At 37.2% G+C, this 97,862-nt stretch carries 79 protein-coding genes, 1 tRNA gene, 1 pseudogene and 2 riboswitches; of the genes and pseudogenes, 20 read left to right on the forward strand and 61 right to left on the reverse strand.

The window, feature by feature from the left end:
• Positions 1-529: 529 nt before the first annotated feature.
• The 7 genes from ptsG to BKO01S_RS17585 all read right to left on the reverse strand — a co-directional run bounded on the left by ptsG (position 530) and on the right by BKO01S_RS17585 (position 11,519).
• Positions 530-2,557 carry a glucose-specific PTS transporter subunit IIBC gene (gene ptsG, locus BKO01S_RS17555; protein WP_066057138.1) on the reverse strand — a complete coding sequence of 676 codons (2,028 nt, stop codon included), beginning with the start codon at positions 2,555-2,557 and terminating at the stop codon, positions 530-532.
• A 193-nt stretch (positions 2,558-2,750) separates the two neighbouring features.
• The gene (glcT, locus tag BKO01S_RS17560; RefSeq protein WP_066057141.1) at positions 2,751-3,593 is read right to left on the reverse strand and encodes a glucose PTS transporter transcription antiterminator GlcT; all 843 of its coding nucleotides are present in this window, start codon (positions 3,591-3,593) and stop codon (positions 2,751-2,753) included.
• Between the two features lie 154 nt (positions 3,594-3,747).
• The gene (locus BKO01S_RS17565; RefSeq protein WP_066057144.1) at positions 3,748-5,079 is read right to left on the reverse strand and encodes an NCS2 family permease; all 1,332 of its coding nucleotides are present in this window, start codon (positions 5,077-5,079) and stop codon (positions 3,748-3,750) included.
• A gap of 97 nt (positions 5,080-5,176) precedes the next feature.
• Positions 5,177-5,278, reverse strand: a riboswitch (purine riboswitch).
• A gap of 96 nt (positions 5,279-5,374) precedes the next feature.
• A complete protein-coding gene (gene guaA / locus BKO01S_RS17570; protein WP_066057337.1) occupies positions 5,375-6,928 on the reverse strand; it encodes a glutamine-hydrolyzing GMP synthase in 1,554 nt (517 codons plus the stop codon).
• A 100-nt stretch (positions 6,929-7,028) separates the two neighbouring features.
• Positions 7,029-7,130, reverse strand: a riboswitch (purine riboswitch).
• Between the two features lie 35 nt (positions 7,131-7,165).
• Entirely contained in the window at positions 7,166-9,370 is a 2,205-nt protein-coding gene (locus BKO01S_RS17575) for a transglutaminase TgpA family protein (RefSeq protein ID WP_066057147.1), read from the reverse strand.
• Positions 9,370-10,578: a DUF58 domain-containing protein gene (locus BKO01S_RS17580; RefSeq protein ID WP_066057150.1), complete on the reverse strand. Its 1,209-nt coding sequence runs from the start codon at positions 10,576-10,578 to the stop codon at positions 9,370-9,372. The genes BKO01S_RS17575 and BKO01S_RS17580 overlap by 1 nt, the downstream gene beginning before the upstream one ends.
• Positions 10,578-11,519 (reverse strand): AAA family ATPase, encoded by a 942-nt coding sequence (locus BKO01S_RS17585; protein WP_066057340.1) that lies wholly within the window; start codon positions 11,517-11,519, stop codon positions 10,578-10,580. The genes BKO01S_RS17580 and BKO01S_RS17585 overlap by 1 nt, the downstream gene beginning before the upstream one ends.
• A 342-nt stretch (positions 11,520-11,861) precedes the next feature.
• Here BKO01S_RS17585 and BKO01S_RS17590 point away from each other — a divergent pair, with 342 nt between their 5' ends.
• Both BKO01S_RS17590 and pgmB read left to right on the forward strand, forming a co-directional pair.
• Entirely contained in the window at positions 11,862-14,156 is a 2,295-nt protein-coding gene (locus BKO01S_RS17590; RefSeq protein WP_066057153.1) for a glycoside hydrolase family 65 protein, read from the forward strand.
• Positions 14,157-14,207: 51 nt separating this feature from the next.
• Positions 14,208-14,882: a beta-phosphoglucomutase gene (pgmB, locus tag BKO01S_RS17595; protein ID WP_066057157.1), complete on the forward strand. Its 675-nt coding sequence runs from the start codon at positions 14,208-14,210 to the stop codon at positions 14,880-14,882.
• Between the two features lie 238 nt (positions 14,883-15,120).
• Here pgmB and BKO01S_RS17600 read toward each other — a convergent pair whose 3' ends face one another.
• Together BKO01S_RS17600 and BKO01S_RS17605 are read right to left on the reverse strand one after the other, a co-directional pair.
• Complete coding sequence (locus tag BKO01S_RS17600; protein WP_232311271.1) at positions 15,121-19,299, reverse strand: 5'-nucleotidase C-terminal domain-containing protein; 4,179 nt, start codon at positions 19,297-19,299, stop codon at positions 15,121-15,123.
• Positions 19,300-19,933: 634 nt separating this feature from the next.
• Positions 19,934-21,241 (reverse strand): VWA domain-containing protein, encoded by a 1,308-nt coding sequence (locus tag BKO01S_RS17605; RefSeq protein ID WP_232311274.1) that lies wholly within the window; start codon positions 21,239-21,241, stop codon positions 19,934-19,936.
• Positions 21,242-21,664: 423 nt separating this feature from the next.
• On the opposite strand from BKO01S_RS17605, the gene BKO01S_RS17610 reads away from it, so the two are divergent.
• Complete coding sequence (locus tag BKO01S_RS17610) at positions 21,665-22,846, forward strand: MFS transporter (RefSeq protein ID WP_084362134.1); 1,182 nt, start codon at positions 21,665-21,667, stop codon at positions 22,844-22,846.
• 121 nt (positions 22,847-22,967) lie between these two features.
• Entirely contained in the window at positions 22,968-24,665 is a 1,698-nt protein-coding gene (locus BKO01S_RS17615; RefSeq protein ID WP_066057167.1) for a methyl-accepting chemotaxis protein, read from the forward strand.
• Between the two features lie 42 nt (positions 24,666-24,707).
• Here the strand turns inward: BKO01S_RS17615 and BKO01S_RS17620 are convergent, their stop codons facing one another.
• The 20 genes and pseudogenes from BKO01S_RS17620 to BKO01S_RS17710 form a co-directional block, all read right to left on the reverse strand.
• Positions 24,708-27,056, reverse strand: coding sequence for an ABC transporter permease (locus BKO01S_RS17620; protein ID WP_066057170.1), 2,349 nt, complete (start codon positions 27,054-27,056; stop codon positions 24,708-24,710).
• On the reverse strand, positions 27,053-27,754 hold the full coding sequence (locus BKO01S_RS17625; protein ID WP_066057173.1) for an ABC transporter ATP-binding protein: 702 nt from the start codon (positions 27,752-27,754) through the stop codon (positions 27,053-27,055). The genes BKO01S_RS17620 and BKO01S_RS17625 overlap by 4 nt, the downstream gene beginning before the upstream one ends.
• 687 nt (positions 27,755-28,441) lie before the next feature.
• Complete coding sequence (locus tag BKO01S_RS17630) at positions 28,442-28,834, reverse strand: UCP033725 family protein (protein ID WP_066057176.1); 393 nt, start codon at positions 28,832-28,834, stop codon at positions 28,442-28,444.
• A gap of 18 nt (positions 28,835-28,852) precedes the next feature.
• A complete protein-coding gene (locus BKO01S_RS17635; protein ID WP_066057179.1) occupies positions 28,853-30,922 on the reverse strand; it encodes a hypothetical protein in 2,070 nt (689 codons plus the stop codon).
• A gap of 520 nt (positions 30,923-31,442) precedes the next feature.
• Positions 31,443-31,685 carry a hypothetical protein gene (locus tag BKO01S_RS17640; protein WP_439951054.1) on the reverse strand — a complete coding sequence of 81 codons (243 nt, stop codon included), beginning with the start codon at positions 31,683-31,685 and terminating at the stop codon, positions 31,443-31,445.
• A 293-nt stretch (positions 31,686-31,978) separates the two neighbouring features.
• On the reverse strand, positions 31,979-32,404 hold the full coding sequence (locus tag BKO01S_RS17645) for a hypothetical protein (RefSeq protein WP_066057344.1): 426 nt from the start codon (positions 32,402-32,404) through the stop codon (positions 31,979-31,981).
• Between the two features lie 56 nt (positions 32,405-32,460).
• A pseudogene (locus BKO01S_RS25285) lies at positions 32,461-32,586 on the reverse strand (DNA/RNA non-specific endonuclease); the annotation flags it as partial.
• A 328-nt stretch (positions 32,587-32,914) separates the two neighbouring features.
• Positions 32,915-33,403, reverse strand: coding sequence for an immunity protein YezG family protein (locus BKO01S_RS17650; protein WP_066057349.1), 489 nt, complete (start codon positions 33,401-33,403; stop codon positions 32,915-32,917).
• A gap of 11 nt (positions 33,404-33,414) precedes the next feature.
• A complete protein-coding gene (locus BKO01S_RS24895) occupies positions 33,415-35,208 on the reverse strand; it encodes a DNA/RNA non-specific endonuclease (RefSeq protein WP_066057182.1) in 1,794 nt (597 codons plus the stop codon).
• A gap of 3 nt (positions 35,209-35,211) precedes the next feature.
• Positions 35,212-35,547, reverse strand: coding sequence for a hypothetical protein (locus BKO01S_RS17660; RefSeq protein ID WP_066057185.1), 336 nt, complete (start codon positions 35,545-35,547; stop codon positions 35,212-35,214).
• A complete protein-coding gene (locus BKO01S_RS17665) occupies positions 35,540-36,247 on the reverse strand; it encodes a DUF5081 family protein (protein ID WP_066057354.1) in 708 nt (235 codons plus the stop codon). Before BKO01S_RS17665 ends, BKO01S_RS17660 begins: the two co-directional genes overlap by 8 nt.
• Entirely contained in the window at positions 36,247-36,546 is a 300-nt protein-coding gene (locus tag BKO01S_RS17670) for a WXG100 family type VII secretion target (RefSeq protein WP_066057188.1), read from the reverse strand. Before BKO01S_RS17670 ends, BKO01S_RS17665 begins: the two co-directional genes overlap by 1 nt.
• Before the next feature lie 6 nt (positions 36,547-36,552).
• Positions 36,553-36,951: an EsxC family T7SS substrate gene (locus BKO01S_RS17675; protein WP_066057191.1), complete on the reverse strand. Its 399-nt coding sequence runs from the start codon at positions 36,949-36,951 to the stop codon at positions 36,553-36,555.
• Positions 36,929-41,476, reverse strand: coding sequence for a type VII secretion protein EssC (essC, locus tag BKO01S_RS17680; RefSeq protein ID WP_066057194.1), 4,548 nt, complete (start codon positions 41,474-41,476; stop codon positions 36,929-36,931). Before essC ends, BKO01S_RS17675 begins: the two co-directional genes overlap by 23 nt.
• Before the next feature lie 39 nt (positions 41,477-41,515).
• Positions 41,516-42,832, reverse strand: a complete 1,317-nt coding sequence (gene essB / locus BKO01S_RS17685; protein ID WP_084362135.1) for a type VII secretion protein EssB — start codon at positions 42,830-42,832, stop codon at positions 41,516-41,518.
• A 21-nt stretch (positions 42,833-42,853) separates the two neighbouring features.
• Positions 42,854-43,105 carry an EsaB/YukD family protein gene (locus BKO01S_RS17690; protein ID WP_066057197.1) on the reverse strand — a complete coding sequence of 84 codons (252 nt, stop codon included), beginning with the start codon at positions 43,103-43,105 and terminating at the stop codon, positions 42,854-42,856.
• A gap of 10 nt (positions 43,106-43,115) precedes the next feature.
• A complete protein-coding gene (essA, locus tag BKO01S_RS17695) occupies positions 43,116-43,616 on the reverse strand; it encodes a type VII secretion protein EssA (RefSeq protein ID WP_066057200.1) in 501 nt (166 codons plus the stop codon).
• Positions 43,591-47,046, reverse strand: coding sequence for a type VII secretion protein EsaA (gene esaA / locus BKO01S_RS17700; protein ID WP_066057204.1), 3,456 nt, complete (start codon positions 47,044-47,046; stop codon positions 43,591-43,593). Before esaA ends, essA begins: the two co-directional genes overlap by 26 nt.
• 169 nt (positions 47,047-47,215) lie before the next feature.
• The gene (locus tag BKO01S_RS17705; RefSeq protein ID WP_066057207.1) at positions 47,216-47,512 is read right to left on the reverse strand and encodes a WXG100 family type VII secretion target; all 297 of its coding nucleotides are present in this window, start codon (positions 47,510-47,512) and stop codon (positions 47,216-47,218) included.
• Between the two features lie 565 nt (positions 47,513-48,077).
• A complete protein-coding gene (locus tag BKO01S_RS17710; protein ID WP_066057211.1) occupies positions 48,078-49,820 on the reverse strand; it encodes a methyl-accepting chemotaxis protein in 1,743 nt (580 codons plus the stop codon).
• 199 nt (positions 49,821-50,019) lie between these two features.
• Between BKO01S_RS17710 and BKO01S_RS17715 the strand changes: the two genes are divergently transcribed.
• The 4 genes from BKO01S_RS17715 to BKO01S_RS17730 all read left to right on the forward strand — a co-directional run bounded on the left by BKO01S_RS17715 (position 50,020) and on the right by BKO01S_RS17730 (position 53,282).
• Positions 50,020-50,247 (forward strand): DUF1858 domain-containing protein, encoded by a 228-nt coding sequence (locus tag BKO01S_RS17715; RefSeq protein WP_066057215.1) that lies wholly within the window; start codon positions 50,020-50,022, stop codon positions 50,245-50,247.
• A gap of 14 nt (positions 50,248-50,261) precedes the next feature.
• The gene (locus BKO01S_RS17720) at positions 50,262-51,494 is read left to right on the forward strand and encodes a DUF438 domain-containing protein (RefSeq protein ID WP_066057219.1); all 1,233 of its coding nucleotides are present in this window, start codon (positions 50,262-50,264) and stop codon (positions 51,492-51,494) included.
• Positions 51,495-51,568: 74 nt separating this feature from the next.
• Positions 51,569-51,967 (forward strand): YbaN family protein, encoded by a 399-nt coding sequence (locus tag BKO01S_RS17725; protein ID WP_269748553.1) that lies wholly within the window; start codon positions 51,569-51,571, stop codon positions 51,965-51,967.
• 133 nt (positions 51,968-52,100) lie between these two features.
• The gene (locus tag BKO01S_RS17730) at positions 52,101-53,282 is read left to right on the forward strand and encodes a DUF4317 domain-containing protein (RefSeq protein ID WP_066057223.1); all 1,182 of its coding nucleotides are present in this window, start codon (positions 52,101-52,103) and stop codon (positions 53,280-53,282) included.
• A gap of 79 nt (positions 53,283-53,361) precedes the next feature.
• Here the strand turns inward: BKO01S_RS17730 and nikE are convergent, their stop codons facing one another.
• The 6 genes from nikE to BKO01S_RS17760 all read right to left on the reverse strand — a co-directional run bounded on the left by nikE (position 53,362) and on the right by BKO01S_RS17760 (position 59,264).
• On the reverse strand, positions 53,362-54,183 hold the full coding sequence (gene nikE / locus BKO01S_RS17735) for a nickel import ATP-binding protein NikE (protein ID WP_066057225.1): 822 nt from the start codon (positions 54,181-54,183) through the stop codon (positions 53,362-53,364).
• Positions 54,184-54,214: 31 nt separating this feature from the next.
• Positions 54,215-55,045: an ABC transporter ATP-binding protein gene (locus tag BKO01S_RS17740; protein ID WP_066057228.1), complete on the reverse strand. Its 831-nt coding sequence runs from the start codon at positions 55,043-55,045 to the stop codon at positions 54,215-54,217.
• Positions 55,046-55,063: 18 nt separating this feature from the next.
• Positions 55,064-55,894, reverse strand: coding sequence for a nickel ABC transporter permease subunit NikC (nikC, locus tag BKO01S_RS17745; RefSeq protein ID WP_066057232.1), 831 nt, complete (start codon positions 55,892-55,894; stop codon positions 55,064-55,066).
• Entirely contained in the window at positions 55,891-56,835 is a 945-nt protein-coding gene (gene nikB, locus BKO01S_RS17750; RefSeq protein WP_066057237.1) for a nickel ABC transporter permease subunit NikB, read from the reverse strand. Before nikB ends, nikC begins: the two co-directional genes overlap by 4 nt.
• A 19-nt stretch (positions 56,836-56,854) precedes the next feature.
• Positions 56,855-58,483 carry a nickel ABC transporter substrate-binding protein gene (gene nikA, locus BKO01S_RS17755; RefSeq protein WP_066057239.1) on the reverse strand — a complete coding sequence of 543 codons (1,629 nt, stop codon included), beginning with the start codon at positions 58,481-58,483 and terminating at the stop codon, positions 56,855-56,857.
• Between the two features lie 208 nt (positions 58,484-58,691).
• Positions 58,692-59,264 carry an XRE family transcriptional regulator gene (locus BKO01S_RS17760; protein ID WP_066057242.1) on the reverse strand — a complete coding sequence of 191 codons (573 nt, stop codon included), beginning with the start codon at positions 59,262-59,264 and terminating at the stop codon, positions 58,692-58,694.
• Positions 59,265-59,512: 248 nt separating this feature from the next.
• On the opposite strand from BKO01S_RS17760, the gene BKO01S_RS17765 reads away from it, so the two are divergent.
• Positions 59,513-60,703 carry an aminotransferase-like domain-containing protein gene (locus BKO01S_RS17765; protein ID WP_066057245.1) on the forward strand — a complete coding sequence of 397 codons (1,191 nt, stop codon included), beginning with the start codon at positions 59,513-59,515 and terminating at the stop codon, positions 60,701-60,703.
• Positions 60,704-61,088: 385 nt separating this feature from the next.
• Here BKO01S_RS17765 and BKO01S_RS17770 read toward each other — a convergent pair whose 3' ends face one another.
• The 5 genes from BKO01S_RS17770 to BKO01S_RS17785 form a co-directional block, all read right to left on the reverse strand.
• Positions 61,089-62,399, reverse strand: coding sequence for a sensor histidine kinase (locus BKO01S_RS17770; RefSeq protein ID WP_066057248.1), 1,311 nt, complete (start codon positions 62,397-62,399; stop codon positions 61,089-61,091).
• A gap of 518 nt (positions 62,400-62,917) precedes the next feature.
• Complete coding sequence (locus BKO01S_RS24690; RefSeq protein ID WP_198158838.1) at positions 62,918-63,169, reverse strand: hypothetical protein; 252 nt, start codon at positions 63,167-63,169, stop codon at positions 62,918-62,920.
• Between the two features lie 344 nt (positions 63,170-63,513).
• Positions 63,514-64,446 (reverse strand): tyrosine-type recombinase/integrase, encoded by a 933-nt coding sequence (locus BKO01S_RS17775; protein WP_066057251.1) that lies wholly within the window; start codon positions 64,444-64,446, stop codon positions 63,514-63,516.
• Positions 64,447-64,494: 48 nt separating this feature from the next.
• Entirely contained in the window at positions 64,495-65,676 is a 1,182-nt protein-coding gene (locus tag BKO01S_RS17780; protein ID WP_232311272.1) for a glycoside hydrolase family 88 protein, read from the reverse strand.
• Between the two features lie 65 nt (positions 65,677-65,741).
• Entirely contained in the window at positions 65,742-66,887 is a 1,146-nt protein-coding gene (locus BKO01S_RS17785) for a DUF2264 domain-containing protein (protein ID WP_157077415.1), read from the reverse strand.
• Between the two features lie 359 nt (positions 66,888-67,246).
• Between BKO01S_RS17785 and BKO01S_RS17790 the strand changes: the two genes are divergently transcribed.
• The gene (locus BKO01S_RS17790; RefSeq protein ID WP_066057253.1) at positions 67,247-68,119 is read left to right on the forward strand and encodes an AraC family transcriptional regulator; all 873 of its coding nucleotides are present in this window, start codon (positions 67,247-67,249) and stop codon (positions 68,117-68,119) included.
• 153 nt (positions 68,120-68,272) lie between these two features.
• On the opposite strand, the gene BKO01S_RS17795 is transcribed toward BKO01S_RS17790, so the two are convergent.
• The 5 genes from BKO01S_RS17795 to BKO01S_RS17815 form a co-directional block, all read right to left on the reverse strand.
• A complete protein-coding gene (locus tag BKO01S_RS17795; protein ID WP_066057255.1) occupies positions 68,273-69,229 on the reverse strand; it encodes a UCP032817 domain-containing protein in 957 nt (318 codons plus the stop codon).
• Between the two features lie 567 nt (positions 69,230-69,796).
• Positions 69,797-69,976, reverse strand: a complete 180-nt coding sequence (locus BKO01S_RS17800; protein ID WP_066057257.1) for a hypothetical protein — start codon at positions 69,974-69,976, stop codon at positions 69,797-69,799.
• Between the two features lie 101 nt (positions 69,977-70,077).
• Positions 70,078-70,509, reverse strand: a complete 432-nt coding sequence (locus tag BKO01S_RS17805) for a hypothetical protein (protein ID WP_066057258.1) — start codon at positions 70,507-70,509, stop codon at positions 70,078-70,080.
• Between the two features lie 58 nt (positions 70,510-70,567).
• Complete coding sequence (locus BKO01S_RS17810) at positions 70,568-70,948, reverse strand: hypothetical protein (protein ID WP_066057264.1); 381 nt, start codon at positions 70,946-70,948, stop codon at positions 70,568-70,570.
• A 151-nt stretch (positions 70,949-71,099) separates the two neighbouring features.
• Positions 71,100-71,621 (reverse strand): hypothetical protein, encoded by a 522-nt coding sequence (locus BKO01S_RS17815; protein ID WP_066057266.1) that lies wholly within the window; start codon positions 71,619-71,621, stop codon positions 71,100-71,102.
• A gap of 460 nt (positions 71,622-72,081) precedes the next feature.
• Between BKO01S_RS17815 and BKO01S_RS17820 the strand changes: the two genes are divergently transcribed.
• Complete coding sequence (locus BKO01S_RS17820) at positions 72,082-73,056, forward strand: hypothetical protein (RefSeq protein ID WP_066057268.1); 975 nt, start codon at positions 72,082-72,084, stop codon at positions 73,054-73,056.
• 131 nt (positions 73,057-73,187) lie between these two features.
• Positions 73,188-73,847: a GIY-YIG nuclease family protein gene (locus BKO01S_RS17825; protein ID WP_066057270.1), complete on the forward strand. Its 660-nt coding sequence runs from the start codon at positions 73,188-73,190 to the stop codon at positions 73,845-73,847.
• Between the two features lie 80 nt (positions 73,848-73,927).
• Here the strand turns inward: BKO01S_RS17825 and BKO01S_RS17830 are convergent, their stop codons facing one another.
• Together BKO01S_RS17830 and BKO01S_RS17835 are read right to left on the reverse strand one after the other, a co-directional pair.
• Positions 73,928-74,548, reverse strand: coding sequence for a DUF8453 domain-containing protein (locus tag BKO01S_RS17830; RefSeq protein ID WP_066057272.1), 621 nt, complete (start codon positions 74,546-74,548; stop codon positions 73,928-73,930).
• A gap of 155 nt (positions 74,549-74,703) precedes the next feature.
• Positions 74,704-76,617: a DUF262 domain-containing protein gene (locus BKO01S_RS17835; RefSeq protein WP_066057275.1), complete on the reverse strand. Its 1,914-nt coding sequence runs from the start codon at positions 76,615-76,617 to the stop codon at positions 74,704-74,706.
• A 174-nt stretch (positions 76,618-76,791) separates the two neighbouring features.
• On the opposite strand from BKO01S_RS17835, the gene BKO01S_RS17840 reads away from it, so the two are divergent.
• From BKO01S_RS17840 to BKO01S_RS17850, 3 genes are all read left to right on the forward strand, one after another.
• Positions 76,792-77,736 carry a hypothetical protein gene (locus BKO01S_RS17840; RefSeq protein WP_066057278.1) on the forward strand — a complete coding sequence of 315 codons (945 nt, stop codon included), beginning with the start codon at positions 76,792-76,794 and terminating at the stop codon, positions 77,734-77,736.
• Between the two features lie 20 nt (positions 77,737-77,756).
• Complete coding sequence (locus BKO01S_RS17845) at positions 77,757-80,549, forward strand: N-6 DNA methylase (protein WP_066057281.1); 2,793 nt, start codon at positions 77,757-77,759, stop codon at positions 80,547-80,549.
• A 174-nt stretch (positions 80,550-80,723) separates the two neighbouring features.
• Entirely contained in the window at positions 80,724-80,939 is a 216-nt protein-coding gene (locus BKO01S_RS17850) for a hypothetical protein (protein ID WP_066057284.1), read from the forward strand.
• Positions 80,940-81,269: 330 nt separating this feature from the next.
• Here the strand turns inward: BKO01S_RS17850 and BKO01S_RS17855 are convergent, their stop codons facing one another.
• The 5 genes from BKO01S_RS17855 to BKO01S_RS17875 form a co-directional block, all read right to left on the reverse strand.
• Complete coding sequence (locus BKO01S_RS17855) at positions 81,270-82,190, reverse strand: DNA-methyltransferase (RefSeq protein ID WP_066057287.1); 921 nt, start codon at positions 82,188-82,190, stop codon at positions 81,270-81,272.
• 246 nt (positions 82,191-82,436) lie between these two features.
• On the reverse strand, positions 82,437-82,859 hold the full coding sequence (locus BKO01S_RS17860; RefSeq protein ID WP_066057290.1) for a hypothetical protein: 423 nt from the start codon (positions 82,857-82,859) through the stop codon (positions 82,437-82,439).
• A 296-nt stretch (positions 82,860-83,155) separates the two neighbouring features.
• A complete protein-coding gene (locus BKO01S_RS17865) occupies positions 83,156-84,709 on the reverse strand; it encodes a YfjI family protein (RefSeq protein ID WP_157077411.1) in 1,554 nt (517 codons plus the stop codon).
• Positions 84,710-84,740: 31 nt separating this feature from the next.
• Positions 84,741-85,043 (reverse strand): helix-turn-helix domain-containing protein, encoded by a 303-nt coding sequence (locus tag BKO01S_RS17870; protein ID WP_232311273.1) that lies wholly within the window; start codon positions 85,041-85,043, stop codon positions 84,741-84,743.
• A gap of 8 nt (positions 85,044-85,051) precedes the next feature.
• Entirely contained in the window at positions 85,052-85,243 is a 192-nt protein-coding gene (locus tag BKO01S_RS17875; RefSeq protein ID WP_066057294.1) for a hypothetical protein, read from the reverse strand.
• Positions 85,244-85,486: 243 nt separating this feature from the next.
• Between BKO01S_RS17875 and BKO01S_RS17880 the strand changes: the two genes are divergently transcribed.
• Positions 85,487-86,587 (forward strand): hypothetical protein, encoded by a 1,101-nt coding sequence (locus tag BKO01S_RS17880; protein WP_066057296.1) that lies wholly within the window; start codon positions 85,487-85,489, stop codon positions 86,585-86,587.
• Position 86,588: 1 nt separating this feature from the next.
• A complete protein-coding gene (locus BKO01S_RS17885) occupies positions 86,589-87,749 on the forward strand; it encodes a site-specific integrase (protein ID WP_066057299.1) in 1,161 nt (386 codons plus the stop codon).
• A gap of 114 nt (positions 87,750-87,863) precedes the next feature.
• Here the strand turns inward: BKO01S_RS17885 and groL are convergent, their stop codons facing one another.
• Both groL and groES read right to left on the reverse strand, forming a co-directional pair.
• Positions 87,864-89,489, reverse strand: coding sequence for a chaperonin GroEL (gene groL / locus BKO01S_RS17890; protein ID WP_066057302.1), 1,626 nt, complete (start codon positions 89,487-89,489; stop codon positions 87,864-87,866).
• A 79-nt stretch (positions 89,490-89,568) separates the two neighbouring features.
• The gene (gene groES / locus BKO01S_RS17895; protein ID WP_066057304.1) at positions 89,569-89,853 is read right to left on the reverse strand and encodes a co-chaperone GroES; all 285 of its coding nucleotides are present in this window, start codon (positions 89,851-89,853) and stop codon (positions 89,569-89,571) included.
• Positions 89,854-90,155: 302 nt separating this feature from the next.
• On the opposite strand from groES, the gene BKO01S_RS17900 reads away from it, so the two are divergent.
• Positions 90,156-90,893 (forward strand): CPBP family intramembrane glutamic endopeptidase, encoded by a 738-nt coding sequence (locus tag BKO01S_RS17900; RefSeq protein WP_066057307.1) that lies wholly within the window; start codon positions 90,156-90,158, stop codon positions 90,891-90,893.
• Positions 90,890-91,102 (forward strand): YdiK family protein, encoded by a 213-nt coding sequence (locus BKO01S_RS17905; protein ID WP_066057311.1) that lies wholly within the window; start codon positions 90,890-90,892, stop codon positions 91,100-91,102. Before BKO01S_RS17900 ends, BKO01S_RS17905 begins: the two co-directional genes overlap by 4 nt.
• Before the next feature lie 78 nt (positions 91,103-91,180).
• Here BKO01S_RS17905 and BKO01S_RS17910 read toward each other — a convergent pair whose 3' ends face one another.
• Positions 91,181-91,846: a redox-sensing transcriptional repressor Rex gene (locus BKO01S_RS17910; protein ID WP_066057314.1), complete on the reverse strand. Its 666-nt coding sequence runs from the start codon at positions 91,844-91,846 to the stop codon at positions 91,181-91,183.
• A 27-nt stretch (positions 91,847-91,873) separates the two neighbouring features.
• Entirely contained in the window at positions 91,874-92,368 is a 495-nt protein-coding gene (moaC, locus tag BKO01S_RS17915; RefSeq protein WP_066057317.1) for a cyclic pyranopterin monophosphate synthase MoaC, read from the reverse strand.
• Positions 92,369-92,506: 138 nt separating this feature from the next.
• On the opposite strand from moaC, the gene abc-f reads away from it, so the two are divergent.
• Positions 92,507-94,429, forward strand: a complete 1,923-nt coding sequence (gene abc-f / locus BKO01S_RS17920; RefSeq protein ID WP_066057321.1) for a ribosomal protection-like ABC-F family protein — start codon at positions 92,507-92,509, stop codon at positions 94,427-94,429.
• A 215-nt stretch (positions 94,430-94,644) separates the two neighbouring features.
• Here abc-f and tsaD read toward each other — a convergent pair whose 3' ends face one another.
• The 5 genes from tsaD to BKO01S_RS17945 all read right to left on the reverse strand — a co-directional run bounded on the left by tsaD (position 94,645) and on the right by BKO01S_RS17945 (position 97,759).
• Positions 94,645-95,673, reverse strand: coding sequence for a tRNA (adenosine(37)-N6)-threonylcarbamoyltransferase complex transferase subunit TsaD (tsaD, locus tag BKO01S_RS17925; protein WP_066057323.1), 1,029 nt, complete (start codon positions 95,671-95,673; stop codon positions 94,645-94,647).
• A complete protein-coding gene (gene rimI / locus BKO01S_RS17930) occupies positions 95,670-96,146 on the reverse strand; it encodes a ribosomal protein S18-alanine N-acetyltransferase (protein ID WP_066057326.1) in 477 nt (158 codons plus the stop codon). Before rimI ends, tsaD begins: the two co-directional genes overlap by 4 nt.
• Positions 96,133-96,840, reverse strand: a complete 708-nt coding sequence (tsaB, locus tag BKO01S_RS17935; protein WP_066057331.1) for a tRNA (adenosine(37)-N6)-threonylcarbamoyltransferase complex dimerization subunit type 1 TsaB — start codon at positions 96,838-96,840, stop codon at positions 96,133-96,135. The genes rimI and tsaB overlap by 14 nt, the downstream gene beginning before the upstream one ends.
• The gene (gene tsaE / locus BKO01S_RS17940) at positions 96,840-97,295 is read right to left on the reverse strand and encodes a tRNA (adenosine(37)-N6)-threonylcarbamoyltransferase complex ATPase subunit type 1 TsaE (RefSeq protein ID WP_066057334.1); all 456 of its coding nucleotides are present in this window, start codon (positions 97,293-97,295) and stop codon (positions 96,840-96,842) included. Before tsaE ends, tsaB begins: the two co-directional genes overlap by 1 nt.
• A gap of 388 nt (positions 97,296-97,683) precedes the next feature.
• A tRNA-Asp gene (locus BKO01S_RS17945) sits at positions 97,684-97,759 on the reverse strand.
• Between the last annotated feature and the right edge of the window lie 103 nt (positions 97,760-97,862).

Consider the following 97,862-nt stretch of genomic DNA (forward strand, 5'->3'; position numbering starts at 1 on the left):
CAACTTTTGCTCCCTCAGAAGCAACTATATTAGAATAACATCTCAACCACCTAAAGTCAACAACTTTCTTAAAAAATTTTAAGTTGTTATCTCGTCATCAGCGACTGTTTTTATATAATACCATCGTGAGCCTAGAGAGTCAACAAGGTATCCGTGGTAATAATATCCAAAATAACTCTTTCAATAGATACCTAAAAGGAGCTTAAAGGAGGAGATTTTTGGTTAAAAAAGGTTCTAACTTGGTTGAGGAACGCTCTAGAGCTACCAAAAGTGCTGGTTCGAGTGTAATTTTGCCATAGAACGAAGAGAAAGCAACGAGTACTTTCACGTAGTATCCTGAATATTTACTTACGATTACTAAAGTTTTTTTTCGATTCTTCTATGTTACTTGCTATCACTACAATTTAATTATGATTTTCAACTAATCTACCTACCTTAATACGAATCGGACAGTCTCCACGGATCGAGAATAACCAAAAAACCAGCCTTCCCTAGGAAAGACTGGTCGAGTTTCTTCTATAATAATTACTTAGTTAATTGAAATGATGTTTTGATCCTTAATTGTTACAGCACCCTGCTTGTTGATGGTAACTTTCTCACCTTCAGCAAGGTTTGTAAATACTACAGGAGTGATGGTTGATGTTGCATTATTCTTAATATACTCAAGATCTACCTTAAGTAATGGTTGACCTGCAACAACCGTATCATTTTCACCAACTAACGCTTCAAAACCTTCTCCTTTTAGGTTTACTGTATCAATACCAAAATGGATTAGGATTTCGCGTCCACTATCAGACACAATTCCGATTGCGTGTTTTGTTGGGAATAGGTTAACGATTTTACCGTTCACAGGTGATACAACTGTACCTTCTGTTGGCTCAATCGCAAATCCATCACCCATCATTTTACCAGAGAATACAGCATCAGGAACTTCAGTGATTGGCTTAAGGTTACCTGTTAATGGTGAAACGAAAGTATCTTCACATGAAGCCGTCGTGCTTACTGCTGCATTTGTTGCTTCTGGTGCTTTTGCTGGTGTTGGTCTTTTTCCAGACATGATGTCCTTCATTTGACCTTTGATTGTTTCAGAACGAGGACCAAAGATTGCTTGAATGTTGTTACCAACTTCAAGTACACCTGCAGCTCCTAGTTTTTTCAATCTATCTTTATCAACAGATCCGATATCATTTACAGATACACGCAGACGAGTGATACAAGCGTCTAAGTGAGAAATGTTTTCTTTTCCACCCATTGCTTCTAAGATATCGTATGGAAGGTCACTAGTTTGCCCAGCAGCTCCTTCTGTTGTTTCCTCTTCTACTTCACGACCAGGAGTCTTAAGGTTAAACTTGCGGATCGCAAAACGGAAACCGAAGTAGTAAACAAGCGCAAATACAAGACCTACAGGAATTACTAACCAAGCATTTGTTTGTGGGTTGATTAGACCAAATAGGATATAGTCAATTAATCCACCAGAGAACGTCATACCGATTTTTACATCTAATAAATGCATAGTCATGAATGAAAGACCAGCAAATACTGCGTGAATACCGAAAAGAACCGGTGCAACGAATAAGAATGAGAATTCAATTGGCTCTGTAATACCTGTTAAGAAAGCTGTTAAACCAGCAGAAGCCATAAGTCCACCAACAACAACTTTTCTTTCAGGACGAGCTTCATGATAAATCGCTAATGCTGCTGCAGGTAAACCGAACATCATGAACGGGAACTTACCAGTCATGAACGTACCAGCAGTTAAGTTTTGTACATTATCTTTAATTTCTGCCATGAAGATACGTTGGTCACCACGAACCACGTCTCCAGCTTTTGTTACATACTCACCAAACTCATACCAGAATGGAGAATAGAAGATATGGTGTAAACCAAATGGAATTAATGCACGTTCAATAACACCAAAGATAAACGCTGATAGTGTCAAGTTTGCATGAACCATGTTTTGCGAGAATGCATTTAGACCATTTTGAATTGGTGGCCAAACAATTAACATAACAAGACCTAAGATAACTGCTGTTGCAGCTGTAACGATTGGAACGAAACGCTTCCCAGCAAAGAATCCTAAGTAAGAAGGTAATTCAATTTCATAGTACTTGTTGTAAAGTCCCGCTGCGATAATACCGACGATAATACCACCGAATACCCCAGTTTGTAGTGTCGGAACTCCAAGAATACTTGAGTAATTTAATCCGTTTACATCTTCAGCCGTTAAGCCTAAAGCTGTACCCATTGTTACATTCATAATTAAGTATCCGATGATGGCAGCTAAACCAGCTACTCCATCTCCACCTGCTAAACCAACAGCAACCCCAACCGCAAAGAGTACAGGAAGGTTTCCGAATACGATATCCCCCGCACTTTGCATAATTGAAGCAACCATTGCTACTCCACCATTATCTAGAAATGGAGCTAACTCCAACAACGCAGGATTTTTAAGCGCTGCCCCTAATGCAAGTAAAATCCCTGCCGCAGGAAGCAAAGCAACTGGTAACATCAATGCTTTACCAACTTTTTGTAAAACACCAAACACCTTTTTAAACATGGTATAACCTCCTAAAAATTTTGTTTCGCTCATTGTTGTTCCCCAATTTGCAAAAAGAAAACAAAAAAGACATGAGAGAAAAAGGAATCAAAATAGAGCTTACAAGGTTATAATACCCGTAAATCTCAATTTCAATTATCTTCTTCACTCATGCCTGATCGAATCAGTAACACGTATAAAAGATAAGTTCGATTTATTTAACTTTTTTTTGAAGCCTTTGCAAATGCATGGTTAAGTACACTGCTTCTGCATCAAATACTGTCTTCTTTAAAGCTTGTTGCATCACTTTAATGAGCTTCCATGAGAGATTGTAACACACCGGATACTCCTCTTTCAAGAGGTTTGCGATTTTTTCTGGTTCTTCTACTTTTTCTCCGTTATGAACACGCTCAATGGTGAACCGAATATGTCGAACAAGCCTCATATAATCAATACTTTCCTTGTCAATTACTATCTCGAGTTGCTCTTCAATCATATCAATTAAACGAGTGACCAGTTGCGAGTGCTGATTTACTTCCGATAAATTCCGATTCATCACCGCACTATGAATATGCAGAGAAATAAAACCTACTTCCCCTTCAGGAAGCTCCAGTCCTGTACTCTCTTTAATCATAGTCACTACATCTTTTGCGATTTCATACTCAAATGGATATAGTGCTTTCGTTTCTATCAAGAAAGGATTTCTCATTTCCAGTCCATTTGAAAGTCTACTGACTGCAAACATTAAATGATCCGTTAACGCCACATGAATATGCTCATTTAACTCTGCATTCGTTCTTTTCTTTATTAACTCAATCGCAGAAATGAACACTTCATGTAGATTACTCTCGACAAAAGGAAGGAGTTTAATATAATTCTCTTGTTCCTTTTCATTTTTTAACACAAATAGTTTTTCTGCTGACGCCTCGTCGATGACATCTCCCGTTTTACGGTTAAACCCGATGCCCTTACCGATCACAACAACCTCTCCATAATCCGAGTGGTCAGCTATCACAACATTATTATTTAAATTTTTGCTAATGATAAGTCCAGACATCTTAATTCCCCGCTTTATTTGAGAGCTTCGACATAACAAGGTTAATGTTATATAACGTACAAATGCTTGTCAATTAGAATACGCAAACGCATTCATATTTCTGTAAAAACCGTCATAAAAAAGAGGGTTGACTACAAGTAGCCAACCCTTTTTTCTATTCTGTTAAGAACATGAAGTATAACAAGAAGATGACAAAGAATACATACATGACTGGGTGTATTTCTTTTGTACGTCCTTTTACCATCATCGTAATTGGGTAGAAAATGAACCCAGCTGCAATACCTGTTGCAATACTATACGTTAGCGGCATTGCAATGATTGTTAAGAAAGATGGTACAGCAATCTCAAAACGATTCCATTCAATTTTCCCTAAAGAAGATACCATCAGAACCCCAACGATAATTAATGCTGGAGCTGTTACAGGCGATGTAACAACTGATAAAACTGGGAAGAAAAATAATGATAGTAAGAAAAATCCTGCTGTCACTAAAGCTGCAAAACCTGATCTTGCTCCTGAAGCGACACCTGCAGATGATTCAATATAAGAAGTGGTTGTTGATGTTCCAAAGATAGAACCTACTAATGATGCAATAGAATCCGCAAATAATGCTCTTCCTGCATTAGGAAGCTTATCTTCTTTCATTAATCCCGCTTGATTCGCAACTGCTACAAGCGTTCCTGCGTTATCAAAGAAGTCAACGAATAAGAAAGTTAAAACGATCCCAAGCATAGTAGCCGTGTAGAAAGATGGATCACCAAATGCTGAGAATAGCGAACCAAATGTTGGCTCAAGACTAGGTACTGCACCAACAACCTTTTCAGGTGCATCAATTAAATTAAAGATCATACCCACGATAACCATAATAATCATTCCGAAGAATACAGCCCCGTTAATCCCTCTTGTCATCATGATCACTGTAATAAGAAGACCAAAAATGGCAAGTAGAGTATTACCCGCTGTTAAATCTCCAAGTCCAACCAATGTTGCATCATTATTTACGATAATGCCTGCATTTTTCAATCCAATAAAAGTGATAAAAAGCCCGATACCTGCACCGACGGCATGCTTTAATTCTACAGGTATAGCGTTAATAATTTTTTCACGTAAACCAGAAATGGTTAATAATAAGAAGAAAACACTTGAGATAAAAACAGCAGCTAACGCATGTTGCCATGGTGCTCCATGAGTTAATACTACTGAGTAAGCAAAGAATGCATTCAGACCCATACCAGGTGCTAAAGCAATCGGGAACTTACCTATGAGTCCCATAATAATTGACCCAACCGCTGCTGCAAGTGCGGTAGCTACAAAGACTGCTCCGTAATCCATACGCATTGCATCAGGAAGATCTGGTACATCCGCTAGTGTCAACGTAAGTGGGTTGACTACTAATATATATGCCATTGCTAGGAAGGTAGTTAATCCTCCCATAAACTCGCGACGATAATTCGTTCCAAGCTCTTCAAATTGAAAGTACTTTTTCATCTCTTTCTTTCCTCCATTTTTAGAAAAATAAAAAACGCCCCAACAAAACAAGGAGCGCCTGACAACAAAGATTCGCGAAATAGAGGTCAAAGAAAGGACCTATTATCACTCACCTCGTAGTCAAGCTATTTACGGTAGCTCGGTAGAAACTTCTGGGCCATATCCCCAAGATTATACGACGAAAAACGACATTTATTAGTACTTTCTCATCATACCAAGCACTTGGATTTTCGTCAATATAAAAAAACGAACATTTTTTCAAATGTCCGTTTTATTGTTCGTATTTTGTTAGAATTTATTCCCATTCAATGGTTGCAGGTGGCTTACTAGTAATATCATATACTACTCGGTTGACGTGACTCACTTCGTTCACAATACGAGTAGAAATGACTTCTAATACTTCCCATGGAATTCTTGCCCAATCAGACGTCATTCCATCAATAGATGTTACCGCACGAATCCCAATTGTATAATCGTACGTACGAGCATCTCCCATTACACCAACAGAACGGATATCTGGTAGCACAGTAAAGTATTGCCAAATATCACGATCAAGTCCTGCTTTCTTAATTTCTGCACGTAAAATCGCATCTGATTCACGAACGATTTCTAGCTTATCCTCAGAAATTGCACCTAGCACTCGAATTCCAAGTCCCGGGCCTGGGAAAGGTTGACGCCAAACGATTTCATCAGGAATTCCAAGTTCCGTACCAAGAGCACGTACTTCATCCTTGAATAATGTGTTAAGCGGCTCAATTAATGTGAATTGCATATCTTCAGGAAGACCACCAACATTGTGATGCGATTTAATTGTTTGAGCAGTAGCCGTACCACTTTCAATAATATCTGTATATAGAGTTCCCTGAGCTAAGAAATCAATCCCCTCAAGTTTTGTTGCTTCATCATCAAACACATAAATGAACTCATTACCGATGATTTTACGCTTTTGTTCCGGGTCACTTACTCCAGCTAATTTATTTAAGAAACGATCCTTTGCATCTACTTTAATAACATTCATATTAAAGCCGTCAGCAAAAGTCTTCATAACGCTGTCAGCTTCCCCTTTACGAAGTAAGCCGTGGTCAACGAAAATACATGTTAATTGATCACCAATCGCTTTATGAATAAGTACAGCGACTACTGATGAATCAACACCACCACTTAGTGCGCAAAGAACCTTTTTGTCACCCACTTGCTGGCGGATTTTTTCCATTTCAACCTCAATAAAGTTTTCCATCGACCAGTTACCAGTACATTCACAAACACCGAATACAAAATTCTTTAATAGCTCATTCCCATAAACAGAATGACGAACCTCTGGATGGAATTGTACCCCGTACATCTTACGATCCGCATCACTCATAGAAGAAATCGGACAAGAAGGACTAACTGCATCAACAGTAAAGCCTTGAGGTGCTTCTACTACTAAATCTCCATGGCTCATCCAAACAATTTGCTCCTCAGGAAGGTCAGCAAATAACTTGGATTTGTTTTCAATTTGAATAGCTGCTTTTCCATACTCACGGTGCGTAGCAGGTTCAACTTTCCCATTAAAATGAGTAGTCATCAGCTGCATTCCGTAACAAATCCCTAGTACAGGAAGTCCAAGCTCAAAAATTTCTTCGTCACAACGGAAAGATCCTTCGTCATATACACTGTTTGGTCCACCAGATAAAATAATTCCCTTTGGATTCATTTGACGGATCTCTTCAGCAGTAATGGTATGAGGGTGCAATTCACTATACACACCAAATTCACGAATCCTTCTAGTAATCAACTGATTATACTGACTTCCAAAGTCCAATACAACGACCATTTCCTGACCTGATAAACCTACCTTTTCAGACATCCCATTCACCTCATCGTTATTTTTACCAAATAAAAAAGCTAGAATTCCACTCCAAAAAAAATTTTTTGAAGGCAGAATTCTAGCTGATATCTCTAACAACCATAGAAAGCTCCGCCTTCATAGTCAAATCATTTACGGCGATTTGGTAGAGACTCTCGAACCATATTTTCGAGGATATATGAAGAGATACATTTTTATAATATTAGAGATTATTGTAACAACATGTCGTTTTATCGGTCAAGCGATTGTCTTTTTAATTAAATTTTCCCACAATTCACGCGAACGGTCCCAACAACCTTCTTCCAGCTTTCCTTTGTACACATATCTCTCGTATTGAGAGGTAAGTGTGCCCATATCCTTCGAGGAAAAGAAGAAATCGACATAATCAGCATAGTCTCTGAGTGTTTGATGGTCCTTTCTCTTTATCCCATATCGATCAAGTTGCTTTAATAGTGCCAAGTAGGCTCTGGAGAAATCATCATCCTTTTTCCTAAATCTAAAAACTAGCACCAGTACATACGGAAGCCATTTTAACCGTAGCTTATAAGCAATAAATGCAAGGACTACCATAATACCTAGAAGAAGTAGCCCCTTCTTCCAGTGCTCAACCATGCCCGCCACGATGTTGTCCCATAATCCCTTCCAGGAAAAAGAGCTTTCAGAGGAAACGGTTTCTTCAGGAGTTTCGGGTTTTTTCACATCTGGCTGTTCCTCAGTTTCAGGTGTCTCTACATCCGTAGAACTTTGTGAGGTTTCATCAAAGTTAAATTGCACGTTACTTGAAAAACCTTGCGTCGGCTCAAAAGGAACCCAACCTACTTCAGGAAAGTACACCTCCACCCATGAATGTGCATTGTTATTCGTAATCGTATAGCCTCGTTTTCCTGACTCCGTTGGTCCCTGGTACTCCCCTTCTGTATAGCCCTTTACCCAGCGAGAGGGAATACCCACTGAGCGTAACAAGACAACCATCGAGGTGGAATAATTATCACAATACCCTTTTAGTGATTCAAACAAAAACTGGTCTACGTAGTCATCCTCCGCACCGGGTATAGCCACGTCCATTTGATCATACGTAAATCCGTTCATCCCAAAATATTTTTCTACTGCTCTCGCTTTGTCAAACCACGTCTTTTGTTCACCCGTAATTTCAAGTGCCAAGTCCTTCACTCGTTGTGGCAACGTTTCTGGGAGCTGTGTATATCGATAGAGAAACTCTTGACTTAACCCGGATGCCTCTAAGCTTTCGGTTGCCTTCATGGCAGTTACACTGTATCTCGGAATGTCGTACGATACTGTGTATTCCTCTAACGACGCTGTTCGACCACCCTCTAATGTATATACCTTTTCGAGCCCTTCATTGACACGGAAGGAGTTGCTTATATTCTCGGTACTGACGGATTTTAGCCCTAACGGATAAATAATATGCGGATAGTTTCGAACAGAGGATACATTTGCCGTTAGCTCCTTTACCTCTAACCCTTCTTGGTTAAAGGAACTAATTGGAAACACCTCATTTTGAGTAAATGGAATAGGATCATCTGAGCTTGATACCTCCCAGCCCTTTCCCGTATAGATATCCTTTGTTTCGACTCGCCAATAATGCCTTTGGTCCACTTCCGTCTCGTACACAACGGTATCGTCTCCAATGAACGGACCTCCTAGACTCGTATCATCCGTTCCGTAACCTACCCTCTGTCCACCCGCACCTGCTCCACTATCTTCTGAGTAGGAAGTCAGGTACGGAACAGGATCGGGCCAAATCGGTGCCGCTTTTGGTCCGCCAAACCCTAAAGCGACACTCGCCCCAATCATTATAAACAAAGGTAGGCCCCACTTCCGTATGGAAGCCAATCCCTTACCAATTGCTTCTCTCTCTACTAGACGCTGGAAGGTTAGCATTCCCATCACGCCAAAACCAACAACTACCGTTCGAACAATGGCTCCGTCTGCTTCATAGGGAGTAAACGTATCTAGAACAGTAATATATACAAGAGTCATAAAAAAGAAGATAAAAATTTGTCTACGAATAATCAGCCAATAGTTGATTAAATAGGCCATGAGCCAAAGAAGAATGAAAAATAAAAGACTTCGAAAAACAAAGGTTAACGCAGTCCATTCCATCTGAAACGAATAACTTATGTTTAGAATAAAGTCGTCCAGAAACTGTGAAAACCATGAGAATTGAAAAAACGACCCTTCAAAATAATAGTAGTGAATAAAATAAAGGATATAGACAGTCTTCAACAACGCCCCTAGTAAAAACCGGATCTTTGAAAAAGATATGGCCAGACATAGGAAAAGAAAACCTAGAAATATATAAATGTTTCCGGTATTGGTCAATTCATCAACTGGCCTGAGCCACTCCCATAACAACAAAAACCCAAGCAAGTAAAGAAAAAGTGTAACCATCGTTTCATGCTTCTTTTTCACTTCTGTCATTACCTGCTCACCTCCGAAAATACATCAGAAAAATGTCCTTCATGAACAAGAACAACACGAACTCCTCTTGCATTCGCTGAACCTTTCAATGATATATCTAACTGATTCAAGGACTCACCTTGATTCTTCACCAAGTAAATAGTCACTGCCCCTTTTTTCCCAGAGAAAAAGCTCGCCTTCTCTATTAGAGGCTTCGTTAATTTCGAGGTCACAAGTATAAAAGAGGCATTTTGATTTCCAAGAAAGCTCTCTCCTCCTAGCACTCGGTCAAGGGATACTTGACAATCCGCTTTAATTTTAGCCAGATGATAAAAAAGACTTTGCTGGTGATCTTCCCCACTGCGAACAGGGAAGAAATGCCGATCCTTACTTAACGTCAATAGACCCACTTGCGCCCCTTTACGAAGGATCCCCTTAACTAAGGATGCAGTAAAGGAAACAATGGTTTCAAACTCTTCAGTCTTTGTACAATCCATAATAAGACAAATATCATGTGATTGGCGCTGTTCAAATTCCTTCGTCATCAGATCATTCCGCTTCGCACTAGCCTTCCAGTTAATCCATGAGAACTTATCTCCCGGCTGATATTCCCTAAGCCCAATCGCCATCGTTGTATCTCGTTGAACTCTTTCTTTCGATGCGGTCATTCCTTGGTCAAACTGATTGGAATGCGGACGATAAATAAGTTCCTCCATTTGAGGATAAACAATGAACCGATCGGTTGTATCAAATTCTACTTGTCTCTCTATTAAACCTAAAGGATCTCCAAGCTTTAGACGAACACACTCAAAAACATGTTCCCCTCGGGGTACCTGCTGGACCTCGTATTCAAACGTAAGCTGTTTTTTAAATCCCGGAAATAAAAGCACTTTTGCTTTTTGATTACTCCCACGAAGCTGTTCACTTAATCGATCCTCTGCAATAAGATAAAACAGCGGAAAGGAATTGGTTCTAGTCAAATGAATTTTGACCTTTAAGGTTTCACCTGCACTGTATTCCAACCTTGATAACTCTCTACTAATATTGAATGTTCGAGTCGAATATAAAGACAAGAAAAGACCGTACAAAGCAAAAGGAACAAAGCTATAAAATAAAAACCAACTAACAAACCCACCTTGGAACATCGCATATGAAAAGGTTACTGCGATTAGAAATAGAAGAATGATGAGTTTCCAAATATGTTGTATTGATAGAAAAACCTGTCTCATTACTTCACAAGCCTTTTGACAGGAACTGGTACTCTTTCCACCACTCGAGCCATAACATCCTCTGCTGTGATCCCCTCGAATTTCGCTTCTGACTTTAAAATAATCCGATGCGCGAGTACATATGGGGCAAGATACTGAACATCATCAGGCAACACGTAATCACGGTTATGCATATATGCATAAGCCTGCGCTGCTTTCATAAGACCGATCGACCCACGCGGACTTGCTCCTAGATACACACTACTATGAGTTCTTGTACGATGAGAAATATCCACGATATAGCGCTTAATTGTATCATCCACTATTACATTTTGGATTTCTTCCTGTAGCTCCCTTAGCTCCTCTAGGTCAATCACAGGCTGTAGTTCGGCTATCGGGGATCTCTTTTCCGCCCGAGAAAGGACTTCCATTTCCTCATCTAGATCTGGGTATCCCATTCTCATTTTTAAAAGAAATCGGTCAAGCTGAGCTTCAGGCAGTGGATACGTACCCTCGTACTCAATTGGATTTTGCGTGGCCATAACAAAAAATGGACGATCAAGCTTATGTGTAACTCCATCAATGGTTACACTGCTTTCTTCCATCCCCTCCAACAGGGCTGATTGTGTCTTTGGACTCGTTCGGTTAATCTCATCAGCGAGTATAATATTCCCCATAATGGGACCTGGTCGAAATTGAAATTCCAATTCTTTCGGATTATATATTGATACACCTGTAACATCGGATGGAAGAAGATCTGGAGTAAACTGAATCCGACGAAACTCTGCACTTACAGACCTTGCCAACGCACGGACCATCATCGTTTTTCCTACACCTGGCACATCCTCTAGTAACACATGCCCTTCAGCTAATAGTGCCACTAAGCTTAGCTCCGCAACATTTCTTTTCCCAATCATTACTTTTTCTATATTTTGAAGAATTCGGTTAATCAACGGATTCATCTGACTCACTACTAACAACCTCCTGAATAGTTACCTAAAAAATTTCATACCTTTTACACATATTCGCTATCTATTTGTCAATTTCCTGTAAAAAACAAATATTATTGATAGATTTACCCCTTTTTAAGTAGACGTTTCTACTTTGACAGAAGTTTCGACTACAAAACAATTGGAAAACATTGATAAACTTCTAGAAAAAAAGTTTGTCAAAAAAATATAACAATTTGTTAAAGCATTTTTCTATGAAATCCTTTACAATATAGATGTGTAAATCTTTTGCTTATTTTTTTACTGTTTTTGTGCAATCGTTTGCGCAATTAAAATATTTTTTGAGGTGATTACATGAAAAGATTATTTAGCATCGATCCATGGAAAATCGTTGAAACAAATGTAAACAAGGAAGATTTTCGTCTAGCCGAAAGCATGATGAGCCTTGGTAACGGTCATATGGGAATGCGTGGAAATTTTGAAGAAACGTATACAGGAGACTTCCACCGCGGTTCCTACATTGCTGGAGTTTGGTTTCCAGATAAAACGAGAGTTGGTTGGTGGAAAAACGGGTACCCCCATTACTTTGGGAAGGTGATTAACTCCATCAACTATATCGGTATCCGAGTACTAATCGATGGTGAAGAAATGGATTGTTATCAAAACCAAGTAACGTGCTTTTATCGAGAGCTAGACATGCAACATGGTGTGTTAACTCGTCGCTTTACAGTAACGCAGAGTGGCAAAGAAACAGATGTGGAGGTTGTTCGTTTTCTATCAATTAGGAATCCTGAGCTTGCTGTCATTAAGTACCAGGTTACCCCGAAAAACTATTCAGGTACTGTGACTTTCATCCCCTACTTAGATGGAGATGTGAGAAATGAAGACTCCAACTATGAGGAAGATTTTTGGTTAGAGGTCAAGAGAGGAGTTACTAACAGCAATGGTCATTTAGTAATGAAAACGAAGGATAATCCTTTTGGTACTCCTACCTTCCAAGTAGCTGCTAGCATGCGTCTTGAGGTAGATGGAGAAGTTTTGGCTCATTCTACAGATGAGCGTGAAGAATACGTTGAAAATACGATTGCGGTTCAAGCAAGTGAGAATACACCTGTTTCATTGATTAAGTATGTCGCTGTTACAACAGATAGAGATTATGAGGCTGCAGAATTAGTAACGAAGGCGGATGAAGTACTTACACACTCTGTTGAAAAGGGCTATGATTCCCTTCTTCAGGAGCATAAGAAAGCGTGGCTTAAGCGCTGGAGCATTGCTGATATCGAAATCAACGGAGATGACGAAGCTCAGCAAGGGATCCGATTCAATTTGTTCCAATTGTTCAGTACCTACTATGGTGAAGATGCACGTTTGAATATCGGACCAAAAGGATTTACTGGTGAAAAATATGGTGGTGCTACGTATTGGGATACAGAAGCATATGCTTTACCACTCTATTTATCTACAGCCAACCCAGAGGTAGCTCGCAATCTACTAGTTTATCGTCATAATCAGCTTGATGGTGCTTATCATAACGCGCAGCAGCAAGGCCTAAAGGGCGCCCTCTACCCAATGGTTACCTTTAACGGCATTGAGAGCCATAACGAGTGGGAAATTACGTTTGAGGAGATCCACCGAAACGGAGCGATTGCCTACGCCATCTATAACTATGTCAATTACACGGGTGATAAATCCTATTGGAACGAGTATGGAATTGACGTACTTACAGGGATTTCAAGATTTTGGGCAGACCGTGTTCATTTTCATAAAAAGAAAAATGTCTACATGATGCATGGCGTAACCGGTCCAAATGAGTATGAAAATAATGTAAATAATAACTGGTACACCAATACAATCGCTCGTTGGACCCTTCGATATACATTAGAAGTAATTACGGAGCTTAATGCAAGCGGGCATGAAAAGCGTATATCCGACCTTCAAATTACTGATGAAGAAATCTCAAAATGGCAGGAGATCATTGACAAAATGTACCTTCCATACGATGAGGAGCTTGACGTCTTTGTTCAGCACGACACGTTCCTTGATAAAGACTTGAAAACTGTTAACGAGTTAGCACCAGAGGATCGTCCGTTAAATCAAAAATGGTCATGGGATAAAATCTTAAGAAGCTGCTTTATCAAACAAGCAGACGTTCTTCAAGGCTTATACTTTTTAAATCACGAGTATTCATATGAAGAAAAAGAAAGAAACTTTAATTTCTATGAGCCAATGACAGTTCATGAATCCTCTCTTTCCCCGTCCATCCATGCGATCCTAGGAGCAGAGCTTGGAAAAGAGGAAAAGGCTTACGAGATGTACCATCGTACGGCTCGTCTGGATTTAGATAACTACAATAACGACACAGAAGACGGTCTTCATATTACCAGTATGACAGGCGCTTGGCTTGCCATCGTTCAAGGTTTTGCAGGCATGAGAACCGCCCATGAAACTCTTTCGTTTGCACCATTTGTTCCAAAATCATGGAATTCGTATTCCTTTAAAATCGTCTATCGTGACCATCTGTTAAATATCCATGTTTCAAAAGATGGTGTGACGATTTCTCAAGAAGGACCAGAATTGTCAATTAAGCTATATGCCGAGGAACTTGTGTTACCAGAAAACGGAACGAAGACCGTTGCTCTTAAAAAATAAAGAAGGAAGGGGCTTGGTTACCTTGCCCCCTTTTCTGTAGGGAGAGATTTTATGAAATTAGAAGCATTTATTTTTGACCTTGACGGTGTAATCACCGACACCGCTGAGTATCATTTTTTAGCATGGCAGGCACTTGCCAATGATATGGGAATCACCTTTACCCGTGAAGATAACGAACTGTTAAAAGGTATATCACGGATGGAATCACTGGAGAAAATCCTTGAAATCGGCGAACGTTCAAGTGATTTTTCAGAGGCTGAAAAAGAAGCACTTGCTTCAAAGAAAAATGATCATTATTTAACGCTTATTACGAAAATTAGCCCGTCTGACATCCTACCTGGGATCAAGGAATTACTGACTGCGATTAAGGCAAACGGACTAAAGCTAGGGCTAGCTTCAGCGAGTAAAAATGCCTTTACCGTGATGGATTCACTTGAACTAAAAGATGACTTTGATGTTATCGTCGATGCCAAAACGATTACAAACGGAAAACCAGATCCTGAAGTGTTTTTAACAGCAGCCAAGCTACTCGGAGTTAGCCCTGCAAACTGCATTGGCGTCGAGGATGCTGTTGCAGGTGTGGAAGCGATTAAGTCTGCGGGCATGTATGCTGTAGCTATTGGGGCTGGTGAATCCTTTCCTTTAGCGGATGTGGTCTATAGTGAGACAGGGGAGCTTTCTTTTGCAAAGATTAAGGGGCTTTTTGAAAAAGAAAAGGGCATTTAAGCTCTTTTGAGAAGGGAATGCACCTACATTCGGAGTGTTTGCTCTACTAATTTCTGATATACTTGCGATTTTTTAGAGTTATTTGCTATTTTTAAAATTTATTTGCGATTCTAAAAATATATTTGCGATTCGCTAAACTTACTTGCGATTAATAAAACTTATTTGCGATTCGCCAGACTTACTTGCGATTCCACATCAAAAGGCAGGTTGCCCAACAGCAACCTGCCTTCTTTATTAATTACTTCTCGCTTTTCTTTAATACATCTACAGTAGTTACTTTGCTAACATTTCCAGCGGCATCGGTTGCTGTTACGGTTAAAACGTTCTTATGCTTTTGCTTTGGAACGTTCACTGAGAACACTCCGTTACTGTCAGCGACAACCGTACCCAGTTCATCGCCACCCATCATCACTTTAACCGTTGCTCCTGTTTCCGTTGTTCCAGTAACTACGGTGTCATTGTGAATGACTGGATTTACGTTTGGCGCGTCAGGCGCAGTCACATCAATAACAGTCACTACCGTAGCTTCACTTACATTACCAGCCGCATCGGTTGCCGTTACTGAGACCTCTGTACCAGCTGTTAGCTTCGATATTTCTACGCTAAAGCTTCCATTTTCTGATGCCATTGCTGTACCAATCACTGTTCCATCAACAGACACGTTAACAATCGCACCAGCTTCTGTTGTTCCAGTGATTTCTGTTGATTGGTCAGTAATCTCGTTCACAGCAGGCGCTTCTGGTGCCACTTGATCTGACACTTCTTGAATGATTCTACCTTCAACTACCGGTGAAACAGGATTGTGTTTTTCTAAATAAGATGTAAATACCTCAAAATCAACAAAGTACAGCTCTGTAATACGACCTTGGTCCTTTGCCGTTTTAAACATGGTGTATCCATCCCCACCATCAGCAGTGAAGGCATTTGTCGCTACGCGGTACGTTTTATCCACCTGCAGCTCTTCATATCCATTAGCCGTCATCGCTTCCACATACCATACTCGCTCACCCACTGGCTTAGCAGCGTCATACTTGAATTTCAGACCGGCTACTTGCATGAAAGCCCCTTGCCCAACATTACTCACGCTGTGCTCTAACGCACCAAGAATTTCTGCTCCCGTTAAATCAAGTGTGACTAGGTTGTTTCCAAACGGTAATACCGTTAATACTTCACCAAGAGTGATATCCCCTGTATCAATAGAGGCACGGATTCCTCCACCATTTTGCATCGCAATATACGTTGGAATGAATTCATTCGCTTTTGCTACCATTCCATCTGTAATTAAGTTTCCTAGATTTGTTTCCTTGCTACGTACATCATCACGTACACCATTTAACACAACAGATGTGCTACCTACTACTTGCTTTTGAAGCTCTGTTAAAGGTACTTTATACTCCTCTACCTTCGCCTTTGCAGCAGCATTCTCTGCATACTTACTTAAATCCTTCAATTCACCAGCGTAATCTGCGATGACACCATTTTCATCAAAAGTTACGTCCAGTACACCTAGGTATTTCAAATATTCATTGGCTTGAACAATTAACGTTGGCTCTTCTTTTTCAATAACAACTGGCTCTGTTAGGGTGGTATGAGAATGCCCACCAACGATGACATCAATTCCATCCACTTGACCAGCTAGCTCAACGTCTGGCTGATAGCCTAAATGTGAGAGTCCAATAATCTTATCTACACCTTGCGCTTCAAGCATTCCTACGGTTTCATTTGCTTTTTTAACAGCATCTTCAAAAACAACATGGTCACCAGGATTCGCTAGGAATGCGGTATCCTCCGTTGTTAATCCAAAAATACCTACCTCTTCCCCATCTACTTGTTTAATAATCGCTGGGAAAATCTCACCTTTCTCATTTGTTCCACCGATTGAATTATTGAACAAAGGTCCTAGATCAGGATCATTTGCCATGTTCACGTTGGTAGAAACGATTGGGAACTCCGCTTGTTTGATAAAGTTTGCTAGAGTAGCAGAATCCTTATCAAACTCATGATTCCCTAGAGTCATGGCATCAAAACCTAACTGATTCATAAAATACAAGTCGGCTAGACCTAGATATTGTCTAAAATACAAAGTTCCTGAGAACACATCCCCTGCATTCAGCAATAAACTATTTTCCTTCTGAGCACGCAGCTCATTCACTGCCGTAATAAGTCGAGGGAACTGCTCCACATACGCATGTGTATCGTTTGTATGAAGAAGTGACAGAGTGAATGGTCCTTCTTCCACTGCTAAATCTAACTGAGCCACTAATGCATCATGGTCACTAGCACGTCCATGGTCTTCCATATAAGGAGAGTTAAAGTTCACGATGTCTAGCTCAGCTGCTTCAGCTAAATTATTTGTTACTAAAATATGATCGAGGACTTGTGCATTTCCTTGGTAGTTATACGTGTATCTCTCTGATACAGGTAATGTTTCTACTAAGTTTGTTAAATCATCACCTTTTAAAGCAGCAAGTGGTGCTGAGAATTCAAAATCGTTTAAGTCTCCTAATACAACTACATTAGCATCCTTGTTCTTTTCTTTGATATCAGAGACAAAATTATTTACGATAGTTGCGATTTCTACACGTTGGGCTTCACTCTCAAGGTATGGTGGTTGATTTTTCCCGAATAGTGGTTGGTCTCCACCTTTTGAATTGAAGTGATTGTTGATCACAATAACCTCTTCGCCTTGGAACGTAAACTCCGCAGCTAGTGGCTTACGGCTACTATTGAAGGCCGAGTTTGTTGGGTCAACACGGCCCGGGTTTAATGTAAGTGAACCATTTTCATACCCAACCGCTGTTGTCGCATCTCCTTTTGGTGCCTCATTAAGTTGAACACGGTCAGGATTGTAAAGATAGCCTACGCGAATGTTTCCACCAGGAACTCCACCATCCTTACCGTTTTCAGGAGCGATTTCTGTCCATGCATAAGTTGGTCCACCAAAGCTGGCAATCGCATCACTTAATGCTTTGTAGTTCGCGTCTCCTTTGACCACACCGTTGTTGGTTTCTCCACTTTCATCAAGTACTTCCACGAGACCAATGATATCTGGAGATCCTAAATTCTCAACCATAGATTTTGCTAGCTTATCGCGTTTTGCTGTATCTGATGCTACAAAGTTTTCGATGTTGTAGCTAGCAACTGTTAGCTTGTCTTCCGCTTGTTCGATTGTCGTTACTTCACTAGTTACCGGGCTTTCCACAAGCTCAGGAAGCTCAGCTTCATTTACTAAAATTTTAAAATTACTAAAACTGTAACTCATCACACCAGTAACCGTACCGTTGAAAGAGTCACCCGTTTTTGTTACAAAATCTCGGTTATTATTGCTTAGTAGAAGGAACATTCTCTCAGGATTTTGTGTTTCTGCCGTAAGAAGCGGTGAACCCTTCTCCGTATAAGCTTTTCCATCCACCTTTCCAGCAATAACAGGAATTTCCGCGTACTTTTGCGGGCCTGTTACCTGTGGACTTTCAAGTGCCACACGCATTCCTTCCAGGCTTTCATAAAAATCAATTCCGTCCTCTGAAGGATCAAATTCACTGAATTCATCATTATCTATAACAGAAGTTGGAGGAATCACATCCTTTCCAATCACGATTGGAGCAGGAAGTTCGTTTCCACTCGAAACCTTTGTAATTTTTCCTGATTGGGCGTTAATTTCGGTCATAGCTAAATCGGTTTGTAGTTTTTCAGAGTACCCATCAAGTACCCATTCTTTAACAAGTCCTGATACTGTGATACTGTCTCCCACAGAAACACCGTGAGTTGGTTTATACACAAGGATACCCTCTGAAGTTTTAGGATTGTCATCTGAGCTGGAATCCTGCATGTAGAAGTTGCTTCCATCCACTACCTGAGTAACAATACCAGGTACGTCTACAACATTTTTATCTTTGTAAGGTGAAGTATGTGATTGCCCTTGAATGTCGCGAATCTTTAAGCCTGTTTCGCCTGTTACAGGGTCTTCTTCATCTGGAGGTGGCGTTGTGCCGTCAAATGACATGGCAGTTGGAGATTTTAATCCTGGAACGGTGAAATAAGCTTCGAGTGTACCAGTAACATATACCTTTTTCCCGATAATCTCAGGATTCGTTGCTAGTCCAAACTCCGAACGAAAACTTGAAGGGAGCTGAACGGGTAATAATTTTGTGGGGTCGTTCTCGGTAGGAGAATCTGCTATCGCTAGATTAAAATCATTTCCAAATGGAGCTTCAAAGTCATAACTAGCTTTTCCTCCGCTACCACCTGATGTATGCGCTACTATGTAACCCATTACAGTCGCTGTCCCCGTATTATTCGCAATCGCCTCTGCAACCGAAATTGTCTCAGCTGCTTGTGCACGATAAGGGAGAATCATACTAATTAACATGACAACCATTGTTGTTACCGCAAAAAGCTGTTTTCTAAGCCTCTTCAAGTGTGTTCCTCCTCTAAATCTCATTTATAGTTGACCTCAATATGTACTTCCAACTAATTTGTCCTCCAAATCAGCAGTTTTATATTTCCTCCTTTCTCTTGGAAGGAAGTACTTGAGGCATTACTATCAACATACCATTTCCCTTTGTTCTTTCGTTCTTTTTAACGAAATTTTAACTCTATATATACAAGGGACTAATAATATTTACAAAGAAAAGATTAGGTTTTAATTTTTACACTACTATTATACTATTAATCATTCGTTCAATAACGAGAACGAATACCTATGCCCAATCTCCTGTCATGTAAGATATTTACTAATAAAGTGACCTTTGACTTATATCTTTTTTCACACAGAAAAATGCGACGCTTTAACACGTCGCATTAACATTCCTTCTCATTGATAGCTAGATCATTATCTAACACTCATTAATAAGCGAAAAATAATAAATACCGCAGCAATCGATATTCCACCATAAATCGAGCGTTTTGATACGTACTATTGGGTGACCCATAAAGGATATTATCTATAAAACAATATCTAATCCTACCACCAGTCTCCATGTGAAGAAATATTAAAAGAAGTTAATAGATAATCACCATAGTATAAAGGGACCCTTTATTGGGAAACTAAATCACTTTAGACCTGAAATCACTTCCTGATGCTTGGTGTTATTCTTTTCTCTCGCTTCATCTTCTAGCTGGTTAATGTACTCTCTTATAGCTATATGTCTATCATCTATGATTGTTCGGAGTTCTTCTCCCATTTCTGGAGTAATTTCCTTTTGATCCTCTAGTCTAGTCACAGCCTCAAATAAGACATCTTTTTCTGCATCTGTAACGTCCATAAAGCTAGAGCCAAGATCTTCTATCCCTTGACCAATTTCTACTTTTTTCATATTTATCTTGTAGCCAATCTTTGCAATTTCAAAATTCCTTTCATAGGTGGTCCTTGCTTCTTGAAGCAACTCTTGAATCGTATCGTTCAATTCCACATTCGAGTTAACTGTATAGTACGTTCCTTTTCCAGCTAATGCCGTTTCTTTTAATTGCTTCTGCCCTGCATCATCCACATCAAAGCCGATAATATTCACCTTTACCTTTAAATCCGAGTTTGCTAGCTTTCTAGCCTCTTCGACTGGATTTCCATTACACGTCTCTATCCCGTCACTCACAACAAATAGGATGTTTTCAGACTTATCATCGGCTGATTTCTTTAAATCTTCATAGGCATTTGCAATGGATGCTGCCAGAGGTGTCCAACCACTTGGCTTAAATTTTGTTAATGCCTGTTCAAAGCTAGCCTGCTCATATGTATGGGTATTGTACATGATTTCTGTGCTTGAGCATGATTTTGCCTTGTCATTGTCACTCCCTGTACCCCGGTGTCCGTATACTCTTAGAGAAACTTTACTTGTGGCAGGTAGGCCTGATGCATATGTAGCAATAGCTCGCTTGGCTAAGTCCATCTTCACTCCGCCCGAAACTTGAGCATTCATACTACCACTTGAGTCTAGATGGATGGCTACGTTTTTTAAGGATGGTTGTTCCTTTGATAAATCATATGCCCCGTAGTCAGGAATAAAATTTTTCAAGGAATCAAAAACTAGTGAATAATCTGCTCCTAAATAATGAATCAATCCATTATATATTTCTTCTGCCTTCAAATCCTGCACCACTAAATCCTCTATTGCAGAACCCATTGGAAGTTCAGAATCAACGTTAGAACCCTCTAGCGATGCATATAGATCCTCCGAGTGGATACCAGCCGGTTGTTGAACCATTTCTTCAGCTAGGGTAGGCTGTTCAGGATATGTCACTAACTTAACGACTTCCTTTTCTTCTTCCTTATTAGACTTTTCTTTCTGCATTGTTTGTTCCTTATTTGAGCAAGCAACAGCAAAACTTATAATGACTAGTATTAGGAAGAATCGCTTAAACACGTTCAAAAATATACCGCCCCTTTATATTTTCCTTTTTTTAGAATTATTTTTTCTATATTATTTAGTATCATTTAGTGAAACCTCCGTCAATGAACCCATGGCAGTTTGTCGATTTTTGTCTGGTACTATGAAACTAACAGAATCTCCATTTCATGACTTTTTAACAAATACAAAGAACTAGTATCTTCATGATCCGGATGAGATTTTTATCCTTTATTTAAAATAAAAAACTGCTCATTAGGTAAAAATCTTTATTTTATAAAAAAGATAATAATTTCTTATGTAAGGGTCGGAGAAATTTGTCGAATGAAATCACACTTAGTATAAAACCCCTAAAGTAAGTTTAAGACTTTTATCACCTGCAATCTTAGAGTTATAATAAAGAGAAGAGATACAAATGAAACCTACTGGAGTGTATTGATTTTGGAAGTTAAAAAAGCGTTGCCTATTTTATTTGCAGTTATGTTTTTAGTTATGGTGGGGTTTGGGATTATCATCCCTGTTATGCCGTTTTACGCCGAAGAATTAGGGGCTTCTCCTACTCAGCTAGGCTTATTAATGGCCGTATACTCCCTGATGCAGCTGTTCTTTGCACCTTTTTGGGGCAGAATTTCTGATAAAATCGGGCGAAAGCCAGTCATAATGATTGGGATCTTTGGACTTGCGCTCTCCTTCTTTTTAATGGGGATGTCATCCTCTCTATGGATACTGTTTGTAGCGAGAATTATTGGGGGAGTTTTATCTGCGGCCAATATGCCGACAGTTATGGCCTATGTGGCAGATATCACTTCACATGAGAATCGCAGTAAAGGCATGGGAATCATCGGAGCTTCGGTGGGACTAGGCTTTATTTTTGGCCCAGCGATCGGTGGGATTTTCTCAAAAGAAAGCTTACACACTCCTTTCTTTATTGCCGGTGCATCATCTGTACTAACCTTCTTACTTGTCTTGTTTGTATTAAAAGAATCACTAACTACTGAACAGCGTAAAGAAAACCAACATAAGAAAAAAGCTTCCATATTCTCAGCCTTCAAAGGGCCTGCATCTGTTTTGTATATCCTACAATGGTTTGTCACCTTATCCTTAGCAGGCTTGGAAGCAACATTTGCATACTTTGCTTCTGAAAAAGCTGGGCTTGAGCCAGCTCAGCTCGGATACGTATTTATGATTATGGGACTAGCTGGTGCCATCGTTCAGGGCGGACTTGTAGGAAGACTGACAAAAAAGTGGGGAGAAGGATCTGTTATTCAACTCGGAATTGTGATCTCTGCCATCGGATTTTCTTTAATTTTACTCATTGATAACTTTGTAACCGCAGCAATTTATTTAACCGTTTTTGGTATTGGGAATGGATTTATCAGACCAAGCGTCTCCTCCCTACTAACGAAAACTTCTAGCGCTGGGCATGGGAGTACTACCGGACTACTCTCATCTTTTGATTCCCTAGGTCGTATCATTGGTCCACCACTCGGAGGATGGCTATTCTCCATTTCTCTTCCGCTTCCTTATGTTTCTGGGGCCGTTCTTTCACTTTTTGCCCTCATTCTATACCAGGTGTATAAACGAAAAGCACCGCAATCAGAATTAAGAGTTCCCCTTTCATAAAAGGGGAGCTTTTTTGTATGACTTCACTTTTTTAAAAGCGTTTTCACGAAAACACTTCATATCAGTCGAAATTTGTCGATACAAGTAAAAAGTGTAAAAATTATATGAATGGGGTATTTCTATGAGAAACTTATTTAAGTTTAAGAGCATTAAAACGAAATTAATGTCTGTCTTTTTACTAATTACCATTCTTGTATTTGGGTTTGGGTTTTATTTAATCAACTCAATAAGCAAAATGGAGGACCATACAAGAGAGCTTTCTGTAGAAGATATTCCGTTAATGGCTTCTGATTTTAGTTTGCTAGGAATTTTAACACAACAACAAAGTGAGCTTCGAGGATACTTATTATCTGGAGAAGAGAAATATAAACAGATCTACTTTGGGTTAAAAGAACCTAGCTTAGCCATCCAGAAAGATTTATTGGAAAAATCCGAAGACCCAGTTATTAAAGAAGTATCTGAACAAACGGCAACCATCTACAAAATAGTGGAGGAAGAATACTTTCCAGCCTATGAGCAAGGAAATGTTGAGGAAGCAAAGCTCATACTTTCGAGTGAAATAGAGCCAAAACTAATAAAAGTTGTTGAGCAAATGACGACTCTAGCTTTAGCAAAAGGAGAAGAAAGTAAAGAGGATGGGATAAATGCATTAAAGCAAGCGGAAACCACCTCTTTTATTTCGATGATGTTTGGACTTTTATTATTAATAATCATTGTTATTTTATCAGTTGTCATTCCTAGAAATATTGCTAAACCTATCAATATATTAAAAGAACGTATGGATTTAATGGCAAATGGCGATTTGAGTAATGAGCCACTAGAAATAAAATCAGAGGATGAGATTGGAATGTTGTTACAGTCATCCAATCAAGTGAGCGAAAATCTGAAAGAAATGCTAACAAGTATCAGCTCTGTATCGGAAGCTCTATCCAACCAGAGTAGTAACCTAACCCAGACATCTTTTGAAGTAAAGGAAGGCAGTAGTCAAATTGCGGTTACCATGCAGGCACTTTCATCGGGTTCAGAGACACAAGTCAACATCACGAGTGAGCTTTCCAGTTCAATGGGTGCATTTACAACTGAAGTGAAAAACGCCAATCAAAGTGGTGAAATCGTCTATGATTCTTCACAGAAAGTGCTTGGTTTAACGAAAGATGGTAGTAAATTAATGACTTCATCTATTAACCAAATGAGCATCATTGACCAAATCGTAAAAGAAGCTGTAGAAAAGGTTAAGGGACTCGATGACCAATCACAGGAAATTTCAAAATTAGTAGGCGTCATTAAAGCCATTGCTGAGCAGACCAACCTATTAGCCTTAAACGCAGCGATTGAAGCCGCTCGTGCTGGTGAACATGGCAAAGGTTTTGCAGTTGTAGCTGATGAAGTAAGAAAGTTAGCAGAACAAGTTTCATTGTCCGTAACTGACATTACACAAATCGTAAATAATATCCAAAACGAAACAAAATTAGTAACTTCCTCTCTGCAGGGCGGATACAAAGAAGTGGAAAGTGGTAAAAATCAAATTGTAACTACCGGTCATACGTTTGAGGAAATCGAACGTTCTCTTTCAGAAATGGCGAATGGAGTTCAGTTCATTTCACGTACTCTTGGTACAATTGCTACTAACAGTGATGGTATAAACAATTCCATTTCTGAAATTGCCTCCGTCTCAGAAGAAGCTGCTGCAGGTATTGAAGAAACAGCTGCTTCTGTTGAACAATCAAGTGGTTCTATGGAGGAAATTGCAATCAGCGCCACTCGCTTAAACGATCTAGCGAATGACTTAAAGCAACTAATCAATAAATTTGTATTATAGATTCGAAAGAAATCCTCACTTCGATAGGAAGTGAGGATTTTTCTATTCATATGCTAAAGCCTTGCTAATAGATATTTTTGTCGCCTTGTATGCGGGAATAAAGCTTGCTACCAACGATAAAACAATCACAATTATGAACCATATGAGAATCCCGAGCATAGAAAATGAAAAATCTAAATCAGATAGAAATAAAGAGTGCCCTACCTTATTACAAAGTAGTTTACTAAATGGATAGGCGAGAATAATGCTTATAAAGAAGCAGATCCACCCAATCAATAAACTCTCCACCATAATCATTCTCCAAAGAGTCACATCTCCTCCGCCTATTAGCTTCATAATGGCAATAGATTTGCTTCGCTCTGAAACATTAAGGCTGAGTGTTCCGATCAGCCCTAACATGGCTACTATAACAAGGATGATGGCCATTCCTATGAGAAAAACGGTGACAATATTTACTCGTGCCTCTTGCATTTCTTTTATTTCAGTAAACGTATGAGATGTGATGATAGGTATCTGATTATCGCTATAGATGCGCTTCATATTCTCCTTTAAACGGATCTGTTCAGCAACACTATGTTCTTGAGCCTTTATGTTCACCATAAAGGAAGACGTCACAGGTGTGAATTCAGGACCCAAGTTATTAACATACTGAACTACGGCACCTGAAACTTTCCTGAATTTCCCGACTACTTTATACTGCACATGTTCCCCATTCACTTCAATGGTTACATAATCCCCCACTCTTATGGATGGATAACTTTTTAAAAAATAGGAATCTAAGACCATTTCATTGCTTTGATCATCTTTCAACCATCTTCCTTCAATGATTTTCGGCTCCATAAAGGAGGAAGAAATCGGAGGTTGCACAATCGATAAATATCCGCTTGTTATATCACCGTTAACAAAGGATCCACTTGTAAGATTCCATATCTCAACATCTTGAACATGATCCGTAAATGATAAATCCTCCAGCTGTTTTTGGCCACTAGCCCCACTAACAATCAACTGTAAATCATATTTCTCATATTTTAATGATTCTTCCACGGTATGAAGTAAGGACTGATAAACGGTTAGTACAGATATTACGGTTGCCCCACCAATACTTAATGTCACAACCGTTAAGAAGAAGCGGAATTTTCTTTGTAGGGTATCTCTTATAATGAATAGAAAAGGGCGCGATACCCACGGGATAATTAACAGCCAAGAAGGGAAACCTTTGGTACTTTGCTTGCTACCTTTTGTAAGAGCATCATAGATACTAATTCTTACACCATTTATAACTGGTATTAGGCCTGATATAATCGGTAAACCCAGTCCAATACCGATTTGAATAAGCAAAGTATTCATGGAATACGTGACTTCTTTTGTAGTAAAACTCAATAAAACGTACGAGTAGGAACTTAATACTTTGGCGAGATACAAACTAACGGGGACTCCTACTAAAAGCGCGATCAAACTATAAACAATGATATAACACAAATACAACCACTGAAGCTGAGATCCGCTTGCTCCAATGACCTTCATAATCCCAATTTGAGGAATTTGGCTTTTAATAATGGATAGTATGGTATTAATTATTAAACAAGTACTTAATAGGATAGTCAGAAGTCCTAAGGATATTAAAATATTCTCCATAGAATTAACGATGTCATATCCCCAATGTTTATTATTATGGATGGTTGAGGATAGATAGGTGTAGCCTTCTGCATGGGCTAAATCTCTAATCTTACTTTCAATCTTTTCGACGGTTTCTTTTTCTTTCGTTTCTGTCTTATATAGCAAAAGATTCTTCTCTGTACTCATCCCTAAATCAGCAGCTGTTTCTTTAGAGACATAACCATACACGACACTAGAAATCGGTGTTGCCTCTAAGCCGCCTTGATGTACGCTTCCTGTGATCTTTACTTTCGTTTCGACCTCTTGATTTGATTTAAGTAACACCTGATCTTTCAGTTTCACTTCTAGAAATGGAAAGGATAGGCGTTCTAATAGAATTTCACCTTCTTTGGGAGCTTCGCTTTCCTTATAGAGCATCACATCGAGTGTATTGGGATCATCTTTATCAATAACAAATAACTTGATCCTTTTCCATTCCTTCTCTTGAGCCATATATACTTCTGAATCAAAGGTGGTCCTTGCTTCCGCTGTTTGAACACCATTTATCTCTTTTACTTTATCGACAAAACTTTCATCAAACTGTTGAAAGGCAATCGTTCCACTCGCCGGCTGGAAGGTTTCCAGACTATCTCTCATTCCTTTTTCTAATATGTATCCGGTATGGCCGATCACCCCTGTTCCAACAATGCCGGTAAGAACAGAAAGAATGACAATGAAACTCTTGCCCTTGCTTGAAAGGAGGTCTCTCAGTATTTTTTTAAATTGGATACTCATGTTAAGCCGCTCCGAGAATCTGGAACTTGGATATTTACAATTTCTCCGTCTTTAATATGAACCACCCGATCGGCTTGATACGCTAATTCTTCATCATGAGTCACCATAATAACCGTCTTGCCATCAGCAACTAGCTTTCTAAAAAGAGAAAAAATCGTGTTTGCTGTTTGGCTATCAAGACTTCCTGTCGGTTCATCTGCCACAATTAAAGCGGGATCATTTGCTAATGCTCGTGCAATCGCCACTCTTTGCTGCTGACCTCCACTTAATTGGGATGGTAGCTTGGTTTCACAATCAGATAATTCAACCACTTTTAATAATTCTCTAGCAACAGGTTTTCTCTCACGCTTCTCATACTTATTACAAAAATCCATTGGGAGGAGAATATTTTCTAGTACCGTCAAGGAAGGAATTAGTTGAAAAAACTGAAATACAACTCCAATATGTAACCCTCTCCATCTGGATATCTTTCCACGATTCATTTTATGTAGTCCTACTTCATTAATCCAGATCTCTCCAGAGCTCGGTTCATCTATACCAGTTATTATATTAATAAGGGAGCTCTTGCCACTCCCGGACTTTCCTACAATTGAGATAAACTCTCCTTTTTCAATGTGTAAGGTGATTCCTTTTAATACTTCAATTGTATTGCTATCATTTTTGTAGCTTTTTCTAACATCCTTCAAATCAATCTTCACTTATTTTTCCTCTTTTCCTTTGTGGAGCTACTACGTAAATTCACAAGCCACTTAAACTATCATTAGTAAAAAATGTTGAAGTTCGATGAGAGTACTGAGAAGACGTTAATCACATTAACAATATTAATATTTTGGTTATACCATATATTAGATAGAAATAAATACACATTTTTTCCTGCAACTAAAAAAATCACAGGTTAACAAACACTGTGATTTTTTCATATACGTGCAATTTAAAAAAATAAAATCAACTTTTGCTATTGATAATATCTTTTGAAGAGCGGTTCACTCCAAAGATGTCCCCATTATAAACTGCAAAACTATAAATCCGAGACTGATGAATCATTCGATTACTCTCAAAATTAAATTTTTCGAAAACAAGTAAATTTAAATGAACTTGAAGAAATATTCAATGTTGGTTACAATCTCATATGTTCCGTCAGTTTTATGAGCACATCGAAACTCTTTACCTTTATATATACAGTAAATATCTTCCTTAGCATTGCTCTCCTCCAAATTAAAGTAATAACAAAGTTTCGTCCAGCCAGTACTCTATTCATTTCTAAGTATGTAGAATAAGAAAGTCACAGAAATTACTACTTTAACTTTGTTTATATTTAATAATTGGAGATACATATTTTACAACTTATCTTTGTAATGATAGCTAGATTTAATGTTAAGACTATTTTATAAAAATTGGGGATCAATCAATTCTTTCTCCTCTATAAGCTTAACTTTTCTTTTTGGAACCCATCCGAGCCAAGTTTCACGATCTATTCTGGGCAAATTCAAATTATCTCCCACTATCATTGAGCCAGTAGATATCTGAAATTCGCCCTCTTTTTCTTGTAGTATTTGAACCCTTTCTCCATCCACCATTCCAAAGTAAGTTATATTAACGCATTCTGTTAATTCACTCCGGTTAACTATCTTTGAATAGACTCCACTGTTATATGAATCAACAAAAGTATGGTCAATATTATTTATTTCATCAGTCATAATTTTTACATTATTATCCATATCAATAGTGATTTCATATAAAACTCCATTGTATTTTCCATATAAACCTAATTTCAACATGTTAATCACCTCATAAATCTATTTCACTGGTACAAATATTTTTCCATTAAAAACAGCTATAACTAGATCTTCTCCATTTATTACTTTGTGTAGTGTTGAACCCTCTCTCAAATCAATAAACCTATTAAATGTCCACTCAGGAACCACCTCAGTATTTCGTGAAGACGTGAAACCATTCCCTGTCCATGGCCATTCATTATATTCCCACCCACTGTACGGTTTATCCATACTGTGTCCATATGGTATCTCTAAATGATCAGATAATACCATTTCTGGATTTTTAGCCTTAAATTCAATATAACCATAACTACTTCCAGCTTCAGGATACGGTACAACCACCTTATCTGAATAGCTATCATAATAGGAATAATCTAGTCTCAATGACTCACGGACATGAGAATATTCATGTATATGCGAACTATCTTGTGCAATTGCAACAAATCCCTTAATAGCATTGTATTCTCCATTTAGATATTTTTGAATATCACTTTCCGGAAGATTTTTTATAAAAGTCGTATTCTTATCTGGACGTGGTACAGAGTCTCTAATATCCTGCATTAGGATTCTCTCGCTATCCGTTAGCAAATAATCAGGTTTTAACTTTAATTCTGTAAATTGAGCAAAACTTAAGTTATGCTCTTTTAGTTTAATTGGTAGAGTATGGTTTACAAAACTATTTTGTCTCATTTGACTAGTTGCAACTCTAGCCTCTGTGTCCATACCAATTTCAACTTTCTTCCAAAATTGGTTATACCTTATTACCTCATCTATACTCATTAATTCTCTAAAGCTAATTTGTTTAACTTGTTCAACCGAACTATTAATATTGCCCAACCTAGGACCGTCGTTAACAAGATTCACCCCATCAATCCTACTAACCAAATCTCTCAGTTTATTCTCCACCATATGAGCATTTTCTACAGGAATTCTACCAATATCTCCAACTTGCTCCATAGCCAAGCCGACTCTTCGAGGTGGTGTTAAATTATTCGCCATTGTAATAGCATTATCAACTATCTTACCTGCTTCAATTGTACCTCTAGCGAGTTTATTTTTCACGACATTTGAGGCATCTCTTGCAGCTTGTGTGGCACTTTTTAGACGGGTTACGGTTTGCTGTCCAGCTGTCTTCAGCATGTTATCAATATGTGTAACCCCTTGCTGGAATCCGGACCGAACTCCAACTCTCATTCCTAGCTGTCCGATATTATCACTAACATTAGCAAGGAGAACAGCGCTACTGAATTTCGTTAAACCACTCACACCTGGAATGACGTCCAACGGTGCTAACAATCCTCGAAACCAGCGTTCCCCTGTTCCGAGTTCTCGACCGGAAATCCAATCCTTCCCGGAAACAGCGGAACTTAGCTCCATTGCTCCATAGGCTGCTCCTAATGCCATTCCCGCTGGGGGGCAGATAAAGGCTACCCCAACAATGACCACTAAAGCACCGATTTGCACCCAAAATTCCTTGTTTTCTTGCTGATTAAGAATGGATTCATATTCGAAGGCTCGTGTGTTAACCGCTGCCTGCTGGTATTCCTTTTGTGAAAAGTCCTGGTCAGGATTCAGTTCCTTCCATGCCTCGTACTCAAGCTTCATCTGGTCTGCATAAAAGTTATCTCCACTGAATATATCGTCCATGCTAATTTCCGTCTTAGGAACTTCAAAGGCTTGTGCAGGACCGTAGCCTCCATAAACATACTGTGTTTCAGTCGCTCCAATTCGATTTTTCGTCGTATAGTTAGAGATGGTTGCCCCCTGCATTGAAGCTACAAACGCATCCATATCCTCATAAAATGGCTGATCAATGGTCCGATCGACAATATCGCCTACCTTGCCACTAAACCTATGTAATACTTGGAAGTCCTGGTACAATCCTTGATATTTGCTTTTTAGACTGGTATGGCCAAACGCAATCACACCATCACTATCATACTTTGCAATATCAGACTCCGCATCCTCTAGGTTGTCACTTAAGTCTTTAAGGGTATCAATCATCCCTTTCCCCCAACGCCCTAAACCTATTAAATCTCCTATACCATCCTTCATTTTCTCCCAGTCTGAAGGGATATATTTTACATCCATGTAATAACTCCTTCTATTGTTATATCAGTTACACTTGTTATAAACGTAACTATAGTGTATTTACTTAACACTAAAACACATAAGTTAAGTGTTAAACCTCAACACACCTCTCTAACAATACCGTACCATAACTAATAAAGTACAAATAAGGTAAAAATTTACTATTTTGTAGATTTTCTACACTAGCATACTGATAAAGGGACTTCCTGTTTCTCTCAAGGTGAGCCGTACTGCTGAACTTTTCTATAGCACTCACACCTGGAATGATATCTAGCTGTTGTAACAGTCCAAGAATCCTAGCTCTCGACCGGATACCCACTCCCTACCTGAATCGACAGAGCTTAATTTCAATGCCCTCGTAGGAGTGAATTTCAGTAACATCCTACAATGTCGTCCAAAGTAATTTCTAAAAAAAACAAAAACACCTGTTGCCTAATAAGACAAACAAGTGCTTATAGTTAATTCTAAAACATAATCCTGAATACTACTGAACTCTTATATTAATTTAGACATTTCTACTTCAGTAATTTCCGTTTTTTACCTCTTCAAACCAAAAATCAAAAATATCATCTGGTAAAAGCTCTTCGTCATTTGAATAAACTAAATCATATCTATAGTTTCCTTTTAAACTATTCTGCTTCACATTATAATGTAACTTTATCTCTGTAGGCATTTCTTTTTCATATTCTTTACATTTTCCATGAATTTTTTCTAAATTTTCAATTCCAATATCTAAAACAGCTTCTTGCCGTAGCATTTGCATCCGGTTTACTGTTTCCGACTGGCGGTTTCGAACGAGGCTGTTGACCTACGCTATACTTTTCTTTAACCCTTTCGGTTTGTTGAACTTAATTACCACGACAGGGTCTCTGAGAAGCGAAACTAGATTGATATGGACAGAAAAAAAGGTGAGCCAACATCACTTAAAGCCCACCATAGGTAAGATAATCTATTTTTCATGCGGAGAAACTGCCTTTTGTAAGATGAAACCCTTGACCGAGTAACCAACACTCAATCAAGGGTTTTTAGAAATTAATATGTTATTTTATCATTAAATTAAATATTTTCCCTCTTAACTTGTTCAAACCATAACCTAGCAATAGAACTTGCAGTTTCATTAGAATCATTTGTATGTACAAGCTCATATTTATAAACTGCCGTTAATTTATTTGCTTTAACATCATAAACCATCTTAATTTCTGTTGGCATTTCACGATTATATTCTTTACATAATTTAATCATTTCTTTAATATCTTCATTAATTACTTTAACAACTGCTTTTTGACGGACTACAGAAATATCATAAGAAAAATCGTCTTCATTCTCTAAATTGACCAATGCATCATTAAGTTTATGTCTCTCTACAATCTTACCATTGATATTATAAAAAAAATCATTTGAAACAAAACCTTCTTCATAAGAACAATATATATATATTTTATTTGCTCTATCGAAAACATACTCTAAACATATCGAAACCATATCTGCCTGCAATTCACTAAAGTAATCCTCAAATACTTTCCCCAATACATTCACCCCTAGTTTAATATATTTATTTCCTCATATCTTCCGTCTATCTCATATTCAACAATAAATTCTGATGGTCTTTTACTACTTCCATCGTATTTGATTTCAACATTAATCTTTACTTCTTTAGGTGAGGTTTCTTGTAAAGCTGCAGACTAGTTTATCTTTTAATTTTTAAAAAACACCTGTTGCTCAAAAGGAAATCAGGTGCTATCTTATCCATTATTAATATCGAATTTAATTTCATATGTTTTAACTTGTACTCTTTATGTTTCTACTCAAGTATCTTTTTTTCCACACACTCACGGCATGTTTCGCGGCTGACATATATTTTAGATTATTTAAGTTTACCAAACCCATAATAGCTATAAAAAAACACCTGAAGTCTAAAAGACAATCAAGTGCTTTATAGTTATCTTAATATTTCATTTATAGACTTTCCTTTATCTATTCTAATCTATTTTATTAAATTGGATTATCTGGATATTCATTAAAATATCTTTCAATCAGCTCTTTGCTCTCAACATCATCTGGTTCATTCCCTAGATATTTATACTCCCAAATAACCAACTGATCATCAAAGCTATAATTTGTATCAAACCAGTTAGTATAATCATAGTGAATTTTAAATTTCCCATTATCCTCTAGAGATATTGTAAACGAATACCATAGCTCTTGCTGATAGTCAGTGAAAACTTTTCTTAGCTTGTCACTCAGCTCAAACAGATTTCTCTCCTTTTGCTTATACTCCTCTTTATTAATATTAAATTCAAAAGGAATTTCTAAACTATATTTATAGTTAAACTCTTCTTCTGGAGTATTATAAAAGAAGTAAGTACCTCCACCTGTTTCTGACACTTGAGCATACATAAAAAATTTAACCCATTTTTCTGGAATCATTGCATTAACCGTTTCAGCAATTTTTCTATATATTTGGTTCATCTCTTGTTCCATAGTCAAAAATATCATCCTCCAGATTGATTTTTAATAATTTTCCTAACTGCCCTTTTTCCTTCAACTTTATAATAAATCTCAAAACTGCTTGGTCTTAGAGAATCTCCATTATAAACAGGTTCAATCCTTACAGATACTTTCTTCGGTGGGACTTCTTTTAAAGCATTTGCCCAAACCGTCTCCATCTTATACCATTCTCCACCAGAACGGTTAATTTGGCTATTCTGAGCAACAAGATTATCAATATCTCCCGAACCATGAAATTGACTCCCAATTAGATGTCCGCCGTCATCATCAGGTAATCTGTCTTCTCTACCAGCGGCTCTTTGCATTCCTAAATTTCTATCCGCTTCCTGTAATATCAGATTATCAGCTTCCACATCAACTATTCTTCCTAAGTCATCCGTTGTATATTTATATGCATCTTGAGTCACATAGAGAACATTAGGTGCAAGTTCTTTTCTTCCTCTTTTCCCTTTAGTAAAGTGGTCACCATAGTTTACTTCATTTATTTCTTTCGTGTTATTTACTTTATTTGAAGCATTACCCGTACCCTGAGCAGCACTCTCCAAATTAATCCCATCAATCCGACTAAGTACATCCCTCATCTTATTCCCAACAGTATGAGAATTCTCTATGGGCTCACGCACTCTTCCTATATCACCTATATTGTCCATGACTAGATGTGTTTGTGGGAGTTGGAAGGTATTTCTTGCCTTAGTTATGCCCGAATCTATTAAATCTCCTACCTCTATTATATCCCTAACAACCTTATTTTTCACCACATTCGCGGCATCTTTCACGGCGGCATTGGCACTTTTCAGACGAGCCATCGTTTCTCGGCTAGCGGCCTGAACCAGGTTGTCGACCTGTGCCACTCCTTGCTTAACCCCTGCACGAACACTGGTTGATAATTGCCCGACCTTGTCTCCCACTTTGAGCAGACGAGCCGTGCTGCCAAACTTCGCTACAGCCCCTACACCCGGTATGATATCAAGCGGAGCTAATAGTCCACGGAACCAACGCTCCCCTGTTCCTAGCTCACGACCAGAAACCCAATCCTTTCCTGAAACAGCTGAGCTCAATTCCATGGCTCCATATGCGACCCCTAATGCGATTCCTGCAGGAGGGCATATGAGGGTGGCGCCGACTATAACGACCAATGCTCCAAGTTGTACCCAGAATTCCTTACTTTCCTGTTGGCTTCGAATCGATTCATACTCAAAGGCATGCGTATTGACTGCTGCCAGTTGATATTCCTTTTGTGTAAAGTCCTGGTCGGGGTTCAGTTTCTTCCAAGCTTCGTATTCCAGTTGCATTTGCTTTCCATAGAAAGTATCACCGCTGAATATGTCATCCAGACTTACTTCCGTCTTTGGAACGGTTAAAGCCTGCGCCGGACCATAGCCACCGTACACGTATTGTGTTTCGGTGGCTCCGATTCGGTTCTTGGTGGTATAGTTCGAGATGGAGGCTTCCTGCATGGCGGCCACAAATGCATCCATATCTTCGTAGAAGGGTTGATCAATGGTTCGATCGACGATGTCTCCTACCTTCCCACTGAAGCGATGCAATACCTGGAAGTCTTCATACAGTGCTTGGTACTTCCCCTTCAGACTGGTATGTCGAAAGGAGATCGCTCCGTCACTGTCATATTTGGCGATATCGGAGTCGGCGTCCTCTAAGTTATCACTCAAGTCTTTGAGCTCATCAATCATTCCTTTGCCCCAGCGACCTAATCCTATTAAATCTCCGATTCCGTCCTTCATTCTTTGCCAATCAGACGGAATGTATTTTACATCCATGTATTAGACCCCCAGTTTAGCAATGATCTGTTCTGCAATGGCTGCATCTGCCTCCATCATGGTATTAAGAATATCAACGACTAATGTAGAAGCACGGGTGTAGTTATCGTAGAGATCCATGACCTTTTGGTTTGCTTCGGCATAGACCTCCATCGTTTTCTTCGCTTTTCCTTCTGTGTAATAATTGAGATTTCCTAGCTTTTCAATATTTGGTGCTGCATTGGATTCTAACTCCTTTAAAATCCCATCCAGATATTTGAAAATAGTCGTCATTTCATCTGGATTGATATTTATTAATTTGCTAGAGCCTCCACCGCCACCAGCTATTGCCTTATGCATACGACTTCTCCTCCTTGTAAGGGAAATCCATTTCATCAAATAGGACCTTTAAGAACCAATACTGACTTGCGTGGTAATAGGCTTTCTTCACCGTATCAACCATGATTAGTTTTTCATCTTTTGTAAACACAAGCCATTGTTGGTAGTAACGAGCATTAAACCGTTCTCTTGGCTCTTCATTTATATGAAAGATTTCGAGGTTCATAAACATCTGTTCTGGCTCGTAACTTTCCGCCTCTCTTCTTTCCTGATGGGATAATTCAACCTTTAAGAATGTCTTTTCATCTTCATGTGGTTCTCTAGAAACCACTGGGAAGCTTTCCCTTAATACACGTAAGGCTGTCATCTTTGATAGAATCCGTAATTGATAGTGTTCTGGTTCTTCCATTTCCACCAACAAGATGACCTCATCGCTTTCCTTCTCACGAAAAGCAAACATAAGATTATTGATTCGAACATACTTCGCACTTTGATGGTAGTACTCAATCGCTTGAATAATAATCGCACCGGTCTGAGTGATTTTTCCATCCGTGGAGAGGATTTCTTTCTCTATTAAACGTTCATGTGCTTCTCTAAAAATGTCCTCCCCCTGAAACTGATATCTTTCCTTTTCTGGTAATCCAAAGAGGACATTTCCACCAAATGCAGCCGCTAAAAGATATAGCTCTGGAGCTGTGAATACGTCTTTTGAACCTCTCATCATAAGTTCCTCACTTCTTTTACAGAACCATCCTGTTCAAAATCATTGTAATACCCATTTAAATTGTTTAGAGCCTTTGTCTGTTTCGCGACCGCCGATTTCATGTCATGATGATATTGCTGAATAATCTCCATATAACTTAAGAAGGAATCTCTGGCTTTTCCGCTCCAAGAAGCAGATTGAACATAGGAGATGAGCTGTTCACATTGGTCGTATGTTTTATCGATCGATCTCTCCAAAGCCCTCGCCGCCACCTTTGCTTCATTTACCTTATCTCCATAAATTTTCACGCTTCCCATCATGCATCACCCCTTCGCTTTATTTCTTTCTCTTTCTCTTTCACGTTCTTCACGTTCTCTTCGTGCCTTTTCTTCTGCTTCACGAATGGCTAAATTTTTGTAATGAATATAGCGCTCATATGCCTTGTTTTTGGCAGAAACGAGCGAGCTCCGTTTGTCTTTATCCTGTTGAAAATAATCTAGTAATTCGCTATTTAATTTTTCTCTACTTACTTCAAAGTCATTGGAAGGAATCTTTGTATTTGATAGGTTTGGAACCGTACCTACATAAGAACTGTGTGCCGAGCTCGCCTCTGAAACCTTACGATCATGCTCCGATATTGCATCTCCTAGCTTCTGATACAATTTATGATAATCGTCTCTTTTTTTCTCCGTAGCTGTTCTACCCCAGAATAACACCAACATTCACATCCTCTCTTTTTTCATAAAGTGCCGCTATTTTAATCTTTTCCGCTTTTCCATGCTTAATATAGTACGCCTCATATGGAAGAAGACTTGGTTCTTTATAAGGTCGATTCAGAACCTCTAGAATGTTTTGCTCCGTAATTCTACCAATTAAGACACCTGTCTTCTGTTTCTTAATGGCTGATGAAATATCATCGTACTGTCTCTCAATCGTCCCATGGACCGCACCGGTGACAAAATAAATACCTACTCTTGCACCCGTTTCAATTAATTTCGTCATAGTAGATTGAGCAGAGAACGACAGCGAATCTATTAAGAATGAAGCATCTGTTAGTAAAATGACCATTGGTCTAATTTCTTTTAAGAAATCCCTTACCGTTGTTCTGCCGTCAGTTGCTAACTGAACCTGTCGGAAGGCATCTTCCCTTGCTTCAAATAACTGTTGGATTCTTCCTGTAAAATCGTCCATCTCCACCGATGTTCCTGCATAGAGATTGACATGATCCTTAAAGACTCTAAATCTAGAAGAAGCATTGTCCATTAAGCCCACATCAATATGTTCATTCATAGAGATACTCGATACAAGCATTAAGAAAGTTTGCTCGACAGAATCGAGTCGGTCACTCAGGATCAAGGTATGTTGATCTTCAATCACACTAAGCTGAACGGGTTCCACGTTTTCAAAATCAACAGCAAACGGGATTTCCCCTTCCTGGAGCATTGATTTTGCCTCTGCTCTAGCCATAAATTCGGTAAAATGAACGGTCTCTGGAACCATTGGGATCGGTAGAGGACAGCTCCCCTTCCACTCATTTCGCATGTCTTGACCAAGCTCCCGAATGTTTTGAATAATAGTGAGTGTTTCCTCTCCTTTAACAGGTAAGGCAGTTTGGAACATGGTTGGCTGTTCCAGTTTAATTAGACCCCGCCCAGGAATTTCCTCAATCGTTAAGTCTGTTCTTCCAACAATATTTCTTGGTTCTGAAGGATCAATCATAAATAAAGAGATTTGATGTTTAATATTGGATAGAAGGGCAGCCCTCATGGCACTTTGTCTTCCTGCACTAATGACTAGATGTATCCCTACACTAACTCCCTCTCGAGCAATTTGTGCAACTAGTTTTTCAAATTCATCACGATACACAGCATCCGTAATGGAGTCAAAGGTATCAATAATTAATAGAATTGCAGGAACTTCCCTTCCACTTGCTTGCTCATACATCTGGATGGTTGCCACACCATATTTACTTAACTTTTGCTTTCGTTCCTTCAGCTCATTTTGTAAGCGTCGTAGTAGTTTTCCTATTTTTATTTCCTCATCGACCATAATCGCATCTGCCACGTGAGGCATTTCCCTCAGTGGAAGCAAACCGTTCGTACCAAAATCAATTAGGTACATATGAACTCTCTCTGGACTATGATTTCTTCCAATATCCAAAGCTACACTTTGTAGGAAAGTCGATTTTCCGTAACCAGGACTAGAGAACACAGCCATATGCCCATCCTTTGTCAAATCCAATGTTAATGGCTTTTGAAGCTGCATTTCTGGAATATCTAAAAACCCAACCGTGACTTCAATTGGTTTTTTCTCTGCGTACCATGCTGTCTTATAGTCCACATCAACCAGTTCTGGCAGGTAAATTCGTTCCTCTAATGGCGGTAACCATGGTCTAGGAAGCTCTTCAATTTGATTTTTCACTGAATAGGATTGGATATAATCTACTACCGCATCCAACTCGGTTGGATATTTCGTGATTTCTTTTCTATTAGAAAGGCCACTTAGGTCTTGTGAGATAATTTCATATTGTCCTAGATCATTGATTGCATATACAGTCGTATCCATTAGGTCTTGCTCATCTTTATCTGGAATATAGTCTGCTCCGCTCCAGGCACTTTGGAAAAGCTCATAAATTTCATTGTTTCCGACCTGTAAGTAAGCTCGGCCCGGCAGAGTAATTTCCGCTGCATCCGGTGTTTTTAAGATTTCCGTTGAATCACTTGCATTTTGTACCTTTAGGGCGAGCTTGAACTTTGAGTTGGACCAAATTTGATCATCTACTACACCACTCGGCTTTTGTGTAGCTAAAATCAAGTGAATTCCTAAAGAACGACCAATACGTGCGGTTGAAACAAGCTCCTTCATAAATTCAGGCTGCTCTGCTTTCAACTCAGCAAATTCATCTGATATTAAGAACAAATGAGGCATGGGTTCTTTTACCTCACCTAATTTATAAAGCTTTTGATACTGATTGATATGGTTCACATCATATTCAGCAAACAAACGCTGACGCTTTTGCAGCTCTGCTTTAATGGAAGCCAGTGCACGCATCGATTGAGCACCGTCTAAGTTAGTAATCGTTCCTAGTAAGTGAGGTAGATCCTTAAATAAATTGGCCATCCCTCCACCTTTGTAGTCAATTAATAGAAATGCTACTTCATGAGGGTGAAAGTTAACCGCAAGCGAAATGATATAGGATTGGATAATCTCCGACTTACCCGAACCGGTTGTACCTGCAACAAGACCGTGTGGACCATGTGCTTTTTCATGAAGATTCAGGTAGACAATGTCTTCTTTTCCACGCAGTCCTAACGGAACCGCAAGACTCTTATAGGTTTCATTCTTTGCCCATCGCTCCTGTATCGCAAGCTCCTGCACCTTTTCTACTCCATACATCTCAAGGAAGGTGACACTTTCAGGAATGGAGTTCCGCAAGTTTTGAAGATGATTTAGAGGCGCTAAGGCTCGAGAAACATCTTCCTTGTTAAACCCTTCCGTAAAGTGATCCGGTCTAAACGTTCGATTAACCAACTCTCCTTCCTCAAGAAGGATATTTCCGTTAGCTGCATCCCGAATATCAATAACTGTCTTCACATGCTCCGGTAAGGACTGCATAACATCCTGTACAAAGACTAGCGAAACGCCTAGTTCACTAGGATCTTCATTAAAGTACTCCATCACCGAGTGATCTAAGATCATCTTTTCATCCGTAATTAAGACAACCATATGCGGAGTGAAATACAGCTTCTCATTTTTATTCGATTTTTCATCGGTTGCCTGTCTTCGCTCCTTCAAGATCTGATACAGTGAGTTCAGCACCTGATCTCTTGAGCGTTCGTGATAAACAAAGCCACGAACATTAATATCACGTAAGCTCGCATGTGGCAGCCAGCGCATCCAATCCCACTTGCTCTTCTCCTCTTCTGGAAAAATGGTAACAAACTGAATATCGTGATAGCTCTGAAACAAGGCAGTCTGCATAACCAACAATTGCAACTGTTCCAACACAAGGTGTCTTTGCCCAATATAACCAACAGGCCCCTTCATTAAGGAAGTAATGACAGGAACATCATCTAACGTCAGATATTTGGATCTTAGTTGCTTTGCTTCATCAACCAACTGGTCTTTCTCTAAAGTAAATTCTTCCACACTGAACTCGATATCAAAACTAGAATCCATTCTTCCTAACCCGACACGGTAGGTAAGAAAATCATGGTGAAACATCGTTTTCTCATAAATACGTGAATCCACTTTTTTTGCCATCTTCCGAATTTCTTCTACGTTCGGAAAATGGTAATGCAATGCGTGCCTTTGTTCCTCGCTTGCTTTATATAGCTCGTGCGATTTTTCTTTTAAATATTGCTTGTAGCTACTCTCTCTCTCCTTTAGATCCAGTCGGTACTGCTTGGCACTTTTTACATAAGAGGTAATAGAAAAGATAACCGTCGTAACCGTCATCGCTAGCATGGCAATAATATAAAACCCACTTGGGCTAAAAATAGACACGGCCACCATAGCCCCAATCATGACAAGCGGAGGCACAATAATTCGGGCTAGCTGTTCACTTGGTTTTGCCGGCTTATTAGAGGGCTTTGCAATCCTTCTTTTATCCTCTGGCTCTCGGTAAATAATCCGTGGAGACCGATGGAAGTCCGGGTAATCATGATCAAATCTTTGACTCGCCCCAAACACTTCGACTAATTTTGTATCTACGATTGCTTTTCTCCCAAGAATACGAAGATCATCTATTCCTACTTTCACTGTTATCCCTTCAAAGAACAGCTCATCACCTGGCTCTAATAACACTTCACCTTTTACCAGAATGAAATTTTGATAAACTTCTCCTTGATACACTTCTAAACGAAAAAACTCTCCAAGCTGTTCTCGAATAAACGCCAAGGAAACCTCGTGATTCACTAGAGTTACATCATCGTACTCGTTCGATCCAATAGTGATACTACGACACTCGGTTGTATCGTATAGTTGCCACTCTTGCTGCTCTATCAGATAGATCGTTACTTTTTCGTCTTTCAGATTTATTTCTAGGCTTTCATGAACTGATAACAGCTGTTCACTAATTCTGCACTCCTGACCATCCCATTGGATTTCAAACGGAGTAGACAAGTCTCTAAATGTAATGGTTTTCGACCATTCCTTTCCAACGGTAATGATCTTTGGTTCATTTATGTTTAAATGGCATTTATGCATTACATTTTTATAGCTTAGCAGCAATAATCTCTGTGCCATCTTTCTCTCCCTCTCTACACACAAGTAAACGGTCGTCTCTTATTGCTCTGATGTATTTTCTGTATCACTAGCTTCAGGATTTACGGTTTCTCCTTCAGTAACAGAAGGTTCGTTTACTTGTTCTGGCTTACTCACTTGTTCGCTAGCTGACTCATCCTCTATGGTTTCAGACTCCGATGAATCTTCCTCCACCAATGAATCCATTTCGTATTTTTCTGCATAAGTTTCATATTGATCTTGATATTGTTGAACTTTCTTTTCCCTTTCAGTTCCACTTAAATCAGGGTCATTTTTTACTTGTTCTATTTGCTTAATAAGTCCATACATAATTAGCTGCGGATCATCAATATACTTCGCTAAATCAACCGTTCGACTGAATTCGCCTCGCCCATTATAAATCCAATATAGAAGGTAATTCGGATCACTTTTTATACTTACATTGTTAAGAATTGTCTCTTTTTGCTTATCCGATAATCTCTCAGATTTGATATAAGAATATGCAAGAACATACTTACTCGAATCTGGTAAATCCTCTGGCTCTAGCTCCTCTAGCTGATCAATCACATTGTTATAATCCAACGCTAAAAAGCTTCGATTCGCTTCCAACAGGTGATTTTGAAAAGGTACTTTCACTAATCCTACATACGCTAACGGAATAGCCAATATAACGGAGAGTGCCAACATTGAAAACGTTAATCGTTTATAAAGCCTGAATCGCTTTTTTGATACGACTTGCATGTTCTTCTCTGTGGCCTTTTTTTCCTCCATGTATTTCCCGTTTAAAAATTGAATGAGTGAATCGCTATTTTCACACTCAATAACCTGACGTTCGAACTCTGTATCCTTCGCCTGCGGAAGAGAACCAGCCATAAGCTCGTCATAGGAATATTTTTTTGAAAATAAGGCGATGGTCAGGCACTTGTACTGAATTGTGAAGCTCTTTTCATCAAGATGATAAGGGGGGACTAAATCCCGGATTCCACGATAGATAAGGGCTGGGATCAGATTATCGTCGACGATTAGATTATCCGGATGAAGGAAGAAAGTCATTCTTGTGGTTAAACAATGTTTGAAGCGAGCTAAGTTACACAGCAGGCGTAACTTGTCTTTTCGATCCAGCTTAAGAATATCGTCCCAAGTCTTCGCTTTAGGATCAACGATATAGGAAAAGCAAAACAAATCGTCTTCTTCCTCAACAACTGCAGGGACACATAAGCCTGAGTCACTATTAATCAAAGACATTTGACGAATATCTTTTACACGTGTTTGTGATTTAGGTAGTTTTAATTGCCATTGATCTTTATCAATGGAGAATTGAAAGGTTAGTGACTCCATTTGGATCGTTTTTTCTTTCATGATTTCCGACTCCTTTTACGCTTATAAAACGACTAAAATATCGCCATTTGTCACTGGATGGTCAACGAGGCGATCATCATCTGCCAATATCAGCTCTTTATCGGCAATTTTAACTGCAAATAGAGCTTCTTTTTCTAAAGCAAGATGTAATGTTTCATCTAAATTAGCTAGCAATTGCTTAATGGGCTGGTGCAAAGGGATTCGCAAGTCATAAGTCCCTTTGCCCCATTTATCAAAATCTACTGTTATATTTACATGCGTTTCTTTTGACATGGTATCCCTTCTATTCAAGTAATTTTCTCATCATAAAATAAACCCCTCCACAGCAGGCGACAACAAATCCAACAAGAGCTGTGGCAATCTTGGAGCTTGAACCGTCCTTGCCGGTTTGGTTAATAGAACTAGGACTTTGAACCTTATAGTCACTTGAAAAAAGTGTGTTCTTTGACACCTCTAACGTTGAACTAGAAGCTTCTGGTTGAACAAACAAGCTCTCCTCCATACTTTTTAATGTACTGTCCAGTTCTATTTTCTTATTCTGAATAGCAGCACGAGTTTGTTCTCTGAACAAACCCGGTACCTGCTTTTCTAATTCCGTTTCCTTTTGGGACTCTATATCTTGTTTTTCTCTTTCTGCTGTGTCCTCACCAATCCGATCTGTTTTGAGGCGCATCTCTCCACTATGATCTAGGTTCCCCTCCGCATAAGAGGAGGGTGAACCTATAGCAAATATCCCAACCGTACAGAAAACAAACATACTACATACTTTCCGTAATCCCTTCATTACTTACCTCCTCGTTTTTTGAAAAACGATGGACTACAAACAACTGACTAACCAAAGCAATCATCATAATTGCTAGTAACGAGAAGACAATTGCCTGAGTATTTGCAGCATTGTTTCCAAACTCCATCAATAACTTCTCTACATATTGAAGTGGTGAAAATTCCTTTAGCTTAGCTGCTGAGGAAGACTTGTCGAAATGAAGTCCGATCGCTTCTGTTAAGAATAAGTACAAGCTTAAAAGAACAAGTAGGATAAACATACCTCCCATTTTTAACTGGCGAAGTAAATACGTTGCAACCAAAAGCATCGTCATCATAATTAGGGTAATGACTCCCACCCATGACAGAAGTCTTTCCTCGTTCATTTGTAATAGATAGCTTGAAAGTAACCCTATTACGAGCCCTTCCACTACACCGATACTTGTCGTTAAGATGGTGATTGGAGTATTTAATCCCACCAAGGTCTTCTCTTCAGAGAATGAATCGTCAGCGAGTCTTTTTCTTTCACTATTGGAAATAACATACGCTGTAAATAAAGCAACGATGAAACAAAGCAAAACGATGAAATATGGAGTAAATGAGTCTCCTTCCATAATGACACCAGCATTTTTCGTTTCTACCGGATTCGATAGGAAGCTTAGTAGATTTTCATTTGGTCGATCTCCGATACGGCTATTGGCTAGTACTCCTGCAAAGTTCTTGGCAAAGTCCTGGTCTTCCGCTAGTTTATTCGTTAAATTATTCGAAAGTTCTCCTGCCTGCTTTACAAGAGTGGTTCCACTTGCCTGTATGTCCTTTGCCTGGTTATCAATCGCATCAAATGTATCATATACATGGTCAGCTGAAGTTAGGTTGCTTTTCGATTGATCTGCAAGGGATTGGCTAGATGCTAGTAACGAGCTAAAATTACTATCTAATGCCAGAACAGCCTTTTGCTCGTCGTCCCCATTACCTAATATTTTGGCTTGTTCCTCCTGAAGCTTCGTGCTTACTTCACGCCATTTTGCTAGGTCTGCTAGCGTTTTTGTAAGGTTCGTATTTTGTACTTCCGCTTGAGCCATGGTCTTCTGAATCAATTCAGTTAAGAGCTTGGAATTATCATTGGCAGTATAAACGAGTTCCAAATATGCCTCTATCTTCGCTTTCAATTCTTCCGTTTCCGCACGGAATTCTTCCGTTGTTTGAGCTGCAACAAAATTGGCTAATATATCTACAATGTCCTGCTTATTAAATAGATAGTATAGGGAATCCTCCGTGGCTAAATCTTTTAAACTAACATGATTCAGCTCTTCCGCAAATTCAGAACGGCTAAACTGATCCAATTCAACCCCAAGGTATACGTCATATAGGGCTAATAGCTTTTGGTAATCCTTCACAGTGTCACTTGCTGCATTAATTAATGAACTAGTAGAATCGTTAACTAAAGGTGATAACAACTGGTGAGAAATTAGATTGTTAACGATTTTAAGCTTTTCAACGATGGTGATGGGAGTAGCTTCCGGATCATCAACTGGCTCTTTCTCCTCCGTTGGGTCTCCCCCTTCAATTGGCTCTTCGGTCGTATTCTCCTCAGCTCCTTCTGTAGGCTGAGTATCATCCTGTTCTTCAGTAATCAGGCTTTCTGCTACAACTGTTGCTCCCGCTGTAGCTGTCTCCACTACAGGAAGTTCAGTCTTTCCTTCATTAATCGGTTCTTCAGGCTCAGCTGGTTCCTCCGGTGAAGTGGATCCTTCCTCCGGGGTTTCTGGTGAGGCAGGTTCCTCCTCTGGGATTTCAGGCACATCTGGAGTATCTACATCGGTCACGTCTTTTTGGTCTAATCTCCAGCTCCATTTAACTGGTTCATAAACATTAATATTGTTAGTCGTCTCTAACATTTTCACCTTTACCTTTACACCAAAATTCCCTTCCGATGTTTGGGGTAAGTTGACCTTATTATTTTCAACGAATGACCTTGTATAATCCATCTCTTCACTGTTGGGAAGAGTTAATAATAATTGAGTAACAACAAATCCCTCTGGAATTTTGATTGAAAATTCCTGACCACTTTTCTTTTTATTCTCTGGTATGATGACAGAATCAGCTAACGTTACACCGTCCGTTATTAAGCTGTTTCTAATTTGACTTATTGTGCTCAATAGAGGAAGACTATCTCCTCCTCTGCTTGGTACATAGTTAAATTCCTGACTGTATTTATTAGATAAGGCCATTACGTTTCTTAGCTGGGTAATCGTTTCTTCTCGCATGGCTATCCCATTTAAATCGCTTGGATTTAAAGAAGGTAACCGGTCAATTTGCTTTTGTATAGAACGACGAGCCTTTTCATCTGGCCCAACAAAAAAGTTATTTAAATATACACTTTGCTCTTCACCAGAGGAATGTCTTATTTCCTTTTTTAACTTCTCACTAATTGAACTCTGCATATCCGAAGCTAGTTGGTCCGCTAAATCTGTATCTGTATTTTCTACTTGTTCCTTCGTTTTACTTAAAAACAGTTGGAGTGCAGATGCTTCAGTCATAATATTTGCTGGTTGATTTTCTTTTAATTGAAACTGTTTATTAATCTCATTGTTTGCAGCGATTAAATAATCTAACTGTGCAAGTAGATCCTTGTTCTTCATTTGGCTACTAAAATCACTCAATTGTACGGAAAAATTATTTGATACAAGAGCATTCGTAGCTTTCATTTTGTTATAGTCTGAAATGGTAGATTGATATTCTTTTCCTGTTTGTACACCAAGTCCCAGATTGTTCTCAAAATCCTTTAAAATGTCTTGAAATCCTTTAAAGCTTTCCCTCGAAACATTTGTATTTGATTGGACTGCCCCAAACTGTGATGTGTAACCTTCTAACGGTCCATGAATCGCATTATTATATACAGACGTATATAATTGTTCTTTTTTAATGATAGTTGAGATATTATCCTGTGCCTCATGTAGATTTCCAATGACACTAGCAAAGTAAACATCAATAATACGGCGGTTAAAGTCCCCTATAATTGCGCTAGCTGTTTTTTCTGCTTTGGCTTTAAAATTACTGTTATCAGACGCATTAATTTTATAATTTAGTACAACTTGTTCTGGTGACTGTGAATCAATGGATAATGCCTTCTGTGTAAAATCATTTGGTATCACAATCATCATGTTATAAGAGTTGCGCTCTAAGCCACTTTCCGCAACCCCACGACTTACCACATACCAATTGTGTTCTTCATCTTTTTCTATACTTTTAATGAACTCTTTACCGAACTCATACTTTTGCCCATTAAAATCAGCACCCTGGTCCTCGTTAACCAGCGCAACTGTCATTTTTTGATTATCCTCACTAGTATTGCTTTTTGTTGCTGAATTTAAGGCAACATAAGAGCCACCTGAGGATAGGACAAGCACAAGTACTAAAAATAGTAATATGCTACGCTCAACCTTTTTCATCCCATCATCCCCTGCTTCATTCGCTAATATGTAAAAAATTATGTATGAATTCAATTACGTTTCATGTGAAAGCAATCAAAGTGTAAAAGCCACACAACACATGTCGCGTGGCCTTAGACTGATTACTCATAGTGCCGAATGATTTGTCTTAGTCTACTAAGTTAATAGATTAGTTTAGACCAAAGTTCTGAGATAATTGCTCATCATGTTGTGCCACAGCATCAGCCGTTTTGTTCAATTGAGTATTGATTTCTTGCATTAATTGAGCAAAGTTTTGTACTTTAGGGCTTAATTGATTAAACTGATCATCAAATCTTTGGAATGCTTTACCTTCCCATTCGCCACGAAGTTCGTTTTGTAGGTTTGTAAGCTCTCTTAAAATCTGTTCGATCTGTTGTGCACTACGGCCATAGCGAGTTGCCTTTGATTTAAGCTCTTCAGGGCTCATACGGATTTGTCCAGCCATTGTTCTCCATCTCCTCAATGTAAATTTCGCCTATAAATAGGCAATTATTTATCATAAATATAATGATAAAACTAACTAATAATGCTTTACTTACTTCGTTACTCATACATACCTTATGTATCTTGTTATCTTATAAACTTTCTTTGGAAGTAATTCCCTTATACTTATATAACACAGCTCCTACTAATCAATCAATTTGCCCATAAATCGGCACCGAAATCCATCTAGTACTTTTTTCCATATACCTTTTGAAACTAGGATTTTTTTGCATAATCAAGTTACAAATCACAACTTTTTTACCACACCTATAGTGTTAATTACTTTAGAAACAAATTGAAAAAACAGGAAAAACTAGGTATTTATAACTGTTTTTAACTATTATTGTAAAAATACACAACTTAATTACACTACGACAGAAATATTTCTTATTTTATTTATTTCTAGGGTACTTTTTACTCACACAGACAAACCAAATCCTAACCATTTCAACGGATCATAAACCCTCTGCAAACAAAAAAAGCCTTAACCCATTTGAGTTAAGACTTTCTAATTCTAAAAAATGTTCTTATATTTTAAACCGCTCACTTTCCTCTTTAAGCTCTACAGAAGCGGAGTTAAGTTCCCTAACCCATTGATTCATCTCTTCCGTCGACCCAGTCATCTGTTGAGAGGATGCCGATACTTCTTCAATACCAGCTGCATTTTCTTCTGCAATGGCGGCAATTTCCTCAATCGACTTATTCATACTGTCCTGTTTCGTAACAACCAAATTCAGTTGCTGACTTAAGTCGATAATTTTCTTGTTCATTCCTTCAATAAGCTGTGAAATCTCTTTAAATGTAAGACCCGTATCTTTTACATTCTCTTGGCCAGCCGTTACCACTTGTATTCCTTCCTCAAGGGTATCCACTACTTTCCTAGAGTTATTGTCTACTTTTCCTACAATCTCTTGAATTTCGTCCACTGACTTTGATACTTCCTCCGCTAGCTTTCTGACTTCTGAAGCGACAACGGCAAACCCTTTTCCTTGCTCCCCAGCTCTTGCTGCTTCAATCGCTGCGTTTAGAGCTAGTAGATTGGTTTGGTCAGCGATCGAACGAATCAGTGTCACTAACGAGGATACTTGTCTCGTTTGTTCTGCCAGGTCCTTTACTTCCGTTACGGAACGAGTAACCACCATATGGATATCATTCATTCCAGTAACAGACTGCTGCATTAATTGGTAACCGGACTCTGTATGTTGAGTCACTTCCTCATTTAATCGAGATAGTTCTTTTCCTTTTGAATCTGCCTCTTCAATTAATCCTGAAAATTGCCTCATATTCTCTGCAAGTTCTGTAGATAAAGTTGCTTGGGTCTCTGCTCCCGTTGCCATTTCCTCCATCGTTAAGGCAATTTGGCTAGAACCTTCTAGTAATTCAGTAGAAGCAACGTTTAACTCTTCGCTTTTCTTATTGATGGTCAGTGAGGTTCCTTGCATGTCTTGAGCCATCTTCTCCAGAATCTTACTCATTTCTGTCATTGATTGATGTAATCTACTAATTTCATCCTTTGATTTAAAAGTAAGCGTATTTAGCGTTTCTTTAGCAAGATTAAGATTCCCTTGCGCAATATCTTTGGATACAGCTGTAAGAATGGATAAAGGACGAAGCTTTTTTCCCAAATAGAAATAAACCACTCCTAGAATGCTCAGTAGGATCACAAGAGATACCCCTAGTTGAATAGGAATAGACTCTTTAATTACCGAATCAGTAATGGCATGAACTTGGGTAGCTTCCATATCAACACCCACTATCCCTAGAACCTCCCCCTCCTTATTTTTGATAGGAGCAAAAGCAGACATATATTCCCCAAACTCAGGGTCTTTTACTATATCTGTGCTACTAACACCACCGGCCACAACCTCTTTTACATCATCATATTTCGTTGCTGTTGTTGGTTCACCAATTGGAACGGCTTCACCCTTTGGTAAACCATCAATCATAATTTTTAGAGACTGATCTTCTTCTACTTCCAAGGTGTAAACGTACATGGCCCCCATCTTTACTCTGTAATCATTGAGCTCTTCTTGAAGATTACGATACGTTTCATTTTCTACTGGGTCTGCTAGAAAATTTGCATAATCATCCGCGTCAATTGCCTTCGCTACCCTTTCAGCATGGATAATCCCATTCGTTTTGAGGGTTTTATCAATGGACTGCTGAGAACTAAAGTAAATCATGGCAGCGTTTATAATAAAAATGCCTATGATCATAGTAAAAAGCATGAACATAAATGTATTTTTTAGAGACTTGTCCTTCCTCTTCATAAAAATCCCCCTAATAAAGTCCTAGTAATATATTCATTATATCGTAATTTAATTGAAAAAATAGAGAGTTAACCAACATATACATAGTGCTATTTACTCATTAATGAGAAACATTTTCATTTGTGATGCACATCACATTGGTTTCAAGACAGATATGATACATTAACCACATAAAGCACTAAGTTATGGGGTGATGGAAATGTCAAAGACCATTAATTTAAATCAATCCCTTTATGAAATATGTACTCAATTTCCAGAAGTGATATCAATCATGGAGAGTCTAGGTTTTGAAAACATCTCAAAACCCACCATGCTTCAAACCGTTGGCCGTGTAATGACGATACCTAAAGGCTGCCGAGTGAAAGATATTCCATTAGAAACTGTCATCCATACATTTGAAAATCATGAGTTTGAATTAATCAAGTAACGGAGGGGTTACCAATGAGTGAGATCATAAATAATCGTGAACAAGTACAGTTAAATAAAACAGAACGCCAAGAAATTTTAAAAGCAATCATAAAAGATTTGCACATGGGACGAAGTGTGGAGGAAGTTAGGGATGAATTCGAAAAAGCGGTAGGTACCATCTCCATCGAAGAAATCTCCCAGCTTGAACAGGCTCTTATGGAAGAAGAGGGCATACCAGTCGAAGAAGTTCAACGCCTATGTTCTGTTCATACGGCGATTTTTAAAGGGTCCATTGAAGAAATCCATCGCAGCCAAAAACCAGAAGATCAGCCTGGACACCCCGTTCATACATTTAAGCTAGAAAATAAAGAAATTGATATGCTTGTGAACTTCAAAATCCAATTACACTTTGACCGTTTTAAAGCAGAGGATAGCAGTGATAACGTGTTTAAATTAATGGAGGACTTAAATCTGTTACTCGATATCGATAAACACTATAGTCGTAAGGAGAATTTGTTATTTCCTTTCTTAGAGAAATACGGAATTTTCGGTCCTACAAAAGTGATGTGGGGCGTGGATGACGGAATTCGAGAAGCGATAAAAACAGCGAAACAGGTCTTATCAAACTATTCTAATCATGATCATCAATCAGCTGTTAATTCCCTTGAATTCGTTATCCGTGAAGTATCTGAGATGATATTTAAAGAAGAGAATATATTATTCCCAATGGCACTTCAGCATTTAACAGAGGATGAATGGATTAAGATTGCTCATGAGAGTGATGAAATAGGCTATTGTTTAACAAGTCCCGCTGTCGAGTGGAAACCGGAAAGAAAAGCACTTGCTAGCACAGCCATGTCAGAAGGCTTCATCCGTATGGAAACAGGCTTTTTATCTATTGAGCAACTAGAACTTATGTTAAACCACTTACCTGTTGATATCACCTTTATCGACCAGGACGATGTGGTAAGATACTTCTCCCACGGGAAAGAACGTATATTCATAAGAACAAAAGCGGTCATCGGCAGAACCGTTCAAAATTGTCATCCTCCGAAAAGCGTTCATATGGTTGAAGAAATTTTACAGGACTTTAAATCCGGGAAAAAGGATAGCGAAGACTTCTGGATTAAATTCAAGGATAAATACGTTTATATCCGTTACTTTGCAGTAAGAGATGAGAAGGGAACTTATATGGGGACTCTTGAATTCACCCAAAATATTGCCCCTATTAAAGAAATCGATGGGGAGAAACGGATATTAGGCTGATAAAAGGAGATAGAGCTATGGAGATATGCATATATTTATGGTATAGCTATTAGTATATCTTCTATTAAAGTCAGGTGATTAGCATCAAAAATATAAAAAGCATTCTCTTTTTCCTTCTTGGAATGATTTCCTTGGGTATTGGGATATCAGGAATCATTCTCCCTGTTCTGCCAGGCCTTCCATTTCTCTTATTTGCCTCTTATTGCTTTGCTAAAAGCTCTAAAAGGATAGAAAACTGGTTTAAGAATACAGCACTTTATGAAAAATATGTGGTACGGTTCCTACAAAAGAAAGGACTCACACGTAAAGAGAAAATTCGAATCAACTTGATTGCCGATTCCTTCATTTTATTTTCAGTACTTTATGTGGACCTCCTTTTCGTACAAATCATATTAATAGGAACAGCCCTCTACAAGCATTACTATTTTATTAAGAAAATCAAAACGATCGACAACCATGAAACCACTTCCTAGGAAGTGGTTTTTCTATGATATAACTGGCCTTCCACATCACAATTTATGTTAAAATAAGTGAATGTCCAAAAGAGGAAGATACTTATATATCACGTTGAAATGCAATTAGCGTAGCTTAGGAGTGGAATAAGTAATGAACAAAAAAGACGTAGCAAACATACGAAAACAGTTCAAAATAAATAATGATTTACTCAAAATCAGCGATATTTTCAATGTCTATATTATGAAGGATTCAAGTGATATCTATCATCACCAAAGCCAACCCTTTGCCATGCTTGACCAGGATCAACAAGAATTATTTATGGGTAATTTTAAAAAGCTGCTTGCTGGTCAAATGGATGAGAAGCTTTTCGAACTAAGATTTCAACGCAATGCTGAAAATAGCAGTCAACTCATTTTACATCAAGGGTTGCTAAGCAGTGATGTGGAAGACTGGAAAGAGCAAATGCTTAAAATGGTAGGCAAAATGCTCTTGAACAGACAATACGAAATGGATATCGTCGTTACATTTATTCGTGCAGAATATTTAAAGCCGACCAAACGTCGGAATGACGAGGCCGAGGAAAGCGAACGGGATAGGGTTTACTCTCACCCTTTTATTTTATGTAGTATCAACAATACACAAGAGCCAAAGAAAGAGCTGCTTTTTGACTATGTGGAGAGAGAGTTCAAATATCACTTTGTGGTTGATCCGATCATTAACCTCAATACTCCTATTGCTGGCTTTCTATTCCCTGCCTTCACCGATAACTCAGCCGATGTGAACCATATTCTTTATTCGGCAGGAAAGGTTCATGAGCCTGACTATTCATTCATTGAGGACGTACTAAATGGCGAAGAAATCATGACCGCACAAGACGATAAAATCGTTTTTGAAGAAATCATTAAAGATGTTACAGGAGATCAATTAAATACCTCTACTCTCGCTAATGTATATGAAGAAATTAATCGCATGATCGTCGAAAACGAAGAGGAAGAACAACCTAAATTAGATACAAAAGACGTAGAACGCGTGTTAACGATGAGCGGCATTGAAGACGTAAGCACGGAAAAGGTAGAAGCAGCGTTCCAAAAAATCATAGATGATGATAAATACGAGATAAAAGCAAGTAACATCTTGCCGAAGTTTAGTTCAAAGTCCATTAAAATCAGCACGAAAATAGCCAATATTTCCATCAGCCCACAAGATTTAAGATACGTCAAACAAGTTCATCTGGCCGGCAAACGGTATCTCATGATTGAAGTGGAAGAAGATACGGTGATTGAAGGATTTACGATGATTCCAGAAGCTTTTGGTGGGAGTCAGGAGGAATAATAATATAAAAAAGAAGCTTCCAATAAGTAAATTGAACTTATGGAAAGCTTCTTTTTATTTATAAGGTACTCTAGTCGCTTCATGTCACCCTATTCTCCAAAGTCCTAATCGTACGAAAGCGCGGATGTTCAGAAAGGACAGACTCTCTTAATCGTTTGACTACAGGGTGTTTAGAGGAAAAGAATTCATCATTTGAGTCGTAAAGCTCAATCAATTCTCCTCTTTCAAGAACGCCAATTTGATCCGAAATGGAAAAAGCCGCTTTAATATCATGTGTGATAAAAAGATAAGATAAACCGTAGTCATCCTTTAATTCGCTTAATAATTGTAAAATCAAGCTTTGTGTCACCATGTCTAAACTACTTACTGATTCATCAAGAACAATTAATCTCGGTTTCAGAGCTATGGCTCTAGCAATATTAATTCGTTGCAATTGTCCACCACTAAATTGATGAGGGTATTTTTTTAAATCCGATTCATGTAAGCCCACACGTTCTAGTAGCTCAATCACCCTTCTTCTCTGTTCTTTTACCGTCAGTTTCTCATAGTTCTTTAAAGGCTCACTTATAATTGATTCAGCTGTCATTCGAGGATTAACCGATGAATAGGAATCCTGAAATACCACTTGGAGATCACGACGGATCTTTTGTCGTGTAAGCTTATCCGCTTTGTAAATATCATGTCCTTGAAACAAAACCTGACCTTGCTGTGGACGTTGAATTCCAAGAATGACTTTCCCAAGAGTACTCTTACCGGCTCCGCTTGTACCAATTAAGCCCAAACAGGTTCCTTCTTGGATATCAAAGGAAATATCCTTAAGAACTTTTGTTTGATCCTTGCCATTAAAAAGCTTCTTCGACTGAAAGCTTAAGTTTACTTGCTTTACCTGTAATAAGCTCAATGGTGTCCCCCCTCGGAAAATATAATCATCTTTACAGCATATAGGTATAAGGTTGTTTCTCAGAATATAAGGTTGGCCTTGTCCTTAATAGCTTCTTCGTGTATTCATGTTGTGGATGATCAAATACTTCTAGTACATTTGCGGATTCTACTATTTTCCCATGTTGCATCACGATCACATGGTCCGCCATTTCCGAAATGACTCCAAGATCATGAGAGATGAGTAAGATGGATGTTCCATATTCCGAGCGAATTTTATCTAGTAGACGAAGAACTAGCACCTGGCTGTGAAGATCCAGTGCAGTTGTTGGCTCATCTGCAATAATAACCGACGGCTGTAAGCATGCAGCCATGGCAATCATTACTCTTTGAAGCATACCTCCACTTAATTGAAACGGATAGTATTTTAATAATTTATCTGGCTCCGGTAAATTTACACTTTCCATTACATCCATCGCAAGCTCCCTTGCTTGCTTCTTATTCAACGATGTATGGGAGCGAATCGTTTCTAGAAACTGTTGACCAATCGTAAAAACGGGTGTAAAAGCATTCATCGGATTTTGCATGATAAACGCGATATCTTTCCCTCTAATTTTCCTCATGTCCCTGTTACTTAAGCCATTTAATTCCCTGCCGTTTAGGGTAATGCTTCCTATAATATCTACATTTTTTCTATCGTGTAGCTGCAAGATAGACATACTCGTAACCGTTTTCCCACTACCGCTTTCCCCAACAAGGCCAAGGATTTCACCTTTTCTTAATCCAAAATTAATATCTTGAACAAGTGTGGTAGAACCTTCCTTTGTTCTTACATCCACTTGTAAATTTCGCACATTTAAAATGTTTCGATCGTTTGTATCCATTTCAACAGTCCTTTTTTATTAGCGACGTTTCACTCCGAAACGTTCTGATAGTGATTCACCTAATAAGTTGAAGGTAACAACGACTAGCATAATCATTAAACCTGGGTATATCATCAGAGCTGGATTGGTTCTGATATACGACTTCCCTTCATGGATCATCGCTCCCCACTCTGGGGTAGGAGGTTGAACACCTAACCCTAAAAACGACATCGATGATAAATTCATGATCGCCCACCCCATTTCTAAGGTTCCCATTACTGCTAATGAGGGGATCACATTGGGAATAATATGATTTTTCATAATGGTCCATGTGGAAGAACCACTGATTCTAGCTGCCGTAATATAGTTCTGCTCTTTCAAGCTTAAAACCATTCCACGAATAACCCTTGCGTAATAAACCCATTGTACGAGAATTAGTCCTAAAACGACTTGTTTTAGACCCGCTCCCCAAATGCCTACAAAACCAATAACAAACAAAAGACTTGGTATCGCCATTAGGCCATCACCTAGTCTCATTAACAATTGATCCACCCAGCCACCTTTATATCCAGCAATGATCCCAATAATAAGACCGATGCTTAAAGCCGAAATAAAAATAAGCATAGCATATCCGAGAGATATACGGGCGCCATACAGGATACGTGACAACGTACATCGGCCTAAATGGTCGGTTCCTAATGGATATTCCAATGAAGGTTTCTGTAGCTTATCAGCTAAATTAACAGCGATCGGGTCATTAGGCGCAAGCCAAGGGGCAAAAATAGTGATAACAAACAACACACACAGTATAAACGAACAAAATACAATTACTTTACGACTTTTCAATTGTTTATAAAACTTTGCAATCATTGAAATTGCCTTCCTTTTCTAGAGATACGTGGGTCAATAAACATTTGGATAAGGTCGACAATCAAGTTGCTAATAAGGAATAATCCCGCTGCTAATAGTACATAGGCTTGAATGACAGGAACATCACGGTTGAAAATGGCTTCAAGAAAATAACGTCCAAATCCTGGCCATGAAAAGACCGCCTCCACGATGATCGCTCCAGTCAATAAATTCCCTAAGTTCATTCCAAGTCCCGTAATCATCGGAGAAATCGCAATCCTTAATACATGCTTGCCCATGATGGCCATCTCATGAATCCCTCTCGTCCTTGCAAAAAGAACATAAGACTCTTGTAAATTCTCTAAGATGCTAGCACGTAACAGGCGAGTATATAGAGCGATTAAAGGGAATGCCAAAGTGAGGGAAGGAAGAATTAAATGCTTCCACGTTCCCGTACCTTCTACGGGGAAAAGGTCCAATTTTACAGAAAAGAAAAAAATAAATAAATATCCAAGCCAAAAAGATGGAATGGATGCTCCAATAAAAGAGAGGAATCGACTAAAATGGTCCATTCCACTGTTCTTCTTTATACCAGCTAAAAACCCTATCGGCACACTTACGAATATAGCTATCAACAAACTACCTATTGTTAGTTGAATGGTTGCTGGGATTCGCGCGGAAATCTCTTCCCATACAGGTTTATTCGTAACATAAGATATGCCAAAATCAAATTGGCATATCTTAATAAGGGTATTCACATATTGAATTAGAAGAGGTTGATCTAAGCCGAACTCATGTCTTTTTTGTTCCAGCGCCTCATCCGTTGCTTGGATATGTGCTGCAGCAAAGTAGGCCTCTGCAGGATCCACCGGTGACAGGTTTATCATCCCAAACGTTATTAGTGTGGCTATTAGAAAGATGGGAACGATGGTGATGATTCGTTTAAAGACATAAGTAGCCATAACTACCTCCTCCTGATGCTTACTCTTTTACGCTAATTCCTGTAAATGGATGTTCATCTCGGTTACCAGGAAATGTAAAGTTAGAAATATCCTTTTTATAAATTGCTATTTTCTTGATATACGAAATAGGGAGTATTGCACCCTGCTCTTGTAATGATCCTAAGATTTCTGAATATAGTTGTTGACGCTCAGCTTCATCTGTTGTTTGCGTAACTTTAGCGATTTGGCTAAGGATTTCTTCTTTGTTAGAATAAGCTGAAATGGCTTCATTAAATCCAAAACCTTCTGTAGCAACTATGTTTACAAAAGTATGTGGGTCATATGGAGCACCATAGTTACTGAAGAAGTTCATATCGAACTCATTCGCTTTGAATCTCTCAACTTGAGTCGTAAGCTCCACACCTACAATATTTAATTTAACACCTAATCCTGCCCACTCTGATTGTAATGTTTCAGCCATTGTCTTTTGGATAGATTCAGCTGAGTTATACATTAACTCTACTTCTAGTGGTTTTCCATCTTTTTCACGAACACTTTTACCTTCTGGCAGCTTCCAGCCAGCTTCATCTAATAGTTGCTTCGCTTTTTCTACATTATATTTTACTGTATTTACATCAATATCTGAAGTATAAGGGAAGTTTGTTGGTAAGATATAGTCAGCCTTCTCTTCCAATCCAGATGTAACTCCCTCAACCATTGCTGCTTTATCAAATCCATAATGTAATGCTTGACGAACACGTTCATCGGATAGTTGTTCTTTCGTTGTATTTAAAACAAGCTGTCTAGTAGCAACTGGTTCTGAAATACTAGTCCCGTAAGACCCTGTTGATTTTAATTGATTAAACGAATCTATACTAATAACACCCTCACCATAAACAAGGTCTAATTCACCTTTTTCGAAAGCAAGTACACGAGTTTCGGCATCAGGAATGATTTTAACCGTAATCTTCTCTACGCTTGGGAGTTCTCCCCAATACGCTTCGTTACGTGTGAAGACAGCGTACTCGTCTACTTTATAATCATCAAGTACCCATGGACCTGTCCCAACTGGCTTTTCTACCCCTTTGGACGTGTCCCCATCTTGAGGGAAACCAGCTTCTCCAAGGAATCGAACAGGACGTACAACAGCTAACTCCTGGATCGTAGGATAATAGGGTTCAGTTAACGTTAATTTAAACGTATTCTCATCGATTACCTCTGTTTGAGCTATCTTTGAAATAAATCCTAACCAACTATGAAAATCTACATTTTTAAGTATAGCATCAAAGTTCTTTTTCACAATCTCTGCATTAAAACTAGTACCATCAGAAAACTTTACATTTTGGCGTAAATGGAATAAATATTCCTTCCCATCCGGAGAAATCTCCCAAGACTCTGCTAAATGTGGTTTTAGCTCTCCTCCATCACCGTAGCTCACTAAAGGTTCATATACCATTGACTGAGAAAATAATTGAGACGGATTGTACACATGTGGATTCAATTCACCGATATCTCTAGGCCATGCAAAAGTAAGCGCATTTTCACTCTTACTTGTAGTTTCCTCTTTATTTTCTACTGATTCATTTGAACAACCGATTAAAGCTATTGATAAAATAAGAATAATCACAGATATAAGTAAAACTGGTTTTTTCATTATTTGATTAGACATTATAATTGCTCCTCCTATGCTGATAATGATAACTATTATCAATAGTAGAGTCGAAGCATCTAATTGTCAATACAATTTCCAATTGTCACAAAGTATTCACTATATATATGTTTGTTGTGTTTTTTATACCTAACTATAATAAAAGGGGCTTCCCAACTAAGAGAGCCCCATAAAATCACTATAATTAACATTTGGTGTGCGTAAGGATCTAAAGTTCAACTTGAGTACGAGAGTAGTATATGGCCATATTTATTTCACATGCTGTTTTTGTCGTATTTTCATAGACTTGACAATTATCCGTTGTAAAGGAGACTGAATCTCCATTATTAATCGTAAATGATTCTTCCTCACCAATTTTTACAGTAAGTCTTCCGGAATAGACAGTGATAGACTTCACTGTTCCAGATCCACTTCGTTCAGAAAAATGCATACATCCAGGTAACAAACGAATTCGATAGATTTCAACAGGAATACCAGGGGATGAAAAGGTGTTGTAGACTTCAAATAAGTTATCATCATCTGTAAAAAAGGGTTGTTCCTCTACTTTTTTGATTTTGACCGAGGGATTGGTCGTTATGAAAGAAGCAAACGGAATCTGAAGTCCTGCTGCTATTTTCCAAAGAGTAGAAACGGTAGGGTTAGAGGTGCCACGCTCAATTTGTCCGATCATTGGTTTGCTAACACCTGTTAAATCAGCCAAATCTTCTAATGTTAAATTCCGCTGCTGTCGGAAATAACGTAACTGTTCGCCGATTTGGACAGATAAAGAGTTTTTATCCATATTTAATTTTACCCTTTCTGTATGCAATATTACACATCATGTTATTATAATATATTTATCATAAGTCAGAAAATTGTCAATACACCGACTATTGGTTAAATAATTTATTTAATTTTTCAAAATATTTTCAAAAAACCATTGCACAACCCGGATGTTATATTGTACTATTTAAAACAATATATCATATACCAATTTACATTAACGTTTGATTAACTAAAATAGACCATTAATAGAAGGAAGCGACCACCATGGATTATACATTTGCACCTCAAACCAAAAACTATGCATCCTCTGCAGTAAGAGACATTCTTAAGGTTACACAACAAGGACATGTAATCTCTTTTGCTGGTGGATTACCAGCCGAAGATATCTTTCCTCTTGAACAAGTTAAAATTGCCTACGATAAAGTTTTTGCTTCAGGAAATTCGTCTTTGCAATATGGTTTAACAGAAGGGTTTATCCCGCTTAGAGAGGCCATTAAAGCAAAGATGGAGGATAGAGGAATCACATCTACTATTGATAACATCCTTGTAACAACAGGATCCCAGCAAGCCATTGACTTGTTTTCACGGATTATGCTAACGCCTGGAGATGTTATCCTTACAGAGGATCCCACCTACTTAGCAGCTTTGCAGGTGTTTCGATCTTACGGCGCAAATGTCATCTCCGTAGACAGTGATGAACATGGAATGTTACCTGAAGACTTAAAAGAGAAGTTGGAAACATGGAGTCCCAAATTTGTTTATGTCATTCCTACCTTTGCTAATCCAGATGGGAAGGTCTGGAGCAATGATAGACGACAAAAGCTTTTAAGTCTTTGCCAAGAATATAATGTCCTAGTTTTAGAGGACGATCCATATGGGGATATACAGTTTCATCCTGAGGAACAATATTGCCCAGTAGCCTCTTTTGACTACGAACATAGACATGTTATCTATACAAGTACATTTTCAAAGTCCGTTGTTCCTGCACTAAGAACAGGCTGGGTAACCGGACCATCGGAAGTCATCAATATGATGGTACAAGCGAAGCAGATGAATGATTTACATTCCAGTTCGATAGACCAACAGGCTCTTTATTATCTACTACGCGATTTTAACCTTGCATCCCATATCGATTTAATTAGAAGTGTCTACTATGAACGGATGACCATCATGAGAGATTATTTAAATAAATTAGGTCCTGATTTATTCAAATGGAAGGAACCAAAAGGCGGAATGTTTATCTGGGTGGAAGGCAATAAAGATCTAAACACAACCGCTCTATTAAACCAAGCAGTTGAAAAAGGGGTTGCCTTTGTTCCAGGAGCTCCATTCTACGTGAATGCACCAAAGAACAACACCTTCAGACTTAACTTTAGCCATTCAACTCCTGAGACCATTGAACTCGGTATGGACCGACTATTAAGTGTTTTACTACAGCCTGAGGCAGTAAGATAATTCATCACAAAATAACCACTCCCTAACTCTGAACTGCACCCCTTAAAGTAGATGTTGAAAAACCCCTTTCAGGGCAACACTTACTTTTAGGGGTGATTTTTTATGTCAATTAAAGGACAACAGTACCAAAACTACTCATCCGACTTAAAAATTGAAGCGTCCAAATGAAGCAGCATTTATTGATAAGAGAGGGCGTCGCGAAGAATATTAAATAAAGCCAAGCCGATTTTAGGGAAAGATACTGATTATATAATTGAACTTTTTTCTCAGGATGAAGTGGCATGGGCAAAGCTTTTGTAAAGACTATAGTTCCTGTATGAATACACTACCTGTTTCCTAAACTCCATAGGGAACAGGTAGTGTATTTTTATACGGTTTTATTACCCTATTTAATTGGAATTTCCACACGAGCAATTGTCTGATTTTCATTAGAATTAATTGATATGTTCCCACCATACCTACTTACTACTTCTTTAACGATAAATAGACCTTGTCCCCTAATTTTCCCCTGCTGTCCTTTCTTAGTGGAGAAACCTCTTATATATATCTGTTCTTTGTCCATTTCATTAATTGTAGGTCCTGTATTTGTAATTTCGAATATGTAGGTATCTGAAATCACTTTACAAACTATTTTTATTTTTCGTTCTTGTTCAGGAAGTTCTATTGTCGCTTCTATGGCATTGTCAATTAAATTGGATAATATTTTAATTAATTCTGTTGTCTTTATTTTGTTAAATGAATCATGAAAAACATCAAAATGTACATCAATGTTATGATTTTGAGCCGAGAGCTTTTTCGTTTGCAAAAGCACTGATAACCCAGGATTACTTACTCCTAATGTAATCGATTTAATCAAGTGTACTTCATTAGAGAGATTGGTTAGATATTCGAGCGCTTTACCATGATGTCCGAGTTTTAGCAGGCCGTGTAGTACCTGAATGTGATTTAAAAAATCATGCCGTAAAGATTGAACAGAGGATATTAATGACTGAAGTTCTAACTGATAGGTATCTTCAGTATCCCCTACTTCTTTTTTTAACTCTCGTGTATACCAATTTTGGATTATTAGAAAAGAGACAAGCATGAGAATAACAAATAAACCGTTAAAAACAAGACTTAAAATACTGCTTTTTAATGCCTTTCCACTAATATGATTAATAACATCTGCACTTATGTCGATTGCAAGGTAGCCAATAATTCCACTCAACGGATCCTCAATCGGTACGCCAACTGTTAAATAATCTCCATATATAGGATCCGTTATTATGTCAGTTGAAAATATCATACCCCTGTATGCCATCCCTACCTGTTCTTCTGGAACTGTACAGATTCCTCCGATAGGAAATTCCTCTTTTATCTCTTCCGGCAATGCAGCAATCATGACCTTAGATACTTTAGAATTATCGACAGCAAGTGTATACACATGTAATGCACCACTTTTTTCCCTAGCATCTTCTAAATAACGTTTAATGACTGAATACTCCTTATTTTTCTTAGGATTTTCAAGAAACAGCTTATAAGTCTCTACATCTATTGATGCAGCTATTGATTTGGCAACTTCAATATTCTGATTAGCAATGGCGTTTTCCGTTGTTTTTATAATGCGATAATAAGAAACAAGTATATTAACCATTATAAAAATTACTAATAATAGAATAGATACAACAAAAATGGACTTCAACCTCTTATTTTTCATAAAACATCCTCTTAGCACATTTTCTTTATGCGTTTAGAAATTATGTAAACTGCATGATCTTATAGTTTTTTCCTTCAGGTATTTCTACAATATTGCAACTTGTGGGTAAAAGAACAACACCCTCTCTTAGGTTGATCTTAGAGAGGATGTTTGTTCTGTCTCGTATAAGAAAAATTATAGACGATGGACCATGGGTACGGTCCTCTTCCCTTTATAATATTCCCTTTAGCTTTTCCTCTTACCCTTAAGGTAGTTTTGCCAAATTAATTAAATACTAGGAATATCGTACCACGAAAAATATCGTTTTTATATAATTTCTCATTTAATTCAATAATTCAGTTATGTATACCTTTTCTATATAAACTCTTAATTTTTTAAAACAGTTATTGCCGTTGGTGTCCACCACTCATAATTGCGTTAGTCCCTACCATAAGAATTTAGAAAATAAACGTATTATTTTTCTATTTATTTAAGCATAAAAAAAGAAACCGAATCGGTTTCTTTTTTCTTTTTATTAATTAACTACTGCAGCCGCCTCCACAACTGGAGCAGCTAGAACCTCCTGAATCTCCACCGCCACTTGAATCACTACTACAAGCAAAACCAGAACAAGAAGATCCTCCACCGTAAATAGCTCCCTTTTGGTATTCTTCAGGAACGACTTCACTCATATGCTCATGAAATTGATCTTCATCGTAGATTGAATAATAGACAGCTGCCCCCGCTGCTAAGGAATACAAGTATGTTACTTGTTGATGTATGTGGATCAAACTTCTTTGAGCCGGTGTTTTGCAGCTCGGCCTCATGAATCTCATTTTTCATTTTACGAATTAAATATCTTTTCACTTCCAACCAATCTTCATTTCTTCTAAAATATTTTGATAGTAGCTCATCTTCAGGTAATAGGCGAAAATCATCTAAAATTTCACGCTTAATGGGGTTCTGTAAAAAGCTCCCCCAGATCGCTCTACTGTTCGTGGTTACTTCAAATAAACTAATATAGACCCAATCAAAAATGTCTCGCTTTTAGGCATAGTTTAGAAATTATCCTTTTAATCATCTATTGTTGGAAATGTAAATATATGTCGAAACAATAATAAATGCTATCTAAAATTTATATGTCTAATGAATTTAATGGATTGTATTTGTCATTTTGTTCCCTTAGTTCATTCCCCCACATTGCTACATACTTCATGGTTACAGCAATGTTCTGGTGTCTCATCAACTTCTGAATCGCAAACGCACTCATTCCTGACATTGCTAGTCGATGGCAAAATGTATGACGGAAAGTGTGAGCGAAAACTCGAATATCCTTAAAATTCATTTTTCCTCCTAAGTACTTAAAGACAAGCATAGTTGCATTTTCAGTCATTTGATTGTTATCACGTTTAACAAATACATAATCACTTATAATACCCCAATACTGTTTACAGAAAGAGTGATAGCCTGCCAGTTCTTTTACCAACTTATCCGTAATAGGAATTGTTTCTTTCCTCCTGCTCTTTCCAAAAACAGAGATTGTCTTATTAATGAAATCCACGTCAGACCATTGAAGATTGATAATCTCCCCCCGTCTTATACCAGTACCTAGAATCGTTACAATAATCATGTAATCCCTGTAAGCTACATAACTTTTCTCTCTCCTTTTGATACGTCTGTAAAAGTTCAGCATTTGTTTAATTTGTTCATCGCTGAAAACCTCAATCTTTACATCTTCTTTTTGTTTTTTAACTTTCTTGGCAGGGTTAGTTTTAATCACTTCACATTCAACCAAGTAATTCAAGAATGCTCTTATCCTCAACAGCTTGGTATTGATTGTACTAGCCTTATCTCCTTTTTCTTGGCAATTTAATAGGTACTGTCGAACATGACTGTAGGTAACTTCTTCAGCATTTACTACTTGGTTCTCAATACAGTAATCCACGAATTTACCAAGTAACATTTCGTAATTCTTGATATTTGTTTTAGTTGTGTTCCTGAATCGTCTGTCGTCCAAAAAGTCTTGATACGCAAATTTTAATAACACAAAATAACCACTCCCTATCATTTATAGGAAGTGGTTATTGTTTTGTTATATGTTTTTTAATTAGCTATCTTACCAGTACATTTTCCAGCTCATTACTGTACGGATTAAAGCTTCAAAATAGTAATAATCTCCCCAAATACAGCACTCGTCTACACCATTATCTCCTGGCTTAGAGTAGACAGCATGTAACAATATACCATTGGAATGAACATTTTTAGTAGTATAGTTTTCAGCCAGTGATTTAATCATTTTGATTGCAGCATTTTCATAAAGTTCTCGATATTCATTTGAAACAGGCAAGTGCTTGCTTAATTCTAGTAAACCACAAGCTATGATGGCAGCTGCTGAGCTGTCGCGTTCTTCATTTCCTTCTGTAAAATCTAGGTCCCAATAACAGATATCATCTTCTTCAGGAAGACGATTTAAGAAATAGTGTGCTAGTCTTTCAGAAATATCAAGGAATTTTCTATCGCCGGTATGTACATAACTTAGGACAAAACCGTATACACCCCATGCCTGGCCACGAGCCCAGCAAGATTGGTCCGTGTAGCCTTGCGCAGTCTTTCCATATAATGGTTTACCCGTCTCCGTATCCATATAATAGGTATGGTACGTTGACGAATCCTCTCTGACAATATATTTAGCAGCTTGTTCCGCATGGTTTACGGCAATATCATAATACTTTCTATCACCTGTTTCTTTTGAAGCAAAATACAATAACGGCAGATTCATGTTGCAATCAATAATCATTCTTCCGCGCTGTTCTGGATCCGATAAATCCCCCCATGCTTGCAGAATTTTTGCCTCTTTATGATAACGAGTGATTAACTTATCTGCTGCTTTAATGGCCGTTTCTTTTGCCGTTTCATCACCCAACACCTCGTATCCCGCTACACAGGATAATGAGTATAAAAATCCAATATCATGAGTTTCTAACTGAATATTCTCTTTTAACCTGTTTTTAAAGCTTTCAAGCTGTACTTTAATAACATCAAGATATTTTTCTTCACCTGTATATTCGTATGCCAAATAAAGCATCCCTATCCAAAAGCTAGCAGTCCAATCCGTATTTCCCTCTGGAATGTACATTAAATCTTTCGATGCAGCCGGCGGTACTTTTTCTTTAAAAACTTCTAAGTTTTCATCGATTTTCTTCAGTACAAACTGAATTTCGATATCAAGCCAGTTTTTATCTACATGTGTTTTGACTTTAAATTTATCTTGTTTGATTCCTTCTTTAATCGTTTTCAATTCTCTTTCCCCTTTCAAATCATGATTTATACGACCTACTCAATCGATAGACCTTTGATATGGCCCTATAAGCATTGGTCAATTGGAAAGTCTTTCCCTGACCATGCTCTCTTTGATGTCCACTCCCCCGCTGGATTACTCCAAAAAGGATCTGACTCCACCAATCCTAATGGAAGGAAAACTGCCGCACACAAATAGACACTGCCTGTAGAGATATATCCTTCACCAATCTCCGGTTGATGACCACAAAAACCTATGGTAAGCCAACCTGAATCGGTAAATGTACCTGGGGCTTCAAGCGTCCGTTTGATCACTTCAGTTAGAGCACTTCTAACTTGTTCAGGAGATAGGTCATTCGGTAAATCTTTACGTAGTGCATGGTGTGCTAATGTTTGAAAAACACCAAACCGGTAAGCAATAGATCTTCCTACTGGCGGAAAGGTTCCTTCTGGTGAAATTAATCGTTCTTGAATCACCGCATACCTTTTCGATCTTTCTATCATTGTTTCTTTTCTATCTAACCAATCCCTGTACTCTTCCCCAACCGTTTCTAATACATCTACAAGCATGGGATGGATGACAAAGCTATTATAATAATCATAATGAAACTCAGGACCATCACTGTAGATTCCATCTCCTAAATACCATTGATCAAATTGTTTAATGGCAAAGTCAATTCGCATCGGATCCCAGTCTTTTTCCCCTACTTTGTATAAAAATGCCTCAATAATTGCTGAAAACAATAACCAGTTAGAAAAGAATGGCTTTCTTGTTCGTGTAGCTTTCATGGCAAGAATTACATTGTTTTTCACCCTAGCATTGAGTTTCTCCCATAGTTCATTTGGAGCTCTAAGAAAAGCATGAGCAAGGAAAGCGGTATCAACGATTGGCTGATAATCATTAGAAAAGTTCATATAGTCGGGGGAATCAGGGTCTGTGCCTGAATCAATGGCCACCCGTGTTAGCTCACAATATTGTATACGCAGTCTTTCTTCTTCACTATTTTCACTTTTCTTTTCAAGCCAAGGAGCCATACCTACCAGCAAACGAGACAACGCTTCTAGATGGGAGAATTGCTCGCGATTGGTACCTTCCTTCATCTCTACAGGCATCTCTCTATTTAATGTTCTCTCCTTTAAATGCAGGAGAACGGGGCTTGCCATTTTCAGCATAGAATGAAGCCAATATTCTCGGTCATTATTGTTTACCACGGTCACATTTTCACCCTCTTACTTTCAATTCACTTTGTTACTAAATTATAACTTGGGTATCTTCCTAAAAGTTGTTGTAAAATAACCAAAAATATCGTTCTATTGTTCTCTAGTCTCCAGGCGTAAATCGTTAACAGGCTCATCTAGGACTACTCGGAGAATCTCTAGTAAGCTCGTATATCTGAAGATTTGGTATACTATAGAATAGGTCATACACTTTTCCATATAGATTAAGTGTCAGTGGTGATTCCAAGCTTAGGTTTCGGTTAGCTACGTTTGGATCAAAAAGACTATTTAACTAATTATTTCAAAAGCCTGGGATGATTTTAACAATAGGGAATATAAACGGAGGGGCGATAATGGATAATCTATTTGAACAGATTGATTTAAAGCCGTTTCATTGGGTTTACCGTAAGGTTTCTGAGGAGAATTTCCAAGGTTTTTATCATTGGCATCAAGGTTGTGAATTATTATTTGTCTATCAGGGAGAAGGTCGTGTAATTGTAAATCAGCAGTCTTACGAGATTAAGAAAGGTATGCTGTTCTTTTTTCAACCCTTTCAATTGCATAAGGTCCATGTAGAAGTATCCCCCCAAAGTCCTTATGAACGGAGTATCCTTCACTTTGACCCAATTACTCTTGGGGAGAAAAGTTTACACTCATTCCCTGGCCTTAGTGCCTTATTAAAAAAATTACAAAATGGAGTCAATGAACCTCAAGCATTTGACTTAGAAAATATGTATGATTATTTGTACGAGGTATGTAATAGATTCAATAAATCGATACAAACAAGCAGCTGGGAAGAAGATAGCCAGCTCTTTCTTATGCAATTGCTCTCTTGTATCCGTTCAAACATTCATGATGTTGACATGGACCAATCCTCTACTAATAAATTCCGTTCACTATACTATTCAGAAAGGATTATGCATTGGATAGAAGAACATTATGCGGAGCCCTTTGACTTGGGGCTACTATCTGAAGAACTTCATTTATCAAAATCATATATCTCAAGAGTGTTCAAGCGGGAAACAGGGAGTAGCTTAACAGAATACCTTACTATTCGAAGAATCAAGCAAGCTAGTCAACTACTAGAAAGGTCACAAACACCTATAGAATTAATTGCTGAAAGCGTAGGCTTCGAAAGTGTATCCTATTTTATACAATTATTTAAAAGGATGGTAGGGACCACTCCACTTCAATATAGGCTCTCCCATCAGAGGGTTCTTACATAGAAACTTCTTTTCAGGATCATTGCTGAAGGCTTGACATGGAGCCTTTTCATGTTAAGCCAGGGGCCTTTTACAGTGAAAGGAATAGTTTTTTTATTCGCATTGCTCCATAAAAAAAGAAACCAAATTGGTTTCTAATCTTTATATAATTATTAATTAACTACTGCAGCCTCCACCACAACTCGAGCAACTGGAACCTCCTGAATCTCCACCGCCACCTGAATCATTTGAATCACTGCTACAAGCAAAACCAGAACAAGAAGATCCTCCACCGTAAATAGTACCCTTTTGGTATTCTTCCGGAACGACTTCACTCATCTGCTCATGAAATTGATCTTCCTCGTAGATGGAATAATAGACAGCTGCCCCAGCTGCTAAGAAATACAAATGTGCGTTACTTGTTGATGCATGTGGATCAAAATTCTTTGAGCCTGTGTTTTGCATCTCGGCCTCATGAATCTCATTTTTCATTTTACGAATTAAATATCTTTTCACTTCCAGCCAATCTTCATTTTTTCTAAAATACTTTGATAGTAGCTCATCTTCAGATAATAGGCGGAAATCATCTAAGATTTCTCGCTTAATGGGGTTCTGTAAAAAGCGCCCCCAGATGGCTCTACTGTTCGTGGTTACGTCAAATAAACTTATATAGACCCAATCAAAAAAAGCTCGTTCTCCTGGAATCGGTGTGCTATCCAAATTAGGAGTGTGATGCAGTGTATCATTGTAAAAGTGCTTTGAAAACTTCTCGTAGTCTCTTGTGAACATAAGCATCTCATGCCAAATCTCATCTACATGATGGCTAAACATCGGAACAGTTTTCAATAAACTATTCATCAAGAAATACCGCTTTAGTTCAAACATCCCCCAGTCAAACTCATGTTCCTTCCATTTCGGATGATTCTGTAAGACCCGGTTTTTCACATTGTCTGTATAAAAATTGGGCAAGGATTGATCGAGCTTTGCCACAATCGGAAGTCCCTCTTCTACCTCTACACCTAATTGTTCTGGGATTGGGTCATTCCTTAATGATTTCTTCTTCCCGCTTGAAAACAACGTACTTCCTAGCAGAATAAAAAGACCGATTATAATAAAACCAATAAAAAATTCCATCGCCCTCTCCCCTTTCAAAACCATGTTTCGCTCTTTATTACCTTATATACGAGTTAATCGCAAGTAGGTTTCATTAAATTTTTGGAGGAACAAATTGTAAAAAACAAAAAAGGAAGCTTCTCATAAGTAGTTTAGTTAACTTATGAGAAACTTCCTCTATTTTTTAAAAAATCCAATTCATCAAGGGATTGATGGCGTTATTACATCATGCCGCCCATTCATCATGATATATAATATAAATAAATAATTTAACTAAATTCAATGATTTCATAGCATTAACATCTTTTGTTTTAAATAATCTAAAACATATTTGAAAAATCCTATGAGCAAAATTATGAGCATTAATTTAGCTGCTAGTCAGTGTAGACATGCAGCTAAATACTTTTACTTTATTGGTTATATAATCAATTTATTAAAAGGATGATACAGGATATATTACAGTAGGCAAGTACTTGATTTTTATATTAATTTAATAAAAAAATTTTATGCCTCATAAAAACAACACCTTAACTTACAATACTCCCATGATTCCCCTCTAATATCTCTAATGTGTTTTTCCAGAACAGTTTAATCAGTTGATGTAATTTTCTCATAACGTTTTGTTTTCTTACCTTTATCAATAGCACGAGTTAAAGTATGACAACCCACACGATGTAACTTATTATATTGTTTATATTTTTTATTTAAAGGTCCCCCATAATGATTAAAAACATAACCATCTGGATTATCTTCATACCAGGGCTTCATAACTGTCTTCTTCATCGTTAAAGATAAATATTTCTTTCGAAGGGATCATCTTCATTTAATTATCTCCTATTCTGATTATTTTATATGCAGTAATTATATACTTAAATCCATTTTTTTAGCTTTTCTTTTAATATACGAACATCATTATCTTTGTTTCTAATAATTTTCTTTTTTGAATCAAAGTGGAAGTCCCTATAAGAAATCTCCAATAGGTTTATCCCTTGTTTTGGCAGTATCTCTCTTCTTCTTTGATCATAGATTTTTCTTTGTGCCCCCCGATCAACACCACTAATTGTTAAGGTATCTGGTTTATCAAAGAATGGAACCTTTTCATCGTGTTGTTTTTCCTTATATTCTATTACTAATTTCAACTCTTTATAGTAAACATCAACTGGTAACGGAACTGATCTATTATTTTTCCCTTTATCTCCTCTTAAAAAATCGAGCCTATACTGCCTATAGCCCTTCTGATTCAAGATTTCATCACACAAGTCTATTACGTATCCTTCATCGTTATTAACCCGCTTTTTCAACTTTTTTCATTCCCTCCTTGAATTCCTATTTTAATCACGCTAGTGTTTATCAATCCATTCAACCTAATTTCATCTTAAGCTTCTCAAAGACACTTTTTTCTAATTGCCAATATGTCTCTTGATAAGGGCTAAAATCTTTTATTTCATTTAATATTTCATCCTTACGAATATAAAAATTGGAACTACTATATTCAACACGAATAGCATAACGGTGCTTTTTATTTCGTAAATCTATAAACCAATTTGGATCAACCACTTCATATGTACCTAATATCTTTTTGTACCCACAAAAGTATAAAAGCATCTCTGTCCCTTCTTCAAAGTAATATTTATTTTTAAAATCCTCTGGAAAATGTATAATCTCTTTCCAATCATCCCATTTATAACACCAATCTTCATATACAATTTTTATTCCAACCCTTGCTTTTTCATAATTCATATAATCATCCCCACAATTTGCTTTTATCAGTAAAAAATATGCTATGAACGATAACCACATGCTTTAATAAAAAACTCTAACCTTAAGGTCAGAGTACTATAATATATTTTAACTATGTTCTTTCGTTTCCAGGCTAAATCCAATGACTATACTAAAATTCTATTTCCCTAATAAACCGTTCAAGCCATCTCCTAGCTTCCCCTCCCTTTCTTGGTAAAGGGTGAAAATATTGGTATGGCTCATCACCTTGGAGCCCTTTTATATGTATAGGTAACTTTTGAATTGCATTATTAGCCATTTCTTCAAGTTTAGGGTTAACACCCCAAGCCACTACAATAGGCTTACTTTCTTGATGTTGCAACCACACAGTACGTTCAGTGTCCCTATAATCAGAAAACAAACTCAAATAAGGAACTTGGAGACGTTGATGGTCCTCAATCAAGTCTCCACTAATAGTGTTTCTAATATCTGACAAATTAATAATTCGAACATATGACCAAGCGTAATGATTCATCAACCTCATGATTTGATACTGTGTTCTATCAGGTTTTGCATTTGTTAATGGAGTGTTTCTTATCTGGTCTGAAATCGTTAAGCTTTCCGAGGAATACAATGGACCATCAATACTCCCACCAATTTCTTCGAGGGAAACAGAATCCCCCGGATTTAACATGGTTACATAAGCATCTGGATAATAATCATTAATGTTAATACTATTCCTAAAGATCTCGAGCGTACTTCGACAAGGAATTATATTTCCATTTACATCTAAACGGTAAAATCGTCCTTTTGTAAGGAATTGCCGCCTTAATTGCCTAGAAGGGGTAAATATAACTATCACTCCCTATAAGTTAGTGTCATTTTTGGAGGTACAAATGAAGTTTAATATAATAGTAACTTTTACATACATATAATATGGAGTAATTCTTGAGTTTATGTTGTTATATTAGGTAAACAAATAGATTGATAGTAATTGTTTTATTATATAGCTTTAGCTAAGGTCCGAAGAAAACCTAAGGCTATTTTTCATATTCTGCATTCTACATCTAGAAATTTTTGTAAAATATATTGATGCTTTTATTTCTCTATAGGATAATTGTATGATATTAAAATTCCTGGAGGGAGTAGTTTTTATGATTAGTGTGAGCAAACCAATTTCTTGTAAATGTAGCTATAGGCTTCAACAAGCACCCGTGCATCCTACAACCACCGATGCAGAAGAATGGTTCCAAAAAGAATATTTACCAGAAGGATATTATGGTTTGAATTTCGATTTCTTTGTTGATTGGACAAAGGATGAGCTCTCTAAAGAAATCTGGATTAAGAGAACTGTTAATAAAGACCAAACTACTACATGGCCTACAGATGATACTAAAATCCTACAAGATGCTTTAGATAATTGCGAAGGACGTGAATATTTATCAAATTTAGGTTCATTTGCATCTGCAAGGGGCTTAATTTTGAAATATCAAATATTTAAAGATTCACCAAACTGGAGCAAATATCCTTCCAATATTTTAACTTCGGTTATTAATGAAAACGGAGAAGTTACTGGTGTTACAAAAAACTCAATAAGTGATATTAAGAATGATATAGTACGTCTTTCTGGCAAAAAAATGTATGTAAGAAAAGGGCTAAGATACGGTACTACATCCTTAGAATGTCATTTGGCAAATGATAAAACTGGTGCTGCATGGCCAGGAGATGTCGATATATTAATATTTAATGAACAAAATGTTCCTATCGCAATAGTTGAACTAAAGAAAAATACTCAAGATCCTAGTAAGGATTGGCACAGGCCAATAATAAATGAGGAACTATCTAATTATTACAGTAAATCTGATAAAGCAGAAGATAACAGTAAATATAATCGTATTGCTATTCTACGAGATTATTTAAAGGAAAATCTACCAATTATTGTTGTATACTATCCTTCATGGGAAACAGATAATAAGGATGAGAATATAATTAAACTGGAATCAATCATTGGTGAAGTAAAGGAACTCGAATCTGGTGAAAGTATCACTATGGAGGTACCATATAACGCTAATGATAAAAAGAAGGTTGTAAAAGAAGTATTAAAAATGGCTGGAGAGACTGTAGAATAAAATATCATTAATTTTAAAGAAAACAAGCCTGTTAGTTAAAATAAACTAATGGCTTTTTTTAAATACATAAATGAAAAACGAGTACGCAAAGAATACATTAATTCCAAAAAGATATATTGGAGAGAAAAAATATGAATGAAATAGAGACTAATTTAGTTATTAATGAGTCTGATAGCTTTAAGGATGTATTATATAAAATTAACCATACATTTGGTGAAAAAATACAGAATTTAAACTTTGGAATGGAAAAGCTCTTGAAAAACGGAATTTATATTGTTAAGGAAAACAATACGATTATTTATATTGGAAAAGCAACTTCAAGAACCTTTTTGGAAAGACTAGCGGGTCATTTTGATGTTAGGGAAGCTGGTGGTTTTAATAACGTTATAAAAAAAATCTCTAAAGACCTTGGGTACAAGGAATATTCAGCAGATGGTCTCCTTGAAGCTTGGAAAAAGGCCAATCAATTTAATATTATCTTTTTAGAATTTAATCAAACATCATCAATGATTCCTATGTGGGAAAAAAGGTTGATAGAACATTTTTTACCCTTATACAACAATATATGGGCATTGAGTGAATATGGACTACAACAAGGACAGATAGTTTTAGTAACTGGTTTAAGTAAAAGCAAAAGTAGAAAGGTTAAAGTTACAAAAGCATCATTTAAAAGAGATCATGTAAAAGGGCATTTAATTAATGAAAAAAGTGGTTCTCTACAAAAAACAGAAGTCAATTTTCATATGAATCAAATAATTAAAATAATTGAAGAGCCTACTAGACATTTTTAGTAGGTCTTCATTTCTACTAATGTTTTCTTTGCTGCTGTTACTTCTAACCTCTGTGAAGCTCTACGCTTTTTTCTTTCTCTTTATCTCTTAGTTATATATTTGTCTTTAAGATTCTCATTAATAGATTTTAGTGTTTTACTGATTTGTATTATTTCGTAATCTCTTTTTAAAGATTCTTCATTATATGTTAATGTTGGTAAGTACTTTTCTAGGTTTAGAATTACTTTATTTTTGAATGTTTTTCCGTCTATATCTTCATAGTAAACGTAGCCAGAAAAATTTCTCAATTTTTGCTTAGAATCTTCCCCGCCACTTATAGTATAGGGATAAACTATTGACCCTTTTCCTTCTAATACTACATCTCTAATTAGTTCAGGTATGCTTTCACCTTTTAATGATGCACATTCTTCATTAAGTTCAAGCCCTTTAATGATAGCAATATTATTGCCAAGATTCTTAAATTCAAGTTGAAAATGACCATACCTGCTTTGATTCGTTTTCATGATTATATAGGGTCTGTCTTGTTCATATTGTTTTTTTGAGGTTTGAGCACTGGCATACATCCCGACAAATGAACCAAATAGACCAATACCCGAGACAATTAGTGCAATATCTCGTTTTTGGATTCCAAAGTATATAACTACACAACCTGATATTAATATCAAAAAGCTAATAATAAAAAGGGACCTAATTGAAAACAACGTAAATGTCCTCCTACTTTACATTATTTAAAGATATAAATACTTCTACTGTTAATCTACCTTTAGACTAATCCTACTATAGATCTTTTTAAAAAAATCAAATATGAAAGAAGGATCACATGGCCAAAACATAGATTGGAATTAATAATGAACAATTACATTACATCGGCATTTTCTTCAATTTCCAGGAAGCTAAGAAATAATAGCTCTTCTAGGTTGTCATCGCTAATATTAAGATTCCATCGTTCATTTAGGAACTTCAACATTTTAAGACCTCTATCTTTAATTTCATATGGAGTCCAATTGTCATATTGATTTACTGAAATCTCAGAATAAGAACCATTAAAATATCCTTTTTGTCCATTAGGTTGTACCTTTTTATCTTTAAAGCAACTATTTTTTAATGAAGAGTTTTTACTCCTAGAAAGAGCTAAAAGATTACCAATGGAGTTTCTCAAATATTTTTGTTCGTAACTATCAAATTTTTCAAAATCCTTTGTCCAGCAGTCCTTTGAAGCTTGATGAGGTAAAATATGTTCAATTGTATCAGCCGTTTTCTCGAAATATGACCATGAAAGTTTCGGAGAACCCTTACCTGCCTCTCCCTGTAACTTCAGCTCATACTCGTAAAGAAAATACTTTAAGGCTGACCATCCATAGTATCCATTTCCCTCAAATTTAAATTTTTCCTCAATATGTTTTTTAAATGCCGGAATATCAATATACCATGTTATCCATTGTTCTATCTCTGCGATAACATCATTAATATTGTTTTTGCCGTAGTATAGCTTTAATGCCTCTTTGTAAAAATGACTATCACCAGTGTTCGATTTACGTTGAGATATTCTAAACACTACAAATATATATCTCTCCATTGATTTTAAGAGTTTAGTTACTAACTGGTCATCATCACATTTAAGCAATGCAGCCATTGCTAGGGGTGCAAATGCTCCAAACCTAAGCCGATTTAATTTTCTTAACCAAAACGTGTGGGTGCTATTTTCTTCAGATAAAGCATCAGGATTATACAAATAGAACCACTTCTTTATACTATTTTGTAAACTAGTTACGTAATTTTGAATATCTTTTCCTGATAATTTATTATCTAGTATTTGTTTTGCAATAAAATGTTCATTAAGAAGAAAATCTGCATAAGCATTTGCCTTATCCCTGGTATAACCAAAATACATTATCCAATGATTTTTCAAGAAAGTATCATCATCTAGTGGTTTCTGTTTATTTTTCCCTAAATACTCATAAATTGTCTTCCAACATTCATTAATATTGTTTCTTAGATTTGCTGAACCCTCTAAGTCTTCATCCGTTGTTAAAATAGTTGTGAGATAAATTAGCCTATTTTTCAATAGTTCTAGAGTCGATAATTTTTTTCCACGATTATTCATAGTTTCAAATGCGATGAACACATCAACCTGATCTTCTATCTCAAAAATATTAAATTTCAATTGTAGAGTTACTTTTTTAAATATTTCTGAAATTTCCTCAATGGTTAAGCTTTTAAGCTTCTTGGAGAAGAATTCTTTTGCTTCATGAAGATTTTTAGTATAGAGTGTTTCGATACTTTGATTTGAATTCGACTCTTCATTAAAGATCTGAGTCTTTAAGTATTCATAGCTTGGATTGTCCTTTTCATAGCCAAATAGAAAAGCCTTTAATACTCCTCCTGGCGTGTAATGACATATGTATTTTTTTCTTATTTCTTGCTTATCGTAGTGATTAATAGTTTGGTCATCAGGTAATTGCTCTAAGATAGCTTGAATAAGAATCATAATAGTAGTTAACCTCTGTTGTCCATCAACTACATAATAAGCTTTATGTCCTCTTTCTATAATCCAAGATTCTTCTTCCCACCTAGTAAGTCTTTCCTCATTAACAGGTTCTAAAGTTATTACACCAGTATAGTGCGGTCGATTAGACCTGAGGTTATTTAGATCCTCCCAGAAGTCAACTAATTGTCCCTTCTCCCATGCATAGCCCCTCTGATAATCCGGTATTCTAAATAACCTATTTTCAAATATGTCATTAATAGATTTCAAATTATTTTGGACCACATAATTTCCCCCTTTTGCAACCATTATTATTAATGTAATGTAAGCTCATTACGTTTTACCTATATTTTACCATTAATATATAATTAAAAGTTTGATATTTTACAATCTTAAGTTGAACATATTATATATCTGTAGGATAATAATCCCAAATAAGTAATTGTTGGGGTGATATATTTGTTCAAAAAGCCTGTGTGGGCAAAATGCGATGATAGAAATGATTTGCCAAATAATCATGAGTATTCAGGTACGCCAGATGACTGGTTTAGTGATACAATTCTACCAGGAAATTATACAGGGGTCTCTTTTGACTTTTTTGTTAACTGGAAGAATTATAGCTTATCAGACGAAATCTGGATAAAAACAATAGTTGATGATAAAAACAAATATTGGCCTCATACTAACAAGTCATCATTAGAGCACGATTTATATAAGTGTGAAAGTAAGCAATACGTTGAAAGATTAGGTAGTTTTGCAAAACTCTGTAACTTAAATTTAAAATATCAATTATTTAAGGAATCAAAAGATTGGGGAAATAGCCCTCAACCGATTGTTACAGCAGCAATTAATAGTGATGGAAAAATCGCAAGCACTAACCAGAAATCTCTAAGAGATATAAAGCAAGATATTCAGCGACTTTCTGGTGGTATAGTTAACGTTGGAGAGAAGGGGCTTACATATAGTCCAACTACTTTGGAATGTTACTTAAGTAGAGGATCAGGAGCAGCATGGCCGGGTGATGTTGACTTAATTATATTAGATAAGAATTTAATACCGCTTGCTATTTTAGAATATAAAAAAAATACAAAAGCACCAACTTATAAGAATCATGTTCCTATTTCACAAGAAACACTTTCAAGATATTATCCGAAACCTGACAAAAGAAAATATGATCGTCTAGCTATTCTTAGAGACTTCCTTAAAGCTCATTTTAAAAAGGAAATTCCTATATTTAATATATATTTTCCAACTTGGAAAGGCTCAACCTATATGAAAATTGAACATATTATCGGGAAGGTGGGACATTTACAGGCAAATCCAGAAAATGTAACACTTCGACCTTTACCTAAAGATAAAAGAGAAATGCTAAGGATTACAATGTCAGTACTTACAATGATATAAAATATTAGGAGGTAAAAACAGTGAGTATTACTAACTACAACGAAAGAAGTTGGGCTATTGATGTTATTTCTGAAATAAACATTTGGGCAACAAATAGGAATGTCACCATTAAACGTGGAGGAGGAGAAAACACGCTATCCACGGGTAGAACAAATTTATTTCCTGATGTATTAATTTTTGGTGACAATCATTCATCATTAATCTTACAAGGATGGGAACTAAAATTACCTGACACTCCAATTGATGATACAGAATTAATAAATAATGCTCGGATTAAAGCTGATGCACTAGGTACAAATAGTTTTTTATTGTGGAATGTTACTACTGCAGTATTATATGTAATCGATGAAAATGGTAATAACCAGATTCTACATACTTGGAATGATTTAAATCATATTACTAGAAGAAATCAGGTTTTTCAATCTAGAGATGAATGGAAAGCACAACTACATAGAATGCTAGATGATATTAATTTTTATTTAAATGAAGGTTCCATTAAAAGTACTACTTTAATTGAAGCCTTAACAGGAAACGGTATTTCTACTGTTACTCTCGATAATGCAGAAGTAGTCGCAGATAATATGAGACAAGTCGCTAGAACAAACACTGAATTTAGGGACCAAGTTACATTATGGTGGAGGGGGAATCGACAGGAATACCTAGATTATAGAGAACCATGGATTCCTTTAGCAAAGATTGCACTAATAACATGGGCAAATAAATTAATATTTGCTCATATATTAAAACAGTTCCGTCATGAAGCTACAGAAATTAATAACATAAGTGGAGACAATTTTACTATTCATGATGCGACAGAAATTATAACTAGTATTTCTAGATCGTGTGATTTTTGGAACATCTTTCAACCTCAACTGGGAGAAGCATTCATTGATAATAACACTTGGGGAAGAATAGTTCAGTTTAATGAATTCTTAACTGACTTACGCCTAGAAGAAGTTAGTACAACATTGATTCAAGACCTACTTCAAAATACTGTATACCGTACTCAAAGAAAAGTTAGTGGACAATTCCATACACCAAAAGAATTAGCTGCTCTATTAACTGCTTTAACTATAAGAGATACCACTGCAAATGTAATTGACCCATGTTGTGGTACTGGAACAATAAGTAAGTCCGCCTATAATTTAAAGGTTAACTCTGGACTCACCCAAAGACAGGCTATTTCAACGACTTGGGCTAGCGATAAATTTTCATTTCCTATACAAATGGCTACATTAGCAATGACAACACCAGAAAATACAGGAGAGATACTAAGGATTTTTAAAGAGGATGCAATAAATTTAGTGTCTGGATATCAAGTAAACCTCTTTAGTCCTAATGATGGAAGTCCAGTTGTAGAAACTCTACCAGTAATGGATTCAATAGTTTCTAATCTTCCGTTCGTCCAACAAGAGGATTTAAAGGTACTAAATCCTACTATCATTAATGATATTAATAATCTTATATCTCAAATAGCTCAAGAACCGTTAGAGCTTGATGGAAAGAGTGACCTTTATGCATACCTACCGTTTTCTCTATGGGGGTTACTAAATGAAAATGGAAGAATAGGATTAATAATTTCAAATTCTTGGTTATCAACTAAATGGGGTATTAAGTTCCGAACAATACTTAATAGGTTCTTCAATATAGAATGTGTAGTTACTTCAGGAAATGGACGTTGGTTTGATAATGCTGAAGTGGTTACAAACATATTAGTGTTAAAGAAACGATCTCTAGAAGAAGTTCAACAGAATACACAGAATGAAAATGAAACCACCTCTTTTGTTGTATTACAAAATAATATTGAAGAAACAACTACTACTGACAGTAACATTGATTACAATAAGATTAATGAATTAACTGCATTGATTCGTGGAAACATTCAGGAACCTTCAGATTTCTTATTAACTCAATATACTCCTCCTGAGATAGAAGGAATATCTAATTTAGGGCTAGGGTTAAATGCACTATTCACAGATTGTAAGTGGTTAATTTCAATAGGTGAAAAGTTAGTTTCGGCAAGTGACTTCTTTGATATCAAGCGTGGTGAAAGACGTGGATGGGACAGACTATTTTATCCTGAAGCGGGACACGGCATTGAGGAAAAATTTATTGAACCAGTTCTATTAAATTCAAGACAGATAACAGGACTTACCGCAGTTGCAACTGATGAAGCTTTCTGTTGTAGCGATTCATTAGAAACACTCCAAGAAAATAACGATTTAAGGGCATATAATTGGATTATGCGTTTTGCTAATCAAGTAAATGGAAAAGGAGAGCCTTTACCTCAAGTTCTGAGTCGACCAAATATAGAGTGGTATACTATGAGTCCATCTACCCTGGCAGATATGGTAATTAGTATGAATCCATATCATAGATTATTTGTTGCAAAGTTAGAGCAACGCTCCTTTGTGAATCAAAGACTCATACGATTTACTAAAAAGAGAAGTACCATTAATGTTGATTTATGTCATGCACTTCTCAATAGTGTGATTGGATTGTTTTATATTGAAGCCATTGGTTTTGGACGTGGACTTGGTGCCTTAGACCTTAGTGCAACAAATATAAAAAACAGTTTATTTATGCTTAATCCAGCCTTAATAAATGAAGAGCAAACTAGAAATATATTAACAAAGTTTAACATATTAAAACAAAGAGATGTATTACCTATTGCACAGGAGTTAGAGCAACAAGATCGTAACGAATTTGATGATGCAGTACTAGAGGCTTTTGGTATTAGTGAGTATAAAGAACAAATTAAGCAATCGTTAATCCAGCTTTATAATATTAGATTATCTGCAAGACGAGAATAATAATAAAGGGAAAACATAGTTAAACGGAAATATTGTGCAAACAGAAAAAGGAATGCTTGGGATAATGTTGATGATGAAATGTTATTTGTAGGCGAAGACACTTATTTACAACTTACAGACCTAACGAATTCTTAACACTTTATGAAAGACATTTAGAATGGGAGGAATTTATTAATGTTAGGAAATGATAAAAGACCTAAAAAAGGAATACATGGGGCAATTGATAATTTACAAAATAAGATTGATAAGAAGTTGACAGAGCGTGGTCGACCACCAGAGAAAAGAAAAAACTTAGCTCAAAGTGTGATGAAAGATTTAACAAAACCGGTTACTAAACCAATCAAGATCGTTTACTGGTATGCTAAAGCAATAAACAAGTTCTTAAAATGAGGAAATGTTTTATGAAAAGGCGTATATTCGAATTTATATATTATAGTTTAGATAAGGTATGAGGTAAAAACATTTTCGGTCAATGGTGTTACCTTTATAAACATGGTTATAGACAGCTGCCTTAATGCACACTACGAATAAAATGTTCATTAACAAATAGGTTGGAAAATAAATAATCAAAAAAAAGCAGAAGGATGTTAAATCCTCTGCTTTTTCTATTGTTAATTTAATGTTGAAGGCACTGCCAATTAGTATGTTATTTATGGTGCGATTTGATGTTTTGTACCTATAAACCGTACCCGATAAACATAGTGTCTCCCTTTTTTGTTTCTATAATTGCATGCTCATTTGTGGGTCCAACGAATCTTCTTCTTTGGAAACTTCGACATCTTCTATAAACTGATTTATCAAGTTTACATTATGCACTTTTGACTTTTTAATTTCGTCTAGCTTGTCCCAAGCTTCTCTTAATCTATTTTTCGAGATCTCAATATAATCAATGTTTGCCTTTTTAAATAGTTCAACATCTTCGTTTTTTTCAATACCAATAAAGTTACGACCTTCCATAAGTGCAGCCACAAGAAATGACCCGCTACCTGAAGTGTTGTCCAATACAATTGCACCTTCGTTAGTATATGTTCTAATGAGATACCTTCCTAGCTCAATAGGTTTTTGAGTAGGGTGGACAACTTCACCTTCTGATTCTGCAGTTTTAACATATATAATATCTGTAGGGTATCTATCTCCATCGCTTTTAACAAGAACAGGAGAGAAATCACCGTAACTTCCAGTTAACTGATTTTTTCGTACTCCTTTGTTGTAAGATTCCCCTTTACCCATTTGAGGATTATATACAGGTTGTTTTTTATAGAAAACACAAATATCCTCATGTTTTCTTAATGGCTGCTTCTTTGCATTAAGGAAATTCGTTGCCTTCGACTTTTCCCATACCCATTTATATTTATAGTACTTCGTTTGACTTATGATGAGTTGAGCCGTAAAAACCCCACTTGAAGTTAATACGATTGCTCCATTATCTTTTATAATTCTATTATACTGTTCCCATAATTCATCTAGAGGAATAACTGAATCCCATTTATTTTGTGTTGTTCCATAAGGCAAATCACATAGGATCATATCAATTGATTTGTTTGGAATTTCCCTCATTTTTTCTATACTATCTGCTTCGTAAACATCATTGACCATATCAATAACAGAGTTACGTTTTTCATTTACCTCTAACTTTTGCATAAGCAAAACTCCCTATTACTTCTGATTTAACTATATTATCGAGCTATCTATACCTAGCTTAATGAATAACCTATTAAAAGAATTTACCTATAATTTTATCATAGAATATACCGATATGTTTATGGATTATATTTACTTTTTAAAGAAGCTTATAAACACACAGCTAAATATACTAGACCAGAAAAGGTAAAAAAACAGTAAACCTTTGGTAAACTTTTATATTATTTTAACGACTTTAACCAGCTTTTATGCTCTCCATTCTAGATAGGATTCTGTTAAGCTTTCCAGAGTATCATCTAGAGTACCTTTTTCTTTTAGTTGAATAACAATTTCTTCTTGCTTTAGACTACCAATTGTCTTCATTGCCATTTCAAATAATTTATCTGTTGGTATCTCCGATAAGTCCCTCTTAAATAGCTCTTCTTTAAAACGATTTAACTGTTCCCCGAAAAACTCTATCCTTTTTTTCTTTGAAACAAAGTACTTATCTTGCAGAAAGTCCAATTCTAAAGCTCTACGATTACTAACTTCTAACTCTAACTCCCTACCCCATTTAATAAGAGTAGGCTTACTGACACCTAAGTCCATCGAAATCTGCTCATACGGTATCTCTTTTGCTCTCATCTCAATAAAACGTTCTTTTTGGTCCATTTTGGATATTTTAGCCAAAATCATCACTCTCCTTTTTTATAATTGGTTGTTTTGTAAGTTTCATATCCATATACTGTAGAACAAGTAGAACTGTAGTTTTAAAATTTTCTATTATAAAAACCTGTGTCTGTTAGACTATTAGCAAATTATAGAACTAATAGAACTGTAAATTACTTTCTATATTTAATATTTAATTCTCTACCCCGTGGTTCGAATGTTCTACCAATATAGATAAACCTTTATATATAAGGTTTCCAGATGTGTATCATCGTTCTACAAATTTTCTACATGTTCTATAGTAGGAGCATTTACTTTTAATCCTGAATTGCATTTGGATATAATATGAATTGCTTTATATATTTTTTTTTGTACTCTAAATGTTCAATTTCGCCTAAACCCTGTGACTCAATTCTAGCAATGGTTTCTTCTATAATTCCTATTTTCGTATTGCGACCAAACACTTTTCCTTGATTTAAAGCATTTACTCTTATACAGATACCTTTTTCATGAGCATCTCCTTTTCTCTTTACAAAGTCCATCAACTTTATTGCATTCTTATCCTCATTATTTGATTGTGTGTATTGAAATACTTTTTTTGCTTGTCCTTTAAAATATTCCATAAAATAGTTTGTAAACATTACCAGCTCTTTATCTACAACTTCAATATCAGACGCTTGTTTATCACTAGTCCAGTGAAGCATATGCAATATTAGTAATATTCTTGGATGTAGTCCCTTGATTTTTTTCCACAGACCTTTTAATGTTTCAGGAAAACCAGGGGCTAACGTTTCATTTTCGGTAACATCATACCAAGTTGTAAAAACTTCTTTTGCTTCAGATGAAAGTTTAACTACTTTTGGGTGTTCCTCGTTTAAGGCATAATATAGGTCAAATATAATTTCTCGGTACCCAGAAGCTACCTCTTCAGTAACATCTTCGTCGGTCCAATTAGAAGGAATAGAGTCTGGATAACTAAATAAGAAGCGATCTATAAACCCATCATTGGCAATTCCACCTTGTCCTACTTTTAAAATCTCATCAATCATTTCAGGCTGGATACCCCCTAGAATACTTACAAATGGTTTTAATATTTGTAAAGGCTCTTTCCCCTTTCGATTTACAATTATTGGCTCATTCGACCAAATAGATAGCCAATATTGCCTGTCAGCTCCTGCACCCGCTCTATATTGATTCATTCCCTTAATAAACCCCACTAACTCATCGTGAAATTTTATTACACCTCTTTTATTAAATAATAGAATTTCTTGAAGTGATTCCATTGTTGAATCCATACTTATTATTTGTTCAAAGATTGGAGGATTGGGTTTTTCAGGTTTATCATTATTATCTAATACCCTCTTATCTTTAATTTGTTGCTTCCACTTTTCAGTTTCAACCTCGTAATTGGTTTCTTCTAGTTCAAATTGAATTTTCTTAGTTTGGTATTCTTCATAATTACGTTCCTGCATTTCAAAAAGAGGTTGTAAGGCTTTTTTTATAGCTGGTGTTTTTGCACTTCCTGGTTCAGCTACGATACCACAATAAAGACTTGCTCCCGTCCTCCAACTATTCTTTAGCTCAAGTACTGCTCCATTACCAATGGCTACACTTGCACACACCAATACTCCTAATCCTACAAAATCTGGAGGACATGAAAGAGCCTTTGATGTATTATTTATAAACCTTCCGAGGGGTTCTGGGAGTAGTTTATAAGGAAAAGGAGGTGTTTTTTGTAGAGCAATTGTCTGTGATTCTTTTTGCAAATCCTCATAAAAGGGATCTATTTCTTGTGCTATAATATTAGTAGTTTCACTTTTTTTCGGAGGTTGATCTGGGCAAAGGTCAACCTCTTTATTATTTTTGTTCATGGTATCAACTCCAACATCCTTTAATCTTCCTCTATATATTGACTCTTCCACCTAGTTCTCTAATTTCAATAAACCATCTATCGATGTAATCTTGAACCTCATTCCTGTTAAAAATCCACTTTTTCCCTATCCGTATATAAGGAAAGTTTGGGTCACACAGAAACAGCTTTTCTATGGTCGGCCACGAAAGGTTTAACATCTTACACAGTTCCTTACTGTCCATCAGAATTGTTTCCATTTGAATATTTTCAAGATGTTTTTTCACTTCAGAGAGATAAAGTTCTTTTAATCCTTCTTCATCCAAAGATAAGTGGATAATTTTTTTTTCATTCATGAAAAATGTCACCCTTCCTTCCGCACTTCTTCTTTAATCTCTTTTATTGCACTCAAAATTTTTTCCCTCCGATTATCCAACATTTCCTTTTTCATCCAATTCATAATAGTATTCTCATGAACTCCTAACTTCTCCGCAATTACCCAATAAGGTATATCACCTTTGGCTTCTCTAATGATGTGATTTCTCTTATTAAACATAGGCCCACCCCCTTAACGCATAAAACTCATAATATTGTTGTTGTTTATGTCGTAGTTGTGTTAACCTATAATTAATTGTAATATATTTAGCACACAATCATCAACACATAAAATTAAATGATTAACACATATTTATGTCGTTAACATTGAAGGTAAACAGAAAAAATAATTCAATATACTACTAAATACGATAGATTTATGTGTTTTCACTTTTTAAAATTTAAAAATTGATAGGGGTACGACATGAATAAAAATTTTTTAAATGAGGTTGAATGTGATCAAGAAGTTATCGTTATGGAAGATTACCTCTTAATTGAAGACATTAATTTATTAGAAGAATACCCTTTTAGTTTGTATCTTCCTGCTTCTACCTCCAAAGCCAAGGAGTTGCCAGAAACATATACACTGAAAAAAAAGGAATTAACAGACTTTTGGAAGGTAGCATTAAAAGAACAATTCATTAAGGAGGTGAACTTTCATAGGGATCTTTTATTTCGTTCTTCAAAAACAATTATTCAAAAGTGGGCTGACTACAAAAAAATCGATGAAGATTTACTACTAACAAGTTTAAAGAAATACGCGGAATTAGAAAGTAGTAGTCATCAAGTATCAGTTGTTGAAGAGTTATATGCATTAAAGTTAGGCAGTCCTTTGAACGACCCACTAATATTTGGTGTTAAACCAGATTCTTTGGCCAAAATACCAAAAACGTATAACCTTCAAGATGCTCATTCATTATATACAGAATTAGCCAAGCTAGATGTTTTTGACATTAAGTCCTTAATGAGATTTTCTAAACATTTTGGTATGCCTTCAGGGATTGAGGATGACAGGGGATTTGATGTAGTACTTTATGGTGATAATATTTTTTTCCCTTTTAGTTCTATATCCGTACTTAATAAAAAGATTGCAATTTATAAACACGACTTTGAATGGTTTAAAATGATTCAAACAAAGAATGTGCCAAAAATACGCACACTACTTCCTAAAATATATACTTCGAATAATGATGAGAGTGTTTTGGATCAAGCAAAACATCATGTGGTAGATTTACTTTCAAGACTAGATGCATATAATCCAAATACCTATTTTGAATATAGTAACGGCACTTACAATCAAGGTTTCTGGTTTGATGATCTATTTAGCTTTGCTTATTTTCAACTGGCTAGGGCATTAGTTAATGATGTAGAAGTACGTGAATGTGACAATTGTGGTTATATTTTTGAAGTTACCCACCAAAGGCAAAGGTTTTGTCCGCCAGTTCCTAATAGGAAAAGATCTAGTTGTGAAATGGCATACAATAACCGTTTAAAAAAGGAAAAGAAATTGAAAGGAGAAGTTTAACATGGCTTATATTTATAAACGAGACAAAAAATGGGGATATACTGTTTCTTTAGGTATTGACCCGCTTACCAAAAGACAGAAACAAAAAACAAAAGCGACCTTTAAAACAAGAAAAGAAGCAGTTTCTGCAGCAAGAAAACTGGAAGCAGAAATAGAAAATGGAACATATGTAGAAGAAACGAAAATGACTTTCGAAGCTTTTGCTCGACAATGGATAGAGAACTATGCTTTAAACGCAAAAATAAGTAGTGTAAGAGCTCGTAGTAAGGAAATGAACCTTTTCATATCGGAATGGGGGCCATATCCTTTAAAAAAAATAAGCAAGCAGGTATATCATAGACGAATAATAGAACTGTCCGAAAAGTATAGTCGAAATTACGTAAGTGGGATTCATGCTTGTGGAAGAATGATTTTTAGTCATGCTACAGAATTAGGCCTAATAAAAATAAATCCAACGGAAAATATTCGCTTACCTAAATATATAGCAAAAGTAGAAGAGCTTGAAAGTCAAGAAGATGAAATAAAATTTTTAGAAAAGGAAGAACTAGCCCAATTCCTACGGTTAGCTAATACAAATGGTTTAGAAATGGATTATTTAATATTTACAACTCTTGCTTATACAGGTTTACGAATAGGTGAATTACTCGCCCTTAAATGGACGGATTTTGATGAAGAAAAAGGCACATTACGTGTTACTAAGACTTTATACAATCCTAAAAATAATATTAAGGAGTATGAGTTGCTTACACCTAAAACAACAGGTTCTATACGAACAATTAAAATTGATGAAAAGCTCATAAAAATGTTGAAACGCCATGAAATCAAACAAAAAGAAACTAAGTTGAAAATAGGTAACTTTTATGTCGATAACAACTTTATCTTTTCACGTAATGATGGACATCCGCAATTAAGAAAAGTAGTGGAGACTAGACTAAAACGTTTATTAAAAATGGCAAATATAAACAAAAACATCACCCCTCACTCCTTCAGACATACACATACTTCACTATTAATTGAAGCGGGTGTTGGAGTAAAGGAGATTCAGCAACGTTTAGGACATACAGATATTAACACTACTATGAATATTTATGCTCATATGACAGCTAATATGGAAGAAAAGGCCTCCCACCAGTTCAGTAAACTGATGAAAGACCTTCTCTAATAAGACGTTTTTTGTGAAAAAAATGAGCATTTTTTGTTTACTATGAGCAAAAGTATGAGCATTTATCTTTATTCCACTTAAAAACCCCTATATATCAAGGCTTTATGATGTTTATTACATCATGCCGCCCATTCCACCCATGCCGCCCATGTCAGGCATTGCAGGAGTGTCTTCTTTGATGTCAGCAACAACTGCTTCAGTTGTTAAGAACATTGCCGCAACAGATCCAGCGTTTTGAAGAGCTGAACGAGTTACTTTAGTTGGGTCAACGATACCAGCTTCGATCATGTTTACCCACTCACCAGTAGCTGCGTTGAAGCCTGTTCCAACTTCTTCACGCTTTAAGCGCTCAACGATTACAGATCCTTCAAGACCCGCATTGTGTGCGATTGTACGAACTGGCTCTTCCATCGCACGTAGTACGATGTTCACACCTGTCTTCTCGTCACCAGTAACGTCTAGAGCTGCCACTTTGTTGTATACGTTCAGTAGGGCTACACCACCACCAGAAACGATACCTTCTTCAACAGCTGCACGAGTAGAGTTCAATGCGTCTTCGATACGAAGCTTGCGCTCTTTTAATTCTGTTTCAGTAGCAGCACCAACTTTAACAACTGCCACACCGCCAGCTAATTTAGCTAAGCGCTCTTGTAATTTTTCGCGGTCAAATTCAGAAGTTGTTTCTTCCATTTGCGCACGGATTTGGTTTACACGAGCTGCGATTTGTGCAGAGTCTCCAGCACCTTCAACGATTGTTGTATTTTCTTTTGTTACAACAACTTTAGAAGCGCGTCCTAGAGATTGGATCGTTGCAGACTTAAGGTCACGACCTAGTTCTTCAGTGATCACTTCTCCACCTGTTAAGATAGCGATGTCTTCAAGCATAGCTTTACGACGGTCACCGAATCCAGGAGCTTTAACCGCTACTGCATTGAATGTTCCACGAAGCTTGTTCACTACTAATGTAGCTAATGCTTCTCCTTCTACATCCTCAGCAACAAGTAATAATGGCTTGCCTTGTTGAACTACTTGCTCTAGAACTGGAAGGATTTCTTGAATGCTTCCAATTTTCTTATCAGTAATTAAGATATATGGATTGTCTAAAACAGCTTCCATTTTATCTGAGTCCGTTACCATGTATGGAGATGCATATCCACGATCGAATTGCATACCTTCTACTACATCAAGCTCCGTAGTGAAGCCTTTTGATTCTTCGATTGTGATAACGCCGTCGTTTCCAACACGCTCCATTGCTTCAGCAATTAATTGTCCTACTTCATCATCAGCTGCAGAAATAGCTGCTACTTGAGCGATAGAAGCTTTGCTTTCAATCGGCTTAGAGATTGCACGAAGCTCTTCAACCGCTACTCCTACTGCCTTATCCATTCCTTTACGGATACCCATTGGGTTTGCACCAGCTGTTACGTTCTTTAAGCCTTCACGAATCATCGCTTGAGCAAGAACAGTTGCAGTAGTTGTACCATCACCAGCTACATCGTTTGTTTTGCTAGCTACTTCAGCAACAAGCTTAGCACCCATGTTTTCGAATGCATCTTCAAGTTCGATTTCTTTCGCGATTGTTACACCATCGTTTGTAATAAGTGGTGAACCGAATTTCTTTTCAAGAACCACGTTACGTCCTTTTGGTCCTAATGTTACCTTAACAGCATTTGCAAGTGCATCTACCCCACGAAGCATTGAGCGACGTGCGTCTTCACTAAACTTAATTTCTTTAGCCATTGTAAAATACCCTCCTCGAGTTTTTTCAATTTATCTTGTTTTCGTTTAGTTTTATTATTTAATAAGAAACGTTTTACTCTTAGCCAAGAATAGCAAGAATATCGTTTTCACGAAGGATTAAGTACTCTTTGCCTTCGTACTTCACTTCTGTACCAGCGTATTTTGAGAAGATAATGCGGTCGTCTACTGAAACTTCAAGAGCAACACGCTCACCGCTTTCAAGAACGCGACCAGTTCCCACAGCAACTACTTTGCCTTCCTGTGGCTTTTCTTTAGCAGAGTCTGGTAATACAATACCGCTTGCAGTCTTTTCTTCCGTTTCAACTAGCTCAATTACAATGCGATCACCTAGTGGCTTTAACAAGTGAAACAACCTCCTCAAATATATGTAAGATTTAATTTATTAGCACTCACTTAACTAGAGTGCTAACACATTTATTATATTAATGAATCTCATCTTTTTTTGCAAGCAAGAAACCGCTTTTTTTTATAAATTTTTTGTAAAAGTCCTCCCATAACTTGTTAATTTTGCAACCTTACTAAGTATGTACTTTTCTAATCATTCTATCCATATAATGCTAAAAAGCGGACAATAATTCTTCTTATTTGATACAACGGGCTGTTTACGAGTAGAATAACTATATTGGATTGAAAAGGAGACTTGTTTTGAAACGGGAATATTGGTTTATATTAATTGTTTATATTGCCATGCAGCTTTCAGGCTTTATTGGTGTCCCCATAACTTCTCTTATCCTTGGTATGATTGGTTTTGAAACGGGGCAATCTCAGGCATTCGCAGGTATCATTTGGCTTGTCTTCAGCTTTTCCGTCACACTTATAATTGTTTTAGTGCTTTTACGTAAAGAGATGATCCAGGCACAAGCAGAAAGAAATGGAGCGAGCATTGGTCGTTCGATCCTATGGGCCATTACCGGAGTATTTCTTGCTCTATTTGCCCAAGCCTTTGCTGCAAACATTGAGCGGTTGATTGGCATCGAAATGGGATCGGAGAATACACAGCAAATTTTACGTATCATTGAATCTTTTCCAATTATGATTGTGGTTAGCTCAGTTATTGGGCCTATTTTAGAAGAAATTGTCTTTCGAAAGATCATTTTTGGCGCTTTTTATAAACGCTTTAATTTTTTCCTATCTGCCTTACTAAGTTCAGTCATCTTTTCTTTTGCTCATATGGAACCAGAGCATACACTCCTGTATTCTGCGATGGGCTTTACCTTTGCGTATTTATATGTAAAAACCAATCGGATTCTTGTTCCTATCGTTGCTCACGTGGCAATGAATACTTTTGTTGTTCTTGTGCAATCGATATATAGGGAAGACATAGAAAAACTTATGAAACAAGCAGAACAAATGCAAAGCTTTATTGGAGGATTCTTCTTATGAGACAGTCACCGTTATTCTCTGGAATTATATACATCATCTTAGGTGCTCTGTTCACTGTGTTTGCCATTCAGGACTTACAGCAGAATGGAGAGTGGGGATTTTTTACCTACTTACTGGTTGTGCTAGCTACTTTTGATATTGGTTCAGGCATTCGGATGATTCTTTTACATTTCAAAGTAAAAGAGATAAAAAAGCAGCAAAAGAAATAAGCCGCTCTGTAGTGAACTGTACTCCAATTGTTAGACATCACTAACTATTGGAGTACAGTTCACCTAGGGCGGCTTATTTTATTCCTCTACTACTACCTCTTCTTCATCCACTGAATAGTGCTTTAAAAAGTACACTAGCGACTGTAACTCAATAGCCAAATCAATATGGTGAACCCTTATTGACGATGGTACTGTTAAACGGGCTGGTGTAAAGTTTAAAATTCCTTTTACTGTTCCTTGAACCATCCGATCAGTAATGGATTGAGCAACTGTTGCTGGAACCGTTAATATGGCTACCTGTATATCTTCCTTCTCAATGACCTTTTCTAGTTCATCCATATGGTAGACAGGTACTTCACCAATTTTTGTACCTACCTTATCTTCTACAACATCAAAAGCAACAGCAATTTTCGTATTATTATTCTTTAAGAAATTGTAGTTTAAAAATGCTGTCCCTAAATTCCCCACCCCGATTAAAGCCACTTTCGTTAGCTCATCCTGGTCGAGTGTTTTACGGAAAAAGGATAATAGATAGTTTACATTGTACCCGTACCCTTTTTTGCCTAACGCTCCAAAGTATGAAAAATCCCTTCGAATGGTTGCCGAATCTACCTTTACCGCTTCACTAAGTTCTGCAGATGAAACTCGTTGTTTTCCTGATGAGTGTAAGCTATTTAAAAAGCGATAATACAATGGTAGTCTTTTCGCTGTTGCTTGTGGGATTTTCACTGATTCGTTACTCATCGTTCTTCCCCTGCCTTCTATCTTTAACTAATATAGTCTCTCTTCCCGTTTGAAGTCACCGTTTTTGCCACCGGTCTTTTCAACCAAGTACGTTTTTCCGATAACCATTCCTTTATCTACTGCTTTACACATATCATAAACGGTGAGCGCACAAACAGAAGCAGCTGTTAACGCTTCCATTTCTACACCCGTATTCCCTTTTGTCTTTACACTAGCAGATATATGTAGAGTATGGCAATTGTTATCTGATTCCCAATCAAAAGAAATATCGACACCGGTAAGTGGGATAGGATGGCACATTGGAATGATATCCCATGTTTTTTTACTAGCCATTACTGCTGCTACCTGGGCTACTGCTAGCACATCACCCTTTTTCATTTGGTTATGGGTAATTCGATCATATATCTCTTGATTGACAGTGATACTAGAATGGGCAATGGCCGTTCGAACCGTTTCGGGCTTATCACTCACATCTACCATTTTCGCTCTGCCTTCTTTATTAAAATGAGTGAACTCTGTCATCTATTATACACCTCTTATAAAATCATACACTACTTTCCTCATTCCGTTGATTACATTGTAACATACTTCACATTTCATATCATTGCTCATCCGTATTGAATGCGATACACTAACCGTAGAAGTATAGAGGTGAAATCAATGATATTACTACAAGTAAACCAGCTTTCCAAGTCTTATGGAGCTGATCTAATTTTAACGAATATAAAACTTGAAGTTCAAACAAGAGATCGAATTGCCTTAGTAGGACGTAATGGTGCCGGAAAATCTACTTTACTAAAGATTATTGCCGGTCACCTTTCATATGAATCAGGTGACTTGATTAAGCCTAAGCATGTGACCATTGGGTATTTAGCTCAGAACACAGGTCTTGTTTCTGGATTATCCATATGGGAAGAAATGCTTACCGTTTTTGAAAATCTCATGAAACAAGAGAAGGAGCTTCGTAAGCTAGAGGAAAAAATGGCTGATCCAGCCGTATTTGAGGATGCTGCTTTGTATGAGCGGACAATCAAAGAATATGACCTTCTTCAAAACGATTTTAAGGAGAACGGAGGATACCAGTACGAATCTGATATTCGTTCTGTATTACATGGCTTAAACTTCCATTCATTCGATTACTCTACAAAAATTGATAGCTTGAGTGGTGGTCAAAAAACTCGTTTAGCCCTTGCGAAGCTGTTATTAACGAAGCCTGATATTCTTATATTGGATGAACCTACCAACCATTTAGATATCGATACTTTGGCTTGGCTAGAGCAGTATCTTACTGGCTACACGGGTGCCATCTTGATTGTCTCTCATGATCGGTACTTTTTAGATAAAGTAGTCAATCAAGTCTACGAAATTTCGCGAAACCAAATTAGTAAATTTACAGGAAACTACAGCTCTTATCTTGATAAAAAAGCCGAAAACTACGAGCGTGATTTAAAACAATACGAAAAACAGCAAGATGAAATAGCAAAGCTTCAGGACTTTATTCAAAAAAATCTTGCGCGTGCATCTACTACAAAGCGTGCTCAAAGTAGAAGGAAAAAGCTAGAGAGAATGCAAGTAATGGACAAGCCTCTAGGAGATGAGAAGTCTGCTTCCTTTGGTTTTGATATTGAGAAGCAAAGTGGCAATGAGGTGTTAAATATCCATTCCCTAGCAGTTGGTTATCAAGATGGACGAATAGCAGAGGATCTTTCCATTCGAATTACTAGAGGGGATTCCGTAGCCTTAGTGGGGCCAAATGGGATTGGAAAGTCAACGCTACTCAAAACGATTCAAGGAACGTTACAACCGTTAGAAGGACAAGTTCATTATGGAGCAAATGTCAGTATTGGCTACTATGACCAAGAGCAAGCAGCTTTAACTTCAAACAAACGGGTGTTAAATGAACTTTGGGACGATTATCCACTGAAGAGTGAAAAGGAAATCCGAACGGTATTAGGCAATTTCTTGTTTACAGGTGACGATGTGTTAAAAACCGTGTCTACCCTTAGTGGTGGGGAAAAAGCCCGACTTGCACTAGCTAAGCTCATGATGCAAAAGGCGAATCTTCTTATATTAGATGAGCCTACCAACCATCTGGATTTGGATAGCAAAGAAATTTTAGAAAATGCTTTAGTGGATTATCCTGGTACGATTCTATTTGTATCTCATGATCGATACTTCATTAATCGAATAGCCACAAAAGTGATTGAACTGAGTAAATCTGCTGCCATTGAATACCTCGGAGACTATGATTACTTTGTGGAAAAGAAGCTGGAACAAGAAGAGTTAAAAGCAATTGAACTAGCGGAAAAGGCAGCCACGACCGTATCAGCTAGCCCCGACAAAAATACCTATCAAATCGATAAGGAAGCCAAGAAATTGGAGCGCCAGCGAAAGCGTCGTATTGAAGAAATCGAGGGACTGATTGAACAACTAGAGGAAACCATTGAGAAAAATAATGCCTTGTTATGTGAACCAGAGATTTTCCAGGATCATGAAAGAGTTCTTAAAATTAATGAAGAAAATGAACAGGCGAAACTTCAACTAGATGAACTACTAGAAGAATGGAGCGAGCTAGCTGAATAAGCAAAAAGAACCGGGAAGATTATTCTATCTCGGTTTTTCTTTTTCCACAATTTTATTCACAGATAAAGTGGTTAAATATAAGCTTTCCACAGGGTTTTCCACATTATCCACAATTTTAGTTTATTTTATCCACATTATACACAGGGAAACTTGTCGAAAGAGTGTTTATACACAAAAAATAGCCCCTATCTTATGATAGGGACTTTTTCCTAAGACTATGAATTGTGGATAGATAAATCTAACCCTGGATTTGCGTTTAACGAAAAGTCACTTCTTTGCCCTTTTTCAAACATGACACTTCCTGCTGCAGCAATCATTGCTGCATTATCTGTGCATAAAGAGAGCGGCGGAATCAGTAACTCTACATTTTCCATTGTGGAAAACTCATTTTCAAGTGCCGTTCGTAGACCTTTATTCGCTGCAACACCACCCGCAAGTAGTACTTGCTTAACCTCGTATTGTTTGGTAGCACGTACGGTTTTAGTTACCAACACATCAATCACACTTTGTTGAAAGCTTGCCGCAAGATCTTCAGGTGCGATGACTTCTCCTCGTTGCTCTGCATTGTGGACAGTGTTGATAACTGCTGATTTTAACCCACTAAAGCTAAAATCATAGGAGCCTTCCTCTAGCCAAGCTCTTGGTAAATCAATTATAGGTGACCCCACAGCAGCTAACCGATCAATATGTGGGCCGCCTGGATAAGGCATTTTTAACGTTCTTGCCACTTTATCGTACGCTTCACCCGCAGCATCATCTCTTGTTTCACCGATTACTTCAAAATGACCATGTTCTTTCATATAAACTAGCTCTGTATGTCCACCAGACACTACCAATGATAAAAGTGGAAATTCCATTTCCTTTATCAGCCGATTGGCATATATATGACCAGCTATATGGTGGATTCCTACAAGAGGAATACCATGTGCAAAGCTAAGTGCCTTTGCTGCATTTACTCCTATTAATAAGGCACCCACAAGTCCTGGTCCTTCCGTTACAGCAATCGCATCTATATCTGAAAACTGTAATTCTGCCACTTTCATCGCTTCATCAATTACCATCGTGATTTGCTCTACATGATGGCGAGAAGCAATCTCAGGAACCACTCCACCGAAGCGTTTATGACTCTCGATCTGTGAGGCTACTATATTTGCTACTATTTCATGTCCATTCTTTACAATGGCAACAGCCGTTTCATCACAGCTTGTTTCTATACCTAATATATATTGATTTTTTTCACTCATATTGTCACCCACATGACTAATGCATCCTCATAATTATCAGTATAATATTTCTTTCGTATTCCACCGTTCATAAAGCCAAGCTTACGGTACAGAGACTGTGCCACTTCATTCGAAACCCTTACCTCAAGTGTCATTGTCTTCGCACCCCTCTTCTTTGCAATCTCCATGATCATACGAAGAATGGCTTCACCTAACTTTTGACCACGAAACTCTGGTAACACAGCTATATTTGTAATATGTGCCTCATCAACAATAAGCCACATTCCACAATAACCTACAATTTGTCCTTCCTTTTCTAACACAAGATAGACAGCAAATTGATTTAAATTTAATTCATTTTCAAATGACTGTCTAGTCCAAGGGGTTGCAAATGAAAGCTCCTCAATTTTTAGAATTTGATCAATATCTTCTTCCTTCAAATATCGAAATACTAAGGAATCAGTCAATGATTGAGTTTCTTCATTTTGCTTCATTTTCCTTCTTCCCTTCTAGCCATTTCGCTTCAGCTTCAGCTAATCGAATATAATTTGGTACAAAGGTGTGCACATCAACTGGCTCACGATACATCCCTAAATGAGCTAGCTCCCCAGGACGAGGATTGTTTTCAGTCGAATGAGCAAATCTTGCTTGATCCCCCATAATTTCTGCTAGGGCTTCCTTGTGAATCGGAAGGTCATTTCCAACAAATAAAACAGGCTCAGAAAGCTCCTTTAAATGTTCTGCCCAATCTGCGGATAATACCAGTTGGTCCTGTTTCACTGTCTCGAGTGAGCCATTTTTGAAACGATACAGGCCAGTATAGATTTGTCCTCTTCTAGCGTCAAATAGAGGAGCCACATAGCCTGGAAAATAACGTGCCGCTGAAGCTGCTAACACTTCTAAGCTCGAAACCCCTACAAGAGGAATTTGCAATGTCCAAGCTAAAGTTTTTGCAATAGTGACTCCTATACGAACACCAGTATAGGAACCTGGACCTTCTGCAACAATGATTTTCTCCAACTCTGCTGGTTTCACGTCACATTCCTTGCATAGAGTTTGAATTGCTGGCATGACTCGAACCGAGTGGTTCTTCTTAATATTCGTTATGTATTCCCCAATCACTTGATTGTCATCAATTAGGGCAATGCCTAGTGGATAATTAGATGTATCAATTGCTAATACCTTCATTATGCAAATAGCTCCTTACAAAGCATTTCGTATCGTTTTCCTATGGGCGTAATCGTTAATATACGAGTATTTTCTTCCCCGTGAGTAATCTTTATTTGTAAAAGTTCATTTGGAAGTTGTTCTTCAATCAGATGAGCCCATTCCACAACCGTTACTCCCTGACCTTCAAAGTACTCATCAAACCCTAAGTCTTCATAGGAATCTTCTAATCGGTATACATCCATATGGTAAAGAGGAAGTCGCCCATTGTATTCTTTTATAATGGTAAAAGTCGGACTACTAACGTTTTTAGTAATATCTAGTCCTACTGCCAAGCCTTTAGTAAATGTCGTCTTCCCTGCACCTAGATCTCCCTCTAACGTAATTACATCACCTGGTTGAAGTCTCTGTGCAAGTTCTTTAGAAAATTGTAATGTTTCTTCTGTATTGTTTGTTTTTACTATGTACTCGTTCATTGAATTCATCACCCAATTCTTTTATAAAAAAGCCTTAGGACAAATTCCTAAGGCTAGTCTCTTATAAGTTTACATGATTTTAAAAAAATGAGCAAAGTAGGTTGGATTTTGCGGTAGTAGATATGTAGTTGTTTATGTAATTTAAAATTGATTAATTATGGTTGGATTTGAAATGAAGTGCTGGATTATAAACGCAAATAATAACATAGGATCGCAAGTAAATTCTCAAAATCGCAAATATAATCACAAGTAAATATATCATATCCTTCATTTCTAAACGATTTTCTTTCTATCTTCGCCATAAAAGGCGTATTTAATTAAAAAATCACCATAAAAAAACAAAAAAACGAATCCAATTGGTTCGTTTGATTCTACTAAAATATGAAAATGGCGGTCCCGACCGGGATCGAACCGGCGATCTCCTGCGTGACAGGCAGGCATGTTAACCGCTACACCACGGGACCGAAGTTTTTTTCAAGTGAAACTTGAAAAGTAACTTTCATTAATTGCGGGGACAGGATTTGAACCTGCGACCTTCGGGTTATGAGCCCGACGAGCTACCAGACT

The sequence above is a fragment of the Robertmurraya korlensis NBRC 107688 genome, assembly GCF_001591645.1.
Lineage (GTDB): Bacteria > Bacillota > Bacilli > Bacillales > Cytobacillaceae > Robertmurraya_A.

Coding starts and splice junctions, on each gene's coding strand:
- ptsG (WP_066057138.1), bottom strand. CDS start 2,557: ATGTTTAAAAAGGTGTTTGGTGTTTTACAAAAAGTTGGTAAAGCATTG.
- glcT (WP_066057141.1), bottom strand. CDS start 3,593: ATGTCTGGACTTATCATTAGCAAAAATTTAAATAATAATGTTGTGATA.
- BKO01S_RS17565 (WP_066057144.1), bottom strand. CDS start 5,079: ATGAAAAAGTACTTTCAATTTGAAGAGCTTGGAACGAATTATCGTCGC.
- guaA (WP_066057337.1), bottom strand. CDS start 6,928: ATGTCTGAAAAGGTAGGTTTATCAGGTCAGGAAATGGTCGTTGTATTG.
- BKO01S_RS17575 (WP_066057147.1), bottom strand. CDS start 9,370: ATGACAGAAGTGAAAAAGAAGCATGAAACGATGGTTACACTTTTTCTT.
- BKO01S_RS17580 (WP_066057150.1), bottom strand. CDS start 10,578: ATGAGACAGGTTTTTCTATCAATACAACATATTTGGAAACTCATCATT.
- BKO01S_RS17585 (WP_066057340.1), bottom strand. CDS start 11,519: ATGAATCCGTTGATTAACCGAATTCTTCAAAATATAGAAAAAGTAATG.
- BKO01S_RS17590 (WP_066057153.1), top strand. CDS start 11,862: ATGAAAAGATTATTTAGCATCGATCCATGGAAAATCGTTGAAACAAAT.
- pgmB (WP_066057157.1), top strand. CDS start 14,208: ATGAAATTAGAAGCATTTATTTTTGACCTTGACGGTGTAATCACCGAC.
- BKO01S_RS17615 (WP_066057167.1), top strand. CDS start 22,968: ATGAGAAACTTATTTAAGTTTAAGAGCATTAAAACGAAATTAATGTCT.
- BKO01S_RS17620 (WP_066057170.1), bottom strand. CDS start 27,056: ATGAGTATCCAATTTAAAAAAATACTGAGAGACCTCCTTTCAAGCAAG.
- BKO01S_RS17630 (WP_066057176.1), bottom strand. CDS start 28,834: ATGTTGAAATTAGGTTTATATGGAAAATACAATGGAGTTTTATATGAA.
- BKO01S_RS17635 (WP_066057179.1), bottom strand. CDS start 30,922: ATGGATGTAAAATATATCCCTTCAGACTGGGAGAAAATGAAGGATGGT.
- BKO01S_RS17640 (WP_439951054.1), bottom strand. CDS start 31,685: ATGCAAATGCTACGGCAAGAAGCTGTTTTAGATATTGGAATTGAAAAT.
- BKO01S_RS17645 (WP_066057344.1), bottom strand. CDS start 32,404: ATGGTTTCGATATGTTTAGAGTATGTTTTCGATAGAGCAAATAAAATA.
- BKO01S_RS17650 (WP_066057349.1), bottom strand. CDS start 33,403: ATGGAACAAGAGATGAACCAAATATATAGAAAAATTGCTGAAACGGTT.
- BKO01S_RS24895 (WP_066057182.1), bottom strand. CDS start 35,208: ATGGATGTAAAATACATTCCGTCTGATTGGCAAAGAATGAAGGACGGA.
- BKO01S_RS17660 (WP_066057185.1), bottom strand. CDS start 35,547: ATGCATAAGGCAATAGCTGGTGGCGGTGGAGGCTCTAGCAAATTAATA.
- BKO01S_RS17665 (WP_066057354.1), bottom strand. CDS start 36,247: ATGAGAGGTTCAAAAGACGTATTCACAGCTCCAGAGCTATATCTTTTA.
- BKO01S_RS17670 (WP_066057188.1), bottom strand. CDS start 36,546: ATGGGAAGCGTGAAAATTTATGGAGATAAGGTAAATGAAGCAAAGGTG.
- BKO01S_RS17675 (WP_066057191.1), bottom strand. CDS start 36,951: ATGTTGGTGTTATTCTGGGGTAGAACAGCTACGGAGAAAAAAAGAGAC.
- essC (WP_066057194.1), bottom strand. CDS start 41,476: ATGGCACAGAGATTATTGCTGCTAAGCTATAAAAATGTAATGCATAAA.
- essB (WP_084362135.1), bottom strand. CDS start 42,832: ATGAAAGAAAAAACGATCCAAATGGAGTCACTAACCTTTCAATTCTCC.
- BKO01S_RS17690 (WP_066057197.1), bottom strand. CDS start 43,105: ATGTCAAAAGAAACGCATGTAAATATAACAGTAGATTTTGATAAATGG.
- essA (WP_066057200.1), bottom strand. CDS start 43,616: ATGAAGGGATTACGGAAAGTATGTAGTATGTTTGTTTTCTGTACGGTT.
- esaA (WP_066057204.1), bottom strand. CDS start 47,046: ATGAAAAAGGTTGAGCGTAGCATATTACTATTTTTAGTACTTGTGCTT.
- BKO01S_RS17705 (WP_066057207.1), bottom strand. CDS start 47,512: ATGGCTGGACAAATCCGTATGAGCCCTGAAGAGCTTAAATCAAAGGCA.
- BKO01S_RS17710 (WP_066057211.1), bottom strand. CDS start 49,820: ATGAAGAGGAAGGACAAGTCTCTAAAAAATACATTTATGTTCATGCTT.
- BKO01S_RS17715 (WP_066057215.1), top strand. CDS start 50,020: ATGTCAAAGACCATTAATTTAAATCAATCCCTTTATGAAATATGTACT.
- BKO01S_RS17720 (WP_066057219.1), top strand. CDS start 50,262: ATGAGTGAGATCATAAATAATCGTGAACAAGTACAGTTAAATAAAACA.
- BKO01S_RS17730 (WP_066057223.1), top strand. CDS start 52,101: ATGAACAAAAAAGACGTAGCAAACATACGAAAACAGTTCAAAATAAAT.
- BKO01S_RS17740 (WP_066057228.1), bottom strand. CDS start 55,045: ATGGATACAAACGATCGAAACATTTTAAATGTGCGAAATTTACAAGTG.
- nikC (WP_066057232.1), bottom strand. CDS start 55,894: ATGATTGCAAAGTTTTATAAACAATTGAAAAGTCGTAAAGTAATTGTA.
- nikB (WP_066057237.1), bottom strand. CDS start 56,835: ATGGCTACTTATGTCTTTAAACGAATCATCACCATCGTTCCCATCTTT.
- nikA (WP_066057239.1), bottom strand. CDS start 58,483: ATGTCTAATCAAATAATGAAAAAACCAGTTTTACTTATATCTGTGATT.
- BKO01S_RS17760 (WP_066057242.1), bottom strand. CDS start 59,264: ATGGATAAAAACTCTTTATCTGTCCAAATCGGCGAACAGTTACGTTAT.
- BKO01S_RS17765 (WP_066057245.1), top strand. CDS start 59,513: ATGGATTATACATTTGCACCTCAAACCAAAAACTATGCATCCTCTGCA.
- BKO01S_RS17770 (WP_066057248.1), bottom strand. CDS start 62,399: ATGAAAAATAAGAGGTTGAAGTCCATTTTTGTTGTATCTATTCTATTA.
- BKO01S_RS17775 (WP_066057251.1), bottom strand. CDS start 64,446: ATGATAGGGAGTGGTTATTTTGTGTTATTAAAATTTGCGTATCAAGAC.
- BKO01S_RS17790 (WP_066057253.1), top strand. CDS start 67,247: ATGGATAATCTATTTGAACAGATTGATTTAAAGCCGTTTCATTGGGTT.
- BKO01S_RS17795 (WP_066057255.1), bottom strand. CDS start 69,229: ATGGAATTTTTTATTGGTTTTATTATAATCGGTCTTTTTATTCTGCTA.
- BKO01S_RS17800 (WP_066057257.1), bottom strand. CDS start 69,976: ATGAAGCCCTGGTATGAAGATAATCCAGATGGTTATGTTTTTAATCAT.
- BKO01S_RS17810 (WP_066057264.1), bottom strand. CDS start 70,948: ATGAATTATGAAAAAGCAAGGGTTGGAATAAAAATTGTATATGAAGAT.
- BKO01S_RS17815 (WP_066057266.1), bottom strand. CDS start 71,621: ATGTTAAATCCGGGGGATTCTGTTTCCCTCGAAGAAATTGGTGGGAGT.
- BKO01S_RS17820 (WP_066057268.1), top strand. CDS start 72,082: ATGATTAGTGTGAGCAAACCAATTTCTTGTAAATGTAGCTATAGGCTT.
- BKO01S_RS17825 (WP_066057270.1), top strand. CDS start 73,188: ATGAATGAAATAGAGACTAATTTAGTTATTAATGAGTCTGATAGCTTT.
- BKO01S_RS17850 (WP_066057284.1), top strand. CDS start 80,724: ATGTTAGGAAATGATAAAAGACCTAAAAAAGGAATACATGGGGCAATT.
- BKO01S_RS17855 (WP_066057287.1), bottom strand. CDS start 82,190: ATGCAAAAGTTAGAGGTAAATGAAAAACGTAACTCTGTTATTGATATG.
- BKO01S_RS17865 (WP_157077411.1), bottom strand. CDS start 84,709: ATGAACAAAAATAATAAAGAGGTTGACCTTTGCCCAGATCAACCTCCG.
- BKO01S_RS17870 (WP_232311273.1), bottom strand. CDS start 85,043: ATGAATGAAAAAAAAATTATCCACTTATCTTTGGATGAAGAAGGATTA.
- BKO01S_RS17875 (WP_066057294.1), bottom strand. CDS start 85,243: ATGTTTAATAAGAGAAATCACATCATTAGAGAAGCCAAAGGTGATATA.
- BKO01S_RS17880 (WP_066057296.1), top strand. CDS start 85,487: ATGAATAAAAATTTTTTAAATGAGGTTGAATGTGATCAAGAAGTTATC.
- BKO01S_RS17885 (WP_066057299.1), top strand. CDS start 86,589: ATGGCTTATATTTATAAACGAGACAAAAAATGGGGATATACTGTTTCT.
- groL (WP_066057302.1), bottom strand. CDS start 89,489: ATGGCTAAAGAAATTAAGTTTAGTGAAGACGCACGTCGCTCAATGCTT.
- BKO01S_RS17905 (WP_066057311.1), top strand. CDS start 90,890: ATGAGACAGTCACCGTTATTCTCTGGAATTATATACATCATCTTAGGT.
- BKO01S_RS17910 (WP_066057314.1), bottom strand. CDS start 91,846: ATGAGTAACGAATCAGTGAAAATCCCACAAGCAACAGCGAAAAGACTA.
- moaC (WP_066057317.1), bottom strand. CDS start 92,368: ATGACAGAGTTCACTCATTTTAATAAAGAAGGCAGAGCGAAAATGGTA.
- abc-f (WP_066057321.1), top strand. CDS start 92,507: ATGATATTACTACAAGTAAACCAGCTTTCCAAGTCTTATGGAGCTGAT.
- tsaD (WP_066057323.1), bottom strand. CDS start 95,673: ATGAGTGAAAAAAATCAATATATATTAGGTATAGAAACAAGCTGTGAT.
- rimI (WP_066057326.1), bottom strand. CDS start 96,146: ATGAAGCAAAATGAAGAAACTCAATCATTGACTGATTCCTTAGTATTT.
- tsaB (WP_066057331.1), bottom strand. CDS start 96,840: ATGAAGGTATTAGCAATTGATACATCTAATTATCCACTAGGCATTGCC.
- tsaE (WP_066057334.1), bottom strand. CDS start 97,295: ATGAACGAGTACATAGTAAAAACAAACAATACAGAAGAAACATTACAA.